The organism is Paraplanobispora takensis, from assembly GCF_016863195.1.
GTDB classification, from domain to species: domain Bacteria; phylum Actinomycetota; class Actinomycetes; order Streptosporangiales; family Streptosporangiaceae; genus Planobispora; species Planobispora takensis.
Genome location: NZ_BOOK01000004.1, coordinates 285,082 through 378,116 on the forward strand (window position 1 = coordinate 285,082; position 93,035 = coordinate 378,116).

The 93,035-nt window shown below is 72.3% G+C and carries 77 protein-coding genes (1 of these 77 running past the window's edge); 42 read left to right on the plus strand and 35 right to left on the minus strand.

Annotated elements, in window-relative coordinates:
* Positions 1–491, minus strand: partial view of a thiolase C-terminal domain-containing protein gene (locus Pta02_RS03910; RefSeq protein WP_203873246.1) — the beginning only. 592 nt of this gene lie to the left of the window's left edge; only the first 491 of its 1,083 coding nucleotides appear in the window; it begins with the start codon at positions 489–491; its stop codon lies beyond the left edge, outside the window.
* 211 nt (positions 492–702) lie between these two features.
* On the opposite strand from Pta02_RS03910, the gene Pta02_RS03915 reads away from it, so the two are divergent.
* Both Pta02_RS03915 and Pta02_RS03920 read left to right on the plus strand, forming a co-directional pair.
* Positions 703–1,512: an SAM-dependent methyltransferase gene (locus tag Pta02_RS03915; protein WP_203873247.1), complete on the plus strand. Its 810-nt coding sequence runs from the start codon at positions 703–705 to the stop codon at positions 1,510–1,512.
* A gap of 50 nt (positions 1,513–1,562) precedes the next feature.
* Positions 1,563–2,219, plus strand: coding sequence for a MerR family transcriptional regulator (locus Pta02_RS03920; protein WP_203873248.1), 657 nt, complete (start codon positions 1,563–1,565; stop codon positions 2,217–2,219).
* An 11-nt stretch (positions 2,220–2,230) separates the two neighbouring features.
* On the opposite strand, the gene Pta02_RS03925 is transcribed toward Pta02_RS03920, so the two are convergent.
* Entirely contained in the window at positions 2,231–2,905 is a 675-nt protein-coding gene (locus Pta02_RS03925) for a ThuA domain-containing protein (RefSeq protein ID WP_203873249.1), read from the minus strand.
* Between the two features lie 222 nt (positions 2,906–3,127).
* Between Pta02_RS03925 and glnII the strand changes: the two genes are divergently transcribed.
* The 3 genes from glnII (at position 3,128) to Pta02_RS03940 (ending at position 7,475) form a co-directional block, all read left to right on the plus strand.
* A complete protein-coding gene (gene glnII / locus Pta02_RS03930; protein WP_203873250.1) occupies positions 3,128–4,147 on the plus strand; it encodes a glutamine synthetase in 1,020 nt (339 codons plus the stop codon).
* Between the two features lie 160 nt (positions 4,148–4,307).
* The gene (locus tag Pta02_RS03935; RefSeq protein WP_203873251.1) at positions 4,308–5,972 is read left to right on the plus strand and encodes an NAD(P)/FAD-dependent oxidoreductase; all 1,665 of its coding nucleotides are present in this window, start codon (positions 4,308–4,310) and stop codon (positions 5,970–5,972) included.
* Between the two features lie 60 nt (positions 5,973–6,032).
* Positions 6,033–7,475: an ATP-binding protein gene (locus tag Pta02_RS03940; protein WP_203873252.1), complete on the plus strand. Its 1,443-nt coding sequence runs from the start codon at positions 6,033–6,035 to the stop codon at positions 7,473–7,475.
* A gap of 24 nt (positions 7,476–7,499) precedes the next feature.
* On the opposite strand, the gene Pta02_RS03945 is transcribed toward Pta02_RS03940, so the two are convergent.
* Positions 7,500–8,780: an alpha/beta fold hydrolase gene (locus Pta02_RS03945; RefSeq protein WP_203873253.1), complete on the minus strand. Its 1,281-nt coding sequence runs from the start codon at positions 8,778–8,780 to the stop codon at positions 7,500–7,502.
* Positions 8,781–8,948: 168 nt separating this feature from the next.
* On the opposite strand from Pta02_RS03945, the gene Pta02_RS03950 reads away from it, so the two are divergent.
* The gene (locus Pta02_RS03950; protein WP_203873254.1) at positions 8,949–10,007 is read left to right on the plus strand and encodes an LLM class flavin-dependent oxidoreductase; all 1,059 of its coding nucleotides are present in this window, start codon (positions 8,949–8,951) and stop codon (positions 10,005–10,007) included.
* A 21-nt stretch (positions 10,008–10,028) separates the two neighbouring features.
* Positions 10,029–11,534, plus strand: coding sequence for an AMP-binding protein (locus Pta02_RS03955; RefSeq protein WP_203873255.1), 1,506 nt, complete (start codon positions 10,029–10,031; stop codon positions 11,532–11,534).
* 51 nt (positions 11,535–11,585) lie between these two features.
* On the opposite strand, the gene Pta02_RS03960 is transcribed toward Pta02_RS03955, so the two are convergent.
* Both Pta02_RS03960 and Pta02_RS03965 read right to left on the minus strand, forming a co-directional pair.
* Positions 11,586–11,807, minus strand: a complete 222-nt coding sequence (locus Pta02_RS03960; protein ID WP_203873256.1) for a hypothetical protein — start codon at positions 11,805–11,807, stop codon at positions 11,586–11,588.
* A gap of 232 nt (positions 11,808–12,039) precedes the next feature.
* A complete protein-coding gene (locus Pta02_RS03965) occupies positions 12,040–12,963 on the minus strand; it encodes a cyclase family protein (protein WP_203873257.1) in 924 nt (307 codons plus the stop codon).
* Positions 12,964–12,992: 29 nt separating this feature from the next.
* Between Pta02_RS03965 and Pta02_RS03970 the strand changes: the two genes are divergently transcribed.
* Complete coding sequence (locus Pta02_RS03970) at positions 12,993–14,345, plus strand: serine hydrolase domain-containing protein (RefSeq protein ID WP_203873258.1); 1,353 nt, start codon at positions 12,993–12,995, stop codon at positions 14,343–14,345.
* 17 nt (positions 14,346–14,362) lie between these two features.
* Here Pta02_RS03970 and Pta02_RS03975 read toward each other — a convergent pair whose 3' ends face one another.
* Both Pta02_RS03975 and Pta02_RS03980 read right to left on the minus strand, forming a co-directional pair.
* Positions 14,363–15,250, minus strand: coding sequence for an SDR family NAD(P)-dependent oxidoreductase (locus Pta02_RS03975; protein ID WP_203873343.1), 888 nt, complete (start codon positions 15,248–15,250; stop codon positions 14,363–14,365).
* Positions 15,251–15,305: 55 nt separating this feature from the next.
* Complete coding sequence (locus Pta02_RS03980; RefSeq protein WP_203873259.1) at positions 15,306–15,926, minus strand: cysteine hydrolase family protein; 621 nt, start codon at positions 15,924–15,926, stop codon at positions 15,306–15,308.
* Between the two features lie 183 nt (positions 15,927–16,109).
* On the opposite strand from Pta02_RS03980, the gene Pta02_RS03985 reads away from it, so the two are divergent.
* The 7 genes from Pta02_RS03985 to Pta02_RS04015 all read left to right on the plus strand — a co-directional run bounded on the left by Pta02_RS03985 (position 16,110) and on the right by Pta02_RS04015 (position 25,395).
* Positions 16,110–17,933 (plus strand): serine/threonine-protein kinase, encoded by a 1,824-nt coding sequence (locus tag Pta02_RS03985; RefSeq protein WP_203873260.1) that lies wholly within the window; start codon positions 16,110–16,112, stop codon positions 17,931–17,933.
* A gap of 31 nt (positions 17,934–17,964) precedes the next feature.
* Positions 17,965–18,327 carry a Zn-ribbon domain-containing OB-fold protein gene (locus Pta02_RS03990; RefSeq protein ID WP_203873261.1) on the plus strand — a complete coding sequence of 121 codons (363 nt, stop codon included), beginning with the start codon at positions 17,965–17,967 and terminating at the stop codon, positions 18,325–18,327.
* The gene (locus tag Pta02_RS03995; RefSeq protein ID WP_203873262.1) at positions 18,324–18,665 is read left to right on the plus strand and encodes a VOC family protein; all 342 of its coding nucleotides are present in this window, start codon (positions 18,324–18,326) and stop codon (positions 18,663–18,665) included. Before Pta02_RS03990 ends, Pta02_RS03995 begins: the two co-directional genes overlap by 4 nt.
* Positions 18,666–18,747: 82 nt before the next feature.
* Positions 18,748–20,352, plus strand: coding sequence for a class I adenylate-forming enzyme family protein (locus Pta02_RS04000; protein ID WP_203873263.1), 1,605 nt, complete (start codon positions 18,748–18,750; stop codon positions 20,350–20,352).
* A gap of 60 nt (positions 20,353–20,412) precedes the next feature.
* Entirely contained in the window at positions 20,413–22,818 is a 2,406-nt protein-coding gene (locus Pta02_RS04005) for an acetate--CoA ligase family protein (protein ID WP_203873264.1), read from the plus strand.
* 20 nt (positions 22,819–22,838) lie between these two features.
* Positions 22,839–23,588, plus strand: coding sequence for a glucose 1-dehydrogenase (locus Pta02_RS04010; RefSeq protein WP_203873265.1), 750 nt, complete (start codon positions 22,839–22,841; stop codon positions 23,586–23,588).
* 58 nt (positions 23,589–23,646) lie between these two features.
* The gene (locus tag Pta02_RS04015; protein ID WP_203873266.1) at positions 23,647–25,395 is read left to right on the plus strand and encodes an alpha/beta fold hydrolase; all 1,749 of its coding nucleotides are present in this window, start codon (positions 23,647–23,649) and stop codon (positions 25,393–25,395) included.
* A 147-nt stretch (positions 25,396–25,542) separates the two neighbouring features.
* Here Pta02_RS04015 and Pta02_RS04020 read toward each other — a convergent pair whose 3' ends face one another.
* Positions 25,543–26,175, minus strand: coding sequence for a PaaI family thioesterase (locus tag Pta02_RS04020; RefSeq protein ID WP_203873267.1), 633 nt, complete (start codon positions 26,173–26,175; stop codon positions 25,543–25,545).
* 369 nt (positions 26,176–26,544) lie between these two features.
* Between Pta02_RS04020 and Pta02_RS41815 the strand changes: the two genes are divergently transcribed.
* Entirely contained in the window at positions 26,545–28,386 is a 1,842-nt protein-coding gene (locus tag Pta02_RS41815) for a CHAP domain-containing protein (RefSeq protein WP_275423554.1), read from the plus strand.
* Positions 28,387–28,584: 198 nt separating this feature from the next.
* Here Pta02_RS41815 and Pta02_RS04030 read toward each other — a convergent pair whose 3' ends face one another.
* Positions 28,585–29,430 carry a TIGR03619 family F420-dependent LLM class oxidoreductase gene (locus Pta02_RS04030; RefSeq protein WP_203873268.1) on the minus strand — a complete coding sequence of 282 codons (846 nt, stop codon included), beginning with the start codon at positions 29,428–29,430 and terminating at the stop codon, positions 28,585–28,587.
* Between the two features lie 147 nt (positions 29,431–29,577).
* Here Pta02_RS04030 and Pta02_RS04035 point away from each other — a divergent pair, with 147 nt between their 5' ends.
* Positions 29,578–30,462 (plus strand): SDR family NAD(P)-dependent oxidoreductase, encoded by an 885-nt coding sequence (locus tag Pta02_RS04035; protein ID WP_203873269.1) that lies wholly within the window; start codon positions 29,578–29,580, stop codon positions 30,460–30,462.
* A gap of 23 nt (positions 30,463–30,485) precedes the next feature.
* Here the strand turns inward: Pta02_RS04035 and Pta02_RS04040 are convergent, their stop codons facing one another.
* From Pta02_RS04040 to Pta02_RS04050, 3 genes are all read right to left on the minus strand, one after another.
* Entirely contained in the window at positions 30,486–31,373 is an 888-nt protein-coding gene (locus tag Pta02_RS04040; protein ID WP_239129494.1) for an ABC transporter ATP-binding protein, read from the minus strand.
* On the minus strand, positions 31,370–34,141 hold the full coding sequence (locus Pta02_RS04045) for an ABC transporter permease subunit (RefSeq protein ID WP_203873270.1): 2,772 nt from the start codon (positions 34,139–34,141) through the stop codon (positions 31,370–31,372). The genes Pta02_RS04040 and Pta02_RS04045 overlap by 4 nt, the downstream gene beginning before the upstream one ends.
* Positions 34,142–34,375: 234 nt before the next feature.
* Entirely contained in the window at positions 34,376–35,632 is a 1,257-nt protein-coding gene (locus Pta02_RS04050) for an ABC transporter substrate-binding protein (protein WP_203873271.1), read from the minus strand.
* A gap of 235 nt (positions 35,633–35,867) precedes the next feature.
* Here Pta02_RS04050 and Pta02_RS04055 point away from each other — a divergent pair, with 235 nt between their 5' ends.
* From Pta02_RS04055 to Pta02_RS04075, 5 genes are all read left to right on the plus strand, one after another.
* Positions 35,868–36,971, plus strand: coding sequence for an alcohol dehydrogenase catalytic domain-containing protein (locus Pta02_RS04055; RefSeq protein ID WP_203873272.1), 1,104 nt, complete (start codon positions 35,868–35,870; stop codon positions 36,969–36,971).
* Positions 36,972–37,071: 100 nt separating this feature from the next.
* Positions 37,072–37,653, plus strand: a complete 582-nt coding sequence (locus Pta02_RS04060; protein ID WP_203873273.1) for a PadR family transcriptional regulator — start codon at positions 37,072–37,074, stop codon at positions 37,651–37,653.
* Positions 37,650–38,387, plus strand: coding sequence for an ABC transporter ATP-binding protein (locus Pta02_RS04065; protein WP_203873274.1), 738 nt, complete (start codon positions 37,650–37,652; stop codon positions 38,385–38,387). The genes Pta02_RS04060 and Pta02_RS04065 overlap by 4 nt, the downstream gene beginning before the upstream one ends.
* Positions 38,384–40,795: an FtsX-like permease family protein gene (locus Pta02_RS04070; RefSeq protein ID WP_203873275.1), complete on the plus strand. Its 2,412-nt coding sequence runs from the start codon at positions 38,384–38,386 to the stop codon at positions 40,793–40,795. Before Pta02_RS04065 ends, Pta02_RS04070 begins: the two co-directional genes overlap by 4 nt.
* A gap of 15 nt (positions 40,796–40,810) precedes the next feature.
* The gene (locus Pta02_RS04075) at positions 40,811–41,959 is read left to right on the plus strand and encodes a serine hydrolase domain-containing protein (protein ID WP_203873276.1); all 1,149 of its coding nucleotides are present in this window, start codon (positions 40,811–40,813) and stop codon (positions 41,957–41,959) included.
* A 39-nt stretch (positions 41,960–41,998) separates the two neighbouring features.
* Here the strand turns inward: Pta02_RS04075 and Pta02_RS04080 are convergent, their stop codons facing one another.
* The gene (locus Pta02_RS04080) at positions 41,999–44,182 is read right to left on the minus strand and encodes an MMPL family transporter (RefSeq protein ID WP_239129497.1); all 2,184 of its coding nucleotides are present in this window, start codon (positions 44,180–44,182) and stop codon (positions 41,999–42,001) included.
* A gap of 181 nt (positions 44,183–44,363) precedes the next feature.
* On the opposite strand from Pta02_RS04080, the gene Pta02_RS04085 reads away from it, so the two are divergent.
* On the plus strand, positions 44,364–44,909 hold the full coding sequence (locus Pta02_RS04085; protein WP_203873278.1) for a TetR/AcrR family transcriptional regulator: 546 nt from the start codon (positions 44,364–44,366) through the stop codon (positions 44,907–44,909).
* Between the two features lie 91 nt (positions 44,910–45,000).
* On the opposite strand, the gene Pta02_RS04090 is transcribed toward Pta02_RS04085, so the two are convergent.
* From Pta02_RS04090 to Pta02_RS04100, 3 genes are all read right to left on the minus strand, one after another.
* Positions 45,001–46,950 (minus strand): protein kinase domain-containing protein, encoded by a 1,950-nt coding sequence (locus tag Pta02_RS04090; protein ID WP_203873279.1) that lies wholly within the window; start codon positions 46,948–46,950, stop codon positions 45,001–45,003.
* A 108-nt stretch (positions 46,951–47,058) separates the two neighbouring features.
* Positions 47,059–48,645 carry a serine/threonine-protein kinase gene (locus tag Pta02_RS04095; RefSeq protein WP_203873280.1) on the minus strand — a complete coding sequence of 529 codons (1,587 nt, stop codon included), beginning with the start codon at positions 48,643–48,645 and terminating at the stop codon, positions 47,059–47,061.
* Positions 48,646–48,654: 9 nt separating this feature from the next.
* The gene (locus Pta02_RS04100; RefSeq protein ID WP_203873281.1) at positions 48,655–49,482 is read right to left on the minus strand and encodes a TIGR03619 family F420-dependent LLM class oxidoreductase; all 828 of its coding nucleotides are present in this window, start codon (positions 49,480–49,482) and stop codon (positions 48,655–48,657) included.
* Between the two features lie 176 nt (positions 49,483–49,658).
* Between Pta02_RS04100 and Pta02_RS04105 the strand changes: the two genes are divergently transcribed.
* The 3 genes from Pta02_RS04105 to Pta02_RS04115 are packed head-to-tail and all read left to right on the plus strand — an operon-like array spanning position 49,659 to position 52,604.
* Positions 49,659–50,453 carry an alpha/beta fold hydrolase gene (locus Pta02_RS04105; RefSeq protein WP_203873282.1) on the plus strand — a complete coding sequence of 265 codons (795 nt, stop codon included), beginning with the start codon at positions 49,659–49,661 and terminating at the stop codon, positions 50,451–50,453.
* On the plus strand, positions 50,450–51,700 hold the full coding sequence (locus tag Pta02_RS04110) for an LLM class flavin-dependent oxidoreductase (RefSeq protein ID WP_203873283.1): 1,251 nt from the start codon (positions 50,450–50,452) through the stop codon (positions 51,698–51,700). The genes Pta02_RS04105 and Pta02_RS04110 overlap by 4 nt, the downstream gene beginning before the upstream one ends.
* A 13-nt stretch (positions 51,701–51,713) precedes the next feature.
* Positions 51,714–52,604: a TIGR03619 family F420-dependent LLM class oxidoreductase gene (locus Pta02_RS04115; RefSeq protein ID WP_203873284.1), complete on the plus strand. Its 891-nt coding sequence runs from the start codon at positions 51,714–51,716 to the stop codon at positions 52,602–52,604.
* A 28-nt stretch (positions 52,605–52,632) separates the two neighbouring features.
* On the opposite strand, the gene Pta02_RS04120 is transcribed toward Pta02_RS04115, so the two are convergent.
* Positions 52,633–53,178 (minus strand): TetR/AcrR family transcriptional regulator, encoded by a 546-nt coding sequence (locus Pta02_RS04120; RefSeq protein WP_203873285.1) that lies wholly within the window; start codon positions 53,176–53,178, stop codon positions 52,633–52,635.
* Positions 53,179–53,279: 101 nt separating this feature from the next.
* Here Pta02_RS04120 and Pta02_RS04125 point away from each other — a divergent pair, with 101 nt between their 5' ends.
* Genes Pta02_RS04125 through Pta02_RS04135 form a run of 3 tightly spaced genes read left to right on the plus strand, consistent with a single transcriptional unit; the run spans position 53,280 to position 54,927 of the window.
* Positions 53,280–53,696: an SRPBCC family protein gene (locus Pta02_RS04125; RefSeq protein WP_203873286.1), complete on the plus strand. Its 417-nt coding sequence runs from the start codon at positions 53,280–53,282 to the stop codon at positions 53,694–53,696.
* Between the two features lie 35 nt (positions 53,697–53,731).
* Positions 53,732–54,550, plus strand: coding sequence for a HipA family kinase (locus Pta02_RS04130; RefSeq protein WP_203873287.1), 819 nt, complete (start codon positions 53,732–53,734; stop codon positions 54,548–54,550).
* A complete protein-coding gene (locus Pta02_RS04135) occupies positions 54,547–54,927 on the plus strand; it encodes a DUF3037 domain-containing protein (RefSeq protein ID WP_203873288.1) in 381 nt (126 codons plus the stop codon). The genes Pta02_RS04130 and Pta02_RS04135 overlap by 4 nt, the downstream gene beginning before the upstream one ends.
* 24 nt (positions 54,928–54,951) lie before the next feature.
* Here Pta02_RS04135 and Pta02_RS04140 read toward each other — a convergent pair whose 3' ends face one another.
* The 4 genes from Pta02_RS04140 to dxr all read right to left on the minus strand — a co-directional run bounded on the left by Pta02_RS04140 (position 54,952) and on the right by dxr (position 59,994).
* The gene (locus Pta02_RS04140; RefSeq protein WP_203873345.1) at positions 54,952–55,794 is read right to left on the minus strand and encodes a GNAT family N-acetyltransferase; all 843 of its coding nucleotides are present in this window, start codon (positions 55,792–55,794) and stop codon (positions 54,952–54,954) included.
* A gap of 84 nt (positions 55,795–55,878) precedes the next feature.
* Positions 55,879–57,453, minus strand: a complete 1,575-nt coding sequence (locus Pta02_RS04145; RefSeq protein WP_203873289.1) for an alpha/beta hydrolase — start codon at positions 57,451–57,453, stop codon at positions 55,879–55,881.
* Between the two features lie 156 nt (positions 57,454–57,609).
* On the minus strand, positions 57,610–58,773 hold the full coding sequence (gene ispG / locus Pta02_RS04150; protein WP_203873290.1) for a flavodoxin-dependent (E)-4-hydroxy-3-methylbut-2-enyl-diphosphate synthase: 1,164 nt from the start codon (positions 58,771–58,773) through the stop codon (positions 57,610–57,612).
* 36 nt (positions 58,774–58,809) lie between these two features.
* Positions 58,810–59,994: a 1-deoxy-D-xylulose-5-phosphate reductoisomerase gene (gene dxr / locus Pta02_RS04155; RefSeq protein WP_373872337.1), complete on the minus strand. Its 1,185-nt coding sequence runs from the start codon at positions 59,992–59,994 to the stop codon at positions 58,810–58,812.
* Positions 59,995–60,178: 184 nt separating this feature from the next.
* Here dxr and Pta02_RS04160 point away from each other — a divergent pair, with 184 nt between their 5' ends.
* Together Pta02_RS04160 and Pta02_RS04165 are read left to right on the plus strand one after the other, a co-directional pair.
* Positions 60,179–61,192: a trypsin-like serine peptidase gene (locus Pta02_RS04160; RefSeq protein WP_203873292.1), complete on the plus strand. Its 1,014-nt coding sequence runs from the start codon at positions 60,179–60,181 to the stop codon at positions 61,190–61,192.
* Positions 61,193–61,243: 51 nt separating this feature from the next.
* Positions 61,244–62,293, plus strand: a complete 1,050-nt coding sequence (locus Pta02_RS04165; protein ID WP_203873293.1) for a trypsin-like serine peptidase — start codon at positions 61,244–61,246, stop codon at positions 62,291–62,293.
* 571 nt (positions 62,294–62,864) lie between these two features.
* On the opposite strand, the gene Pta02_RS04170 is transcribed toward Pta02_RS04165, so the two are convergent.
* Positions 62,865–63,194: a putative quinol monooxygenase gene (locus Pta02_RS04170; RefSeq protein ID WP_203873294.1), complete on the minus strand. Its 330-nt coding sequence runs from the start codon at positions 63,192–63,194 to the stop codon at positions 62,865–62,867.
* A gap of 64 nt (positions 63,195–63,258) precedes the next feature.
* On the opposite strand from Pta02_RS04170, the gene Pta02_RS04175 reads away from it, so the two are divergent.
* Positions 63,259–63,618, plus strand: coding sequence for a MerR family transcriptional regulator (locus Pta02_RS04175; RefSeq protein ID WP_203873295.1), 360 nt, complete (start codon positions 63,259–63,261; stop codon positions 63,616–63,618).
* A gap of 258 nt (positions 63,619–63,876) precedes the next feature.
* Here Pta02_RS04175 and Pta02_RS04180 read toward each other — a convergent pair whose 3' ends face one another.
* Positions 63,877–65,304, minus strand: a complete 1,428-nt coding sequence (locus Pta02_RS04180) for an aldehyde dehydrogenase family protein (protein ID WP_203873296.1) — start codon at positions 65,302–65,304, stop codon at positions 63,877–63,879.
* A gap of 213 nt (positions 65,305–65,517) precedes the next feature.
* Here Pta02_RS04180 and Pta02_RS04185 point away from each other — a divergent pair, with 213 nt between their 5' ends.
* Together Pta02_RS04185 and Pta02_RS04190 are read left to right on the plus strand one after the other, a co-directional pair.
* Entirely contained in the window at positions 65,518–66,177 is a 660-nt protein-coding gene (locus Pta02_RS04185; protein ID WP_203873297.1) for a TetR/AcrR family transcriptional regulator, read from the plus strand.
* 65 nt (positions 66,178–66,242) lie between these two features.
* The gene (locus Pta02_RS04190; protein WP_203873298.1) at positions 66,243–67,085 is read left to right on the plus strand and encodes an SMI1/KNR4 family protein; all 843 of its coding nucleotides are present in this window, start codon (positions 66,243–66,245) and stop codon (positions 67,083–67,085) included.
* On the opposite strand, the gene Pta02_RS04195 is transcribed toward Pta02_RS04190, so the two are convergent.
* Positions 67,082–67,976, minus strand: a protein-coding gene (locus Pta02_RS04195; RefSeq protein ID WP_373872338.1) for an IS5 family transposase whose coding sequence is annotated in 2 segments (ribosomal slippage) — positions 67,082–67,573 and positions 67,575–67,976 — 894 coding nt in all. Because the reading frame shifts where the segments join, the coding sequence is not laid out codon by codon here. The genes Pta02_RS04190 and Pta02_RS04195 overlap by 4 nt on opposite strands.
* A gap of 78 nt (positions 67,977–68,054) precedes the next feature.
* A complete protein-coding gene (locus Pta02_RS04200) occupies positions 68,055–69,524 on the minus strand; it encodes a PucR family transcriptional regulator (RefSeq protein WP_307837445.1) in 1,470 nt (489 codons plus the stop codon).
* Between the two features lie 94 nt (positions 69,525–69,618).
* Between Pta02_RS04200 and gabT the strand changes: the two genes are divergently transcribed.
* Both gabT and Pta02_RS04210 read left to right on the plus strand, forming a co-directional pair.
* Complete coding sequence (gene gabT, locus Pta02_RS04205) at positions 69,619–70,971, plus strand: 4-aminobutyrate--2-oxoglutarate transaminase (RefSeq protein WP_203873299.1); 1,353 nt, start codon at positions 69,619–69,621, stop codon at positions 70,969–70,971.
* A gap of 158 nt (positions 70,972–71,129) precedes the next feature.
* Positions 71,130–71,396, plus strand: a complete 267-nt coding sequence (locus Pta02_RS04210; protein WP_307837444.1) for a hypothetical protein — start codon at positions 71,130–71,132, stop codon at positions 71,394–71,396.
* Positions 71,397–71,621: 225 nt separating this feature from the next.
* Here Pta02_RS04210 and Pta02_RS04215 read toward each other — a convergent pair whose 3' ends face one another.
* From Pta02_RS04215 to Pta02_RS04235, 5 genes are all read right to left on the minus strand, one after another.
* Entirely contained in the window at positions 71,622–73,328 is a 1,707-nt protein-coding gene (locus tag Pta02_RS04215) for an ABC transporter family substrate-binding protein (RefSeq protein WP_203873300.1), read from the minus strand.
* A gap of 22 nt (positions 73,329–73,350) precedes the next feature.
* The gene (locus tag Pta02_RS04220) at positions 73,351–75,426 is read right to left on the minus strand and encodes an ABC transporter ATP-binding protein (RefSeq protein ID WP_203873301.1); all 2,076 of its coding nucleotides are present in this window, start codon (positions 75,424–75,426) and stop codon (positions 73,351–73,353) included.
* Positions 75,423–76,262 (minus strand): ABC transporter permease, encoded by an 840-nt coding sequence (locus Pta02_RS04225; RefSeq protein ID WP_203873302.1) that lies wholly within the window; start codon positions 76,260–76,262, stop codon positions 75,423–75,425. The genes Pta02_RS04220 and Pta02_RS04225 overlap by 4 nt, the downstream gene beginning before the upstream one ends.
* A complete protein-coding gene (locus Pta02_RS04230) occupies positions 76,263–77,240 on the minus strand; it encodes an ABC transporter permease (RefSeq protein ID WP_203873303.1) in 978 nt (325 codons plus the stop codon).
* Between the two features lie 369 nt (positions 77,241–77,609).
* Positions 77,610–78,857 carry a saccharopine dehydrogenase family protein gene (locus tag Pta02_RS04235; RefSeq protein ID WP_203873304.1) on the minus strand — a complete coding sequence of 416 codons (1,248 nt, stop codon included), beginning with the start codon at positions 78,855–78,857 and terminating at the stop codon, positions 77,610–77,612.
* A 195-nt stretch (positions 78,858–79,052) separates the two neighbouring features.
* Here Pta02_RS04235 and Pta02_RS04240 point away from each other — a divergent pair, with 195 nt between their 5' ends.
* Both Pta02_RS04240 and Pta02_RS04245 read left to right on the plus strand, forming a co-directional pair.
* Complete coding sequence (locus tag Pta02_RS04240) at positions 79,053–79,742, plus strand: chemotaxis protein CheB (RefSeq protein ID WP_203873305.1); 690 nt, start codon at positions 79,053–79,055, stop codon at positions 79,740–79,742.
* A gap of 37 nt (positions 79,743–79,779) precedes the next feature.
* Positions 79,780–80,502, plus strand: a complete 723-nt coding sequence (locus tag Pta02_RS04245; protein ID WP_203873306.1) for a Crp/Fnr family transcriptional regulator — start codon at positions 79,780–79,782, stop codon at positions 80,500–80,502.
* Positions 80,503–80,638: 136 nt separating this feature from the next.
* On the opposite strand, the gene Pta02_RS04250 is transcribed toward Pta02_RS04245, so the two are convergent.
* From Pta02_RS04250 to Pta02_RS04265, 4 genes are all read right to left on the minus strand, one after another.
* Complete coding sequence (locus tag Pta02_RS04250) at positions 80,639–81,688, minus strand: type 2 periplasmic-binding domain-containing protein (protein WP_203873307.1); 1,050 nt, start codon at positions 81,686–81,688, stop codon at positions 80,639–80,641.
* Between the two features lie 517 nt (positions 81,689–82,205).
* Positions 82,206–83,708 (minus strand): CoA-acylating methylmalonate-semialdehyde dehydrogenase, encoded by a 1,503-nt coding sequence (locus Pta02_RS04255; protein WP_275423555.1) that lies wholly within the window; start codon positions 83,706–83,708, stop codon positions 82,206–82,208.
* 19 nt (positions 83,709–83,727) lie between these two features.
* Positions 83,728–85,026 (minus strand): aspartate aminotransferase family protein, encoded by a 1,299-nt coding sequence (locus Pta02_RS04260; protein ID WP_203873309.1) that lies wholly within the window; start codon positions 85,024–85,026, stop codon positions 83,728–83,730.
* Positions 85,027–85,235: 209 nt separating this feature from the next.
* Positions 85,236–86,744 carry an MFS transporter gene (locus Pta02_RS04265; RefSeq protein ID WP_239129500.1) on the minus strand — a complete coding sequence of 503 codons (1,509 nt, stop codon included), beginning with the start codon at positions 86,742–86,744 and terminating at the stop codon, positions 85,236–85,238.
* 91 nt (positions 86,745–86,835) lie between these two features.
* On the opposite strand from Pta02_RS04265, the gene Pta02_RS04270 reads away from it, so the two are divergent.
* Both Pta02_RS04270 and Pta02_RS04275 read left to right on the plus strand, forming a co-directional pair.
* Positions 86,836–87,636 (plus strand): TetR/AcrR family transcriptional regulator C-terminal domain-containing protein, encoded by an 801-nt coding sequence (locus Pta02_RS04270; protein WP_239129502.1) that lies wholly within the window; start codon positions 86,836–86,838, stop codon positions 87,634–87,636.
* Positions 87,637–87,687: 51 nt separating this feature from the next.
* The gene (locus Pta02_RS04275; protein WP_203873312.1) at positions 87,688–89,316 is read left to right on the plus strand and encodes a PucR family transcriptional regulator; all 1,629 of its coding nucleotides are present in this window, start codon (positions 87,688–87,690) and stop codon (positions 89,314–89,316) included.
* Between the two features lie 50 nt (positions 89,317–89,366).
* Here Pta02_RS04275 and Pta02_RS04280 read toward each other — a convergent pair whose 3' ends face one another.
* Positions 89,367–90,404, minus strand: a complete 1,038-nt coding sequence (locus tag Pta02_RS04280) for an aldo/keto reductase (protein ID WP_203873313.1) — start codon at positions 90,402–90,404, stop codon at positions 89,367–89,369.
* 162 nt (positions 90,405–90,566) lie between these two features.
* On the opposite strand from Pta02_RS04280, the gene Pta02_RS04285 reads away from it, so the two are divergent.
* A complete protein-coding gene (locus Pta02_RS04285; RefSeq protein ID WP_203873314.1) occupies positions 90,567–91,172 on the plus strand; it encodes a TetR/AcrR family transcriptional regulator in 606 nt (201 codons plus the stop codon).
* Between the two features lie 142 nt (positions 91,173–91,314).
* Positions 91,315–92,778 (plus strand): phosphodiester glycosidase family protein, encoded by a 1,464-nt coding sequence (locus tag Pta02_RS04290; RefSeq protein ID WP_203873315.1) that lies wholly within the window; start codon positions 91,315–91,317, stop codon positions 92,776–92,778.
* The last annotated feature ends 257 nt before the right edge of the window (positions 92,779–93,035 follow it).

Sequence of the window (93,035 nt, forward strand, 5' to 3'; positions counted from 1 at the left end):
GCCACGACCGCGTGCAGGTGCTCCTCGGTGAGCCCGGTCTCGTACAGGTAGCGCTGGGCGGCCAGGGCGAACATGGGGATCGGGCCGGCCATGCCGTACGGGACGGTGAAGCGCTCCTGCGGGCCGGTGGAGGCGGTGTTCATGCGCGTGCCGGAGCGGCCGTTCAGCGCCCGGTAGACCAGGACCGTGCGGGCCAGGCCCGAGGCGATCAGCATGGCCGCGTCGCCCAGGATCGAGGCCGCCTGGGTGCCGCCGCCGGTGATGTCGTTGTGCCAGCCCAGCCGCTCGATCCGCAGGGCTGCGGCGACCCGGACCACCGGGGCCGAGTCGTTCATGTGGTAGCTGAGGACCGCGTCCACCTCGCCGGGCTCGACGCCCGCGTCGGCGCACGCGGCGCGGGCGGCCTCGACCGCCAGCTCCAGCTCGGTCCTGCCGGACCTCCTCGTCAGGGCCGTCATCCCGATCCCGGCCACGGCCGCCCTGCCCCGCATGGAACTCCCGGAGAGGTCGTGTCGCCCGCCGGGACGGGGCGCGATCCACCCCGGCGGGCGACGTCTGCGGGCGGCCGGTACGGGCCGCCGACGTCACGCTAACGCGGCGCGATTACTTAGGCAAGCGCTTGCTCGGTTAACAAAGCTGCCCAATTTGGTGATCTTTCCTCTAGCATCGTCGGAAGCGACAGAAAGGGCCGAGGAGCGCTTCATGGACGATCAGCAGGCGCCGGCGGGGATCGACCCTACGACTCCCAGCGTGGCGCGGATGTACGACTACTACCTCGGCGGCAAGGACAACTTCGCCTCCGACCGCGAGGCCGCGGAGCAGATCATCAAGATGATCCCGGAGGCCCGCGCCAACGCCCGCGCTAACCGCGCCTTCCTGGCCCGGACGGTGACCGAGATCGCCCGGCAGGGCGTGCGCCAGTTCCTGGACATCGGCTCCGGCCTGCCCACCCAGGAGAACGTCCACCAGGTGGCGCACCGGATCGACCCCGAGGCAAGGATCGTCTACGTCGACAACGACCCCATCGTCATGGCGCACGGCCGGGCGCTGCTGGAGGACAATCCCCACACCACCGTCGTCCAGGCCGACATGCGTGAGCCCGAGACCCTGCTCGACCACCCCGAGATCCGCGCGAACATCGACTTCGACCGGCCGGTGGCCGTCATCCTGGCCGCCATGCTGCACTTCGTCCCCGACGACGATGCCGCCGCGGCCATCGTCGCGGCGGTCCGCAAGAAGCTGGTCCCGGGCAGCCATCTGGTGATCTCCCACATCTACGCCGGGGACATGCCGGCCGACGTCCAGGCCGGGGCGACCGGCGTCTACCGCTCCACCAGCGCCGGCGGCATCGCCACCCGGACCCCCGCCCACCTGGCCGCCTACACCGAGGGCATGGAGCAGCTCCGCCCCGGGATCGTCCCGATCCAGGCCTGGCGGCCGGAGTACGAGGAGGACGCCGTGGTCGACTTCACCCCGCCCGGCCTGATCGGTGTGGTGGCCAGGGTGCCGTGACATCCCGCCCGGGGATTTCCGCATCCATTGGCTAGCTGTACTATCCAACAGTGCGGATATCCCAGCTCAGCGCCGCCTCGGGCGTGCCCATCCCGACGATCAAGTACTACCTCCGCGAAGGTCTGCTCCCCGCCGGGGAGCAGACCGCCGCCACCCGGGCGGAGTACGGCGAGCGGCACCTACGGCGGCTCCGCCTGATCCGGGCGCTGCTGGAGGTCGGGCGGCTGCCCATCGCGGCGATCCGCAAGGTGCTGTCCGCCGTGGACGACCCGGAGCTGAGCATGCACCAGGTGCTCGGCACCGCCCACTACGCCATCGCCCCGACGGCCGAGCCGCACCCCGGCGACGACCGGTGGAGTGAGGCCCGCGACCGGGCCGACCGCATGATCGCCGGCCTCGGCTGGCGGGTCGACCCCGACGCCCCCACCCGCGACGAGCTCGCCCAGGCCATGCTCACCCTCGGCGAGCTCGGCATGCCCGCCACCGGCGAGGCTCTGCTCCCCTACGCCGAGGCGGCCATGCGCCTGGTGAGCGAGCACGAGATCGGCACGATCCGCGCCTCCGGCACCCGCGAGGAGGCGGTGCAGGCCCTGGTCGTCGGCACCGTCGTGCACGGCCGCGTCCTGGACGTCATGCGACGCCTGGCCCAGGAGTCGGCCTCCGCCGGGATCTTCGGCGACGGGACCGGGAAGGCGCCCGCCCCCTGACGGCGGCCGGCCTAGTCTCCGACGTCGACCGGGCGCTTGAGCAGCCACAGGGCCGCGCGCTGCAGGAGCGTGCGGTGGATCGGGCTGTCGTAGGAGCGGGTGTCGTGGCCCAGCGCGTCGTAGACGACCCGGCCGCGCCGCACCGGGCGGGCCCAGACCAGGGGCTGGCCCATCGCGGAGGCCAGGGGGTGCACGTCGGACAGGACGGTCAGGTCGCTGTAGACCTCGTCCACCAGGTCGAAGTCCCGCAGGCCGTCGACCACCGGGTGCCCGCCGTGGACCCGCACGCTCGCCCAGCCCAGCGGCGGATGGTGGGACTTGCTCCAGTCCCAGCAGGCGCCCAGCACGCGGGGCCAGCCCTGCCAGTCGTCGAAGCAGATGGCGGCGCTGTGCATGCACAGCAGGCCGCCGCCCCGCTCCAGGTGGTCCAGCAGCGCCGTACGGGCCTGGGCGGGCAGCTCGAAACGCCACCGGGCCCGGTGGTCGGCGAAGCGCTCCTGGCGCATCCGCCAGCGCAGCGCGTTGATCGTGATCAGCTGGTACTCGGGGGCGTCGGCCAGGCCTCCGACGATGTCCTCGGTGACATCGGACTCCACCCCGACCTCGGCGAGGGTCTGCGCCAGTGCCGCCGAGGTCGCGGGGAAGTCGTGGTACATGCCTCCGGAGAGGATCAGGTTTCGGGCCACGGCTCCACTTCAACACGGAAGCGCACCGGTCGCCACCCTGTGCCCGGAGCCGCACCCGCAGCTCACAACGGTCCGGAGGAGGCTGTGAAACCTTTTCGTAACGGTCCTGCCTGGCAAAACGGGCCTAAGTAACATCCCGTTCACATACGGGCAACAGATGTGAAATTGCCACTTGCGACTCTTTGAGGGCAGCAGACCACTTCCTCCCCAAGGACTCCGGCGATGACCTTCAAGGCTGAATACATCTGGATCGACGGCACCGAGCCGACGGCCAAGCTCCGTTCGAAGACCAGGGTCCTGGCGGACGGCGCCGAGCTCCCGATCTGGGGCTTCGACGGATCCAGCACCAACCAGGCCGACGGCCACTCCTCCGACCTCGTGCTCAAGCCGGTGTTCACCTGCCCGGACCCGATCCGCGGCGGCGACAACGTGCTGGTCATGTGTGAGGTCCTGAACATCGACATGACCCCGCACCGCACCAACACCCGTGCGCTGCTGACCGAGGTGGCCGAGAAGTACGCCGACCAGGACCCCTGGTTCGGCATCGAGCAGGAGTACACCTTCTTCAAGGAGGGCCGCCCGCTCGGCTTCCCGACCGGCGGCTTCCCGGCCCCGCAGGGCGGCTACTACTGCGGCGTCGGCGCCGACGAGGTCTTCGGCCGCGACATCGTCGAGAAGCACCTCGACCTGTGCCTGGAGGCCGGTCTGAAGGTCTCCGGCATCAACGCCGAGGTCATGCCCGGCCAGTGGGAGTTCCAGGTCGGCGCGGCCGGCCCGGTCGAGGTCGCCGACCACCTGTGGGTCGCGCGCTGGCTGCTCTACCGCGTGGCCGAGGACTTCGGCGTGGCCGCCACCCTGGACCCCAAGCCGGCCAAGGGCGACTGGAACGGCGCCGGCGCGCACACCAACTTCTCCACCAAGGCGATGCGCGAGGGCTACGACGCCATCATCGCCGCCTGCGAGGCGCTGGGCGAGGGCGACAAGCCCCTGGAGCACGTCAAGCAGTACGGCCACGGCATCGAGGACCGCCTCACCGGCCACCACGAGACCGCCCCGTGGAACAAGTACAGCTACGGCGTCTCCGACCGCGGCGCCTCGGTCCGCATCCCGTGGCAGGTCGAGGTCGACAAGAAGGGCTACATCGAGGACCGCCGCCCGAACGCCAACGTCGACCCCTACGTGGTGACCCGCCTGCTGGTCGACACCTGCTGCGCCGCCCTGGAGAAGGCCGGCCTGGTCTGATCCGCCGAGTTCGATCCACCGCGTCCGATCCATCGGGACGCGCGGAGGCCGTGGACACCCTGCCGGGGGCGTCCACGGCCTCCGTGTTTCCGAGGACGTTCAGGTAGTACCGGTATGACATCCTTCGAAGGGATTCGCATTGGTTCGGGGGAAGGCGCGCATGGACAAGCCAGTCATCGTGACGGTCGACGACGATCCGGGCGTCTCGCGCTCGGTGGCTCGCGACCTGCGGCGCCGGTACGGGCACTCCTACCGGATCGTCCGGGCCGACACGGCCGCCGAGGGCATGGAGAGCGTTCGGGAGATGCGCCTGCGCGGCGACGACGTCGCGGCCATCCTGGCCGACTACCGGATGCCGCAGATGAACGGCGTGGAGTTCCTGGAACAGGCCATGGACCTGTACCCGCACGCCCGCCGCGTGCTGCTGACCGCCTACGCCGACACCGACGCGGCCATCCAGGCGATCAACGTCGTGGACCTCGACCACTACATGCTCAAGCCGTGGGACCCGCCGGAGGAGAAGTTCTACCCGGTGCTGGACGCCCAGCTCGACGCCTGGCAGCGGACCGACCGCCGGCCGGTGGACGAGCTGCGGGTGGTCGGGGCCCGCTGGTCGGCCCGCTCCTACGAGATCCGTGACTTCCTGGCCCGCAACCAGGTCCCCTACCGCTGGCTGCTGGCCGAGGACCCGCAGGGCGCGCAGCTGGTCGCCGCCGCGGGCGTGGACGGCGACGCCGGCCCGGCCGCGCTCCCGCTCGTCGTCACCGCGGAGGGCGCCGTCCTGGCGGCGCCGACCACCGCCGAGCTGGCCGGGGCGGTGGGGCTGTCCACCTCCCCCGCCACCGGCTTCTACGACCTGATCGTCGTCGGCGGCGGCCCCGGCGGGCTGGGCGCGGCCGTCTACGGCGCCTCCGAGGGGCTGCGCACCGTGCTGGTGGAGAAGCACGCCTCCGGCGGGCAGGCCGGCCAGAGCTCCCGCATCGAGAACTACCTGGGCTTCCCCGACGGCGTCTCCGGCGCCCAGCTCGCCGACCGGGCCCGCCGCCAGGCCCTGAAGTTCGGGGCCGAGCTGCTCACCGCCCGCACGGTCACCAGCCTGGAGGTCAAGGGCCAGGCCCGGGTGGTCGGCTTCGCCGACGGCAGCAGCATCGCCGCGCACACGGTGATCCTGGCCACCGGCGTCTCCTACCGGCGCCTGAGCACCCCCGGCCTGGACGACTTCATCGGCAGGGGCGTCTACTACGGCGCGGCCGTGACGGAGGCGCCCAACTGCCGCGACAGCGAGGTCTACATCGTGGGCGCGGCCAACTCCGCCGGGCAGGGCGCGGTCCACCTGTCGGGGTACGCCAGCAGGGTCCACCTGATCGTCAGAAGCGACGGGCTGGAGAGGTCCATGTCGCACTACCTGATCGAGCAGATCGCACGGATCCCGAACATCGAGGTGCACACCGGGACCGAGGTCGTGGGCGCCGGGGGCGTCGACCACCTGGAGACGCTCACCCTGAAGGGCCCCGAGGGCGAGCGGACGGCCGAGGCCGAGTGGCTGTTCGTCTTCATCGGCGCCGAACCGATGACCGACTGGCTCGGCGACGCGATCGAGCGGGACGAGCGGGGCTTCGTCCTGACCGGGCCCGATCTGACCGCCGCGGAGAGCCGTCCCAGGAACTGGCCGCTGCGGCGCGAGCCGTACCACCTGGAGACCAACGTGCCGGGCGTGTTCGCCGCCGGGGACGTCCGCGCCGACTCGATCAAGCGGGTCGCCTCCGCGGTCGGCGAGGGGGCGATGGCCGTGGCCCTCGTCCACCGCTACCTGGAGAAGACCTGAGGCGTCGCGGGGCGGGGACGGACCGGTGAGCGACACAGGCGCAGAGAGGGCGGATGACCGATGATCGCCGACAAGGACGTGCTCCGCGGGCTGTTCCTGTTCGAGGCACTGGAGGACGACAAGCTCGATCACCTGGCCGCCCTCGGCGAGATCCGCGAGGCGGAGGCGGGTGAGCTGGTCGTACGGCAGGGCGACCCGGCGGACTGCTTCATGGTGCTGGTCGAGGGCGAGGTGGTGATGTCCACCCTGACCCCCGCGGGCGCCGTCTCCATGACGCCCACCTCCCAGCCCGGGGTCTACGCCGGGGCCGTGGCCGCCTATCTCGGCGACCGCGCGCCCGAGACCTACCTCCACTCGCTCCACGCGACCAAGCCCTCACGGTTGTTCGCGCTGCCCGCGGCGGAGTTCGGCCGGATCATGAACGAGTGGTTCCCGATGGCGGTGCACCTGCTGGACGGGGTGCGCCTGGGCGGCCTGGCCCAGCGGGACCTCATCGACCGCAGGCAGCGGCTGACCGCCCTCGGCACGATCACCGCCGGGCTCACCCACGAGCTCAACAACCCCGCCGCGGCGGCCGCGCGGGCCGTGGGCGAGCTGCGGGAGAAGGTCCGCTCCTCCCGCCGGCGCCTGGCCGAGCTGGCGGAGGCGGGCATCTCCCCCGAGCGGCTGCGGGCGCTGGTGGACCTGGAGGAGAAGTGCGCGAGCGGCATGGCGAACGTTCCCGCCCGGTCGCCGCTGGAGATCTCCGACGCCGAGGACGCGCTGGGCGACGCGCTGGAGGAGGCCGGGGTCGCCGACGGCTGGGAGGTCGCCGCCCCCCTGGTCGCGGCCGGGTTCGGCGCGGAGAAGCTGGAGAAGGTCCGCGGCGAGGTCGGCGACGGCCACCTGCCGGGGGCGATGCACTGGCTGGCCGAGGCGATCGAGATCTCCCAGATGCTGGACGAGGTGGTCGACGCGACCGAGCGCATCTCCTCGCTGCTCGCCTCCGCCAAGCAGTACTCCCAGATGGACCGCGCGCCGTACCGGACGGTGGACGTACGCGAGCTGCTGGACAGCACGCTGACGATGTTCCGCGGCAAGATCCCGCCGGGCGTCACCCTGGCCACCGACTACGATCCCGCCCTGCCGCCGCTGCCCGGCTACGCCGGCGAGCTCAACCAGGTGTGGACCAACCTGATCCACAACGCCCTGGACGCGATGGACGGCACGGGCACGCTGACCGTGCGGACCCGCCTGGAGCACGACACCACCGCGCTGATCGAGGTCTGCGACACCGGTCCCGGCGTCCCCGATCACCTGCGCGAGCGGATCTTCGAGCCGTTCTTCACGACCAAGGCCGTCGGCGAGGGCACCGGCCTCGGCCTGGACATCTCCTTCCGCATCGTCGCCGGCCGCCACGGCGGCGACCTGCGGGTGGAGTCCGTCCCCGGCGACACCCGCTTCCAGGTCCGCCTCCCGCTGACCGAACCGCCCGGCGCGCAGCACGCCGGTCACGCGGGCTGACCCCGGCGGGCCGCTCCCGCGGCGTCAGGCGCGGCCGGCCGCCATGTCCATCAGGCGGGCCAGGATCCGGTCGCCGTACACGCGGACGCCGTCGTGCTCCCACTCGCTGGTCACCCAGGTCCGCACGTTGCCGACGGCGCGGGCGGTCTCCATGGACAGGCGCTCGTCGACGTACATGTCGTCGTAGTAGACGGCGGCGGCCACCGGGACCTCGTTGGCCGCCAGCCGCACCGGGTCGTAGAGGGCGGGCCAGTCACCGGTCTCGGCGAGCACCTCGGCCACGGCCTTGAAGGGGCGCAGGCAGGCGATCTCGTCGAACATCCACGGGTAGATCATCTCTCCGGTGGGCAGCAGCGGGCGGGCGTCCTCGGCGAACTCCTCCGGCAGCAGCCGGTGCGCCGACCAGGCGGTGGGGGCGCCCTGGGCGTAGATCGACTCGTGCAGGACCGCGTAGAGGGGGTTGCCGACGAAGCCGGTGGCCGTCATGACCTCGTAGCGGAACGCGTCGGACAGCTCGCCGCCGCTCCAGGCCCCCTCCAGGAGCCAGTGCAGGTGCTCGGCCCCGTCGCCGGTCCCCAGGCGCATGCCGAGGGTCTGCAGGCGGCGCACGGTCAGCACGTCCCCGTCGGGCAACCGCGTCCCGTGGTGGCGCACGTGGTCGGCGATCGCCTCCAGGCGGGCGGCGTCGCCGGGGTGGCGGGCGAAGAAGCGCTCGGCCTTCTCGCGGACCCGGGGATAGGTGCGGGCGTAGACCTCCTCGGCGGTGGCCGTCAGGCCGGGCAGGCCGCCGGTGACGTAGCAGGCCCGAAGCCCCTCGGGCGCCCGTGACAGGTAGGTCATCGTGATGAACCCGCCGTAGCTCTGGCCGAGGGTCTCCCACGGCCGGTCGCCGCACAGCTCGCGCCGGATCAGCTCGGCGTCGGCCACGATCGCGTCGGCGCGGAAATGCCTCAGATACCCGGCGGCCTCCGCGGCGGACCCGGCCGCGGAGGGACCTGCGGCGGACCCGGGCAGGGTCGCGGCCGTGACGGGGGTGCTGCGGCCGGTCCCCCGCTGGTCGAGCAGGAGCACCCGGTGGGTCTTGAGCGCGTGTCCCAGCCATCCCCCGGCCGACACCGGCCGGGGCGAGCTGCCGCCGGGACCGCCCTGCAGGTACAGCAGCCAGGGCAGGTCCTCATCCCGCCTGGCCGGGTCGACCGCCTCGCGGGCGAAGACCTCGATCAGCGCCCCGCCCGGGTCGGCGTGGTCGAGGGGGACGGTGAAGACGTGGTCGGTGAGGGCGGCACCGGGCAGCAGGACGGTCACCCGCGAAACGGTACACGTTCCCCCCGGACGAGAGTCCCAGCTCAACCGGTCACCTGGACCGTCCGGGGCGAGCACTGATACGCTCCCAAGCGAGCGCTTGGTTTCGTACGGCCCGCCGTACCCGGAGCTCGGAACGGGACACACGGAGACGACCGCCAGGGGACGCCGATGAAGTTCTCGACCTTCCACCTCTTCCACCGGTTCGACGGCCAGAGCTTCAAGGAGGTCTACGACTATCACCTGGAGCTGGCGGAACTCGCCGAGGAGCTGGGATTCACCGGGGTACGGCTGGCCGAGCACCACTTCCGCGACTACGGGGTGGTGCCGAACCTGTTCACCATGCTGTCCCACCTGGCCGCGCGCACCGAACGGCTGCGCCTGGGCACCGGCATCGTGGTGCTGCCGCTGCACAACCCGGTCCACGTCGCCGAGGAGGCGGCCATGGTGGACCTGCTGTCCGGCGGGCGGCTGGAGCTGGGCATCGGGCGCGGCTACCAGAGCTTCGAGTTCGAGGGCTTCGGCATCGACCTGGCCGAGGCCCGCGACCGCTTCAACGAGGCGCTGGAGATGATCCTCGGCCTGTGGACCAGCCCCGTCTTCCGGCACGAGGGCAAGTTCTACCGGACCGGCGCCGAGGTCGAACTGGTCCCCCGGCCCGTGCAGGCCCCGCACCCGCCGGTCCACGTGGCCGCGGTCTCCCCGGAGACGGTGACCATGTACGCCGAGCGCGGCCTGCCCGTGCTGGCCGACCCCGCCGCGCCGTTCCGCAAGGTGGTCAGGGCGGCCGAGACCTGGCGGGAGACCGCCGAGCGGGCCGGGCACGACGTGGCCGCGGCGGAGCTGGTCGTGGCCCGCAGCGTCTACGTCGCGCCGACCGCCGAGCAGGCCCGCGAGGACCAGGCCCGCTTCGAGGCGATGTTCGACCGGGCCCGGATCTTCAACGAGAAGAGCGCGCCGATCGACCCGAAGACCGGCAGGGCCGCCCAGGGCTTCGAGTACTACCAGGACCGCTATCTCAAGGGCGGCGCGGTCTCCAACGACTTCCGCTGGGAGCAGCTGGAGGTGATCGGCGACCCGGAGCGGGTGATCGGGCAGATCAAGCTCCTGGAGGAGGCCGGGTTCGCCAACCTGCTGTGCGACTTCGGCAGCACCCGGCCGATGCCGCTGGACGACATGAAGAAGGTCATGCGGTTCTTCGCCGCAGAGGTCATGCCCGCGTTCCAGTAACCCCCCGTCTCAGGAGGCGCGATGATCCACCAGCTGACCCTGTCCGACGTCCTCGCCGAGCACGCCCGCAGCCGCCCGCAGGTGACGGCGGTGGTGGACGGCGAGCTGCGGCTCACCTATCCCGAACTCGACCGGCGGGTCACCCGCCTGGCGGACGCGCTGGCCGCGCGGGGGGTCGCGGCCGGGGAGCGGGTGCTGTGGCTCGGCCAGAACTCCCACGCCGTGCTGGAGCTGCTGCTGGCCTCCTCCCGGCTCGGCGCGATCTTCTGCCCGGCCAACTGGCGGCAGTCCGCCGACGAGCTGGCGTTCGTGCTGGAGGACCTGGCGCCGAAGGCCGTGGTCTGGGAGCGCTCCGAGACCGCCGCCCCGCTCCGCGGCGAGGACTGGATCACGGCCGGTGAGGACTACGAGGCGTTCCTGGCCGGCGGGTCCGACGAGCCGCGCGATCCCGGCGACGTGGCGGACGAGGCGGCCGACGACACGGCCCCGGTGCTCGCGCTCTACACCGCCGCCTTCGACGGCCGCCCGAACGCGGCCCTGCTCAGCAGCGCCGCACTGGTCGCGCACAGCACCTCGCTGCTGGTCGTCCGGCAGATGGAGCCGGGGTTCACCTTCCTGAACAACGGCCCGCTGTTCCACGTCGGCACGATGATGTTCTGCCTGGCCACCTTCCAGATCGGCGGGACCAACGTGTTCACCCCGGCCTTCGACGCCGAGGAGGTCTGCCGCCTCATCGACGCGGAGAAGGTCACCCAGGCGTTCCTGTTCGGGCAGATGATCGACGCCGTGGTGGCCGCCAACGCGGGCGGCAAGTACGACCTGTCCTCACTGCGCTTCATCTCCCACTCCGAGGAGTGGGACGCGATGACGACCGTGGACGACTCCCCCTGGTGCCGCTCCAAGATGGGCGGGTACGGCCAGACCGAGGTGGGCGGCATGCTGACCTTCCTCGGCCTCGCCCCGGGCGCCGCCGGGTTCGCCGGGCGGCCCTCGCCGCTGGTCCGGGTCCGCATCCTGGCCGCCGACGGGACCGAGGTCCCGCCGGGCGAGGTCGGCGAGATCTGCGCCCGCGGCAAGTCGCTCTTCTCCGGATACCTCAACAGGCCCGAGCTGAACGAGGCCAAGACCCGCGGCGGCTGGCACCACACCGGCGACCTCGGGCGCCGCGAGCCCGACGGCACGATCACCTTCATCGGCCCCCGGCTGCGCATGATCAAGTCCGGGAACGAGAACGTCTACCCGGCCGAGGTCGAGCGGGCGCTGAAGACCCACCCGGCCGTCGCCGACGCCGCCGTCATCGGCGTGCCCGACGAGAAGTGGCACCAGGCCGTCAAGGCCGTCGTGGTGCTCAGGGAGGGGCTGACCGCCTCTGCCGAGGAGATCGTCGAGCACGTCAGGGGGTCGCTCGCCTCCTACAAGAAGCCCCGCCACGTCGACTTCGCGGAGTCCATCCCGAAGAAGGGCTTCACCCCCGACTACGACGCCCTCGACGCCGCCCACGGAGGCGGCAGCTATCCCGGCTCCTGACCTCGCGCCGGCCGCACGCGGACGCCCGCGTGCGGCCGGCCGGGTGAGGGCTCACCCGGTCGTCTCCTCCGGCCCCGCGATCACGGGTATGGGCGTCGTGACGGCCTCCGCGGCCTCTTCGACCCCTTCGGCCGGCGGCTCGGCGGTGGCGTCGATCCCGTCCGGGGGACGGTGCGCGGATTTCGCGTCGCGCGTTTCCGGAAATTCCCGGCCGCCGTTCGCGGAGGCCCTTGCGGGATTCACGGAATTCCTTCCGGAAAGGAGCTTCTCCATTCTTTCGAGGCGCCGCTCGACGTCTCCCCTGGCCATTGGCTGTCAGCCCCTCTCCCGACCGGCACGGCCGCACGGTTGCGCCCTGGTCCAGGGGCTAATCTGCCGCACGGCGGACATGCATAATCCAATGACCGTTCAAAGTGTCGTACCGGCGGTGCGGCCAGTAATGAAATACTTCAGTCTGCGGCACCGGGGAACGGCCTTTCTGAGGAAATGCGGTTCCCGGCGCCGGTCACAGGATCGCCAGCGGGTTGACGGGGCTGCCGGTGCCTCCCTCGATCTTGAGGGGGGCCGCGACGAAGACGAAGTCCCGGCCCGTACGGCCCGCGCACGCCGTACCCAGCTCCTCCAGCCAGAGCATCTCGGCCAGGTGGACGCCGTGCCGCCACAGCAGGATCAGGTGCAGGTCGTCCTCCAGCCCCTCGTCGGCGAGCTGACGGGCGTTGAGGCCGCCGATGGCGGCGTTGTCGGAGGCGACCACGGCCACGTCCCTGGCCGCGAGCCAGCGTCCCCCGTCCGCGGACAGGCCCGGCTGGCCGGACCAGTACTCCTGCGGGGAGCTCTCCCAGGCCAGCGGCCAGCCGGTGCGGATCACGGCCACGTCGCCGGGCCGCACGTCGTCCTCGATCTCCGCCAGCAGGTCCCCGGAGATCCGGAAATCGGCGGGCAGGCGGTCCAGGCCCAGGTGCCGGGGGACGTCGAACAGGACCCCGCGGGCCACGACGCCGCCGGCGTGCTCGATGCCGCAGCGGGTCGCGCCGTACGACCTGACGCGGGCGGCGGGGTGGCCGTTGTAGAGCTCCTCGCCCGCCCACATGTGGCACAGCGCGTCCATGTGGGTGGTCGTGCCGTGCGGGGTGACGACGACGGCGTCGTCGGCCATGCGGAGCCCGGCGCCCACCGGCCTGGTGCCGGCCGCGTAGTCGGCGCCGTCGACCGACATGAAGTGCTGCGGGAGCGGGCGGCCCCGCAGGTGCGGGACCGTCGTGGGGGCGGGCGAGGAGGTGGCGCCCCTGATCGGCATGGCCAGGCTGATCACCTGACCGGTGACCGCCGAGGCCAGCGCGGCCAGGACGGTGGCGGGGGTCAGGAGGTTCAGCGTGCCGCGTTGATCGTCTGGGCCGAAGCGGCCCCAGTTGTTAGGCTCGGTAACCAAGCGATTGCTCACATTCTTGAGGACGGGTCATGACGGCGGACGGCCAGATCGGGGAAGAGGCGGGGACCACGACGAGCGGGTGGTGCGACCCCCGCTTCTCCCGGGTCCGCGAGGTGTTCGACGGGCACTTCGCCGGCGGCGAGGAACTGGGCGCGGCGTTCGCGGTCTATCTGGACGGCGAGCCGGTGGTGGACCTGTGGGGCGGCGTCGCCGACCGGCACACCGGGCGTGCGTGGCAGGAGCACACCCCCGCGCTGGCCTACTCCTGCACCAAGGCGGTGACCGCGACGGCCGGGCTGCTGCTGGCCGAGCGCGGGCTGCTCGACGTGGCCGCGCCGGTATCCGACCTCTGGCCGGAGTTCGGGCGGCGGGGCAAGGAACGGATCACCGTCGAGCACCTGTTCACCCATCAGGCGGGGCTGCCGGTGATCGAGGAGCCGGTCCCGGTGGAGGAGTTCGAGGACCATCCGGCCATCGCCGCCCGGCTGGCCGCCCAGGAGCCGATCTGGGAGCCGGGCACCGCGCACGGCTATCACGCGCTGACCTACGGGTTCCTGCTCGGCGAGGTGATCCGCCGGGTGTCGGGCAAGAGCGTGGGCGAGATCGTGGCCGCCGAGATCGCCGGGCCGCTCGGCCTGGAGCTGTGGCTCGGGGCCCCGGACGAGGTGGCGGCGCGGGCGGCCCGCCTGTCCGCCGGCAAGCGCGCGAAGCCGAAGGACGCCGGAGGGGGCGGCGGCGCCGGAGCATCCGGCGCGGCAGGGCTCTCCGGGGCGTTCGAAGCCTCGGGCGGGTCCGGAGCCGGAGAGCTGCCCGCTCCCGCGGAGACCGACGCCGGGGCGGGCGCGCCGTCCACCGCGGCCCGCCTCCCCGGGCAGGGGCCGGGCGACCCGATCTACGAGATGGCCAAGGCCTCCCTGGACAAGGACAGCCTGATGAACAGGGCCCTGGGCAACCCGCCGGTCCACAAGCTGCCCGGGGGCGGCAACCACCCGGTCATCCTGCGGGCGGGCTGGCCGGCGATGGGCGTGGTCACCACGGCCCGGGGCCTGGCCGGTTTCTACCGGGAGCTGACCGCCGGGCGGATCCTGCGTCCCGAGACGCTGCGCGACGCCATGCGGCGCCGCGTCCACGGCCCGGACCGGGTGCTGTTCATCGACAGCTCCTTCGGGCTGGGCTACATGCGCCCGGCCCTGACCTTCCTCACCCCCGCCCGGGGCGCCGAGACCGCCTTCGGCCACACCGGCATGGGCGGCTTCCTCGGCCTGGGCGACGTGGAGCACGGGCTGGCCATGGGTTACACGATGAACAAGATGGCCGACGCCGTCTCCGGCAGCATGCGCGCCCACCGCCTGGCCGAGGCCGTCTACGACGCGCTCACCTGACATGCCCCGCGGCCCGTTCACTGCATCGTGACGCCGCCGCTGACCGACAGGGTCTGGCCCGTGACGTAGGCCGCCCTGTCGGTGCACAGGTACGCGACGAGCCCGGCGACGTCCTGCGGCGTGCCGAGGCGGCGCAGCGGGATGCCCCTGGCGATCTTGTCGACCAGCCCCGGCTTCTCGGCGTCGATCCTGCGCAGCATCGGGGTGTCCGTCGGCCCCGGGCAGACCACGTTCGAGGTCACGTTCGCCCTGGCCGCCTCGCGGGCCAGGGTCTTGGCCAGGCCGAACAGGCCCGCCTTGGTCGCCGCGTAGGCGCCCTCGCCCCCGGAGCCGGCCCGCGCGCCGTCCGAGGAGACGAAGACCAGGCGCCCCCATCCGCGCTCGGTCATGCCGGGCAGCAGGAGCTTGGTGAGCAGCATCGGGGCCCGCAGGTTGACCCGCCACATCAGGTCCCAGCCCGCCGGGTCGCTGGTGACGAACGGCTCCACGATCGAGATCCCGGCGTTGTGCACCAGGATGTCCACCGGCCCCACCCGGCCGCAGAACTCCTCGATGGAGGCCGGGTCGGCCAGGTCCACCGCCAGATGCGTGACACGCGCCCCGTCCCCGGGCCGCGTCCCCGCTCCGTCCCCTGGCCCGTCCCCCGGTCCGGCCCCGTCCGCCGGTCCGCCCTTGGGCCGTGTCCCCGGCCTGTCTCCTCCCCCCACTGCGGCCCCTGCCCCCGCCTCCGGTGCGGGACGGGCCGCGTTCAGCGCGGCGGCGGTCGCCGCGGCGGCGGGCTCGTCGACGTCGGCGACCACGACGCGGGCGCCCAGCGAGGCCAGGTCGCGGCAGACGGCGGTGCCGATGGCCCCGGCCCCGCCGGTGACGACGGCGGTCCGGCCGTCCAGGCGCAGGCCGTCCATCATGGCCGGCCCTCCCCGGCCCCGGCCCCGAACCCGGTCGCGGGCGTGCCGTCCGTCACTTCCACACCTCCACCAGATCGGCGGCGCCCACCCGCGTGGCCAGCAGGCTCACGGTGTGTTTCAGTACGGCCTGCGCGTAGTCGTCCGGGACCCCGGCCACCGCGTCGGTCACCACCGCCACCCGGTATCCCAGGTTGACCGCCTCCAGGGCGAGGCCGGGGATGCCGAGATTGAGCGACAGGCCGACGGCGACGACGGTGGAGACGCCCAGCGAGCGCAGGGTCGTGTCGAGCGAGGTGCCGGTGAAGGGTGAGAACCCGTGATAGCGGCGCGACTCCAGGTCGCCGGGCCCGAGCAGCGCGGGCAGGACCTCGACGGCGCCGGTGCCCTCCAGCATGTGCGAGGGGTCCTTCAGGAGCGCGGCGACGAAGGGGCAGTTGTCGGTGTGCGACCCGGCCCGGTCGGCCCGGAAGGCGGCGGTGCAGTGGATCACCGGCACCCCCGCGGCGCGCGCGGCGTCCAGCACCGCGGCCGCGCCCGCCACCACACCGCGGCGCTCGCAGACCTCCACCAGCTCGGGGAATCCGCTCAGGTCGCCGGCGACTCCGCGTTGCATCTCCATGACCAGCACCGCGCTGCGTCCGGGCGCGACCATGGACCCCAGATCGACCGGCATCCGACCTCCACAGCCGAGATCTACACGAGCGCTTGCTTGGTACGGCGAGCGTAACACGGCCCCCGCCGTACGGTCCCCACCCGATGTGACATCCGGGTCGCACTCCGCCAAAGTTCATGAATCATGACAACCGGCACCCCGGGTGAGACCGTCGAACAAGGACGGCACTCGGAAGGGGACTGCATGGTTCCGGGATACCGCGAGGTTCGGGAACTCGGCACGGGGGTCGGCGGCCGCGTCGTACTGGCGACCTACACCGAGACCGGCGCCTACGTGGCCATCAAATACCTGACCGCCGCCCTGAAGGACGACCCGCGCTTCGTGACGCGCCTGCGCCGGGAGGCGCGCTCCCTGGTCGAGCTCGACCATCCCAACGTGGTCAGGCTGCACGAGTACTACGAGGACGTGCTCGAGGCCGCGGTCGTGATGGAGCTGGTCGACGGCGTCGCGCTGCGCGCGATCCTGCGCGACCACGGCGCGACGAGCCCCGAGACGGCGCTGACCGTGTTCAAGGACGTGCTCACGGGCCTGGCCGCGGGGCACGCGCTGGGCATCGTGCACCGCGACTGCCGGCCGGAGAACGTGCTGGTCCGGGCGGACGGGACCGGCAAGCTCTCCGACTTCGGCATCGTCGCCCCCGAGGGGGACGGCCCGGCCGGGGACCCGCGCCACCTGGCCCCCGAGCGCCGCTCCGGGCAGCCGGCGAGCGCCGAGGCCGACCTCTACGCGGCCACCTGCGTGTTCCTCGAATGCCTCACCGGGCGCGCACCGGACCGCCACGCCGTACCGGCCCGGCACCGCGCGGAGCCGGTCCCCATGGACGAGGTCCCGGAGCCGCTGCGCCACCTGGTCGCGCACGGGATGGCCGCGAACCCGGCCGACCGGCCGCCGACGGCCCGCACGTTCGCCGCGGAGCTGGAGGTGGCCGCGCCGGCCGCCTACGGGCCGGACTGGGAGCAGCGCGGCCGCCGCCGGCTGGCCGAGACCGCCACCCTGTTCGCGCTGAGCTTCCCGCTGGCCAGGACCGCCACCGGGACGGACCGCCCGGCCGCCGGGACCGCGCGCGGCCGGGCGCGGATCTTCCAGCGTCCGCGACGGCGGACGGTCGCCGTCGCGGGGCTGGTGGCCGTCGCGGCCGCCGTCGCGCTGATCGCCGCCGACCGGCCGTCCGGCCCCCTCGCCTCGGACGACGTCTTCACGCCGCCGCGGTATCCCGCGGGCGGGGCGCCGGGCGGCACCGGGCGCGCGACCGCCGCCCCCTCCCGGTCCGCGGGCGTCTCCGGGCCCTCGCGGCGGCCCGCGGAGACCACCGCCGAGGCCCCCCTGCCGTCCGGTACGGCCGCCGCCCCGGACCCGCCCGCCCTCCCCCGCCCGGGAGCCTCGTCCGCGGCGCCGGTGAGGCCGTCCGGCTCCGTTCCGGCCGTCCCCGTCCCCGTCCCGACCACCGCCTCCCCCGGGACCTCGCGCACCGCGACCGCCCCGAAACCCTCCGCTACGGCCTCCTCGACGCCTTCCCCCGCCTCCCCCACCACGCCCACCCTCCGCCACGAGGTCGTCGGCCTGGCCGTCGCCGGGATCGACGCCGACGGGGCCACGGTCGCGCTGCGCGCCTCGACCACGGCGGACGTCGTCCTGACCGTCAGGTTCGCCGAAGGGCCCGACGAGGAGGAGCTGCGGGACACCGCCGAGCAGACCCTCACGCTCTCGGGCCGGGAGGTCTACATCGAGACGGTCCCGCACGCCTTCACCGTCCCCCCGTGCGGGCAGACCCTTCTGCGCCGCGCCACCGTCACCACCTACCCGCGGGCCTCCGACGGCGCGCATTCGCTCGTCGTGGAGGCCCGGGGCGAGCCCTGCCCGGAGCCGAGCGCCTCGGATCGGGACGGGCTCACCGGCGGTTCGACGGACGAGCCCGAGACCGGGCCGCCCGAGGCCGACGGCACCGGCGGGAGTCCTCCGGACGAGCCGGTGGAGGGGGAGGAATCCACCCGGTACGACACCTTGTGAGCAAACCAAGCGTGCGCTAGCTTGGCGATCGATGGCCAGTGACACGCTCCCCTACTGGGAGGCCTGCCGCCGCGGCGAGTTGCTCGTCCAGCGCTGCGCGGCCTGCGCGCGGTGGGTGCACCTGCCCGCCGCCGAGTGCCCCCACTGCGGCGGCACCGACCTTCCCTATGCGCCCGTGTCGGGCGAGGGCCGCGTGCACACGTTCACCGTGGTGCACCGCTCGTTCGTGCCGGAGTTCCGCGGGCGGGAGCCGTACGTGCTGGCCTGGATCGACCTGCCGGAAGGGGTCAGGGCGTTCGGCGGGGTCGTCGGCTGCCCGCCCGGGCAGGTGCGGATCGGCATGCCCGTGCGCGTGACCTTCGTCGACGACCTACCCCAGTGGAGACCCGCGTGAGCAAGCTCGGCAACGTCCTCATCCCCGTCGACGACCTGGACAAGGCCATCGCGTTCTACTGCGACGCGCTCGGGCTGACGGTCAAGTTCCGCGACGGCGACCGGTTCGCGGCCCTGGACGGCGGGGGTGTCACGGTGGCGCTCGCCACCGCGGGAGAGCAGGTGGCCGGGGCGGTCACCGCGCCCTCCTACAAGGTCGGCGACACCGCGCGGGCCGTACGGGAACTGTCCGAGGCCGGCGCCGAGGTCGTGCTCGGGCCCGAGACCGGCCCCCACGAGACCCGGGCCGTGCTGCGCGACCCGTCAGGAAACGTCTTCGTCCTCTACTCGCCCCTGTGAGACCCCGTCTCGCCCTGTGACCCCGTCCACGCGGGGCGCGGCCGAGGACACCGCGCAAGGACATCACCGACCGGAGGCCCCCATGGCGCGATCCCCCCACGGCAACCCGCACGGCAACCCGCACGGCAACCCCTACGGCAACTACGCCTACGCCGTCCTGTCCGCCAACGCCCTGCGCACCCCGGACCGGGTCGCGCTGACCTACTGCGGCACGCAGAGCTTCACCTACGCGGAGCTCGACCGGGTCGTCAACCGGCGCGTCCACGCGCTGGCCGAGGCCGGGGTCGAGCCGGGGCGGCGGGTGGCCGCGCTGCTCAACGAGACGCTGCACGTGGCCGAGGTCTATCTCGCCACGGCCAAGCTCGGCGCGGTCACCGCGGCGCTCAACCCCTACTGGCCGGTGGAGACGCTCCAGGCGGTCGTGGCCGCCTCCGGCGCCACCGCGTTCGTCTACGACTCGACGGTCGAGCAGACCGTGGCGCGGATCAGGCCCGAACTGCCCGGGATCACCACCTGGATCAAGGTCGGCGGCCCGGGTGAGGACGCCGTGGACCTGGACGCGCTGAGCGCCGCGGCCTCCGAGGAGGAGCCGGAGCCGGGCGCGGCCTGGGACGACCCGCTGGCGCTGTACTACACCTCCGGGACCACAGGCCTGCCCAAGGCCGTGATCCACACCCACGCCTCGGCCCTGGCCACCGCGCAGATCTGGCTGGACGTGCCGCGCGCGGAGGACTCGGTGCTCGGCACCGGCGCGATCATCTGGGGCATCGGCTTCCCCGCCCTGGTCGGGCCCGCCCTCTACGCCGGGATGCGGCTGGTGCTGGAGCAGGACTGGGGCCCGGGGAACTTCCTGAAGGTCGTCCCCCGCGAGAAGGTCACGCACGTCTCGCAGATCCCGTCGTTCTACGCGGCGCTGCTCGGCTCCGACGACCACGCCTCCGCCGACCTGTCCTCCCTGCGGGTCATCATGCTCGGCGGCGAACCGCTCCCGGCGGCGTTGCTGGCCCGGATGAAGGAGCGGCTGCCGGAGGCGGGCGTCTACTGCTACTACGGCCAGACCGAGGCCCCCTACACCTGCTTCGGCCGGGTGGACGACGGCAGCACCCCGCTCGGCTCCTCCGGCCGGGCCAGGATCGGCAACGCCGTACGGATCACCGGGCCGGACGGCTCCCGGGTGCTGGGCGAGACCGGCGAGATCAACCTGTCCGGACCGCACCGGATGGCCGGCTACGACGGGCTCCCCGACAAGACCGCCGAGGTGCTGCGTGACGGCTGGTACGTCGGCGGCGACCTGGGCGTGCTGTCGGAGGACGGCAACCTGACCGTGCTCGGCCGCCGCGAGGACGCCATCCTCAAGGGCGGCACGTGGTCGCAGCCCTCGGCGATCGAGGAGGCGGCGGTGGCCCTGGACGGCGTGGCCGAGGCCGGGGTCGTGGGCGTGCCCGCCCACGTCGAGGGCGCCGGTGCCGTCGAGCAGAAGATCCTGCTGGCGGTGGTCCCCAGGTCCGGGCACTCGCTCGACGCCTCCAAGATCGAGCTGGCGCTGGGTGAGACGCTTCCCGGGCACCAGCGGCCGGACCGCGTCGTGGTCGCCGAGGAGCTGCCCCACTTCCAGGACGCCTCCGGCGGACCGGGCAAGCTGCTCCGCCGCGAGATCCGCGAGAGGTACCGGCACCTGTTCGACTGACCCCTCCGGCTCCCGTCCCGGCGCGCAGCCACCCCGACCCCCCGCGGGAGGAAGAACCGCATGATCCCCGAGCACGAGGTCAAGGCGCTGCTGCGCGCGGCCGGAGTGACCGTGCCGCGCGGCGCCGCGGTGGCCCTGCCCGCCGGGGCCACCGCAGCCGCCGGGACGCCCGGAGCGCCCGGAACGCCTGGAGCGGCCGAGGTCGCCGCCGGGGTGGCCGCCCAGGTCGTCGCCGATGTGGCCGCCGCGGCCCGGGACCTGGCCCCGCCGCTGGTCCTGAAGGCCTACGGGCCCGGCCTCGTGCACAAGTCGGAGGCGGGCGCGGTACGGCTGGCGCTCGGCGGCGCGGCCGAGGCCGGGGAGGCGGCGGCCGGGATGCTGCGGGCGCTCCTCGCCCGGGGCGTCACGCCCGCCGGGTTCCTGGTCGAGGAGCAGGCCGCGCCCGGGGTCGAGCTGATCGTGGGCGTCGTGGACGACCCGGGGTTCGGGCCGGTCCTGCTGACCGGGCTCGGCGGCGTCTGGACCGAGGCGATGCGCGACACCGCCCTGCGGCTGTGCCCGATCACCGAGGCCGACGCCCGGGAGATGCTCGCCTCCCTGCGGGGCGCCCCCCTGCTGCACGGCTACCGTGGCCGTCCCGCCGTGGACGTGCGGGCCCTGGTCGAGCTGCTCGTCACGGTCGGCGGGGCCGGCGGGCTCTGGGAACGGCTGGACCTGGGCGAGTTCGAGCTGAACCCGGTGATCGCCGCGGAGAAGGGCGTCATCGCGGTCGACGCCCGCTACCTCCCGGCCGACTCGCCGCCCACGGTCCCCACCCTCGGCTCCGCCTCGGACACCCCGGACAGCCGGCCGGTCCCCGGCAGAGCGAGCGGCGCTTCGCAGACACACGGGGCCACCGGACCGGAAACGAACCCCACCACACCACTCGAACCGGCCGCTCCCGGCAGCACGGACGGCGCCACGCGGGCACACGGGGCCGTCGGGCGGCGGGGGACGGACTTCACGGCGTTGTTCGAGCCGCGGCGGGTGGCCGTGGTGGGGGCGTCGGCGAACCGGCCGAACTTCGGGAACATGTTCCTGGAGTTCTACAAGGCGACCGGGGTGCCGCTGGTGGCGGTGCATCCGGAGGCGGACGAGGTCGACGGGGTGCCGGCGGTGCGCGGGCTGGACGCGGCGCAGGCCGACTACGCGCTGGTGGCCGTGCCCGCCGGGCGGTGCGCCGAGGTCGTACGGCAGGCCCGCGGCATCCCGTTCGTCCAGGTGATGAGCGGCGGGTTCGGCGAGGCCGGGCGGCCGGAGCTGGAGGCCGGGCTGGTCCGGGCGGCGGCCGAGGCCGGGACCCGGCTGCTGGGCCCGAACTGCATGGGCGTCTACAGCCCCCGCGGCGGTCAGACGTTCGTCGGCGGGCAGCAGGGCCCGCCCGGGCACGTGGCGCTGATCTCGCAGAGCGGCGGCCTGGCCGGGGAGGTCATCAAGGTCGGCGAGCGGCGCGGGCTGGCCTTCAGCCGGGTGGCGACGGTGGGGAACTCCGCCGACGTGACCCCCGCCGAGCTGCTGCGCTGGCTGGCCGTCGACGAGCACACCTCGGCCGTCGGCATGTACCTGGAGGACCCGCGCGGCGGGCGTGCCCTGTTCGAGGCGCTGATGTCGGTGCGCGGGCGCCTGCCCGTGGTCCTGCTGGTCGGCGGCCGCAGCGCCCAGGGACGCCGCGCCGCCGCCTCCCACACCGGGGGAATGGTCGGCGACGCCCGTCTGTGGCGCTCCCTGGCCGAACAGACCGGGGCCGCTCTCGTCACCGGCCAGGACGATCTGATCGGCGTCCTGTCCTTCTTCCAGTCCCACGCCGCCCGCCTGCCCGGCCCCGGCCCCGTCGCCCCCGGTCCCGGTCCCGGTCTGGAGATCCCCGTTCCCCGGCGCCCGCCGGACGAGGACGACGGCGGGGTGCTGGTGGTGGGCCCGAGCGGCGGGGCCAGCGTGCTGGCCGCGGACGTGTTCGACGGGGCCGGGCTGTCGCTGAGGGCGTTGCCGCAGGAGGCCCTGGACGGGCTGCGGGCCCTGGGGGTCGGGGTGGGCAGCTCGCTCGCCAACCCCCTGGAGATCCCCGTGGGCCCCCGCGGACGGCCGGACCTCGTACGGGAGGCCGTCGGGGCGATCGTGGCGCGGCGGCCGTACCCGGACGTCGTGGCGCACGTCAACGTGCAGAGCTTCTTCACCTACGGGACCTCCGCCGAGCCCTTGCACGCCTACACGCGCGCCCTGGCGCGGGCCCAGCGGGAGCTGCCCGGCCTCCGGATCACCCTGGTGACCAGGAACGGCGAGTGCGCGCCGTACGGGGTCGAGGACGAGCTCCGCGAGATCGCGGCGGAGGCCGGGATCCCCGTCTACCGCTCGATGGAGGCGGCGGCGACGGCCATCGCCGCCGCCGGGCGCTTCATCCGGGCCGTGCGTGTCGATCGAGTCGCTTGAATCATCCGAGGAGCTGGAAGATGGGTCTGCTGGAGGGCAAGGTCGCGCTGATCACGGGGGGCGCGCGGGGAATGGGCGCGGCCCACGTGCGGCTGTTCGTCGAGGAGGGCGCACAGGTCGCCTTCGGGGACGTCCTGGACGAGGAGGGCAAGGCACTCGCCGAGGAGACCGGGGCGCTGTTCGTCCACCAGGACGTGACCGTCCCCGGCGACTGGGAACGGGCGGTGAACGCCACGGTCGAGACGTACGGCAAGCTCGACATCCTGGTCAACAACGCCGGGATCCTTAAATTTCGCCGGATCGCGGACATGACGATCGAGGAGTACGACCGGATCCTCGACGTGAACCTCAAGGGCACCTGGCTCGGGATCAAGTCGGTGATCGAGCCGATGAAGGCGGCGGGCCGGGGCTCGATCGTGAACATCTCCTCCGTCGAGGGCTTCATCGGCGCCGAGGGCATGTCCGCCTACGCCGCCTCCAAGTTCGGCGTGCGCGGCGTCACCAAGGCCGCGGCCCGCGAGCTCGCCCGTTTCAAGATCCGGGTGAACTCCGTGCACCCCGGGGCCATCGACACCGCCATGGTCGCCGACCCGGAGATCGCATCCGAGGTGGACGCCGAGGCGTTCTTCAAGTCCATGGTCATCAAGCGCTTCGCCAAGCCGGTCGAGGTCTCGCACGTGGTGGCGTTCCTGGCCTCGGAGCGGTCGAGCTACTGCACCGGCAGCGAGTTCACGGTGGACGGGGGCATGCTCACCGGCGCCGGATACTGAGCCCGTACGGGGGCATATAGAGGGGTTTGCCGCCAAGATCCCGGGGAAGCCGTTCCGGATGCTACGGACGATCGCAACGGCCGCAGCTCTTCTCCCCGGGCTGCTCGCCGTCCCCTCCGCATCATCCCCGTCCTCATCGGCCCCCGCCTCCTCCGGCATCCCCCCGTCCACCCACGCCTGCGCCGCGGCCGCACAGCGGTGCGAGGGCCGGATCACGGTGCCGCTCGACTGGAACGACCCCTCCTCGGAGCGGATCACCGTCGCGTTCGCCTGGGTCCCCCGGGCCGGTGCCACCTCCACGGTCCTGGCCAACCCCGGCGGACCGCTGCCCGCGCTGCCGCTGCTGCCCGTGCTGGAGCAGACGGTCGACCGGCAGAACCTGCTGGTGGTCGAGCCCCGCGGACTGGGCGAGTCCAGCCCGCTGCGCTGCCCGGACCTGGATCTGAACCGCCCGGAGACCATCGCCTCCTGCGCCGGGCAGGTGGGCGCCCGCGGCCGGTTCTTCACCGCGGACCAGGCCGTCGCCGACATGGACGCCGTGCGCGAGGCGCTGGGCGTGCCGAAGGTGACGTTCTACGGCGTCTCCTACGGCACCCTGTTCGCCCAGGCCTACGCCGCCCGCCATCCGGACAGCACCGCCGGGGTGTTCCTGGACAGCCTCGTCCCGGTGGGCGGGGACGGCTACGCCGTCGAGCCGATCCGGGCCCGCACCGATCTGCTGGAACCGACCTGCCGGTCCTCCCGCGACTGCGAGAAGGCCTGGTCGGCCCTCGTACGGCGGCTGCGCGCCCGGCCCGATCCCGCGATCCCGATGACGACCCTGCTGGGCCTGCTGCCCCGCCTCAACGAGCCGGTGTTCGGACGCGAGCTGAACGCCGCCGCCTCCGCCTACCTGCGCGGCGACCCGCTGCCGCTGCGCCGTCTGGCCGAGGCCGCCGGCGCGGCACCGGTCCCGCCGCTGCGCGGGCCCGACTTCGCCGGCCTGCTCGCCTACAAGTGCGGTGACGCGCGCTTCCCCTTCGACCGGGACGCCACGGCCGCCGGACGCAGGCGGCAGCTCGACCGCTTCTACGCCCGCCAGCGGCCCCTGCGGCCGTTCACCGTGGCCGAGGTGGGCGGCATGACCGGATGGGCCGACTGGTGCGTCCACTGGCCGACCCCGCGCGACAACCCCCCGGTCCCGCCGCGGGCGGACCGTCCCGGTGTGCCGGCCGCGGCGGTGGCCGGGGACTACGACACCCACAGCCCGGCCGAGGTCGCCCGGTACCTCCCGGAGGCCTCCGTGCTGCGAGTCGTCGGCGGCGGGCACGGCACGACGCTCGGCGTGCCCTGCTCCCGCGAGGCGCTGCGGTCCTTCCTGGCCCGGCCCGGTGAGCCGCCCCGCTCCTGCGACGTGTCGAGCCACCGCCCGATCGCGTCCTTCCCTCAGGCGGTGAAGGACCTGCCGGAGACCGAGGGTGTCGACCCGCGCCTCGCCGCCGCGTTCGCCACGGCGGCCGACGCCGCGGTCCGGCGCGACCCGGGTTCGGCGTCCTACCGGGCGCTGAAGGAGGAGCCGGGCCTGCGCGGCGGGAAGCTGGTCTTCGACGACGAGGCCTCGGCCATCCGCTTGGAGGAGGCGCGCTTCGTGCGCGACCTGGCGGTGAGCGGTCAGGTCGTCCTGGGGCCGGACGGCACCGCCACCGCCCGGCTGACGGTCGGCGGCACCGAGGCGACCTTCTCCTGGCCCGCCCTGCGCGCCCTGGACCCGGTCCCCGTCTCCGGAAGCTTCGGCGGGCGGCCGTTCAGCGCCGAGATCCCCGTATGAGGCCCGCGGGTCCCGCCCGGCAGCCGGCAGGCTGAACGCCGGGCGGGACCCGCGTGGTGCCGGGGAGGACGAGAGTCCACCGGTCCCGCGCGAGGCCGGGGAGGTCGAAGGCCGGCGCCGGCCCCGTCGCGGGCTCCTCGGAGGCTCTCAGGCGGGGCCGCCCTGCGTGACCCAGCCGGACGGGGTGATGAACAATCCGGTCGCCTCCACCAGCGGGGTCCCGTCCGGCAGGGCGATGCGGCCGTCGGCCCAGTTCTTGCGCCCCTCCGACCGCGTGTATTCGGCGGTGGCCACCAGCGGCTCGCCGTACGGCACGGGCCGCCGGTAGTGCACGGTGAGGGAGGCCGTCATGCCGGGGAAGCCCGCCACCGCGGCGGCGTGACCCAGGAGGTGGTCGAGGACCATCGCGCTCACGCCGCCGTGGACCGAGTCCGGCGGGCCCTCGTGGGCCGGGCGGAAGCTGAGCTCCGCACGGGCCGTCCGCTCCGGGGTCGTCTCGACGGCCAGGGGGAGCGCGAGCGGGTTGGCCGAGCCGATCACGGCGTTGCCCGGGTGGCGGGGCACGCCGTCGGAGCCGAGGTCGAAGCCCCGCGTGGAGTCGCGCCGCACCGCGTTGAGCCGCTCGGTCAGGGCGGCCAGCTCGGCGGCGACCGCGAGGAGCTCGTCCTGGGGGACGTCCGTCATCACCACCGCGTCGATGAGGTCGCGGGTCTGCTGGCTGAGCAGGGACAGCGCGGTGTGGCGGGCCCCGGCGTCCTCGGCGGTGACATCGATCGTCATGGCCTCATATTAGAACACGTTCTATAGAACATCATTCGGACCGTACGCCGGGGACGGAGGTTTTCGTAGATCTTTTTGCCCTCACGGCTTTCTGTGCAAAAATCCTCTAAAGGCCGCTGACATGGGGTTTTACCCGTCAGCTTCGTCCCCCGGCCGCCTTGGCAGTCGCTTTGGCCTGTCTTGACCTCCTCTTTTGCCCGGGTAACCTCCCTGCCCACGGAAGACCCTGACCTGTGGCGCCGCCACACGCGTCCCACCCGTATCCGGCGGGCCGCGTGAACGCGCCATCGTTCGACCCGATCTCCCGAAGCCCGGTCGCGAGGGCGGCGCGACCATGCCTGCACGGCTCCGGAAGGTGCACCACTTCCTATGACCCCAGAGATGAAGAAGTTCATCGAGCTGCTGGAAAGCCAGCTCGGGTACGCCGAGAAGAGCAACGGTTACACCAAGTTCGGCGACTGGTACGGCAGCAGCGTCGAGTTCGACGCGGACTACACGAACGCCCCGTGGTGCGACATGTACCTGTCCTGGGCCGCCAAGAAGCTCGGCTACGAGGACTGGATCGGCCAGTTCGCCTACACCGTGTACCACGCCGAGTGGTTCCGCGAGCAGGACGCCTGGGGCACCGTCCCCAAGCCCGGCGCCATCGTGTTCTTCGACTGGGGCGGCTCCAAGAAGATCGACAACATCGACCACGTGGGGATCGTGACCCGCGTGGAGGGCAAGGTCGTCCACACGATCGAGGGCAACATCGACGGCGGCGTCGCCAAGCGCAAGGAGCGCGACGCGAGCAAGATCGTCGGGTACGGCTACCCGGAGAAGATCAAGGCCCGGCTGGACCGCGAGGCGTCCGAGAAGAAGACGATCATCACCTCGGCCACCGCCACGCCCGACAACTTCGTGGCCCTGAAGCCGCAGCCCGACCTGCTGTCCTCCCTCCTCCCCTCCATCGTCCCACTGGAGCGTGAGCCCGAGACGGCCCGCAAGCCCGAGTCCGCCGAGAAGACGTCCGCCCCCACCGGCGAGACCGTCGCCAAGGCCGCCTCAAAGAGCGCGCCCAAGAGCACCGCCTCCGAGAAGACCTCCTCCGGCACCTCCGGCACCTCGGGCGAGACCGCCGAGACGCCGCCGGCCGCGGCCTCCGCCCCGCCCCAGACCGCCGCCGGGCGCACGACCACGACGGGCAAGCACGCCAAGCCCAGCACGGCCGACACCAACTCCTTCGCCGCGGTCCCCGCCCCGGTCGTCGCCGAACCGGCCACGAGCCTCCCCGAGCTGGGCACCCCCGCGGTGCTCGCCCCGGTCCTGCTCGCCGCCCTCGCGATCATCGCCCACGCCAAGGCCAAGCAGGCCGGGATACGGCTCGCACCGGCCGGCGGGGGCTCCGCGCGCCCGTCCCGCCGCGCCGGCTCGCACCGCTCCGGCGGCCGCCGCGCACCCGGCCGCCGGCGGATCACCCGGAACGCCCCTCTCGCCGCGACCGCTCTCACCGCGCAGGACACCTCCCTCACCACGGCGGCCCTCACCGCGACCGCTCTCACCACGCAGGACTCCGCCGCTCCGGTGACCGCCTCCGCCGAGGCCACCCTCCTCGCACTGGAGACCGCCTCCACCTGGAACGCCTTCTCGGTCCCGGACACCCGCCGGGGAACCGCCGCAGGCCGGGCAACCGGCGCCGGGCGGGAGAGCGTCCCGAGCCGGGGAACCGCCGCCGCCGGGCGGGAGGCCGCCCACGGGCCCGCCTCCGACGTCACGACGGCCCGCCCCACGGCGTTCCCCGTCGAGTTCCCCACCACCACCGTCCCGGTGGCCCGGGTCGAGGAGATCGCCTCCACCGAGCGCACCCGCCTCCCGTACCAGGGCCGGCGCCGCTTCGCGGAACGCCCGGTCGCCGAGTCGTCCACCTTCTCCCAGGACGCCCCGCTGCGCGGCCGTCGTCACCGCAGGGCCGAAACCTCGACGTTCGTCCAGGACGCCGCCCCTCGCGGCCGGCGCCACCGCAGGGCCGAGTCCTCCACCTTCCTTCAGGAGCCCGCGGCCTTCCACCAGGACGCCCCGACGCGGGGCCGCCGCCACCGCCGCCCCGAACCCTCCGTCAACGCGACCGTCCCGTCCGTCCCGCGCCCCACCGCCCCCGCGGACGGCGACATCCTCGCCCCCGTCGCCCACCGCCGGGCCGCCCACCGCACGCAGGCGCCGACAACCGTCTGACCCCCTCCCACCGCCCCGGCGCCACAGCGAAAAAGCATCCACGCAGCGGAGCGAGGTCTTGCCCACCGGCCGGGGTCACGGCCACCGGCACAGACGAGAAGCGCCTCCCGCCGGACCCCGCCGACCGGGATCCCCGCCGCCGTGGATGAGAAAGGCCTCCGTGCCGGGGCCGGATCTTCCCCACCCGCTGGGCGGCGGTCAGGGGCGGAGGCCGTACTCGGCGGCGAAGGCGGTCAGGGCTGTGACCGCCTCGCGGCTTCGGCGCCAGGGGCGCACGATCATCCGGTCGACGCCGAGGCGTTCCCAGTGCGGGACCTCGGCGGGGCCGGTGAGTTCGTAGGCGTGGGCGGTGACCGAGAACGGACGGCCGTCCGAGGCGGTTCCGTCGCGCAGGGCCGCGAGTCTGTCGAGGGGGCCGCGGATCGAGGCCAGGGAGTGGGGCATGCTGATCCAGCCGTCGCACAGCCGCGCCGCGCGGCGCAGGGCGGCCCCGGACTCGCCTCCGGCGAGGATGGGCAGCCGTGCCTGGACCGGCTTGGGTTCGAAGGCCACCTCGGGGAAGTCGTAGAAGCGTCCCGCGTGCGCGACGGCGGGCTCCGACCACAGTCTCCGGGTCACCTCGATCGCCTCGTCCAGCCGCGCCCCGCGGGTGGCGAAGTCCACCCCGGCCGCCAGCCACTCCCCCTCGTACCACCCGGCCCCGACCCCGCAGATCGCCCTCCCGCCGGAGACCCGGTCGAGTGTGGCGAAGGCCCGGGCCGAGACGAACGGGTGCCGCAGGGCGTAGAGATGGACGGCGGTGCCGAGCATGACGCGCGAGGTCAGCCCGGCCAGCCAGCACAGGTAGGCGGGCGCGTCGAACAGCGGGGTGGCCGGTGAGATGCCGGGCTTGTCGGTCCCGGGGTAGACCGCGAGCGACAGATCCGTGGTGAAGACCAGGTGCTCGGGGAGCCACACCGACTCGAAGCCGAGTTCGTCCGCGGCGATCGCGACGTCCTTCCACGCGTCCGGGTGCAGGAGCCCGAGCGGCACTCCGAACCTCACGGCCACCTCCGAACCGCCGACCCGGAGACCGCTTCCCGGACGCGGTCTCCCCATCGGCTACCAACCTAGCGCACGCTTGGTAAGCCGTACAGGAGGAAGATCGGGTACGGATACGCCAACCTAACGACCGCTTGGTATCTTACTCCCATGCCGGATGGGACAGACCACACGCCGGAACCGGGCCGGGCGCCGTACGGCACGCACCCCGGCCTCCGCGAACCGGGCCGGGCGCCGTACGGCTCCCCCGAACCGGGCGGCGCGCTCCGGGGGAAGGTCGCGGTCGTCACCGGGGCCGGGCCCGGCCTGGGACGGACGCTGGCCCGCCTGATGGCCGCCGAGGGGGCCCGCGTCGTCGTCGCCGCCCGGACGGCCGCCACGGTCGAGAAGATCGCCGCGGAGATCCCCGGCACGCTGGCCGTCCCCGCCGACGTGACCAGCGCCCGGGACATGGAGGCCCTCGCCGCCACGGTCACCGACCGGCTCGGCGGTCCGGACATCCTGGTCAACGCGGCCTTTCCGGGCACTCACCGCAAGAACGTGCTGGAGATGACCCCGGACGACCTGGCCTCCTGGCGCACGGCGGTCGACATCGGCGGGTACGGCACGCTGCTGGCCTGCCGCTTCCTCGCCCCCCCGATGGTCGAGCGGGGCGAGGGCGCGATCGTGAACGTGACGTCCATGTCGTCCAGGAAGGGATACGCCGGCCGCAGCGACTTCGCGGCGGGCAAGGCCGCCGCGCACCTGCTCTCCCACTGCCTGGCCGACGAGCTGGGACCGTACGGCGTGCGGGTCAACTGCGTGGCGCCGGGCTGGATCGCCAGCGAGGTCCTGGACGACTGGATGCGCACCCGGGCCGCCGCCGAGGGCGTCGCCTACGAGGACATCCTGGCCCGCGACCTGAGCGCGATGGCCCTGCGCCGGATCGCCACCGAGGAGGACGTGGCCCGCGCGATCGTCTTCCTCGCCTCCGACCGGGCCCGCTCCATCACCGGCGCCACCCTCGACGTCAACGCCGGCCAGCTGTTCACCTGATCCCGTGCGGGTCTCCGTCGCCCTCAGCCGAGGTAGGCGGCGCGGACGGCGGGGTCGTCGCGGACCTCGGCGGGGGTGCCGGTGGCGATGACCTTGCCCAGGTCGAGGACCACGAGACGGTCGCAGACCCCCATGACGAAGCTCATGTCGTGTTCGACCAGCAGCGTCGTGGTGTTCAGGGAGCGGACGACCTCGCCGAGGCGGGCGGTCTGCTCGGCGTCGAGTCCGGAGGTCGGCTCGTCGAGCAGGAGCAGCGAGGGGCCGTCGGCCACGGCCCGGGCGAGCTCGACCAGACGGCGCCGGCCCACGGGCAGGGCGGCCGCGTAGGCGTCGCGCAGCTCGGTCAGCCCGCACAGGCCGAGCACCTCCTCCACCCGCCGCCGGCGTTCCCGTTCCCGGGCCCGCCGGGAGGGCAGGCCCGTCAGGTCGGCCAGGAGACCACCGCCGCCCCCGCGCCACTCCATCGCGGTCAGCACGTTGTCGGCCACGGTCAGGCGGCCGAACACCTGGGTTCGCTGGAAGGTACGGCGCAGCCCGGCGCGTGCCCGCCGTACCGCCGGTACGGCCGTGACGTCGCGGCCCGCCATCGTGACCGAGCCGGAGGTCGGCCGGCGCAGCCCGGAGATGACGTCGAACAGCGTGGTCTTGCCCGCGCCGTTGGGACCGATCACCCCGCAGACCTGCCCCGCGGGCACCTCGAACGAGACGCCCGACAGGGCGTGCACACCGCCGAAGGACACCGAGACCGCCTCGACCGCCAGCGCCGCGCCCACCCCCTCACGCGCCTCCGCGCCGGCCTCACCGTTCACGCCCGTCCCGCCGCCCGCGCCCGCCCGCCCGTCCATCCCCATCTCGCCGCCCGCGCCCGCTCGCCCGTTCACGCCCGTCCCGCCGTCCGTCGCGCCGTTCACCTCGACACCCCCAGGTACGCGGCGGTGAGCCGGGTCTCGTCCACCTCGGTGCGCGGGCCGGTCCAGATGACACGGCCCAGGCTCATGAAGGCCACCCGGTCGGCCAGCTCCAGCGCGGAGGTGGCCTTCTCCTCCACCAGCAGGAGTGCGACGCCGCGCTCTCTCAGCTCGGCGAAGACCTCGAAGACCCGCTCCGCGACGAGGGGGGCCAGGCCCAGGGACGGCTCGTCGGCGATCAGCACCCGGGGCGGCCTGATCAGCGCCGGGGCCAGGGTGAGCAGCTGTTGCTCCCCGCCGGACAGGGCTCCCGCCGCGATCCTGCGGCGCTCGGCCAGCTGCGGCATGCGCTCGTAGACGGGATCGGGGTCCGGCAGCCAGGTCCGCAGGTTCTCCTCCACGGTCAGGCCGGGGAAGACCCCGCGCCCCTCCGGGGCCAGCAGCACGCCCTCCCGGGCGCGGCGGTGCGCGGGCCAGGAGGTGACGTCCACCCCGTCCAGCAGCACCCGCCCGGCCGTCACCGGAAGATCCCCGGCCGCCACCGCGCAGGTCGTGGACTTGCCCGCGCCGTTGGCCCCGAGCAGCGCCACCACCTCGCCGGGCCGTACCGACAGGTCCACCCCGCGCAGCACCGTCACGTCGCCGTATCCCGCGACCACGTTCTCCAGCCGGAACAGCGCGCCCCGGCCGGCGGAATCCTCACCCGCCTCCACCGCGGCCCCCACCGGGGACGCCGCATCCGCCGCGGCCGTCCCCCGGGCGCCGGCGGGCACCCCGGCCGCCGTGTCCCGGCCCCCCGGAGGCGGCCCGGCCCCGTTCGACGCGGCCTCCGCCTGGATCTCGGCGGCCCTGGCCCGTTCGAGCCTGCGCCGCCGGCGGCGGTAGCGGGCCTCGGCCATCTGGGCGAGCACCCCGTCGGGGTGCTTGGCCAGGATCATCCCGCCGGTTCCGAACAGGATCGCGCCGACGTGCGCGGAGACGTGCCAGGTGGCCAGCAGCTCGGGGAAGATCGCGGCGATCAGGCCGCCGAGCACCGCCCCGCCGATCCGGCGCACGCCCTGCAGGACCACCACCGCCAGCCAGACGAACCCCGCCAGGGCGGGCAGGTCCGTGGCCGTCACCGACCCCTTGAAGCTCGCGAACAGCACGCCCCCGAGCCCGGCGATGCCCGAGGCGAGGGCGAAGAGCATGATCTTGGTACGGGGCGCGGAGACGCCCGAGGTCGTCGCGGCGGCCGGGGCCGAGCGCACGGCCAGGATGGCCCGGCCCGAGGCCGAGCGTTCCAGGTTCCGCACCAGCAGGCCGACGAGGCCGATCAGGGCGAGCAGCAGCACGACCCGCACGCGCGGGTCGGTGGTGTCGGCGAACCCGAGACCGATCGCGGGCAGCTGCCAGCCGATCGTGCCGTTGCTGAACGCGTCGACCTGGAAGAGCACCTGGTCGGCGAGGAGGGCCAGGGCGAGCGTGGCGAGCGTGAGGATCCGCCCGCCCAGCCGCAGGGCGGGCAGCGCGACGAGCACGCCCACCGCCGTGGCGCCCAGCACGCCGAGCACGATCGCCACCGGGAAGGGCAGCCCGGCCGAGAACGCCCAGCCGCAGGTCAGCGCGGCCATCGAGGCGAAGGAGGCCTGGGCCAGGTTCACCATGCCGCCGATGCCGGTGACGACCACGAACGAGCAGAAGATCAGCGCGAGGACCAGTCCCTGCGCCACCACGCTCACGTAGAAGTCGTCCGCGGGACGGGTGAGCGTCCAGCCGAGCAGCAGGGTCAGGCCCACGACCCAGGGCAGGCGCCGCCGCCACATCGGCAGGTCGGCCAGATAGTCGGGCGGGGGCGCGTCCTCGGCGGCGGAGCCCGCGACCCGCTCCCCCGACCGGTTGAGCAGGATCAGCCCGGCGAACAGCAGGATCACCGGGACCGCCGTGCGCAGGCCCGTGACGTCCTCGGCGAAGTCGGCGTATCCGGCCACGAGGTTCTGCACCACGCCGAGCCCGAGCCCGGCGGCGAACGTCACCGGGATCGAGCGCAGCCGCCCGAAGACCGCGGCGGTCGCCGAGACGAACAGCATCACGGTGAACGCGGTGGAGTCCAGCCCCAGGGTCGGCACGGCCAGGACCCCGGCGAGCCCGGCGAGGGTGGAGCCGAGTATCCAGGCCATCGCCGAGGAGGCGTCGGCGTCGATCCCGCGCAGGGTGGCCAGCCTGCGGCGGTCGACCGAGGCGCGCATCCGCAGGCCGTACGGCGTGTGCCGCATGAAGGCCCAGAGTCCGGCGGCGGCCAGCACCGCGAAGACGAAGGTGAGGAGCTGGTCGGAGTCGAGGGTGACGCCGGCGACCGTGACGTTGACCGGCGGGTACGGCCCCAGGCCGCGTGGCAGCGAGGTCGCGTCGGCGCGCGGCAGGCCGAGCGGCTCCGCGACCAGGTCGACGATCCAGAGCCCGAGCGCGGGAAGCGCGATCGTCAGGCCGATGGTCCCGACGATCTGCGCGGTCTCCCCCGCCTGGGCCAGCCCCCGGAACATCGCCCGGTGCAGCACGTATCCGAGCAGGGGCGAGAACACCGTCACCGCGATGAGCCCGGCCAGCCAGGCCGGCAGCCCGAACCCGACGTTGAGCTCGAAGAACAGCAGCGCGGCCAGGAAACCGACGGCGCCGTGGGCGAAGTTGAACACGCCCGTCGCCGCGTAGGACAGGGTCAGGCCCGAGGCCATGACGGCGAAGACGGCCCCGGTGACGAGACCGCTGACGATGTAGCCGACAAGCTCCGACAAGGGTCTTCACTCCGAAAGTTCGCGCCTGCTCCACCGGCCGGATCCCCCGACTCCCGGCCACTCCCACCGGCCGCCTTGCCGCCGGTACGGCGGGCGGCGTCGCGGCGACGGGCGGCGCCCGCCGTACGGCGAGGGCCGGGGCGTGGGGGGTCGCCCCGGCCGCTCGCGTCATGCCGCCCACGTGGCCCGCCAGCTCGTGGGCGGCACGCCGGGGCCGCCGGTCCCGCACGGGACCTACTTCAGCGGCACGTTGTCGAAGCACTTCATGTTCTTGGCGACCTTGAAGGTGCCGCCCTCCAGCTTGACCAGGGCGCCGCAGCCGTTGGGCTCGTTGTGGTCCCTGGGGTACTGGATCCTGCCGAATCCGGCGTTCTCGTAGGCGAACGAGCCGTTGGCGGTGGCCAGGAACCTCTCCCGGGTCAGGTCCTTGCCGGTCTGCTCCAGGACCTTCAGGAAGATGTCCGCCGACCAGTAGCCGATGGCCAGGTGCTGGGTGAGCACGGTGCCCGGGGCGACCTTCTCCACGTCCGCCTTGAGCTGGGCGATCTCCGGCGCGTCGGACTCGAAGGGCTCGAACATCGGGGCCGCGATCACGCCCTCCAGCGCCTGGGCGGTGGCCTGGTCCTTCAGGATGGCCGCGTCGTAGCTGGTGGCGTCGGACAGCAGGCCCTCGTACCCGGCCTTCTTCAGCGCCGAGTAGAGGCCGACGTTGAACTTGGTCCCGGCGATGATCGAGACCACCAGGTCCGGCGCCTTCCCGCCGTCCGAAGTCATGATCTTGTTGACGTAGGGCAGCCAGTCGGGCGGCGGGGCCGCGGCGGGCAGTCCGGAGTTGATTCCGACGACCTTGAAGCCGGCGGCCTCGAAGGACTGCGAGATGGTCTTGCCGCCGTACTTGCTGCCGCTGGAGTCGGTGGTCTGGACGTAGACCGTCCTGCCCTCGGAGCCGCCGAGCAGCTCGGCCATCTGGTTGCCCCACCAGGTCTGCGAACCGGCGCCCGGTTTGGGGGCCAGGCAGCCGTTGTAGCCGAAGCCCGTCCGGGTCCCGCACCACTGCGGGCCGGTCGCCCAGCCGAACCACGGCACGCCCTGCTGCTCCAGGAAGGCGGCCCCGCCGAAGTTGGGCCCGTGCACCGGGACCAGCGCGAAGACCTTGTCCTTTTGGACCAGCTTCTTGGCCGCCGCGTCACCCTTGGCCGCGTCCTGGTTGTCGTCCTCGGCCCCGACGAACTCGATCTTCCGCCCGTGCACGCCGCCGGCGCCGTTGGCCCGCTCGAAGCGGGCCCTGGCGCCGATCTCGGCGTCCTTGGTGGAGTAGCCGCTCGCGCTGGTCTTGGTGAGCACCCCGCCGACCCTGATCGCGGTGGCGGTCACCCCGGGTGTCCCGCCGGAGCCGCCCCCGCCCGCGGCCTTCTGCTCGGCCGCGCAGCCCGCCGCGGCCAGCGCCGCCGCGGCCACCAGGCCGACGAGTCGCACTGCCTGCCGTCCCATAGGTCACTCCCTGCCGTGCCGTACAGCCATGCCCTGTTGCGGTTGTCTGGCCTAGGGTTATTTGGCCTAGCGCTCGCTTGGTTTCGGTCAGCGTAGGTTTGCCCGATCAGAGGTGTCAATGGACCGTTACGGGAGCGTTGTACCTACGTGCTTACCAAGCAACTGCTTGCTTTAAATGACCTCCCGGGCTAGCGTGCGGAGCGGACCGGGCCTCCGGCGCGACGGGAGCGGACTGATGTTGATGCGTGCGGCCGTACTGACCGGGTTCGACAGGCCCATGGAGGTCCGGGAGGTCGAGATCGACGACCCCGGCCCCGGTGAGGTACGGGTCCGCATCAAGGCCTCCGGCGTGTGCGGCTCCGATATCAAGGCCATGGACGGCAAGAGCCCCGTGGTGCGCCGGCTCCCCTTCGTCCTGGGCCACGAGAGCGCCGGGATCGTGGAGAGCGTCGGCGAGGGGGTGACGGGCGTCCGGCCGGGCGACCATGTGATCATCGCGATGAACGGCGCCTGCGGCCGGTGCCGCAACTGCGGGGCCGGGCGCTTCCACCTGTGCTCGGGCCCGGCCAGGATGGCCGCCATCATGGGCACCATGCGCGACGGCACCACCCGGATAAAGGTGGACGGCGCCGGGGCGCGGACGATGATCGGCATCGGGTCCTTCGCCGAGTACGCCGTGGTCAACGAGCCCATGTGCGTGAAGATCGCCAAGGACGCGCCGTTCGACACCATGTGCCTGCTCGCCTGCGGCGTGATCACCGGGGTGGGCGCGGTGCTGAACGTGGCCGGGGTGACGCCGGGCTCCAGCGTCCTGGTGGCCGGCTGCGGCGGCGTCGGGCTGAACGTCGTGCAGGGCGCGGTGCTGGCCGGGGCGACGACCGTCATCGCCGCCGACGTCGCCGAGCCCAAGCTGAAAATGGCCCGCGAGTTCGGCGCCACCCACGCGATCCTCTCCGCCGACCTGCCCCGGCAGGTCGGCGAGATCGTCCGGGGCGGGGTGGACTACGCCTTCGACGTCACCGGCGTGCCGGGCGTGCTGGCCGACGCCTTCGCCTCGACCCAGCCCGGCGGCACGACCGTGATGGTGGGCAGCCCGCCGCAGGGCCGCCCGATCACCCTCGAACCCGGCCTGCTGTTCGCCTCCCGCCGCCTCATGGGCACCCAGGGCGGGGACGCCGCCCCGATCAGGGACCTGCCGATGCTCGCCGAGCAGTATCTGCGGGGCCGCCTCGACCTCGACCGCCTGGTCAGCGAGCGCGTGCCGCTGGAGGAGATCAACGAGGCCGTCCGCCACGTCCGCGAGGGCGCGGTGGCCCGCAGCGTCGTCGTCTTCGACTGAACCGCCTCGATCGGCGCTCTCCCGGGTCCCTTTACGAGCCGTCTATACTCAGTATAATACTCGGTATGACAGCTCTCGCGCTTTACCGTCAGGACGCGCCATGAGCGTCCGCCACGCCCTTCTGGCCCTGCTGAGCGAGGGCCCACGGTACGGCCTGCAGCTGCAGCAGGAGTTCACGGCCAGGACCGGAGAGGTCTGGCCGCTCAACGTCGGGCAGGTCTACACGACCCTCCAGCGCCTCGAACGCGACGGGCTGATCGAGTCCGACGACGCGGGGGGCGAGGGCCAGCAGAAGACCTTCAGGATCACCCCGGCCGGCGGCCGCGAGTTCGCCCAGTGGCTCCGGACCCCTCCCGGCACCATGCCCCCGCCCCGCGACGAGCTCGTCATGAAGGTCCTGGTGGCCCGGCGGGTCCCCGGCGTCGACGTGCACGAGCTCATCCAGGCCCACCGCCGGCACCTGGTGGAGACGATGCAGCGTTACACGCGTCTCAAGGAGGACACGCCCGAGGACGACGTGGCCCTGGGCCTGGTCGTCGACGCCGAGCTGTTCCGGTTCGAGGCGACCACGCGGTGGCTCGACGCCGCCGAGGCCCGGCTGGCGCGCTTCCCCGCCCCCCATCCCAACGGGGCGTCCGAAGCGTCCGTCCCGCCCGTTCTCACCCCGGAGGTGCGGCCATGACCACGGCGTCCGGACCGGCGCTCGAACTGCGCCGGGTCTCGAAGGTGTACGGCTCGGGCCCCGCCGAGGTGCGCGCCCTGCGGGAGGTGGACCTGGCGGTCCGGCACGGCGAGCTGGTGGCGATCATGGGGCCGAGCGGCTCCGGCAAGTCCACGCTGCTGATGATCGCGGGCAGCCTGGAGGAGGCCACGGAGGGCGAGGTGCTCGTCGAGGGGGTCCCGCTGTCGGGCATGTCCTCCGACGACAGGGCCCGGATGCGCCGCCGCTCGGTCGGCTACGTCTTCCAGGACTTCAACCTCCTGCCCGGACTCACCGCCGCCGAGAACGTCACGCTGCCGCTCGAACTCGACGGCGTCGGCGTGCGGACCGCCGCCGCGGCGGGAGTGGCGACGCTGGAGAAGCTGGGCCTGGCCGACCGGGCCGCCCGCTATCCCGACGAGCTGTCGGGCGGTGAGCGCCAGCGGCTGGCGATCGCCCGCGCCATCGTGGGTGACCGCCGCCTGCTGCTCGCCGACGAGCCGACCGGCGCCCTGGACTCGGTCAACGGCGAGACGGTGATGCGGCTGATCCGCGCCGCCTGCCGGGAGGGGACGGCCGGCGTGGTCGTCACCCACAACGCCCGGCTGGCCTCGTGGGCCGACCGGGTGGTGTTCCTGCGCGACGGCCGGGTGATCGACCGGACGGCGGCGCCCGCGGGTCCCGAATCCCTGCTCACACCGGGACCGATGACATGAGCGGCCTCGCCGCCCGCCGCGCGCTCGTCCGCTGGTCCTGGCGGATGCTGCGCCGAGAGTGGCGGCAGCAGACCCTGGTGCTGGCCCTGCTCACCCTCGCGGTCGCCGCCACCGTCGGCGGCGTGTCCGCGGTCCACAGCATGGTCCCGCTCGGTGACGCCGCCCGATGGGGCACCGCCAACCAGGCGTTCACCTTCGAAGGGCTCGACGCGCGGGCGCTGGAGGCCAACACCGCGGCGCTGCGCCGGCAGTTCGGCACCGTCGACGTGATCGGGCGCCGGTACGCGCCGGTCCCCGGTTCCTCCGACGTGGTCGAGTTCCGGGCGCAGGATCCCCGGGGGGCCTACGGCGCCTCGATGCTGGCCCTGCGGCAGGGCCGCTACCCGGCGGGACCCGGCGAGGTCGCGGTGACCGCCTCCGTGGCCAGGACCTTCGGCCTGCGCCTCGGCTCCCGGCTCACCCTGGCCGATGACGATCGCGAGGTCGTCGGCATGGTGGAGAATCCCAACGACCTGCATGACGGCTTCGCCCTGGTCCACCCCGCGCACGCGGGCCCGCTCTCCACCGTGACGGCTCTGGTCCGCAGCGCCGAGCAGAACCATTCGATTCCGGCGGCCCGCGAGGACGGGTACGACTGGTCGATGGCGGATCAGTTCGCGGACGAACAGCAGGTGTTCGCGGCCGTGGCGGCGCTCGGCGCCGCGGCGGTGGCCATGGTCCTGGTCGCGCTCGTCGCCGCGGCCGGTTTCGCCGTCGTCGCCCGGCGCCGCCGGCGCCGGCTCGGCGTGCTCGCCGCGATCGGGGCCTCCCGGCGGCAGCTCGGCCTGGTGATGCTGGCCGACGGCGCGATGGTCGGCGCGGTGGCCGCCGTGGCCGGGGCCGCGCTCGGTCTGCTGGGCTGGGCCGCGGCCGTGCCGTACCTGGAGACCGCCGTGGGGGCGCGGCTCGACCGGTCGGACGTGCTGCCGTGGTGGCTGATCGTCACCGCCATGCTGCTCGCCCTGGGGACGGCGACCGCCGCCGCCTGGTGGCCCGCCCGGACGGCGGCGCGCATCCCGGTGGCCCTCGCACTGTCGGGACGCCCGTCTCCGCCCGGGCCGGTGCGCCGCTCGGCGGTGCTGGCGAGCGTCCTCATCGTGTCCGGCGTGGCCTGCCTGGCCGCAGCCGACCGGGAGAACGGACCACTCGTCGCCGCGGGCACCGTGGCCACCGTCTTGGGCGTGCTGGCCACCGGTCCGGCGGTGATCCGGGCGCTGGCCGCGGCCGCCGGGCACGCGCCCGTCACGGTCCGGCTGGCCCTGCGCGACCTGGCCCGCCACCAGGCCCGCTCCGGCGCCGCCCTGGCCGCGATCAGCCTCGCGTCCGGGATCGCCGTGACGGTCATCGTCGTCGTGACGTCGGCCGAACGCACCGCCGACGCCGGCAACCTGTCCGAACACCAGCTCCTGATCACCGAGAGGGGCAAGCGGATCAGGGAACTGGTGACGGTACGGTCCCCCGGACAGCTCCGGGCCCTGGACACCCAGGTCCGCCGGATCACCGCCGCCCTCGACGATCCGGCGGTCACCGCCCTGGAGATGGCGGTGGACCCCTCCGAAGCCCCCCACCCCGGCCGCGGCGGCATGGAGAACGCGTGGCGACATGCGGTGCAGGTGGGTGACGGCGCGCGGACCGCCCGTCCCGGGCCCCTCTTCGTGGCCACCCCGGAGATCCTCGCGCTCTACCGGCTCGCTCCCGCTCCCGGCACCGACGTCCTCACCGTACGGCGGGGCGAGATCGGCCTGCGGCTCGGCATCGAGGAGGAACCGGTCGCGAACGTCCAGCGGATCGACGTCCCGGCCCACTCCTCGGCCCCGACCTCGCTGATCACCTCCGAGGGTCTCCGCCGGCGGGGCTGGGAGACGATGCGGGCCGGGTGGCTCGTCACGACCGGCGCCCCCCTGACCAGCGGGCAGATCGCAGACGTCCACAGCGCGGCCGACACCGCCGGCCTGCAGGTGGAGTACAGGGACGGGGTGAACCTGCAGGAGCTGCGCTCACTGCGCACGGGCGCGACGGCGGCGGGGGCGGTGATGACACTCGGCGTCCTGGCCATGACCGTGGGGCTGATCCGCGCCGAGGCCGCGGGAGACCTGCGCATCCTGACCGCGGCCGGGGCCACCGCCACGATCCGCCGGGTGCTCACCGCCTCCACCGCCTGCGCGCTGGCCACCGGCGGCGTCGCCCTCGGTGTCTGCGGCGCCTACCTGGGACTGGCCGCGGGCTTCAGCACGGAGCTCGATGCGCTGCTCCCCCCGCCGGTCCCCCATCTGCTCGCCGTCGGTATCGGCGTCCCCCTGGCCGCCGCCCTCGCGGGCTGGCTCCTGGGCGGACGGCAGCCGTCCGCGCCGGTCCACCGGTCACCCTGAGGGAGGCGGGCATCCATGGGGAACAGGTTCACCGCCCGGATCCCCGCGGCGGCGCCGGCGGTCGTCGCGGCGGCGGTGGCCCTCGCCGCCTGCTCGCCCGGCGGCGGGTACGGCCGGGACGAGCTGCAGCGGGATCTGAACGGCGTCCGCAACGCGGGCGCGATCGGCGTCCAGGCCCTGGTGACCGCGGAGGACGGCGAGCCGATCCACGCCGTCAGCGGCGTCGCCGACCTGGAGACCCGCGAGACCGTACCCCTGGACGGCCGCTTCCGCATCGCCAGCGACACCAAGCCGTTCGTCGCAGCGGTGGTCCTCCAGCTCGCCGGGGAGGGCAGGCTCTCCCTCGACGACGCCGTGGAACGGCACCTGCCCGGCGTGGTGCGCGGCCACGGCCACGACGGCCGCGCGATCACGATCCGCCACCTGCTCGGGCACACCAGCGGGATCTACGACCACTCCGTCGATCCGGAGTGGAACCCCTTCGCCACGCGGAAGACCTTCGACGAGCGCCGCTTCGACCACTACGAGCCCGAAGAGCTGGTGGCGGTGGCCATGCGCCACCCCCCGGCCTTCGCGCCGGGGACGGCCTACGCCTACTCCAACACCAACTACGTGCTCGCCGGGATGATCATCAGGAAGGTGACCGGGAACCCCTGGCGGGCCGAGGTCCGCGACCGCGTCATCGAGCCGCTCGGGCTGACGCGCACCACGCTGGGCGAGGACTGGCGGATGCCCAGCCCGCACGCCAGGGGCTACCACCAGTTCGAGCCGGGCGGCCCGCTCGTCGACGCCACCCTGCTCGACCCCAGCGCGGGCGACGCCGGCGGCGCCCTCATCAGCACGCCCCGGGACCTGACCCGCTTCTTCCGCGCCCTGCTCGGCGGCGGGCTGCTCGCGCCGGAGCTCCTGGTGCAGATGAAGGACACCGTCCCCGAGGGGGACGGCCGCTACGGCCTGGGGCTGGGCTGGAGCCCGCTGTCGTGCGGCGGCGGATACTGGCGGCACGGCGGCGCCGTCCCCGGGTACCTCAGCGCGGAGGGCTTCACCGAGGACGGCTCGCGCGGCGTGGTGGTCTCGGTTTCCACCTTCCGGGCCGACGGGCCGAGGGCCTTCGCCCAGGAGGCGGCCGTCACCGAGTTGATCGACAACGCGCTCTGCGCGTGACGGCCGCGACCCGGCGCCGGGGCCGGGTCGCGGACACCGCTAAGGACGACCTGCGCCGACGAGCTCCTTGCGGGGCTCCTCCTCGGTCATGGACTCCTCGTCGTGCCCCTCGACGGAGAGGTTGGGCAGGATCCGGTCCAGCCAGCGGGGGCACCACCAGTTGTAGCGGCCGAGCAGGACCATGGTGGCCGGGACCAGGAAGCCCCGGATGATCGTGGCGTCCACCGCGATGGCCACCGCCAGGCCGACACCGAAGATCTTGACCATCGGGTCCGGGTAGGCGATGAAGGCGACGAACACGGACACCATGATCAGTGCGGCGGAGGTGATGACCCGGCCGGTCGTGCCCAGGCCCTCGGCCACCGCCCGGGTGTTGTCACCGTGCTTGAGGTAGGACTGCCGCACGGCGGTCAGCAGGAACACCTCGTAGTCCATCGACAGGCCGAACAGCACCGCGAACAGCATCAGCGGGATGTAGCTGTCGATCGGCACCGAGAAGAAGAGCGTGGCCAGGTAGGAGTCGTCCACGCCGACCGGCGGGTCCATGCCGACCAGGCCGCTGCCCAGGCCCAGGGAGAAGACCAGCGAGAGCGCACCGAAGGCGGCGCCGAGCGAGATCAGGTTCATCAGCGCGGCCTTGATCGCCACGATCGGCGAGCGGAACGCCAGGAGCAGCAGCAGCGCGCTGAGCAGCACCACGACGCCGACGACCAGGGGGGTGCGCTCGGCGATCGTGTTGCCCGCGTCGGCCATGCCGGCCACCTTGCCGCCCACGTGGACGCTCGCCCCCTCGATCCGGAGCGCGCGCACGTCCTCGACCACGTCCAGGGCCCGGGGGTCGCTGGGCGCGTACTCGGGGACGGCCTGCAGCAGCACCGCGGTGCCCGCGGAGTTGAGCACCGGATCGCCGGCGAAGCGCACGCCGTCGACGTCCTCGACCCCGTCCTTCAGCGCCTGGAGTACGGCCGGCTCGGGCTCGCGGTCGGTGACCTTCTCCTCCAGCTCGGCGACGATCACCAGCGGGCCGTTCATGCCCGGCCCGAACCCGGCCTCGATGAGCTCGTAGGAGCGGCGCGAGTCGGTGCCCCGGTCGCCGAAGCCGTCGTCGAGCGGGCCGAGCTTGAGCGCGAGGGCGGGGGCGGCCAGCGCGGCCAGGACCGCGACGCTCAGGGCGAGCACGCCCCAGGGACGCCGGGCGACCCAGTTGCCCAGCCCGGCCCAGCCCGAGGAGCCGTCGCTCCGGCGCCTGCCCACGAACGGCAGGCGCAGCGCGTTCACCCGGTGCCCGAGCAGGCCGAGCAGCGCGGGCACGAGGGTGACCGAGGTGAGCACCGCGCAGATGACCGAGATGCCGGTGATCCAGCCGAGGGTGCGCAGCATCGGGAACCCGGCGAGCATCAGCGCGCTGAGCGCGATGACCACCGTGCCGCCGGCGAACACCACGGCCCCGCCCGAGCTCGCGGCCACCCGGCGGACCGCCTCGCGCACGGGCACGCCGTCGCCGAGCAGCTTGCGGTGCCTGCTGAGCAGGAAGAGCGCGTAGTCGATGCCGACGCCCAGGCCGATCATCGTCGCCATGATGGAGGCCTGCTTGGGCACGTCCACGAGGTGGCCGAGCAGGCCGATCACACCCAGGCCGGTCGCGATGCTGACCAGCGCCACGAAGATCGGGATCATCGCGGCCACCAGCGTGCCGAAGGCGAACAGCAGCACCAGCATCGCGCAGACGACGCCGATGATCTCACTGGTGCCCGTCTTGATCTCCTTGTCGGCCGGGGTCCCGGCGTTGGCGGGCACCGCTTCGACGCCCGCCGCGCGGACCGGCCCGGCGGCCGCGGAGATCGTCTTGGTCGTCTCGGCCAGCTTGGTGTTGTCGTGGCCCTCGAGCTTGACCGTGATGAGGCCGATCTGCCGGTTGGCGGCCATGCCGCCGACCCGGTAGGGGCTCAGCACCTCGGCCACGTGCGGCAGCCGGCGGATGTCGTCCATCGCCTGCTCCACGGCCTCTTCGCGGGCCTCGGTGGTGAGGAGGCCGTCACCGGAGTACAGGACGAGCTGGATCGTTCCGCCGGCGTCGTAACCCGGGCCGAATCCCTCGCTCATCAGGTCGTGGGCGCGCTGCGCGTCGGTCCCCGGAATGGAGACGTTGTTGCTCACCGGTCCGGGGAAGAGCAGCGACCCCGCGGTGAGCCCCGCCGCCAGGAGGATCCAAATCGACAACACGATCACGCCGTGCCTCGCGCACCAACCGCCTATTCGCCCCAACAGGCCAGACATGGTGACCGCCCCTATTAAACTCGGTGACATACGCCTGTAACACCGTTCTGTACGGTCGTACAGAACGACGATGAAAGCCTAGTACCCGTCATTCCGGGTCGATCGCGCTCCCCGTGGAAATGAGACGATGACCACACTTGAGCCCGGCTACGACACCAGGAGCCGGATCCTCGACGCCGCCCGTCAACTGTTCGCCGAACGCGGTTACGCCGCCACGTCGCTGGCCGACATCGCCTCGGCGGTGGGCCTGACCAAGACGGCGGTCGCCTACCACTTCCATCCCAAGGACCGGCTGGCCGCCGAGCTGATCGCCCCCGCGGCCCAGGACATCATCGCTCTGATCGAGTCCGAGTTCGACGACGAGCACGCGTTCCTGGAGGCGCTGGTCACCTTCGTCGTCCGCCACCGGACGATCATCCGCCTGATCATGGAGGACATCGGCGGCGCCGACAGCGCCCCGCCCGGCTCCCCCGGCGAGGCCATCCGCGCCTTCCGCGACTGCATCCACGCCCGGCTCGCCGGCCCGGACCCCGACCCGGCCGGCCGGGTGCGCGCCTGGGCGGTGGTGGGCTCGCTGCAGTACGCCGTGGTCAAGACGGGCGACCTGCCCGAGGAGGTCGTCCGGGAGGCCCTGCTGGCCGCCGCCTCGGCCGCCTACGGCTCCTCGGCCTGACCACCCGCCCGGCCGCGGGGCCGGCGCCCGGCCTCCGGATCCGCACCGACGCGGGACCGGCGCCCGTCCGGCCGCTCCGCCGCGGGACCGGTCACGGGTAGGCGCCGCCGTACCCCTGCTCGGCGGAGTCCGTCGGGTCGGGCGAGGGGGTGGGATCGCCCCCCGGCCCGGTCTGCGCCTTGACGCCGACCGTTATGGCGATCGCGACCCCCTGGCGGGCGCACGAGCCGGCCGCCGCGTTCTGCTGCAGCACGACCCCGTCCTTCGAGGCGTCGGTGACCAGGCGCGCCCGCACCCGCACCGCGAAGCCCGCCGCGGCCAGCACGTTGCGCGCCTTCGCCTGGCTCAGGCCGACCACCGCGGGCACCTTCCCGCCCTTGCGGGACACGACCAGCGCGACCGCGGTCCCGGCGGAGACGTGCTTCCCACCCGCCGGAGTGCTGGAGAGCACCTGCCCCTGGGGCTGGTCCGAGCAGCGGGCGGTCACCGTGCCCGGGGCCAGTCCCGCCTGCGTGAGCGCCGCCCCGGCCGCCTTCCTGCGCAGCCCGACCACCTGGGGCACCCGTACCCCCGCCGAGACCTCCAGGCGGACCGTGCTCCCCTTGGCCGCCGTGCTCCCCGCCGCCGGCCAGGATCGGAGCACCCGCCCGACGGGCTCGCGGGAGTCGGCCTGGGTGACGGCGCCGGGGACCAGCCCGGCGCGCCTGATCGCGCGCGTCGCCGCGGAACGATCCAGCCCCACCAGCGCGGGCACCGCGATCCCGGCGGGAGGCGGGGCCGTGGTCTGCTCCCCGCGGGTGGGCCCGGCCGTGCGGGACGGCGCCTGCCCGCGGGTCGGCTCCGAGGTGTGGGACCGGTCGTCGGCCACCGCGTCGTCGCTCGGCTGCTCGCTGGGAGCGGTCTGCCCGGCGGTCGCCACCGGCGGCCTGAACTGCTGCCCGTCGGTCTGCGACCCGCGGCCCGCGCTCAGCGCCGGGATCAGCACCGCCACCAGGACGGCCGCGCTGACCAGCAGCGACCCCGACATCGCGACCGACGCCCTGGTGGCCGCCCGGCCGGGATGCGTCCTGACCACGGCGTGCTCGCCGGAGACGCCCCCCGGGGGGTCGTCGTATCCGCCGGCGCCCCCGGACGCACCCGCGGAGCCCGCGCGGCCGGGCGCGGACGATCCGGAGACGAGCGGGGAGACCGACGAGCGGATGGAGACGAGCGACGACCTGAGCATGGTCGATCTCGCGTCGTCGTCGAGCAGCGCCAGCAGCAGTTCCTGCCCGGTGGGCCGGTCGCCGGGATCCTTGTTCAGGCAGGCGGCGACCAGCGCGCCGAGCCAGCCGTCGAGGTGGCCCAGCTCGGGCGGGGCGGTGAGGATGCGGTGCAGGACGGCCGCGATCGAGTCCTGCCCGAAGGGGGCGTGACCGTTGGCCGCGAAGCACATGGTCGCGCCCCAGGAGAAGACGTCGGCGGCCGGGCTGACCGCCGCACCCTCCACCTGCTCGGGCGCCATGTAGGCCGGGGTGCCCACGCCGCGGCCGCTCTGGGTGGCCGCGGCGTCCAGCGCCCTGGCCAGCCCGAAGTCGATGACCCTGGGCCCGTCGGGGCCCAGCAGGACGTTCTGCGGCTTGAAGTCGCGGTGGACGATCCCGGCGCGGTGGATGGCGGCCAGCGCCGTCGCCGTGCCGATGGCCAGCCGCTCCAGCCCGCCCCCGCTCCTGGGGCCGCTGACGGCGACCTCCCGGTGCAGCGACGGGCCGTCGACGTACTCGCTGACGATGTAGGGGCGGTCGCCGTCCAGGCCCGCCTCGATCACCTGGGCGGTGCAGAACCGCGCCACCTGCTTGGCCAGCTCCACCTCGCGCAGGAACGTCTCCCGTTCCTCCAGCACCGGGTCGTGCAGCAGTTTGACCGCGTACGACTCCGGTCCGGCGACCGGGCGCACGCCGAGGTACACCACCCCCTGACCGCCCTGACCCAGGCGGCCGACGATCTCGTACTCACCGAGCCTTTCGGGATCCCCCGGTTTGAGCGGTTGCGCATAGGACAACGCGGGCCTCCCCTCGCCCTACCCCTCCACTCAAGAAGAGGTCTCGCGGCGCGTCAACGGGAACCACTTGCTTATATCCCAGACTGTGATATTCGCGTTATGTCCGAATCAACGCGACCGGAGGGCCCGGCCGCTGTAGCGCGCCTCCTTCTCACCGCTCCTGATCACCTCGAACGTCACCTGATCCTCCCCCCGGGGGAACAGCACCAGGGTCCCCGGATAGCACTCTTCTCCCGTCACCCGATCGAGACGGTAGGTGGTCGCGAGGGGCAGGGCCTCCTCCTTGACCGTGAGCCGTCCCGCGCAGTGCAGGTCGGCGCCCCAGCGCAGGACCGGGTCTCCGTCCGACAGGCGGATCTCCACGGGGAAGACGCGTCCGGCGCTCGCGTGGTCGGCGACGCCCTTCCAGGTCCCCGTCAGCGGGGAACCGCCGGAGGCGGACAGCAGGAACGCCACCACCGCGATCACGACCGCGGCGGCGGCCGTCGCCGCCAGCACCCACCGCCACCGCCGCAGCGTCCGCGGCACGGAGGCGAGCGTCGGGAGCTCCGAAACGAGGAGCCTCAACGCGGGCATCTCCGCCGTGGAACCGCGCTCCGCCCTCGCCCCGGTCACGGGCTCCCGGATCGCGGGCATCTCGGCGGTGGAATCCCGCACCGCGGGCATCTCCGCCGTGGAGGCCACGAGCACGGGGATCTCCGCGGCGGGAGCGCGCGCCGCCGTCCCGGCCGCGGGCTCCCGTACGGCGGGCATCTCCGCCGTGGAGGCGCCCACCGGCGGCATCTCCGCCGTCGCGACCCTCTTGTCGGCCTCGTCCGCCCACGCGGGAGCCGGCCGGGAGACGACCCGGCCGCCGTGGCCGTACAGCCGGCCCAGCACCTCCTCGGCCCCCGGGCGGTCCTGCGGCTCCGCGGCCAGGCAGTCGATCACGATCTCCCGCAGCGGGCCGGCGAGCGGTCCCAGCTCGGGCGTGCCGTACAGGATCCTGGCGAGCACGGCGTGGTAGGAGTCGGCGGAGAAGGCGTGGCGGCCGGTGGCGGCGAAGGCGACCGTCAGCGCCCAGCTGAACATGTCGGCCGGGGGCCCGGCGGGCTCGCCCTTGATCTGCTCGGGCGACATGTAGGCCGGGGTGCCGAAGGGGATCTTCCCGGTGGTGACGGCGGCGTCCATCATCCGGGAGATGCCGAAGTCGATCACTCTCGGGCCGTCCATGCCGAGCAGCACGTTGCCCGGCTTGAAGTCGCGGTGGACCACCCCGGCCCGGTGGATGGCCGCCAGCGCGGTGGCGGTGCCGACCGCGATCCGGTCCAGCGAGCCGTCCGCCCGCGGCCCCTCGGCGGCGATGTGCTCCTGCAGCGAGACCCCGTCGACGTATTCGCTGACGATGTAGGGGCGGTCGCCGTCCAGGTCCGCGTCGAGCACCTGGGCGGTGCAGAAGGGCGCCACCCGCCGCACGGCCTCGATCTCGCCGAGGAACCTGCGCCGGACCTTCTCGTCGTCCAGCAGCCGGGCGTGCAGCAGCTTGATGGCGACGGGCGGACCCCCGCCGGACCCGGTGGGATCGTCAGACTCCGCAGGCTCCGCCGGCTCGGCGAGGAAGACGACTCCCTGACCGCCGGCTCCGAGCCGTCCGACCAGCCGGTATGCACCGATCCTGTGGGGGTCTTCCGGCTGGAGGGGAGCCGCTCGCGACATGAGACCCGACTATAACGTGATGAACCCGGCGTAGTCGTCGAGCACGCGCAGCACGCGGTCCGCCGGAGCGCTGGGCAGGCTCAGCACGACCTCCTCGATGCCGTTCTCCGCGTAGTAGGCGAGCTTCTCCTCACTCGGCAGCGTGCCGAACGGGATCACCTTCGCCATCGGGCGCTCCGCCTTCTCGCAGGCCTCGCGCAGGGCCGGGAGCGCGGCCCGCACCCCCCTGCCGCCGATCGGCATCCAGCCCTCGGCGTACTCGGCGACGTGGGCGAAGAGCTTGGGCCCCGCCGCGCCGCCGAGGTAGACGGGCGGCCCGGAGACCGGCTTGGGCCATGACCAGGAGGGCTCGAAGCGCACGTGGCGCCCCTCGAAGCCCGCCTCCTCCCGGCTCCACAGCTCCCTCATCGCCAGCATGTGCTCGCGCGCGACGTCCCTGCGGGAGCCGTACGGCACGCCGTGGTCCTCGATCTCCTCCACGTTCCAGCCGAACCCGATGCCGAGCACCACCCGGCCGCCGGAGACGTGGTCGAGGGTGGCCACGGCCTTGGCGGTCACGAGGGGCTCGCGCTGGGCGACGAGCATGATGCCGGTGCCCAGGGAGATCCGCTCGGTCACGGCGGCGGCGGTGGCCAGGGCCACCAGCGGGTCGAGCGTGCGCCGGTACTCCTCGGGGAGCGTGTCCTGGCCGCCGGCGGGGGGCGTGCGGCGCGAGAGGGGGATGTGGGTGTGCTCGGGCAGGTAGAGGGAGGCGAACCCGCGCTCCTCGGCGGCCACGGCCAGATCGGCGACCGGCATCGCCGTGTCGGTGGCGAACATCGTGACACCCAGGCGCATGGCTGCCTCCGGCTCTCGTTGCGTTCCGCCCCGCCGGGCGGATCCTTGGTAAACCAAGCGATTGCTCGGTTATCATTCCTAGGGTAGCTTGCTGACGTCGCGGGAGACGAGGACGAGACGACCGCGACGCACGGCCCGGGCTGCCAGGGACACGGCGACCCTCACGGAAGGCGCTCATGGCGTTCACGGACTTAGGCGACGTACGGCTGTTCCACACCGACGACGGTGCGGGGGACACGACGCTGCTGCTCGTCCACGGCCTGGGGTCGGACTCCCACGAGTGGGTCCACCACATCCCGGCCCTGGCGGAGCACCACCGCGTGATCGCCGCCGACATGCGCGGGCACGGCCACTCCTCCGCCCCGGAGACCGGCAACACCCCCCGCGCGATGGCCGACGACCTCGCCCGCCTGTGCGCCCGCCTGGGGGTCGGCTCGTGCGTCGCCGTCGGCCACTCGATGGGCGGCCAGATCGTCTCCCACCTGGCGGTGGAGCATCCCTCGCTGGTGGAGGCGGTGGTCGCGGTCGACCCCGGGTACGGCTTCGCGGGCCCGGTGGCCGACGCCTTCCCCTCGATGATCGAGCGGATGCGCGAGGACACGCTGGCGGTGTCCCTGGCCAACGACCGGTGGACCTCGAACCCGGCCACCCCGCCGTGGCTGCGCGAGTGGCACCGGCGGCGGATCCTCGCCACTGCCCCGCACGTGCTGCTGCAGGCGTTCGAGGCGATGTTCGGCGGGCAGGACGCGCTCGGCGTCCGCCACAACTCCGACGCCTACCTGTCCCGCCGCACCTGCCCGGTGCTGGCCTTCTGGTTCGATCCGGCCCAGGCCGCGTGGGAGGCGGGTCTGCTCAAGGACCCCCGGTCCAAGGTCGTCGCCTGGGAGGGCAGCAGCCACCGGCTGCACGAGGAACGTCCCGGGGAGTTTCTCCTCGTCGTCACCAACTGGCTAAGGAGTCTGTCGTCGTGAAGTTCTCGATATTCCTCAATCCGCAGATTCCCGGCTCCGGATACTCCCAGGAGGACAACGCCGTCGCCAAGCGGCCGATCGGGCGCGACGTCGAGTCCTACCAGGCGCTGCTGCACGAGGTGCGTGAGATCGCGGTGCACGCCGACCAGATCGGCTTCGACGCGCTCATGATGACCGAGCACCACTTCCACTCCGAGGGCTTCGAGTTCTCGGTCAACCCGCTGATGTTCCTGACCGACCTGGCCGCCAGGACCGAGCGCATCCTGCTGGCGCCGCTGGGCATCGTGCTGCCGGCCTGGGACCCGATCCGCGCCGCCGAGGACGTGGCGCTGCTGGACCACTTCAGCAAGGGACGGCTCCGCCTGGGCGTGGCCCGCGGCTACCAGAACCGGTGGATGAACGTGCTGGGCCAGCGCTGGCACGCCGCCGCCGCCCGCTCCGACGGCTCGGCCTCCGACACCCGCAACTTCGACGTCTTCGGCGAGGTACTGAAGATCATGAAGATGGCGTGGACCCAGGACAGCCTGCGCTACAAGTCGGACGTGCTGGACTACGAGGTGCCCTCGCCGTACGAGGGGATCGAGGGCTGGCCGGCGCTGGAGTGGACGAAGAAGTTCGGCGCCCCCGGCGAGGTGGACGAGCAGGGCCGCATCCACGCCGTCTCCGTCGGGCCCAAGCCGTACCAGAACCCCTACCCGGAGCTGTGGCAGCCGTTCACCATCTCCGACCGCTCGGTGATCCGCGCCGCCCAGGAGGACATCCTGCCCTGGATGTTCACCCCGAACCCGGACGAGCACGCCGCCAAGGCCAGGCTCTACCAGGAGGAGTCGGCCAAGTGCGGCCGGGACTACAAGCTGGGCGAGCACACCGGCATCCTCAAGATCGTCGGCATGGCCGACACCCGCGAGGAGGCCATCGCCACCTACGGCAAGGGCATGCAGAAGGACTTCGCCGCCTTCTTCGGCCCGTTCGGCTATCTGGAGGTCCTGCGCAAGCAGGAGGACGACAAGCACAAGCCGATCAGCCCGGAGAAGGGCGACTACAAGCGCATGAACGAGGTCGAGATGGCCCTGCTGGGCGGTCCCGACGACGTCAAGCGCGGCATCCAGCGCATGCTCGACCGCATGCCCGACCTGGAGTGGTTCGGCCTGTTCATGCAGGGCCAGCAGGGCGTGCTCCCGCTCGACACCGTCAAGCGCAACCTGGAGCTGTTCGCCACCAAGGTCATCCCCGAGTTCGCCGACTGACCCCGGAGGATCTGTGCAGTTCTGGCTAGGGGCGTCCTTCGTTCCGACCGACCAGTTCACGGAGCTGGCCAGGGTGGCGGAGCGGTGCGGCATCCACACGCTCACGTTGTCGGACCACATCTTCTACGCCGACTTCGACTCCCCCTATCCCTACTCCGACACCGGCGCCCCCCGCTGGGACGCCGACACGCACTGGCCGGACGTGTGGGTGACGATCGGCGCGATGGCGGCGGTCACCTCGACCCTGCGCTTCTCCCCCAACGTCTACATCGCCCCGGCCCGCGACCTGTTCACCGTCGCCAAGCAGGTCTCGACGGCCGCGGTCCTGTCCGGGGACCGGGTGAGCTTCGGGGTCGGGGTCGGCTGGTGCAAGGAGGAGTTCCTCCAGACCGGCCAGGACTTCCACACCCGCGGCCGGAGGCTGGACGAGATGATCCCGGCGCTGCGGCGGCTGTGGGCCGGGGGCACGGTCGAGCACCACGGCACGCACTTCGACTTCGGCCCGCTGTCGATCTGCCCCGTGCCCGCCGCGCCCGTGCCGTTCTTCGTCGGCGGCGACAGCGAGGCGGCGCTGCGCCGCGCGGCCCGGCTGGGCGACGGCTGGATCGGCAACCGCATCTACACCGAGGAGCGGCTCGACGCGGTCCTCGCCGACCTGCGGCGCTATCTGCAGGAGTACGGCAGGCCGCAGGACGCCCTGGAGATCATCGCCCCGCTCGCCGTCATGCCCGACGCGGACACCTACCGCCGCTTCGCCGACAAGGGCGTCACCGGGACGATGGCCGCCCCCTGGTGGCTGGCCACCCCGCAGGAGAAGGAGCGGTACGGCAGGGGCACCCTGGCGCTCAAGACCGCCACCCTCGAACGCTTCGCCGAGGAGGTCATCGCGAAACTCGACCGTTGAGCGCCGGACGCGCCACGGGCCGGATCCCCTAACGGCCGGCGAGCCCCATCTCGGCCAGGGCCAGGTCCATGAAGGCGCCGATGGGCTCGGTGACGGCGCCGACCCTGTGCAGGGCGGCCATCCCCAGATAGACGCTGTAGCCCGCGACGGCGCGTCCCCGGGCGAGGCCGGGCGGCTGCCCGGCCTCCTCCAGGGAGGCCGCCATGAACTCCAGCCGCCGCGCGCTCACCCGGCGGGCCGTCTCGGCGGCGAGCGGGTCGTCGGCCGCGCTGATCAGCTGAAAGGCGATCTTGGCGTCCACCGGGTCGCCGAAGGCGTGCTCCAGCAGCGTGCGCATGCGCAGGGCCGGATCGGGGATCTCCAGCAGCTCGGCGATGATCTCCTCGCTGGAGGCCTCCCAGCGGCCGAGGGCGGCCTCGACCAGCGCCCGGCGGTTGGCGAAGTGCCAGTAGAAGCTCCCCTTGGTGGCGCCGAGCCGTACCGCCACCGGCTCCACCGCGACGGCCGCCAGGCCGCCCTCGGCCAGCGCCTCCAGCGCCGCTCCCGCCCAGTCCTGCGCGCTCAACCGTCCCACCTGGCCAGTCTTCCATGCGCGGGCGTATGGCGGGGGCGGCCGGCCACCCTTCCATACGCAGGCGTATAGTCAAACCATACGCAACCGTATGGAGGTGGACCGTGGTCTACAACATGCACGAACGCGTCGTCCCGGCATCCCCCGAGCGCGTCTGGGACCTGCTCATGGGACTGGGCGGCGAAGGGGACCGGCTCTGGCCGCAGGAGAAGGGCCGGTTCCACCTCCCCGAGGGCGTCAGGCCCGGCGCCCCCGTCGAGCACGACCCGATGCGCTACACGGTCGGCGCCGTCGAGCCCCATCGCCGGATCTGGTTCGACACCGAGGAGATGACCGGCGGGCACGGCTTCACGCTCCGCCCGGTCGAGGGCGGCACCCTCGTCCGGCACGAGATCAAGGGCCGCACCACGGGATTGTTCCGGCTGCTGTGGCCGGTGCTGATCCGCTGGCAGCACGACGCCGTCCTGGAGCGGCTCCTGGACAACCTGGAACGGGAGGCCCGCCGCGTCGGCGCCGGCTGACGGGCCACGCCCGGGTGAGCCGATAGCCTGGCCCGGTGCTGGAAGAGATCACGGCGACCCGTTACGTCACGCCGCTGCGTGAGGGCGGGTCGCTGCCCGGGGTGATGGAGGCCGACGACCTCGGCACCTACGCCGTGAAGTTCCGGGGGGCCGGGCAGGGCCCCCGGGTGCTGGTCGCCGAGGTCGTCTGCGCCGAGCTGGCCAGGCGGCTCGGCCTGCGCACCCCCGAGCTGAAGGTGATCGGGGTCGATCCGCAGCTGGGCGCCCGCGAGCCCGACGAGGAGATCCAGGACCTGCTCAAGGCCAGCGCCGGGCGCAACCTCGCCGTCGACTTCCTGCCCGGCGCCCTGGGGTTCGAGCCGCTGGCCTGGCCGCCGGACCCGGTCTTCGCCTCCCGGCTGCTGTGGTTCGACGCGCTGATCCACAACGTCGACCGCAGCTGGCGCAACCCCAACCTGCTGCTCTGGCACGGCGACGTCTGGCTGATCGACCACGGCGCCGCGCTGTGGTTCCACCACAACTGGCGCACCGCCGACCCGCAGCGCGGCTTCGACGCGGGCGACCACGTCCTGGCCCCCTTCGCCACCGCGATGGACGAGGCCGACGCCGAGCTGAGCGAGCGGATCACCCCCGAGCTCCTCGACGCGGTGGTGGCCGAGGTGCCGGACGAGTGGCTGGCCGGCGAGCCGGGGTTCGACGACGCGCAGGCCGTACGGCATGCCTACACCGAGCACCTGCTCGCCCGCGCGCACGGGCCGCGGCAGTGGCGGCCGGAGCCGGGAACGGGGACCCCCGCCCCGCGCGAGAACAAGAGGTCCGGCTCGGTCGGCGCGTTCTGGAAGGGCATCCGATGAGAGACGTCTACGAGTACGCCGTCATCCGGGTCATCCCCCGCGTCGAGCGGGGCGAGCTGATCAACGCGGGCATCCTGCTCTACTGCCAGCCCCGCGACTACCTGTGCGCCAGGGTGGAGCTGGACGAGGCGCGGCTGCGCGCGCTGGACGCCCACGTGGACCTCGACGGGGTACGGCACGCGCTCGGCGCCTATCCCATCTCCTGCGCCGGCGAGACCGGCCCGCTGTCCGCGGAGCCGCTCGGCAGCCGGTTCCGCTGGCTGACCGCGCCGCGTAGCACGATCGTGCAGGCCGGCCCGGTCCACGCGGGTCTCACCGAATCCCCCGAGGCCGAGCTGGAGCACCTGATGACCCGCCTGGTCAGGACGGCCGTCTGACCCGGCCGTCCGGCGGAAAGCGGGTCAGAAGAGCACCGACATGAAGGTGTCGACCTCTTTGAAGCCCGCCCTGCGGTAGGCGGCCCTGGCCGGGGCGTTGTAGTCGTTGACGTACAGCGAGACCACCGGCGCGAAGCAGTCGAGGGCGTACTTGACCACCGCGGCCATCCCGGCCACCGCGTGACCCTTCCCACGGTGGTCGGGATGCACCCAGACCCCCTGGATCTGGCAGGCCAGCGGGGTGACGGCGCCGATCTCCGCCTTGAAGACGACCGTGCCGTCCTCGATCCGGGCGTAGGAACGGCCGATGCGGATCAGCTCGGCGACCCGTGAGCGGTACAGCGCGCCGCCGTCGCCCGCCTCCGGGGAGACGCCCACCTCCTCGGTGAACATCGCCACGCAGGCCGGCAGCAGGATCTCGAACTCCTCCGGCCGCACCCGCCGTACCAGCGGGTCGGCCGGCACCGGCGAGGGCGCCGAGATGGCCATCAGCGGCTGCGCCCAGCGGATCGCCCGGGCGGGTCCCCAGGAGGGCTCCAGCCGCTCCCACAGCAGCTCGACCGGGCCCGCGGGCCCGACGATCGACGAGCAGCGGCGCCCCTGCCTGCGCGCCCGGTCGGCGAAGGCGTGCACGGCCTCGGGACCGGCGTTCACCGGGACCAGGTTGGCTCCCGCGTAACACAGAGAGGTCAGACCGCCGCGCGGGCCGAACCCCCACATCTGACCACCGAGCCGGGCCGGATTGAGCCCGACCGAACGGACCCTGGAGGCGACGAAGACGTTGACGACGGGGTCGGCGTCCAGAAGCGCCAGGACCTCGTCACGATCGTTGTCGTCGAGCACGCGCGACGCCGTTGTACGCAGCATCACCCGCCCAGCCTACGCGACCCCCTCGATTTTGGCAGGAACCCACGCATGACCGGCGTGAAGTGCCATCTCGGGCGGCGGCCGTCACCGGCCCTGCCCGGCCTTGCGCTGCGCCAGGGGGATGGCCCGCTGCTCCGGCTGCGGTTCCGGGGTCGCCGCGCAGCGCGCGTCGGCGCCGGAGTCGCCCGCGGGGCGGGGCAGCGTGCCGTCCCTGAGGTAGGCGGCCAGGATCCGGTCGGCGCACTGGTTGCCGGCGAAGGAGACGCCGTGGTTGCCGCCGGGCTCGACCACCAGCCGGGAGCGCGAGAAGATCCTGCGCAGCTCCAGCGCCCCGGAGTAGGGGGTGGCCGCGTCGCGCCGGGACTGCAGGAGCAGGATGGGCGGGAGCTTCCTGTCGTCCTGGATCCGCACCGGGGAGCCGGCCGGGCCGGGCCAGAACACGCACGGCGCGTTGTACCAGGCGTTCGACCAGGCGAGGAAGGGCCGGTCGGCGTGGATCGCCGCCGTGTCGGCCCGCCACCGGGTCCACTGACGCGGCCAGGCCGCGTCGCTGCACTGCACCGCCAGATAGACGGCGTAGCCGTTCTCGCTCTCGGCGTCGCCGGCGGCGTACCGGCGGTGGGCGGCCAGCAGGGGCGCGGTGTCGCCACGCCGGACGTAGGCGGACAGCGCCTTGGCCAGCTCCGGCCAGACCATGTCGGAGTAGCCGCCGACGGTGTAGATGTCGTCGAACTCGCTCGGGCCGATCACGCCGCCCGCCGGGCGGGTGCGCAGCCGCTCGCGCGTGGAGTACCAGGCGAAGGAGACCGCCTTGCGGGTCCCGCCCAGCCGGTAGGCGTCGTTGTGGCGGGCCGTCCACCGCAGGAAGTCCTGGTGCCGCCGGTCGAAGGCGACGTTCTGGCTGAGGTTGGCGGTGTACCAGACGCGCCGGGGGTCGACCACGCTGTCCAGTACCAGCCGCTTGACCCGGCCGGGGAAGAGCGTCGCGTAGACCGCGCCGAGGTAGGTCCCGTAGGAGTAGCCCAGGTAGCTGATCTTGGGCTCGCCCAGCGCCCTCCGGATCGCGTCCATGTCCCGGGCGGAGTTCTCGGTGGTCATGTGGGGCAGCACCCAGCTCCACCGCATCTCGCACGCCTCGGCGTACTGGCGGGCCCGGCCCAGGAGCAGCGACTCCTCCCGGGTGCTCCCGGGCACGTTGTCCGGCCGCGGGGCCGCGTAGTGCTTGCGCGGGTCCATGCACCGCAGCGCGGGCTCGCTGCGGCCCACCCCGCGCGGGTCGAAGCCGATCACGTCGTAGCGGTCGGCCAGCCCCGGGGGCAGCGCCGCCGCGACCCGCCTGGCCAGGCTGCGCCCGGAGGCCCCCGGCCCGCCGGGGTTGACCAGCAGGACGCCCAGGTGGTCGCGGTCCCGGGAGGCCCGGCCCTTGATGCGGTTCAGGGCGATGGAGATCGTCTGGTACGGCTCGCGGTAGTCGAGCGGCACCCGGAGCGTCGCGCACTCCACCCCCGGGTCCGCGGGCTCCCGGCCACCCGCCCCGTCACACGGCCCCCAGATCAGCCTCCCGATCCCCGGGTGAACCTGCGCCACCGCCTGCGGCGGCGCTCCGACGGTGACGGCAAGCATCAATGCGACGCCGGTGACCCCCACGACCCTCTTCACTGGGTCTCTCCCCTCGCTGGTGCCAGAGGAGATGGTCCCTCGGAAGGCGTCGCGGGGAGGGGTCATCCGGGCAGACGATTACCAATATGTAGTCAATCGATTGCCAGGTGTAATCATCCCGGGCCCGGCGCAGACCGCCGCAGGAACGCGGGCAGGTCAGCGCACGACGACCTCGGGGCCGGAGGCGTCGTCGAGGTCGACCTCGACGCCCATCTCCTCGGCCAGCCGCAGGGCCTCCTCGATCAGGGTCTCGACGATCTGCGACTCGGGCACGGTCTTGATGACCTCGCCCTTGACGAAGATCTGGCCCTTGCCGTTACCCGAGGCGACGCCCAGGTCGGCCTCGCGGGCCTCGCCCGGGCCGTTGACGACGCAGCCCATGACCGCCACCCGCAGCGGGACCTTCAGGCCCTCCAGCCCGGCCTGGACCTGCTCGGCCAGGGTGTAGACGTCGACCTGGGCCCGGCCGCACGACGGGCAGGAGACGATCTCCAGGCCGCGCTCGCGCAGGCCCAGCGACTCCAGGATGCCGATGCCGACCTTGATCTCCTCCACCGGCGGGGCCGACAGCGAGACGCGGATGGTGTCGCCGATGCCCTCGGCCAGCAGCGCGCCGAAGGCCACCGCCGACTTGATGGTGCCCTGGAAGGCCGGGCCGGCCTCGGTGACGCCCAGGTGCAGCGGGTAGTCGCACTGCTGCGCGAGCAGCCGGTAGGCCTGGATCATCACGACCGGGTCGTTGTGCTTGACCGAGATCTTGATGTCCCGGAAACCGTGCTCCTCGAACAGCGAGCACTCCCACAGCGCGGACTCCACCAGCGCCTCGGGGGTCGCCTTGCCGTACTTCTGCAGCAGGCGCGGGTCGAGTGAACCGGCGTTGACGCCGATGCGGATCGGCACCCCGTGGTCGGCCGCGGCCTTGGCGATCTCGCCGACCTTGTCGTCGAACTTCTTGATGTTGCCCGGGTTGACCCGGACCGCCGCGCAGCCCGCCTCGATCGCGGCGAAGACGTACTTCGGCTGGAAGTGGATGTCGGCGATCACCGGGATCTGCGACTTCTTCGCGATGATCGGCAACGCCTCGGCGTCGTCCTGGGAGGGCACCGCCACCCGGACGATCTGGCAGCCCGACGCGGTGAGCGCGGCGATCTGCTGGAGGGTGGCGTTGATGTCGGCGGTGACCGTGGTGGTCATGGACTGCACCGAGACCGGCGCGTCACCGCCCACCGGGACGGAGCCGACCATGATCTGGCGGGAACGGCGTCGCTCGGCGATCGGCTTGATCCTGACCGAGGGGATACCGAGAGCAACAGAAGTCATTTTCAGCCCTTTGAAGAGTCGACGACGCGTTCCAGTCTAGGTAGTGGCGGTGAGCTCACGCGCCCGCGCCCGGGCCCAGGCGTCGGCCGCCAGGACCTCCTCGACCGAGCCCGCCCCGGTGACGTCGTGCTCGGCGACGACCGCGGCCACGGTGTCCACGATGCCCAGGAACGGCAGGCGTCCGGCCATGAACGCCTCCACGCAGACCTCGTTGGCGGCGTTGTAGACGGCCGGGGCCGTACCGCCCGCGGAACCGACGTGGCGGGCGAGCGCGACGGAGGGGAAGGCCTCCTCGTCGAGCGGCTCGAAGGTCCAGGTGTGGGCCGCGGTCCAGTCGACGGGGACGGCGGCGCCGGGGACCCGCTCGGGCCAGCCGAGGGCGAGCGCGATCGGCAGCCGCATGTCGGGCGGGCTGGCCTGGGCGATGGTCGAGCCGTCGACGAACTCCACCATCGAGTGGATGACCGACTGCGGGTGGACCACGACCTCGATCCGGTCGAAGCCGATGTCGAAGAGCAGGTGGGCCTCGATGACCTCCAGGCCCTTGTTGACGAGTGTGGCGGAATTCACGGTGATGACCGGGCCCATCGACCACGTCGGGTGGGCCAGGGCCTGCTCCGGCGTGACGTCCCCGAGCTCCTCGCGGGTCCGGCCGCGGAAGGGCCCGCCGCTCGCCGTGACGATCAGCTTCCGTACGGCCGCGGCGTCCTGGCCGGCCGGCCCGGCGGCCCACAGGCACTGGGCCAGCGCGGAGTGCTCGGAGTCCACCGGGATCAGCTGACCGGGCTTGGCCAGGCGCTTGACCAGCGGACCGCCGACGATGAGCGACTCCTTGTTGGCCAGCGCGAGCGTCCGGCCCGCCTCCAGGGCGGCCAGCGTCGAGGTCAGCCCGAGCGCGCCGGTGACGCCGTTGAGCACGATGTCGCACGGCCAGGTCGCCGCCTCGGCGACGCCCTCGGGGCCCGCCAGGACCTTCGCGCTCACGCCGCGGGCCGCCAGGGCCTCCTTCAGCGCGGGGACGGCCGACGGGTCGGCCACGGCCACGACCTCGGGCCGGAACTCGGCGGCCTGGCGGGCGAGCAGGTCGATCCGGCCGCCTCCTGCGGCCAGCGCCACCACCCGGAGGCTCTGCGGGTTGCGGGCGATGACGTCGAGGGACTGGGTCCCGATGGAGCCGGTCGAGCCGAGCAGGACGACGGAACGCGTGATGTCTGGCTGCACGGCCCCATTCTCGCGGGTGCCGTACACATGTCGAACCGGCATGGAGATCTGTGATGCCAGAAACGCACGGTGAATAGTGCTATTTACGCCCGAATCCTGCTATATCAATAGTCGCGAATTTTGAGAAATGCGGATATGCGGCGCACTAGCTTCCCGAACCAGCATCAGGTCTCGGGAGGTACAAATGCGCCGCACGGCACGCCTGGTTCCGATCCTCGCCCTCGCCGCGGGGAGCACCCTGCTCTCCGCGGCGGTCGCGCAGAGCGCCACCGCAGCATCCGCCGCCCCGCCCGCCGAGGAGGAGGCCGCCGACACCAAGAGCGAGCAGCGCGTCGTCCAGCGCTACTGGACCGAGGCGAAGATGGAGGCGGCGCTGCCGCTGGACGCCCTGGCCCCCAAAAAGGGCGGCGTGCGCCTCACCGCGGAGACGAACACCGCACAGGCTCAACCCTTCTCGGTCCCCGCCGACCCCGCAGACGACGTCGCGGACTCCCGCGCCGTCGCCGCCCGCGCCTCCGGCGGCTCGCCCTGGACGCGGGGCGGAGAGATAACCAAGACCGCCGGGCGGGTGTTCTTCACCTACCAGGGACGCAACGCCTCGTGTTCGGGCAACGCCGTCACCAGCGAGAACGAGAGCACCGTGATCACCGCCGGGCACTGCGTGAAGATGGGCGGGGCCTTCCACACCAACTGGGTCTTCGTGCCGGGTTACAACAACGGCGAGCGGCCGCACGGCACATGGGTGGCGACCACGCTCTACACGACCCCCCAGTGGAACAACAACGAGGACATCAACTACGACATGGCCGCCGCCGTGGTGGCCCCGCTGAACGGCAGGCGGCTGACCGACGTGGTCGGCGGCCAGGGCGTCGCCTTCAACCAGGCCAGGCGCCAGCAGATGCACGCCTTCGGCTATCCGGCCGCCAGCCCCTACGACGGCTCCAAGCTGATCTACTGCAGCGGCCGGGCCTTCGACGACTTCCTCGCCAGCCGCGACCTCGGCCTGAACTGCAACATGACCGGAGGATCCAGCGGCGGGCCGTGGTTCCTCAACTTCAACGAGAGCACCGGGCTGGGCACGCAGAACTCGGTGAACAGCTTCAAGTACAACTTCGCCAGCGGCTGGATGTTCGGTCCCTACTTCGGCGCGGAGGCCAAGGCCGTCTACGACGCCGCGCAGAGCACCGGCACGCCGTAGATTGCCGAAAGTAGCCACAACAACACATCGGGTAGTGCAAACTCGGCTCCTATGACCTCGAGCCTCGCCCTGCTTGTGGCCGCTTCCGTCGTCGCCGGACTGATGGGCGCCCCTTCCGCCGATGTGACGATCACAGAGAACCGCTCCTGGGTCGCGAGCGCCGCCCAGGCACTCCGGCCGCTCGGGACCGCCGTCCGCACCACCGCGACGATCCCGGGCGGGACCGACGTCGTCGAGCACGTGGCCGCCGGCAACGAGGCGGAGCGGCGCCGCGTGCTCGACTACTGGACCCCACGCCGGATGGCGGCCGCCCTGCCGATCGGCCTGCTCGGAACGCTGAAGGGAGCGCTCGTCGGTTCGAGCGCCCCGGCCCGCCACCAGGCCGCCCGGCCCGGCACCGGCGCCGGCGCCTCCACCGCCACCGGCGGGTCCCGCTGGACCACCGGCGGGCTGGTGGGCCGGACCACCGGGCGCGTGTTCCTCACCCTGGGCGGGGTCGACTTCGTGTGCTCGGCCAGTTCGGTGAAGGGCGCCAACAAGGACCTGGTCGTCACCGCCGGGCACTGCGTCAAGGACGGCACCGGCGCGTGGGCGGACAACTGGACCTTCGTCCCCGGCTACGACCGGGGCCGCCAGCCGTACGGGCAGTTCACCGCCCGCCGCATGTTCGTGGCCGGCCCGTGGTCCCGCAGCGCGGACGACAACCACGACGTCGGCATGGTCGCCCTCAACAAGAACGGCACCAAGCACCTCGCCGAGGTCGTCGGCGCCCAGGACATCTCCTTCGGCACCCCTCGCGGCCGCCAGACCTACGGCTTCGGCTTCCCCGTCGATCCCCCCTACAACGGCGAGCACCTGATCTACTGCGCCGGCCCCGTCCGCGCCGATCCCCACGACCAGACCGGGGACCAGGGCCTCGGCTGCACCATGACCGCCGGCTCCAGCGGCGGCCCCTGGTTCAGCGACTTCAACCCCGCCACCGGCCGCGGCGTCATCACCTCGGTGAGCAGCTTCAAGTACAGCGACGACCAGGGCACGATGTACGGCCCCTACTTCGGCGAGATCGCCAAGAACCTGTACACCATCGCCCAGAGCGCCTGAATCCGGCGCGTGGCGCCGGGTACGGCGTGTAGTCGGCGCCGGGTACGGCGCGGGTTCGAGCCGGGGCACCGGCGCCGGTACGGCGAGACGGTGGGCGGTGGAGGTCGGCGCCGTTCGTACGGCGGGCGGCCGGGGTGGCGGGGACGGGTGTTGCACCATCGGGGCGGGGGTGGGTGGGGCGCTGTGCGGGCGGGTGTTCCGGCCGGCCGTCTCAGCGGGCTTCTGGTGCATTCAGGCCTTCGGCCTGCCCGGGCGCGCGGGGTGCGGTCCTTTCATACGCCGGCCTGCACACCCGCCCGCTCCGCGCCCGTCTCTGCTCCGCCGTACCCCTGACCCGCCGTAGTGGCGGAACCTTCCCGGACGCCCAGGGTGCGCCGGGTGGCTGAAGCAATCGGTGGCGGGGCCGTTCGGGGCGGGCCGCCGTAGCTGAAGCCCACGGTGCGGGAAGGAGCGCAGGGCAGAAGCGTGGGGCAGGAGCGCAGGGCAGAAGCGTGGGGCAGGAGCGCGGGGCAGGAGCGTGGGGCAGGAGCGCGGGGCAAGTTACCGTGGCTGCGCCCCACCCGGAGGCGGCTTACACCGCGGCGGCCGGATGGGGGCTCCTCATCTCGCCGAAGTAGACCTCGGGTGCTCCTTCGATGTGGTTGGGCAGTTCGGCCATGCAGGCGCGCAGCAGCGGGGTCGCGTTGTGCCGGTCGAGGTCCTCTTGCGAGCGCCAGACCTCGTAGAGGAAGAACCGGCCGTCCTCCTGCTCGTGAAGGTGGTACTGAAGGCTGCCCTCATGCCCCCGGGACGGCTCGACGAGGTCCAGCAGGAGCCTTCTGAGCTCGTCGGCGTGGCCGGGCTTGGGGGTCAGGAATCCATACAGCGAAACGGGCGTCCGCGGCCTCAAGGTCGTCGTCATGTGATCGACGTTAGGATGTGACACCGGTGTCAGATTCAAGCCGCTTCTCTGTGAGGTGGGTCACATGAAGATCGGAGAGCTGTCCCGCGAAACGGGTGTGGCCGTCCGGCTCCTCCGTTACTACGAGGCCCAGGGGTTGCTCACCTCCCAGCGCAGCGAGGGCGGCCACCGCCATTACGGCCCGGAGGCCCCCGCCGCCGTCGCCCGCATCCGCGCCCTGCTCGCCGCCGGGCTGCCCACCAAGGTCATCCGCGAGCTCATGCCCTGCTTCGTCGGCGACGGCACCGAACTTCAGGCCTGCGTCCTCGACCACCTCAAGACCCAGCTGGCCGAGCTGGACTCCCACATAGCCGACCTCACCCGGGCCCGCACGGCTCTGGACGACATCCTCCGATCCTCCACCCGAGCCCTCGCCCACACCTGACCCGCAGACATCAGGTGCCCCCGTCGGGCACAGCTACGGCGGCCCGCCCTGAGGTCCTTCCCGTCGGCGAAGCCGCAAGGCGACGGCGGCCGACCATGAGCGGCCCCGCGCCCGCACAGCACGACCATGTCTCCCACCCCGGCAGGCCGGCCCCGCCCACCGAAGCCGCCCGCCGTACGAAAGGCGCCGAGCACCGCCGTCCGACGCCCCGCCGTACCGGCGCCGGGCCCTGCTTTGAATCCGCGCCGTATCCGGCGCCTACAGGGACAGGCCGGTGAGGACCATGACCTTCTCGTAGGTGTAGTCGGCGATGGCGGAGCGGATGCCCTCGCGGCCGACGCCGGAGTCCTTGACGCCGCCGTAGGGCATCTGGTCGGCGCGGTAGGACGGGACGTCGCCGATGATGACGCCGCCGACCTCGAGTTCGCGGTTGGCGCGGAAGGCCAGGTCGAGGTTGCGGGTGAACACCCCGGCCTGCAGGCCGTACTTGGAGTCGTTGACCGCCGCGAAGGCCTCGTCCGGGCCGGAGACGGTCTGGACGATCATCACGGGGCCGAAGACCTCCTCGCAGGAGACCTTGGCCCCGGTGGGGACGTCGGCCAGGACGGTCGGGGTGACGGTGGCGCCGTCGCGGGTGCCGCCGGTCAGGACGCGGGCGCCGGACGCGACGGCCTCGTTGACCCACTGCTCGACACGCTCGGCGGCCTCGACCGAGACCAGCGGGCCGACCTGGGTCTTCTCGTCGGCCGGGTCGCCGGTCACCAGGGCCTCGACGGCCGGGACCAGCCTGCCCAGGAACTCCTCGCGCACGGACTCCTCGACGATCACCCGCTGGACCGCGATGCAGCTCTGGCCCGCCTGGTAGTTGGAGAACAGCGCCACCCGGGAGGCGGCCCAGTCGAGGTCGGCGTCGGCCAGCACGACCGCGGCGGCGTTGCCGCCGAGCTCCAGGGTGACGTGCTTGCGCGGCACCTGGTCCATGATCGCGTATCCGACCGGGCCCGAGCCGGTGAAGGAGACCACCGGCAGGCGGGGGTCGGTGACCAGCGTGGAGGCGCGGTCGTTGGGCACCGGCAGCACGGAGAACATCCCGGCCGGCAGGTCCGTCTCGGCGAGGATCTCGCCGAGCACCAGCGCCGACAGCGGGGTGGCCGGGGCGGGCTTGACGATGACCGGCGCGCCGGCGGCGATGGCCGGGGCGACCTTGTGGGCGACGAGGTTGAGCGGGAAGTTGAACGGCGTGATCGCCAGGATCGGCCCGTACGGCACACGCGAGACATACGCCAGGCGGCCGGTCGCGGCGGGCTCGGTGTCCAGGCGCATCGCCTCGCCGCTCAGGCGGCGGGTCTCCTCGGCGGCGAAGCGGAAGGTGGAGACAGCACGGCCGACCTCGCCGCGGGCCCAGAAGAGGGGCTTGCCGTTCTCCTCCATGATGAGGCGGGCGATCTCGTCGGCGCGCTCGGCCAGGCGGCGCGAGACGTGGGCGAGGGCCTCGGCCCGCACGTGGATGGGGAGCGCGGCGGCCTCCTTGCGTACGGCGTCCGCCGCGGCGACGGCCTCCTCGACCTGGCCGGGGGTCGGTACGGAGCAGACGCCGACGGTGCGGCCGTCATGGGAGTTGGTCACGGTGAGCTCGCCGTCCCCGGTCGCGGGGCGGCCGGCGAGCCAGAAGGGGCGCACGTCCATGCTTCCGACCGTATGTCACCCGCGGGTACCGGGCCCTACTCCACTCCGCACAAGACCCGTGACATCGCTCGCCGTTCCGCATAAACATCACCCTCGATCTCCTGTAACGAAATAGGGATTATTAAGGGATATTTCTTATGGACGACGGTTTGAACGATCTTCACCCTGGCTAAGTCTCGTGTGCCACCCCCCAGATCGGAAAGGCGTGCCCCCATGACCTCCTCGGCGCCGCTCGGGTTGCAGGGCGCCTACATGCTCGGCGAGCGGGCCGGTCAGGACGAGTTGCGCGGCCGGCTCCTCGACGTGGCCAGCCGTCTTCTGGTCACCGTCGGGCCGGAGAGCCTGTCGATGCGGCGTATCGCCGGCGAGGCCGGATGTTCCACCACCGTCATCTACACCATGTTCGGCAGCAAGGAGGGCCTGGCCGAGGCCCTCTACCTGGAGGGCTTCGAGCGGTTCCGGCGGCGCCTGAACGAGGTGCCCGCCCGCAAGAACTCCCTTGAGCACCTCAACGCCCTCGGCCCGGCCTACCGGGAGGCCGCGCTGGCCGAGCCCGGCTACTACGGCCTGATGTTCGAGAAGGCGATCCCCGGCTTCACCCCCAGCGAGCGGGCCAGGACCCTGGCCAGGGCGGCGCTCAACGTCTTCGACCGGGTGATCGCCGACTGCATCTCGGCGGGCTATCTCGTCCCCACCCAGCCCAGGAAGATCGCCGACGCGCTGTGGGCGGCGGCGCAGGGGGCGATCAGCCTGGAACGTGCCGGTCACCTGCGCGACGGGCACGTCTACGAGACCGTCACCCGCGCCATCGTCTTCCGCTACATGGTCAAGCCCGCCCCGGAGCTGAGCGACTCCGGAGCCGCCCTGCTCTAAGGCCTGTCCTGTGAATCTTCTGACGCTGATTCAGCCAGCTCGTCGCTCGAAAATATGCTGAGAACGTGATCGATATCATCGGCCGGTGGCGGGCCTTCGAAAAGACGCTCCGCGACCGCGAGCTCGCCTGGGGATTGCACTTCGCCCCGGAACAACTCCGCTACGCCCGCTCCGCCGAGCATCCGCGCGGAGCTGGCGTGGATCACCTCCTCCCCGCCGACTACCGGGCGTTCGTTTCCGAGGTGGGATATCCGGTCATCGGGTTCGGCTACTACGACAGGGACGGGATCTCCTTCCTCCCGCCGGAGGCGATGGCGCGCCTCTCGGTCGACCTGCCCGACCCCGAGGATGCGTGGCCCGAGCCCGCCGACGATCGGCCGACCCTCTGCCGGCACGCCTTCTTCGCCGGATACGACCTGTCCGGGATCGAGGGCTACTCGTTCGGACCGGCGGCCGGCGGCGGCGAGCCGGTCGTCTGGCTGGTCGAGCGCGGCATGCCGCAGGAGGAGATCGGCACCTTCACCGAGTGGCTGGACAGGGAGATCTCCCGGCTGCACGCCTACGTCACCGCATTCGAGACCGATGAGATCGCCGCACTGCGTGAGAAGAACGGCGGCGAGGGCGACCCGCACCGGCTCCTCGACTACTCGCTGGGCGGCTCCTACGACCAGGCACCGTACACCGCCCAGGATCTGGACTTGGCTTGGGTGGAGTCGCAGGAGGGCTCCCCGTACTCCTACGGGCTGATCGACGGTACCGGTGCCTGGCGGATCCCGCTCGGGAAAAGGTTCCGCAGCGTCCTGCCGTTTCGCGACGGCGCCGCCGAGGTCATCCTCAACGCGCAAACCACCAGCTACGCAGGCCCATGGATCACGATCCGGCCGGACGGTTCACCTACCGGCCATTAGGGGCATGAAAGCCAGTCCAAAGCAGCGACCAGCAGGATCTGGCAGCGGTAGATGACCGCGCGCTTGGCATACCGACAGGCCAGCGCGCGGTACCGCTTGAGCCGCGCGATCGCGCGTTCCACCACGTTGCGTCGCTTGTAGATCTCCAGATCGAAGGCGTACGGCCGACCGCCCCGCGAGCCCCGGCTCCGGCGATGGGCCAGCTGGTCCTGCTTCTCCGGAATCGTGGCGGCGATCCGCCGACGGCGCAGATACCGGCGCGTGCCACGGGCGCTGTAGGCCTTGTCAGCGATCACTCGAAACCACCAGCCCTCCGGCCGCGGGTAGCCGACGGGCGGGCGCACCTGATCGATCAAGGGGATCAACCGCGGGTTGTCCCCGGCCTGGCCAGAAGACAAGATCACCGCCAGTACCCGGCACCAGGCGTCCACGGCCAGATGCAGTTTGCTGCTCAGGCCGCCCCGGGAGCGGCCCAGCGCTTCGCCGTCGACGGCGTCCACCGTCGCACCCGAGGCCCCGATGGGAGCGGTGCCCCCTAATCCGGGCACCGGCGGCATGCTGGTGCGCCCGGGTGACGGTGGAGTCGACCGCCACCTCATAGACGGCTCCGTCCAGGCCGCCTTCATCGGCCTGGACATTCGCTTTGACGTGCTCGAAGATCCGCTCCCAGGTGCCGTCGGCGCTCCATCGGCGCAGCCGCTCGTGCAGCGTCTTCCAGGGTCCGTAGCGGTCGGGGACGTCCCGCCAGGGCGCTCCGGTGCGGGCCTGCCACAGAATCCCGTTGATCACCTGCCGGTGGTCGCGCCACTGGCCGCCCTGGCCGCCGCCTTGCGGCAGCAGCGGTTCGATCTGCTCCCACTGCTGATCGGTGAGTTCTCCCCGGTGCACCATGCCTGCCACATCGGTGACCAGGCCGAACTCCTGAAGAGAAGATTCACAGGACAGGCCTTAGACCTCGGACGTCGGAGGTCAGAGGTTCAGCGCGACCCAGAGCTCGGCCCGGGCCGCGGGGTCGTCCAGGTCGCGGCCGAGGATCTCGGCGACGCGGCGCATGCGATAGCGCAGGGTGTGCCGGTGCACGCCGAGCCGCTGCGCCGCCGCGTCCCAGTGTCCGTTGCACGCCAGATAGGCGCGCAGCGACTCCAGCAGGTCGGCGCGGGAGCCGTACTCCCTCAAGGGTGCGAGCAGCGCCGCGGAGAATGCCGCGGCCGCTCCGGCGTCCAGCAGGGAGAGCAGTCCCTGCCCCGCCAGATCGGCGAAGCGCATGACCGGCTCACCGCCGCGGCGGGCCGCGGCGAGCGCCCGGTCGGCCTGGTCCAGGCCCGGGCCCAGCCGCTGATCGTCCACCGGGGTGCCGACGCCGACCGGTCCGTGACCGCACAGCGCCGCCGCCGCGGTCTCGGCGCGCTCGGCCGGCACGACGACGACCACCCGGCCGCCGGTGTCCGCCGCGAACGCCTCCCCCGCCGACTCCCTCGCCGCCTCCAGCACCGCCTCGGGATCGCCGCCGCAGGCCAGCACGGTCAGCGGCCCGTCCGCGAGAGCGCCGCCCAGCAGCTCCAGCGTCTCCCGCCCGGCCCGCGTCTCCCCGGCCAGCAGCAGCCGCAGTACGGCGGAGCGGACGCCGCGCTCGGCCTCCTGGTGCTCCCTGCCGTGTTCGAGCAGGAGGGTGAGCAGCGATCCGGCGGCGTTGACCACGGTGTGCTCGACCGGCGAGAAGGGCTTGCCGAGCCCGACCGCGAAGAACCCCCTGATCCGGCGGGCGCCGAGCGGCTGGACGACGACGTGCGCCCCGGGGGTGGAGAACGCGAGGCTGGAGGGGGTCCCGCCCTCGCGCGGCCGGCCGCGCAGGCGACCGAGCTCGGGGACGACGGCGGCCACGCCCGCGGCGCCCCTGCCCGCCGCGTGCCGTTCGGCTCCCGCCTCGTCGAGAAGGACGGCCCAGCCGCCGAGCTCCCGCGCCAGGCGCTCGATCACGGCCCGTGGCCCCTCGGGACGCAGAGCCGCGCGGGTGAGGCGGTTCTGGGCCGCGAAGGCCCGGGTGATCTCCTCGTACTGCTCGGCGGCGAGCAGGTCGCTGACCGCCTTGCCGATCGCGACGAACGGGGTCTGGCGCGGCACCTCGACCAGCGGCAGCCCCGCCCGGGAGGCGGCCGTCACCAGCTCGGCGGGGATCTCCTCGTGCCCCAGGCCGACGCCGAACCCCAGGCCGGTGACGCCCCGGGCGACCAGGCGCTCGACGTACGGCGCGGCGCCGGCGGCGTCCAGGCGCATGCCCGTGGTCAGGACGAGCTCGCCGCCCTCCAGGAACGGCGTGGGATCCTCCAGCTCGCTCACGGCCACCCAGCGCACCGGCCGGTCGAGCGCCTCGTGCCCGGCGAGCACGGCGAGCCCGAGCGGCAGGCGCCGCACGACGGTGCGCAGCGTCGGCGCCACCATCACCCCCGGTTTGTACGTTACGGCCAGAGCGATCCTCGCAATTTTGCCATAGTGCATCATCGGCATCCCGGCACACCCGGCATACCGTCGCAGCATGAGCACCGTCACCCAGGGCGGCCCGTCGCTTCCGCAGGAGCGCCGCGTCGTCACCGAGATCCCCGGCCCGAAGTCCCGCGAGATGTTCGCCCGCAAGCAGGCAGCCGTCCCGCCGGGCATCGGCACCACCCTGCCGGTCTTCGTGACGCACGCCGGTGGCGGTGTCGTCGTCGACGCCGACGGCAACTCCCTGATCGACTTCGGCTCGGGCATCGCGGTGACCAACGTGGGCAACGCCGCCCCGCGCGTGGTCGAGCGGGTCCGGCGCCAGGTGGCGGACTTCACGCACACCTGCTTCATGATCACGCCGTACGAGTCGTACGTGCAGGTCGCCGAGAAGCTCAACGAGATCACCCCCGGCGACCACGAGAAGCGCACCTTCCTGCTCAACAGCGGCGCCGAGGCCGTGGAGAACGCGGTCAAGGTGGCCCGGCACGCCACCGGCCGCCAGGCGGTCGTCGTCTTCGACCACGGCTACCACGGCCGGACCCTGCTGACGATGTCGCTGACGGCCAAGAACATGCCGTACAAGCAGGGCTTCGGCCCGTTCGCGCCCGAGGTCTACCGGGTGCCGTTGGCCTACCCGTTCCGCTGGCCGTCGGGCCCGGAGAACTGCGCCGAGGAGGCCGCGGCCCAGGCGATCGACCAGATCAACAAGCAGGTCGGCGCCGAGAACGTGGCGGCGGTGCTGATCGAGCCGATCGCGGGCGAGGGCGGCTTCATCGAGCCGGCCAAGGGCTTCCTGCCGAGGATCGCCGAGTTCTGCAGGGCCAACGGGATCGTCTTCATCGCCGACGAGGTGCAGACCGGCTTCGCCCGCACCGGCGACCTGTTCGCGTGCGAGGACGAGGGCGTCGTCCCCGACATCATCGTCACCGCCAAGGGCATCGCGGGCGGCCTGCCGCTGGCGGCCGTCACCGGCCGCGCCGAGATCCTCGACAAGGTCCACGTCGGCGGCCTGGGCGGCACCTACGGCGGCAACCCGCTGGCCTGCGAGGCGGCGCTCGGCGTGCTGGAGACCATCGAGGCCGACGACCTGGTGGGCAGGGCCCGGCGCATCGGCGAGGTCATGCTCCCGCGCCTGCGCGCCATCGCGGACAAGAGCCCGATCGTGGGCGACGTGCGCGGCCGCGGCGCCATGATCGCCATCGAGCTGGTGGTCCCCGGCACCCGGGAGCCGCACCCCACGGCCGCGGGCGAGATCGCCAGGAGGTGCCACGCCGAGGGTCTGCTCGTGCTGACGGCCGGCACCTACGGCAACGTCCTGCGGTTCCTGCCGCCGCTGGTCATGCCCGACCACCTGCTGGAAGAGGGCCTGGCCATCCTGGAGAAGGTCGTCTCCGAGATCTGACGGTTTGAAGCCCGCTGGAAGGGGCACCCGGCTTGATGCCTGGTGCCCCTTTTGTCGTTCGACGAATCACACCCTGGCGGCGATTTAACCCTCGCTTGGGCTCCAGCAAATCGATCACCGGGGGTAGGAACGTTATAACGGTTGCGACAGGTGACAGAGTGAGCAGGAGGGGAGGCGTGGTGGACTGGAGGCCGACCAGAACGGTACGGACCATGATGATGTTCGACCCAGAAGGCCTGACCCGCGCCCAATGCGACGGTGACGCCTGCGTGGCCTGCCACAAGAGGTGGCCACGGCCCAGGATCAGGATCGGCCGCCTGCCCAACGAGGCGATCCTGTTCGCCTGCCCGGAGTGCGCGGACGCGCTGGTCCCCGAGCCCGTGGAGAACGTCCGCCCGTTCTCCCGCCGGGTCGCCTTCTCCTGAGGATTCTCCCGGGACGGACTTCCCGTCCGCTCCCGGAGCGCGCGGCCTTCCCGGCCTCCGAGGGCGTACGGCCCCGCTGAGGAAGGGACCGGGCGGGGCCGGGAAAAGGGCCGTGCCCTCCCCCGCCGGAACGGGGAAGGGCACGGAACCTCCGGGCTCACCGGACGGAGCCGGCCGCCCCGCGCAGGGTCCCCGCGCGGGGCTCACACCGGGGGCCGCCCGGGATTACTTGGTGAAACCGACGGCGGTCCAGTCCTTCGGGTCGGCGTAGCCGAAGGCGCCGTAGTTGGCCAGGTTCTTCTTGGCCGCGTAGATGCTCGGACGCTGGTACATCGGGATGGTGTGGACCAGGTCCCAGATCAGCTTGTCGGCCTGGTTGCCCAGGTCGATGGCCTTCTGCGGGTCCATCTCACCGGCCGCCTGCTCGATCAGGGTGTCCAGCTCGGGGGTGCCGACGCGCGGGAAGTTGCTGCCGTAGTTCTCGGCGCTCTCCGGCGTCTTGTAGATCTGCGGCAGGGCGCCGTTCGGGAACGGCGTGCCCAGCCAGGAGAACGGAACGATGTCGAAGTTGCCGGGGATGACGTAGTCGTCGAAGAACTTGTCGTCCGGGACCGGCTCGACGTTGACCTTGACGCCGATCTCCTTCAGCATCGCCTGGGTGAGCTCACCCTCCTGCTTGGAGACCGCCAGCGAGGCCGGGTAGGTGAAGCGGATGGCGAACTCCTTGCCGTCCTTCTTGCGGTACTCGCCCTCCTGCTTCCAGCCCGCGGCCTCCAGCAGCTGCTTGGCCTTCTCCGGGTTGTACTTGCCGACCTCGCCGGAGTTGTCCACGTAACCCTTGTGGGTGTTCATGTACAGGTGGTTGCCGAGCGTCTGGATCGGCCAGTCCATGTCCTTGAGGTCGGACGCGGCGATCGTCTCGCGGTTGATGCCCATGGCGACGGCCTGGCGGACCGACTTGTCCTTCAGCAGCTCGGCCGAGCCGTTGACGGTGAAGTGGCGCCAGTTCGGGGCCGCCGCCTTGCGGATGTCGACGTTCGGCACCTCCTTGGCCCGCTTGAGGTCGGAGGCGTTGGCCGGGATCTCGAAGGCGTCGATCTCGCCGTTGGCGAAGGCGTTCATCGTCGCGCCGTCCTCGATGGCGCGGAAGAGCACCTTGTCGAGCTTGGCCTTGCGGCCCCACCAGTTGTCGTCACGCACGAGGGTGACGGTCTTGGTGGTCTCGTCGAGCTTCTCGACCTTGAACGGGCCCGCGGTGACCGGGATCTTGCCGACCCAGCCCTTGTTGAAGGCCTCGGGGTCGGAGTTGGTGGAGGCCGGGTAGAGGGGCGAGAACATGCCCTTCCAGTCCGGGTAGTTCTTCTCGAAGGTCACCACGACGTCCTTGTCGGTGGCGCCCTTCTCCACCGACTTGACCCGGTCGTAACCGTCGGTCGAGGTGACCTGGTACTTCTTGTTGGAGCCGTTCAGGGCCTTCCACTGCGCCTGGAGGTCCTTGTAGGTGATCGGCGTCCCGTCCGACCAGGTGGCCTTCTCGTGGAGCTTGTAGGTGACGACCTGGACGCCGTCCTTGAGCTCCATGTTCCACTCGGTGACGTAGTCCGGGTGGTTGTTGACGTCGGCCTTGTCGTCGGCGATGCCCATGCTCGGCATGAGCGGCTCGATCACCTGGTCGGTGTTGTCGTGGGTGCCGTTGACCTGGTTGTAGTTCCAGTTGGCCTGCCATGAGCTGGTGGCCAGGGTCACGGTGCCGCCGTCGGCGACCTGCTCGTAGGCGACGGGGTTGATGGTGCTGCTGGGAAGCTGCGCCGCGGCCTCCTTGGCGGCCTCGGACGAGGCGGCCTTGGGCTTGTCGGCGGCGCCGCCGCCACAGGCGGTGAGGGCCATGGCCAGGAGCGCGGCTCCGGCGGTGGCCTTGTAGCCAACCTTCACGTGTTCCTCCAACACAGGGATTTCACACACCCGGGGCCGCGACGGCCTCGGTGTTCTCGGGGTAGTGGCAGGCGGCGCCGTGGTCTCCGGCGGGCGCGAGCCGTATCACGGCGGGTTCCGCCTCGTCGCACTTGCGCGCCTCGGCCTCGCCCAGCAGGGCGCGCTTGGGGCAGCGGGTGCGGAAGCGACAGCCCGACGGGGGGTCTGCGGGGCTGGGCAGGTCGCCCTTGAGCAGGATGCGCGTCCGGGAGCGCTCCAGCTCGGGGTCCGGCAGCGGGATCGCCGACAGCAGCGCCCGGGTGTAGGGGTGCGCGGGCGCGCCGTACACCTCGTCCACCGCGCCGATCTCGGCGATCTTGCCGAGATACATGACGGCGACCCGGTCGGCGATGTGCCGCACCACCGACAGGTCGTGCGCGACGAACAGATAGGACAGCCCCAGCCTGACCTTCAGGTCCTCCAGCAGGTTGATCACACCCGCCTGGATGGAGACGTCCAGCGCCGAGACCGGCTCGTCCAGCACGATCAGCTTCGGCTCCAGCGCCAGGGCGCGGGCGATGCCGATGCGCTGGCGCTGGCCGCCGGAGAAGTGCTGGGGATAGCGCTCGGCGTGCTCGGGCGCCAGGCCGACCAGGGTGAGCAGTTCGGCGATCCTGGCCTGGATGGCCTTGGCGTCCTTGTAGCCGTGCGCGCGCAGCGGCTCGGCGAGGATGTCGCCGACCGGCATGCGCGGGTCGAGTGCGGCCATCGGGTCCTGGAAGACGATCTGCAGGTCCCTGCGGAGCCCCTTGCGCTCGGCCTTGGCGAGCTTGGCGCTGTCCTTGCCGAGCACCACGACCGTGCCGCCCTCCGGCGCCTGCAGCTGCATGATCTGCTGGAGCGTGGTGGTCTTGCCGCAGCCCGACTCGCCGACCAGGGCCAGCGTCTCGCCCTGGGCGATGTCGAAGCTGATGCCGTCCACCGCGTACACGGTGCCGACCCGGCGCTTGAAGACCGCGCCCTTCATGAGCGGGTAGTGCCGGACCAGGTCCTCCACCTTCAGCACGGTCTCCCGCTCGGCGCGCGGCCTGCGCTCCTCCTTCTGCGCGGGGGCCTCCGGGACCGGGTAGACGGTCGCGCCGTCCAGGCCCTTGAGGTCGATCTCGTGCGAGCGGATGCAGGCCGACATGCGCCCGCCGGTGCCGATCCGCTCCAGCTCGGGCTCGGCGTCGTCGCACGCGTCGACCTTGAGCGGGCAGCGCGGCGCGAACGGGCAGCCCGGCGGGAGCGCCGCGGGCGAGGGCGGGTTGCCCTCGATCGGGATCAGCCGCTCGGTCGGGCGGTCCATGCGCGGGATCGAGGCGAGCAGGCCCATGGTGTACGGCTGCCGCGGGCGGTAGTAGATCTCGTCCACGGTGCCCGTCTCGACGGGCTTGCCGGCGTACATCACCAGCACCCGGTCGGCCAGGCCCGCCACGACGCCCAGGTCGTGGGTGATCATCACGATCCCGGCGCCGGTCTCCCGCTGGGCGGTCTTGAGCACCTCCAGGACCTGGGCCTGGATGGTGACGTCGAGCGCGGTGGTCGGCTCGTCGCAGATCAGCACGTCGGGATCGTTGGCGATGGCCATGGCGATCATCGCGCGCTGGCGCATGCCGCCGGAGAACTCGTGCGGGAACGCCTTGGCCCGCACGTCCGGGCGCGGGATGCCGACCAGGTCCAGCAGCTCGACCGCCCGCTCGGCCGCCTTGTCCCTGCCGACCTTCTGGTGGATCCGCACCGCCTCGGCGATCTGGTCGCCGATGGTGTAGACGGGGGTGAAGGCCGACAGCGGATCCTGGAAGATCATGCTGACGCTCTTGCCGCGCAGCCGCGTGAGGTCCTCCTCCCGCGCGCCGATCAGCTCCTTGCCGTGCAGCCGGACCGAACCGGTGACCTCGGCCCCCTCGGGGAGCAGGCCCATCACCGCCAGCGAGGTCACGGACTTGCCGGAGCCGGACTCGCCGACGATGCCGAGGACCTCGCCCCGGCCGAGCCGGTAGCTGACCCCCCGCACGGCCTTGATGCCGCCGCGGAAGGTGACGTTGAGGTCGTCGACCTCGAGGATGGGCTCGTTCACTTGTTGCTCCCCGGGTCGAGCGCGTCGCGCAGGCCGTCGCCGATGAGGTTGATGCTGAGCACCAGGAGCACCAGGAGACCGGCCGGGAAGAGGAACAGCCACGGGTAACCGGTGACCTTGCCGCTTCCCGCGGCGATCAGCGTGCCCAGCGAGACGTCGGGCGGCTGGATGCCGAACCCGAAGAACGAGAGCGCGGCCTCGCCGATGATCGCCCCGCTGACGTTGATGGTCGCGTCGATGATCAGCAGCGAGGAGAGGTTCGGCACGATGTGCCGGAGGATGATCTTCCAGCCGGGGATGCCCATGTACCGGGCGGCCAGCACGAATTCACGTTCCCGCAGCGAGAGCGTCATGCTCCGGACCACCCGGGAGGTGATCATCCAGGAGAAGACCGCGAGCAGGACGACGAACCAGAGCCAGGAGGCGCCCTTGAGCCTCGGCGAGACGATCGCGATGATCAGGAAGCTGGGCAGCACGAGCAGCAGGTCCGCGCCCCACATCAGGACCCGGTCCACCCAGCCGCCGAAGTAGCCGGCGGCGGCGCCGACCAGGGCGGCCAGGCCGGTGGAGAACAGGGCGACGAGGAAGCCGATGATGATCGACTTCTGCATCCCGCGCAGCGTGACCGCGTAGACGTCCTGGCCGATCTGGGTGGTGCCCCACCAGTGGTCGGCGGAGGGCGGGGACAGGAAGGACATGAAGTCCTTGTCGGTCCAGTCGTAGGGACCGAAGAACGGGCCGACGTAGGCCAGCGCCAGCAGCAGGACCAGCGCGATCAGGCCGTAACGGGCCTGGGGGTTCCGCACCAGGCGGGCGAGGGTCACCTTGGAACGCATCTAGCTCACCCGCACCCGGGGGTCGAGGGCCGCCACGATCAGGTCCGAGAGGAAACCGGCCACCAGGACGCAGGCGGCGGTGAAGAGGCTCACCGCGGCGACCGCGTTGACGTCGTTGCTCTGGATCGAGTCGACCAGCCAGGCGCCCATGCCGTGCCAGCCGAAGATCTTCTCGGTGAAGGTCGCGCCGGTCAGCAGCGTGCCGAACGCGAAGGCGAAGTAGGTCGCCGCGGGGATCAGCGAGGTCCGCAACGCGTGCTTGAACAGCGCGCTCCGGCGGCTGAGTCCCTTGGCCCGGGCGGTGCGGACGAAGTCCTGGCCCAGCACGTCGAGCATCATGTTCCGCTGGATGCGGCTGTAGAAGGCGATCTGCCCGAGAGCGAGGGAGATCGTCGGCAGGATCAGGTGGTTGAGCCGGTTGGTGAACTGGTCCCAGCCGCTCAGCGCCGGGTTGTACTCACCGGTGTACTCCAGGAGCGTGAACCCGAGTGTGTCGTTGATCCCGACCGCCACCAGGGTGAGCATCGTCGCGAGGACGAAGACGGGGATCGCCATGATGACGAAGGCGCTCACCCCGATCACCCGGTCGCTGAGCCGGTACTGCTTGACCGCGGCGTAGCCGCCGACGGTGACGCCGACGGCGGAGCCGACGAGCGTGCCGATGAGCAGCAGCCGCAGGCTGACGCCGACCCGGCGGCCCATCTCCTCGTTGATGGACTTGCCGTCCCAGGTCTCGCCCAGGTCGCCGGTGACGACCCCGGAGACCCAGGTGACGTACCGCTCGAAGACCGGCGTCTTGTCGTTGAGGTTGTAGTCGTCCAGCGTCGCGTCGACGACGGCCTCCGCCACCGGCGGCTGCTTGCCCTCATACTTGGCGCGCGGGTTGAGGCTGGTCGCGGCGAGGAAGTAGGCCATGCTCGCGGCGATCGCCACCAGCAGGACATTGCTGACCAGCCGCTTCAGCAGGTAGGCGCCCATCGTCCTCCCCTCGTTTATCACCGAGAGCTCGAGGGGCAACGTGGCTCACCCATATCCGAGCACGCCAAAACCCCAATAAACGCATGATTGATCCCGTTTATTACGGTTTAATCCGGGATGCTCGAAACGATACCTGTGAGCAAGGTAAAGATAGGACGTCTCGTGTAACGATCAGGCGTAACAGTGTCCGGATTCTGTAACACAAGGGGTTTCCCGGACGATGTGACGTTCGACACCTGATCGACAGCAGCGTAGACATCGGTTGTCCCTGTACACCGAAGGGCGGTGACCAGGAACCCCTGGTCACCGCCCTTCGGCGTCGGTCCGCGGGGCCGGTTCCGCCGGCCGGCCGCGCTCAGATGTCAGGTGTCAGGCGGACAGCAGCACCTCGCCCGGCTCCTCGTGCGCCGCGGGCGTCTGGTCGCGCATGCCCCACGGCGAGCCGTACTCGTTCAGCAGGTTCAGGAACGGCACCGAGTCGAAGGCCTCCGGTCCCAGCACGCCCGTGCCCGACCAGACGCCGGAGGCCAGCAGCTCCAGCGCGACCACCGGGTGCACCGCCGTCTGCCAGACCACCGCCTGGGAGCCGTACTCGCGCATGGACCACTCGTTGTCGACCACGTGGTACAGGTAGACCTCGCGCGGCGACCCGTCCTTGCCGACGCCCTTCACCCAGGTCCCGGCGCAGGTCTTGCCGCGCATCCGGTCGCCGAGCGTGGCCGGGTCGGGCAGCCTGGCGGCGACCACGTCACGCGGGGAGGTCTCGACGCCGCCCACCCGGACCTTCTCCGCGCTGTCCAGGCCGAGTTTGCGCAGCGTCTTCAGGACGCCGATGAACTCCTCGCCGAGGCCGTACTTGAACGTCACCCGCTTGGCGTCGATCCAGCGCGGGACCAGCAGGACCTCCTCGTGCTCGACGTTCACGCACTCGACCGGGCCGATCCCCTCGGGGAAGTCGAACACCTCCGGTTCGCTGAACGGCTCGGTGGTGTACCACCGGCCGTCCTCCCAGACCACCGGCGGGTTCAGGCACTCCTCGATGGTCGTCCAGATGGAGAAGGTCGGGGCGAAGTCGTATCCCTCCACCACCAGGTTCGACCCGTCGCGGATGCCGATCTCCTCGATGCTCTCGAAGAGGTGGTCGGCGGCGTAACGCGCGAACACGTCGGCCAGACCCGGCTCCACACCCATGCCGACCAGCGCCAGCTTCCCGGATTCGCGCCACGCGCCGTCGAGCGCGAACTGCTCGTCGCCCAGCTTGACCCCGGGCAGTTCGTACGGCCGGCCGGGGTGGGGGCGCGACAGGGACATCGCCATGTCCAGGTAGTGGGCGCCGCGGTTCAGGGCGGCGCGGAACAGCGGCATGGTGAAGCGCGGATCGACGGCGTTGAAGAGCACGTCGCAACGGTGCTCGGCGAGGGCGGCCTCGACCGCCCCCTGGTCGGAGGCGTCCAGTGCGACGGCGCTGAAGCGCGGGTCTCCGATCTTGGCCACCACCTCGGCGGCGCGGCTCTGTTTATAGTCCGCCACCACGATGTGTTCGAAGAAATCTCGGCGGGCGGCGATGGGAACGACGGCGGAGCCGACGCCGCCGGCTCCCACAAGAAGGATTCTCATGGCGGGACTCTATCCACTGACTGACTGACCAGCCAATAGCGGAGTGAGGATTTTCTGCACCGAGTTCGGATCGGGTTCGGACCGTGACCTCGCAGGTGGGGGATCACGGCCGGGGAGAGAGCCGGAGCCGCCGCGTCTCCGGAAGATCAGCCGAGTCTCCCGCCTTTGTACGGTGGCGTACTCTAAAGTGTGAGTGTGTCCGCTACCGTACAGAGCACGGCGGCCGAACGCGCCTTCGACATGGTCTGCCTCACCGCGTCGCTGGGCGGGGTGTTCGCCTACGGCCGGCTGCTGTCGGCGCTGCCTCCCTCCTTCCCGGCCGCGATCGTGCTGGTCCAGCACCGTTCGGCCGAACTGCCCGACAACTTCCCCACCGTGCTGAACCGGCACTCGGCGTTGCCGGTGGTGGCGCTGGCCGACGGGCACGTCCCGGCGGCGGGCACGGTGCACGTGGTCCCGGCCGGGCAGGAGACGGTCTTCGGTCCCGACGGGGCGGTCACTCTGCGGCCCAAGAAGGGACACCGGCTGGCCGATGCGATGTTCACCTCGGCGGCGGCGCTGCACGGCCCCCGGCTGATCGCCGGGGTGCTGTCCGGGCGCCTGGACGACGGCACCGCCGGGGTGCGCCACGTCAAAGGCGCAGGCGGCAGGGTGCTGGCCCAGGACGAGTCGACGTGCCAAGCTCATGCCTACCAGATGCCCGCCTCGGCGATAGCCACGGGCTGCGTCGACTTCGTCCTGCCCCTGCCCGTGCTGGCCGACGCGATCACCGCACTGGTCATGGCTCCCGGGGCGGCGTCGATGATGCGCACGGCGCTGCCGCCCTGGGCGCAGGCCGTCCCCCCTCGGACCGGCACGCCGATGGTGTCCGCCGAGACCGGTTGAGGCTATCCGTGGCACAGGGCACGAGGTGGAGGCAGCGGTGACAACCGAGGCGGACATGCGCGGCAACCGGGTCCTGGCGGCCGTGCCCCGGCCCGAACTGGACCGCCTGGCCGAGCATCTGGAGCCTGTGACGCTGAAAGTCGGCGACATGCTCTACGAGATCGGCGGAAGCGTGCCCCATGTGTACTTCCCGCTGACCGCGGTACTGTCCCTGATCACCGACGTCGGCAACGGGCACGGGCACTTCGTGGAGGTGGCCACCGTCGGGGACGAGGGCCTGGCCGGACTCCCGGTCTTCCTCGGCGCCGGGCCGCCCAGCGAGCGCGCCACCGTGCAGATCGCCGGCTCGGCCCTGCGGATCGGCGCCGAGCAGTTCCGCCACGACGTCGTCGTCCTGGACGGCGGGTTGCAGACCGCCATCCAGCGCTACGTCCAGGCCATGTTCACCATGATGGCCCGCAACGCCGCCTGCAACCGCGCCCACAACATCCGCCAGCGCTGCGCCCGCTGGCTGCTGATGACCGCCGACCGGGTGCACAGCGACTCCTTCAGCCTCACCCAGGAGTTCCTGGCCCAGATGCTGGGAGTGCGCCGCGCCTCGGTCAGCGAGGTCGCCACCGCCCTGGCCGCCGACGGATGCATCCGCTACAGCCGCGGCACCATCGACGTCACCGACCACGAACGGCTGCAGGAGCACGCCTGCTCCTGCTATGCGGTGATCCGTGACGCCTTCGCCGTCGCCTACGAGGGACTGGGCTGAGGGGAGATCGCAAGCCGGGGCGATCGCGAGTGGGGCGCCCCGGGGTCGGGGGAGCGCCCGAAGCGCCCCGGCAGGCGACGTCCAGCGGGGGGACGGACGCGCCCGCAGCTCTCACGTCCGGACCGGGGGTCGCCGGCTAGCTCACCAGCTTCTTCCAGCGGTTCACCCAGTCGTCGTAATCAGTGCATTCCCCATCTTGTCCCCCGCAATCCCGTGACGGGCGAACGGCGAAGAAGACGCGGTCGAGCCACTTGTCGTCCCCCAGGTGGTGGCGGTCGCAGATGGGACGGGCATGGCCGGTGCAGCCCTCCGGATTCGCCGGAGCCAGCCCCGTCCAGGCCGAGGCCCGCTGCTGCGTCCGCTCCGAGACGACCCAGTTGAGCCACTTGTAGGCGCAGTTCGGGCTGGCGGGCTCGGCGGCGAGCATCCAGGAGTCGGCCCAGCCGGTCGTCTCCGCCGCCTCGACCGCGCGCACCGGCCGGCCCGCGCGCTCAAAGAGGTCCTCGTGGTACGGCCACGCCTGGGCCAGGCGCACCGAGCCGCCGGCCACGGCCCTGATCACCTCGACGGGGTCGCTCCAGTAGATCCGGCCGGGCCCGTCCTGGGCGGCCAGCAGTTTCTCCGCGGCGTCGAGCTGGGCCGGGGTGAGCCGGAACGGGTCGCCGATCCCCAGGGCCGGCTGGGTCCTCTTGAGCACCAGCGCGGCGTCGGCGATGCTCAGCGGGCTGTTCCTGATCGCCGCCGGGCCCGTCGCGTAGAGGCCCGCGGGGCCGTCGTCGCCGTCTCGCGGGCCGATGATCCGGTTGATCCCCCACAGGTACGGGATGCCGTAGACCCGATCGCCCCGCCGCAGGGCGGGAAGCTCGCGCAGCCTCTCCGGGATGTCCCCGTAGCCCTCGATGAGGGAGGTGTCGACCGGCGCCACGCTCCCCCGGGCCGTCAGCAGCCCGGCCAGCTCCGGGGAGGGCGAGACGACGTCGTAGGCGTTCGCGGCGAACTTGGCCGCCATCTCCTCGCTCGTGGTGACCCGGTCGAGCGTCGCGACCCGGCATCCGGTCTCGCTCTCGAAGGGCGCCACCCAGTTGGCCCTGGAGCTCATCCCGCCGTACTCGACGTGACCGACGAAGGTGAGCACCCGCAACGTGCCCTCGGAGGCGCCGATGGACGCCGAGGGGGTGGGACTCACGGCCGGGCTCGCGGTCGGGCTCGCCGTCGAGTTCGCAGTCGAGTTCGCAGTCGAGTTCGCAGTCGCGGTCAGGCCCGGGCTCGCGCTGGAGGACGGGCTCGCCGCGGGACCCGGGCTCGTCCCGGCGTTCGCGCCCGCGCTCAGGACCGGGCTCGCGCTCGTCCCCGCGCCCGGGGTCGCACTCGCGCCGGGTACGGGCCCGGCGCTATCGGCCCCCGCAGCGGTGCAGGCCGCGAGGGCGAGGACGCCCGCTCCCGCAACCGCCGCCAGCCGCGCACGACCGAGCCTGTTCCTGCGCACGCAAACCCCCTCGGAACACCTCCGCCGACATCCGCCTCCCGGAGCCTACCGGCCTTTCGGCGGCCCGGCGGGCGGAGCGGGCCGGCCCCGCGGCACCGGAGGCGGCCCGCGGTGCGGGGAACCGCGGGCCGCCTCCCCGCACCGCGGGGCCGGCCCGCTCCCGGGCCTACTTGTTGGTGGGGCCTACTTGTTCGTGGGGCCTACTTGTTCGTGGGGCCTACTTGTTCGTGGGGAACCCGAGGTTGACCCCGCCGTGGCTCGGGTCGAGCCAGCGCGAGGTGACGACCTTGCCCCGGGTGTAGAAGTGCACCCCCTCGGTCCCGTGCACGTGGGTGTCCCCGAACAGGGAGGCCTTCCAGCCGCCGAAGCTGTAGAAGGCCATCGGCACCGGGATCGGCACGTTGATGCCGACCATGCCGACCTCCACCTCGTTCTGGAAGCGCCGGGCGGCGCCGCCGTCGTTGGTGAAGATCGCGGTGCCGTTGCCGTACTCGCCGCCGTTGATCAGCGCCAGGCCCTCCTCGTAGGAGGAGACCCGCACGACCGACAGCACCGGGCCGAAGATCTCCTCGGTGTGCACCTGCGAGCCGGGGCGGACGTGGTCGAGCACGGTGGGCCCGAGCCAGAAGCCGGGGGTCTCGGCCGCCGTGGTGCCGCCCAGGACCGGGGTGGCACGCCCGTCTACGACGATCTTGAAACCCTCGTCGAGGTCGAGGTAGGAGGCGACCTTGTCGCGGTGGGCGCCGGTGACCAGCGGGCCCATCTCGGACTTCGGATCGTCGCCGGGGCCGACGACGAGCTTCTCCACCCGCTCGACGATCTTGCTGACGAGCTCGTCGCCGACCGGGTCCACCGCCAGCACGACGGAGATCGCCATGCAGCGCTCCCCCGCCGAGCCGAAGCCCGCCGAGACGGCCGAGTCCGCGACCAGGTCGAGATCGGCGTCGGGCAGCACCAGCATGTGGTTCTTGGCCCCGCCCAGCGCCTGGACCCGCTTGCCGTGCGAGGTGCCGGTCTCGTACACGTACTTGGCGATGGGGGTCGAGCCGACGAACGAGACCGCCCTGACGTCCGGGTGCTCCAGCAGCCGGTCCACGGCCTCCTTGTCGCCCTGGACGACGTTGAAGATCCCGTCGGGCAGCCCCGCCTCCTTCCAGAGCCGGGCCATCAGCAGCGAGGCCGAGGGGTCCCGCTCGGACGGCTTGAGGATGAAGGCGTTGCCGCAGGCGATCGCGACGGGGAACATCCACATCGGGACCATGGCGGGGAAGTTGAACGGGGTGATCCCGGCCACCACGCCCAGCGGCTGGCGGATCGAGTAGGAGTCCACCCGGGTGGAGACGCCCTCGGAGAAACCGCCCTTGAGCAGGTGCGGGATGCCGCAGGCGAACTCCACGACCTCCAGGCCGCGGGCGACCTCGCCCAGCGCGTCGGAGTGGACCTTGCCGTGCTCGGAGCTGATCAGCGCGGCGAGCTCGTCGCGGTGGGCGACCAGCAGCTCGCGGAAGCGGAACAGCACCTGCGCCCGCTTGACCAGCGAGGCGTCCCGCCAAGCGGGCCAGGCGGCCACGGCGGCGGCCACGGCTGCGTCCACCTCTGCGGCCGAGGCCAGGTGGACCCTCCCGCCGACCTCCCCCGTCGCCGGGTTGAAGATCTCAGCGGTGCGGTCCTGCCCCGCGACGGGGGTTCCGTTGATCCAGTGGGTGACGTTCTTCACGATGTGTACTCCTCGGCGCCTGTCAGGCGGCGACTTCGGCGTTGAGGACTTCGAGCGCGTTGACGATGATGCCCAGGCCCTCGGCGGCCTCCTCGGTCGTCAGCGTGAGCGGCGGCGCCATGCGCAGCACGTTGCCGTGCAGGCCGCCCTTGCCGGCGAGCAGGCCGGCCTTCTTCGTCTCCTCCATGAACCGGGCCGCCAGCGCCGGCGAGGGCGCGCCGGTGGCGGGGTCGACCAGCTCGACGGCGAACATCAGGCCCTTGCCGCGCACGTCGCCGACGACCGGCAGGCGGGTCGCGGCCTCGCGGAGCCCGTCGATGATCAGCGTGCCGGTGCGGGCCGCGTTGGCCTGCAGGTCGTGGCTGAGCACGTAGTCCAGGGTGGCGTTGGCGGCGGCCATGGAGATCGGGTTGCCGCCGAAGGTGGCCAGGCCGGTGGCGTGCAGGCCGTCCATCAGGTCGCCCCGCGCCACGACGCCGCCGACCGCGAAGCCGTTGCCCAGGCCCTTGGCGAAGGTCATCATGTCCGGCGTGACGCCGTGGTTGCCGATGCCGAAGAAGGCCGAGCCGGTACGGCCCCAGCCGGTCTGCACCTCGTCGGAGATGAACAGGATGCCCTGCTCGTCCAGGACCTCCTTGTAGGCGGCGAACAGGCCGTCGGGCGCCATGGTGAACCCGCCCACGCCCTGGATCGGCTCGGCGATCAGTGCGGCGACGTCGCCGCCGACCGCGGTGGACAGCACGTGGCGCAGGTCCTCGACGCAGACCTTGATGTAGTCGGCGTCCGACATCCCGCGGAACTGCGACAGGTGCCGGTCGGCACCGTGCAGGAAGTGCACGTTCAGCGGCGAGAGCGAGTTGTTCTTCCAGGAGCGGTTGCTGGTCACGCCGAGCGCGCCGAAGCTGCGGCCGTGGTAGCTCTGCCGCATGGCCAGCACCTGGTCGGTCTTGCGCGCGTAGGTGGTCAGCAGCAGGGCCGTCTCGTTGGCCTCGGTCCCGGAGTTGGTGAAGAACACCTTCGCGTTCTCGATCCCGGAGAGCTCGGCGATCTTCTCGGCCAGCTCGATCTGGCCGCGCAGGAGATAGACGGTGGAGGTGTGCACGACACCGGTGGCGATCTGCCGCTCGACGGCCTCGCGCACCTCGGGCACGTCGTACCCGATCATGTTGGTCAGGATGCCCGCGAAGAAGTCCAGGTAGCTCTTGCCCGAGGCGTCGACGACCCGGTTGCCCTTGCCGCCGACGATCTCGATGGGCTCGTTGTAGTAGAGGGCCACCCAGTTGGGCATGACCGCCCGGTGGCGCGCAAGAAGGTCCGACATGCATTGAGTATCCCGGTTCGACACCTCCGGTCCTACCGCCAGAGTGTCGGGGAAAAGACCCCGAACCCGTCATGATGTCAACCCTGTGACGTGCCGTTCCCTTACGGTCCACACCCTGTTCCCGTACGGCCCGCGTCCCGCTCCGGTACGGCCCGCGTCCCCGTGGAGGCGGCGCGGGCCGTACCCGATCTCCGGGAATCCGGCGCCCTTCAGGAACCGGCCGGGCGCCCCGCCTCGGCGAGGCCGGGCTCCGCGGCCGCGGGGGGCTTCGGCAGGGGACGGATCACCGCCAGCGCCAGGGCCACGGCGGCCAGGCAGAAGGCGACGCCGACCCAGGAGCCGAACGACATGGCCGAGACGAACGCCCGGTCGGCGGTCTCCATCACGGCCGGGTCGCCCAGTTGCGCCGCCCCGGCGATCGAGTCGCGGGCGGCTGCGGGCGCGTCCGCGGGCATCGAGGAGGTGTAGACCCCGGCGAGCACGCTGCCGAGCACCGCGACGCTCAGCGCCATGCCGACCTGCTGGACGGTGTCGTTGAGCGCCGAGCCGACGCCCGCGTGCGCCGGCGGGACCGCACCCATCAGCGTCGTGTAGGCCGCAGGTCCCGCGAGACCGCCGCCGATCCCCATGACCATGAGGCCGGTGATCAGCATGCCGTACCCGCTCTCGGCCGTCATGAGGGCGAGCACCCCGAAACCGATCGCCATGACGCCCAGACCCGCGGCCATGAGCGTGCGGTTGCTCACCTTCTGCCCCAGGCCCGCGCCGACCGCGTTGAACAGCGCGGCCGCCACCGCGTACGGCAGCAGCGCGAGCCCGGCCTTCATCGGGTCGTAGCCCAGCACGAACTGCAGGTACTGGGTGAGCATCAGCAGCAGCGCGCCGGTGCCGAACGACAGCAGCACGATGGAGAACGAGGCGCCGCTGAAGTTGCGGTCGCGGAAGAGCTCCAGCGGCAGCATCGGGTGTTCGGCGCGGCGCTCCCAGAGCACGAAGGCGCCCAGCGCCAGCACGGCCAGGGCCGCGGCGGCCAGCACGGAGGGAGCGGTCCAGCCCTCGGCGGGGACGGAGATGACCACGAAGACCAGCGCGCTCATGCCCGCCACGGACAGCAGGACGCCGATCGGGTCGAGCCGCCGGCCCGGGCCGCGCGACTCGGGCATCAGCAGGATCGCCGCCGCGATGGCCACGAGCGCGACGGGCACGTTGATCAGGAAGACGGAGGACCACCCGTAGTGGTCCAGCAGGAAGCCGCCCAGGGTGGGCCCGGCGATCACGCCGACCATCGCCACCGCGCTCCACGCCGCGATGGCCTTGCGGCGCTCGCCGTCGTCGAAGACGGTGACCAGGATCGACAGGGTGCTCGGCATGAGGACGGAACCGCCCACGCCCATCAGCGCCCGCACCGCGATCAGGTGCCACGGCTCGGTGACCAGCGGGGCCAGCGCCGAGGCCCCGCCGAACAGCACCAGGCCGATGACCAGGAAGCGGCGGCGGCCGTACCGGTCGGAGAGGCTGCCCGCGGTGAGCAGGAGTCCCGCGAAGACCAGGACGTAGGCGTCGATGATCCACTGGATGTCCGCGGGGCTCGCGCCGAGTTCGGTCATCAGGGACGGGATGGCCAGGTTCAGGACGGTGTTGTCCACGACCAGGACCAGCAGGCTCAGGCACAGGACGCCGAGGATCCACCAGCGCCGCGGATCCCGCTCGTCTCGCACATCGTTCGATTCGACTCGTACAGTGTTCGATGTCACTCGCACAGCGTACGATGGAAATCGAACAGTGTGCGAGTGGATTTATGCTGGAACCGTGAAAGAGCCCTTCAGCTCGGTGTGGACCCGCGAGGGCCGGCCCGCCAAGAGCCCCGGCCTGAGCCGCGACCAGATCGTGCGCGCGGCCATGGAGATCCTGGACGCCGAGGGGGTGGACGCGCTGAGCATGCGCCGCCTGGGCGCCAAGCTCGGCTCCGGCGCCACCAGCCTCTACTGGCACATCGCGCACAAGGACGAGCTGATGGAGCTCGTCATGGACGAGGTCTACGGCAAGGTCGACCTCCCCGACCCGGAGGTGACCAGCTGGGAGGACATGGCCTCGATCCTCGCGTACGGCCTGCGCGCGGCGTTCGTCGGGCACCCGTGGGTGATCCCGCTCGTCGGGACCATGCCGTCCCTCGGCCCCAACGCGATGCGCATGTCCTCCCTGATGCTGAGGGCCTTCGAGCGGGCGGGCTTCACGAGCCCGCCGCTGGACTACGCGGTCTCCACGCTGCTGGCCTTCGTCCTCGGCTGGACCGGGCCCGAGCTCGCCTGGCGGTCCACCCTCGCCAATTCGGGGATGAGCGGTGAGGAACTGGACGCGGCCATGATGAAGACGGTGCGCCAGGCCGCCCGGAACCACCCGGACATACTCGAACGCTTCGACGACTACCGGGTGAAGGACCCCGACGTCGTCCGGGCGATCGCCTTCGACTTCGGCCTGACCTGCCTGCTGGACGGGCTGCGGGTACGGCTGGCCGAGTGCCGGGACAGGGCGGGTGCCGGCATCCCGGATACCGCTTCGGATGCCGCCTCCGGCGTCACCTCGGACACCGACCGGGCGCCGCGAACATAATGTAAGACATCGGGCCATCACACATACACTTTGATCGGCTATTCTCGGTGGGTGCTCCCCACCGTCGCCGACGTCCTCGCCCTGGACACCGTCCGCCGCGGCAACCCCCGCGTCGTGGCGGGAGCCGACCGGCTGGACACCCGGGTGCGCTGGGTCCACGTCGGCGAGGTCACCGACATCGCCCACCTGCTGCGCGGCGGCGAGCTGGTGCTCACCACCGGCATCGCCCTGCCCGACGACCCCGACAAGCTGGCGAGCTATATCGCCGAACTGGCCTCCGTCGGGGCGTCCGGCCTGATCGTGGAGCTGGGCCGCAAGTTCGTCAGGGAGCTGCCCCGCTCGGTGGTCACCGCCGCCGAGGAGCACGGCCTGCCGCTGGTCACGCTGGCCCGCGAGACCCCGTTCGTGCAGATCACCGAGTCGGTGCACGCCCGGATCATCGACCGGCAGCTGGAGGAGCTGCGCGCCTCCGAGCAGCTCCACGAGGTCTTCACCGAGCTGTCGGTCGAGGGCGCCTCCCCGGCCGAGGTCCTCAGCCAGGTCGCGCGCCTGTCCGGCCGCCCCGTGCTGCTGGAGAACCTCGCCCACCAGGTGCTCGCCTGCGAGACGGTCGGCAGGGACACCGGCACGCTGCTGGCCAGCTGGGAGACCCGATCACGCGCGGTGGCGCCCGGCCAGCGCACCGCCTACGACGCCTCCTCCGGCTGGCTGGTCACCATGGTCGGCGCCCGCGGTCAGGACTGGGGCCGGCTGATCCTGCTGTGCGACACCGATCCCAGCCCCCGGGACATCGTCCTCGCCGAGCGCGCCGCGACCACGCTGGCCCTGGGCCGCCTGCTGGAGCGCCACCAGGAGTCGCTGGAGCGCCAGGCCCACGGCACGATCATCACCGGCATCCTCACCCACGCCTACGCCGATCCCGACGAGGCGGCGGCCCGCGCCCGCGCGGTCGGCGTGCCGCTCACCGGCCGCAAACTGATCAGCGCGGTGCTCCGCCTGGCCGACTCGCCCGACGGTCAGCCCGACAGCCAGGAGCAGCTCGCCAGGCTCGGCGAGCTGGCCGACGCCACCGCCGCCGCCTGCCGCGAGGCGCGGATGGCCGCCCTGGTCGGCGCGCTGGACCAGAACCGCGTCGGCGTCCTGCTCCCCCTGCCTCCCCGGGTCCTCGCCGAGCCTGCCCTGAGCACCCTGTCCGAGCGCCTGCGCGCCGCCTTCACCACCCCGTTCGTGCTCGCCGCCGGCTCGGTGGTCGAGTCCGTCCGCGACGTACGGCGCAGCTTCCTGGAGGCCGAGCAGGTCGCCGACGTCGCCGTCCGGCAGCCCGACGGCCGGGCCTTCTACCGCCTGCCCGACCTGCGCCTGCGCGGCCTGCTCCATCTGCTGCGCGACGACGCCCGGCTGCAGACCTTCGCCGAGCGCGAGCTCAGCCCGCTGCTGGCCCACGACGCCCAGCGCGGCGGCGACCTGACCCGGATCCTGCGCATCTATCTCGACGCCGGCCGCAACAAGGCCGTCGCCGCGCAGAAGGCCCACCTGTCCCGGCCCGCCTTCTACGACCGGCTCCGCCGCCTGGAGCGCATCCTCGACACCGATCTCGACGACGTCGAGTCCTGCCTCTCCCTGCACGTCGCCCTGCTGGCGCTGGAGTCCTTCCGGCGGGACGTCCCCCGCTCCTCCTGACGACCTGTTGGAACGTCCCAGAACACCGCCGGGATCCCGGCGCCGCGCGCTCAGGATCGGACGCGCTCCCGGATGCTCCCCGGCGGCATCCCGTTGACGGGAGTGAGCGCGGCGGACCGGGAGACCTCGTCGAGCCGCTCGGCCGCCTCGGCCGGGAGGTCGAGGGCGAAGCCCGCCAAGGTGCCGTGGAGCTGTTCCACCGTACGGGGCCCGATGACGACGGAGGTGACACCGGGCCGCCGCCGTACCCACGCGATGGCCACGGCCGTGGAGGTGGTGCCGAGCTCCGCCGCCACCCTGCCGACCTCGTCGGCGATGCCGAGGGCCCGCTCGTGCAGCAGGCCGTCGGCCCAGGCCCGGGCCATCGGCGCCGGGGAGGCCATCAGCCGTCCCATCCTGCTGTCGGCTGCGGGGGCGACGCCCCGGGCGTAGCGGCCGGTGAGCACACCGCCGGCCAGCGGCGACCAGACCATGGCGCCCAGACCGTGACGCTCGCAGGCCGGCAGGATCTCGGCCTCGACGTCGCGGACCACCAGCGAGTACTGCGGCTGGAGACTGGTGAACGCGGTGACGCCGAGGCGCTCGGCGGCCCAGGCGGACTCCACGATCTGGCTCGCGGTGAAGTTCGAGCAGCCGATGTAGCGGACCTTCCCGGCCCGGACGAAACCATCCAGAGTGGCCAGGGTCTCCTCGATCGGGGTGCCGTGGTCCCACTGGTGGCACTGGTAGAGGTCGATGTAGTCGGTGCCGAGCCGGCGCAGGCTCGCCTCCAGCGCCCTGGTCAGGTGCGCCCGTGACAGCCCGCGGTCGTTGGGTCCCGGCCCCTGCGGCAGGAACGCCTTGGTGGCGAGGACGACGGAATCCCGCCTGCGGCCGATGGCCCGGCCGAGGATCTCCTCGGACCGGCCGCCGGTGTAGGCGTCGGCGGTGTCGAAGAAAGTGTGCCCCGCCTCCAGGAAGGCGTCCACGATGCGCCCGGCCTCGGACTCGTCACAGCTCGCCACCCCTCCGGAGGTGCCGAAGTTCATCGCTCCCAGGCAGGCGCGGGAGACCTTGAGACCCGAGCGGCCCAGGGTCGGATAGTCCATCGGTGATGCCTCCCGGTCGGATTTTCAGCGGAACACTTGTTCCGCTTGGAACATACGGAACACTTGTTCCGCTTGTCAACGCCCCCGGGGGTCGCCGCCGGCGAACACTCGTTACCCTCAGACCTGCCGCCCGCGAGCTCGTCATCCGAAGGAAGGCCCGTCATGACAGGCGATGCCAAGCCACTGCGCGCCGACGCCCTGCGCAACCGGGCCCGCGTACTGGAGGCGGCGGAGCTGATCCTGGCCCGTGACGGGCTGTCGGCCTCGATGCGGGCGATCGCCCAGGAGGCCGGGGTCGGGCTCGGCACGATCTACCGGCACTTCCCCACCCGGGAGGCCCTCCACCAGGCCATCATCGCCGACCGCATGCGACGGCTCATCGACGAGGGCGAGGAGCTTCGCACCGCGGCCGATCCCGGCGCGGCCTTCCTGCGGTTCTTCACCCTCGTCGTCGACAGCGCCAAGCGGAAGAAGATCCTGGCCGACGCGCTCGCCCAGGCCGGAGTCGATCCGAAGGACGGCCTGTCGGACGTCCGGCGCGACATGCGGCACGCCATCGAGAGCCTGCTCACCCGCGCCCAGCGGTCCGGCGCGATCCGCGAGGACCTCCGGATGCCGGAACTCCTGGCACTGCTCAGCGCGACCTGCGTCGCCGCCGAACGCAGTGACTGGTCACCCGACCTGCAGGATCGCACTCTCCGCCTGCTTTTCGACGCCTTCCTCCCTGGTCCTCGCCGTCATTTGCCGCCATGTACCGATACGCCGTAATGGACAACCGATAAGATGATTCGTTTTTGGGCGATGTGTTAGGCCGTTTCTTGCATTTCGCCCCCATTCATCGGTGGATCCCGGCAGCATGGTTCACCGACGTTCGGCCACCGGATTTGACCACTGACGGGGAGAGATACATATGTCACGACGCCTTGCCGCCGGGCTTTCGGTCACGGCGCTCATGCTCACGGCGATTCCGGCCGAGGCGGAGCAGGCGAGTGTCGGATTTCCGGGATCGGCGTTCCCGCTCGGTGAGCGCGGCATGCCGACCAAGAACCAGCGCACGGTGGCTCCCGGTGTCGAGCTTTTCAACGTGATGCACGGCAAGTCCACGCAGGGGTGGACGGTGTCGGTACTGATGCCCAACGGGCACGACAACGGCCCGTTGCCCACCGCCCAGGCCAGGGCCGAGGCCGTGGAGGCCGCCGGGTTCACCCCCAGCGTGCTGAAGATCGTGCAGCCCGCCGCGGCGGACGCCCCCGCCGTCGAGCGCTACATGGTCCGGGTGGGACTGTGGACGTTCAAGCAGCGCGCCAAGGCCGACAAGGTGGTCAAGGAGCTCAAGGAGTTCGACATCCGGGCCAAGACCGACTATCTCGGTGACGACGGCGACATGACCACCGGCCCCTGGGACATGCGCGTGGTCATGGTGGACCCCAAGGCCTTCCGGGGTTCCTACCGGACCAGCGTCGGCACCAGCGTCGCCGAGCGCGAGACCACCAGCTCCATGTCCAAGCAGGTCAAGGCCCTCGCCGGGGTCAACGGGGGATTCTTCAACATCCACACCCCCAAGGCGCTCCAGGGCGACCCCGTGGGCGTGTCGGTGGTGGGCGGCAAGCTCCTCAGTGAGGCCGTCCCCGGTCGCAGCGGTCTGGTCATCACCGGCCGCAAGGCCCGCATCACCGAGTTGCAGACCACGGTCATCGCGGTCTCCTCCACCGGTGCGAAGGTGGAGGTCAAGGGCATCAACCGGGCCGCCGCCGCCGAGGAGCTCGTGCTCTACACCGAGGAGTTCGGCGCCAAGACCGCCGCGGACGGCGGCGCCGAGGTCGTGGTCGACGCCCGGGGCCGGATCGTCAACGCCCGCGCCGCCGGCGGCACCGTGCCCAAGGGCCACTACGTGCTCCACGGCACCGGCGTCTTCGCCGACTGGCTGTACGAGCACGCCGCCGAGGGCGGGCTGATGAAGGTCAGCAACAAGGTCGTCGACCTCCGCACCCGCCGGGCCATCCCCCTGACCCCGCAGACCTACGTGATGGGCGGCGGTGTCGGGCTGGTCAGGAACGGCCGCGTCCGGATCACGGCGGCGGCCGACGGGCACGCCTCGGTCAACATGATGCTCCGCCGCCACCCGCGCACGATGGTCGGCGTCACCAAGTCGGGCGGGCTGATCCTGGTCACGGTCGACGGCCGCAACCCGGGCGTCTCCGTCGGCGCCTCCATGGTGGAGGCCGCCCAGGTCATGCGCTGGCTGGGCGCCAAGCAGGCCATCAACTTCGACGGCGGCGGCTCGACCGCGATGGTGATCCGCCACAAGGTCATCAACCGCCCCTCCGACGGCCGCGAGCGCACCGTGGGCGACGGCCTGTTCATCGTCCCCTGACCCTGTCTTCTGGGCTCTCCGGGTTCCGGGTTCTCTGGATTCCGGGATTCTCTGGCCCGTTCGCCGTCCCCTCACCTCTCGTGAGGGGACGGCTCATGACAGGCCCTCACGTGGAAGAGGCGCTATCCGGGTGCTGGAACCCGGCGGTGCCGGAACCCGGCCCGATGAGAAAGGGGCCGTCCCGCCCGGGACGACCCCTCGAACCTTCCCCCTGGAAATGCACGTCCCCCTGGAAACGCACGAACCCCCCGGAAACG

Bases quoted from the DNA above. Each gene is read 5' to 3' on its own strand.
- Pta02_RS03915 (WP_203873247.1), top strand. From the start codon at position 703: ATGGACGATCAGCAGGCGCCGGCGGGGATCGACCCTACGACTCCCAGC.
- glnII (WP_203873250.1), top strand. From the start codon at position 3,128: ATGACCTTCAAGGCTGAATACATCTGGATCGACGGCACCGAGCCGACG.
- Pta02_RS03935 (WP_203873251.1), top strand. From the start codon at position 4,308: ATGGACAAGCCAGTCATCGTGACGGTCGACGACGATCCGGGCGTCTCG.
- Pta02_RS03940 (WP_203873252.1), top strand. From the start codon at position 6,033: ATGATCGCCGACAAGGACGTGCTCCGCGGGCTGTTCCTGTTCGAGGCA.
- Pta02_RS03950 (WP_203873254.1), top strand. From the start codon at position 8,949: ATGAAGTTCTCGACCTTCCACCTCTTCCACCGGTTCGACGGCCAGAGC.
- Pta02_RS03955 (WP_203873255.1), top strand. From the start codon at position 10,029: ATGATCCACCAGCTGACCCTGTCCGACGTCCTCGCCGAGCACGCCCGC.
- Pta02_RS03960 (WP_203873256.1), bottom strand. From the start codon at position 11,807: ATGGAGAAGCTCCTTTCCGGAAGGAATTCCGTGAATCCCGCAAGGGCC.
- Pta02_RS03970 (WP_203873258.1), top strand. From the start codon at position 12,993: ATGACGGCGGACGGCCAGATCGGGGAAGAGGCGGGGACCACGACGAGC.
- Pta02_RS03975 (WP_203873343.1), bottom strand. From the start codon at position 15,250: ATGGACGGCCTGCGCCTGGACGGCCGGACCGCCGTCGTCACCGGCGGG.
- Pta02_RS03980 (WP_203873259.1), bottom strand. From the start codon at position 15,926: ATGCCGGTCGATCTGGGGTCCATGGTCGCGCCCGGACGCAGCGCGGTG.
- Pta02_RS03985 (WP_203873260.1), top strand. From the start codon at position 16,110: ATGGTTCCGGGATACCGCGAGGTTCGGGAACTCGGCACGGGGGTCGGC.
- Pta02_RS03990 (WP_203873261.1), top strand. From the start codon at position 17,965: ATGGCCAGTGACACGCTCCCCTACTGGGAGGCCTGCCGCCGCGGCGAG.
- Pta02_RS04000 (WP_203873263.1), top strand. From the start codon at position 18,748: ATGGCGCGATCCCCCCACGGCAACCCGCACGGCAACCCGCACGGCAAC.
- Pta02_RS04005 (WP_203873264.1), top strand. From the start codon at position 20,413: ATGATCCCCGAGCACGAGGTCAAGGCGCTGCTGCGCGCGGCCGGAGTG.
- Pta02_RS04010 (WP_203873265.1), top strand. From the start codon at position 22,839: ATGGGTCTGCTGGAGGGCAAGGTCGCGCTGATCACGGGGGGCGCGCGG.
- Pta02_RS04015 (WP_203873266.1), top strand. From the start codon at position 23,647: ATGCTACGGACGATCGCAACGGCCGCAGCTCTTCTCCCCGGGCTGCTC.
- Pta02_RS04020 (WP_203873267.1), bottom strand. From the start codon at position 26,175: ATGACGATCGATGTCACCGCCGAGGACGCCGGGGCCCGCCACACCGCG.
- Pta02_RS41815 (WP_275423554.1), top strand. From the start codon at position 26,545: ATGACCCCAGAGATGAAGAAGTTCATCGAGCTGCTGGAAAGCCAGCTC.
- Pta02_RS04035 (WP_203873269.1), top strand. From the start codon at position 29,578: ATGCCGGATGGGACAGACCACACGCCGGAACCGGGCCGGGCGCCGTAC.
- Pta02_RS04050 (WP_203873271.1), bottom strand. From the start codon at position 35,632: ATGGGACGGCAGGCAGTGCGACTCGTCGGCCTGGTGGCCGCGGCGGCG.
- Pta02_RS04055 (WP_203873272.1), top strand. From the start codon at position 35,868: ATGTTGATGCGTGCGGCCGTACTGACCGGGTTCGACAGGCCCATGGAG.
- Pta02_RS04060 (WP_203873273.1), top strand. From the start codon at position 37,072: ATGAGCGTCCGCCACGCCCTTCTGGCCCTGCTGAGCGAGGGCCCACGG.
- Pta02_RS04065 (WP_203873274.1), top strand. From the start codon at position 37,650: ATGACCACGGCGTCCGGACCGGCGCTCGAACTGCGCCGGGTCTCGAAG.
- Pta02_RS04070 (WP_203873275.1), top strand. From the start codon at position 38,384: ATGAGCGGCCTCGCCGCCCGCCGCGCGCTCGTCCGCTGGTCCTGGCGG.
- Pta02_RS04075 (WP_203873276.1), top strand. From the start codon at position 40,811: ATGGGGAACAGGTTCACCGCCCGGATCCCCGCGGCGGCGCCGGCGGTC.
- Pta02_RS04085 (WP_203873278.1), top strand. From the start codon at position 44,364: ATGACCACACTTGAGCCCGGCTACGACACCAGGAGCCGGATCCTCGAC.
- Pta02_RS04095 (WP_203873280.1), bottom strand. From the start codon at position 48,645: ATGTCGCGAGCGGCTCCCCTCCAGCCGGAAGACCCCCACAGGATCGGT.
- Pta02_RS04100 (WP_203873281.1), bottom strand. From the start codon at position 49,482: ATGCGCCTGGGTGTCACGATGTTCGCCACCGACACGGCGATGCCGGTC.
- Pta02_RS04105 (WP_203873282.1), top strand. From the start codon at position 49,659: ATGGCGTTCACGGACTTAGGCGACGTACGGCTGTTCCACACCGACGAC.
- Pta02_RS04135 (WP_203873288.1), top strand. From the start codon at position 54,547: ATGAGAGACGTCTACGAGTACGCCGTCATCCGGGTCATCCCCCGCGTC.
- Pta02_RS04140 (WP_203873345.1), bottom strand. From the start codon at position 55,794: ATGCTGCGTACAACGGCGTCGCGCGTGCTCGACGACAACGATCGTGAC.
- ispG (WP_203873290.1), bottom strand. From the start codon at position 58,773: ATGACTTCTGTTGCTCTCGGTATCCCCTCGGTCAGGATCAAGCCGATC.
- Pta02_RS04160 (WP_203873292.1), top strand. From the start codon at position 60,179: ATGCGCCGCACGGCACGCCTGGTTCCGATCCTCGCCCTCGCCGCGGGG.
- Pta02_RS04165 (WP_203873293.1), top strand. From the start codon at position 61,244: ATGACCTCGAGCCTCGCCCTGCTTGTGGCCGCTTCCGTCGTCGCCGGA.
- Pta02_RS04170 (WP_203873294.1), bottom strand. From the start codon at position 63,194: ATGACGACGACCTTGAGGCCGCGGACGCCCGTTTCGCTGTATGGATTC.
- Pta02_RS04175 (WP_203873295.1), top strand. From the start codon at position 63,259: ATGAAGATCGGAGAGCTGTCCCGCGAAACGGGTGTGGCCGTCCGGCTC.
- Pta02_RS04180 (WP_203873296.1), bottom strand. From the start codon at position 65,304: ATGGACGTGCGCCCCTTCTGGCTCGCCGGCCGCCCCGCGACCGGGGAC.
- Pta02_RS04185 (WP_203873297.1), top strand. From the start codon at position 65,518: ATGACCTCCTCGGCGCCGCTCGGGTTGCAGGGCGCCTACATGCTCGGC.
- Pta02_RS04200 (WP_307837445.1), bottom strand. From the start codon at position 69,524: ATGGTGGCGCCGACGCTGCGCACCGTCGTGCGGCGCCTGCCGCTCGGG.
- gabT (WP_203873299.1), top strand. From the start codon at position 69,619: ATGAGCACCGTCACCCAGGGCGGCCCGTCGCTTCCGCAGGAGCGCCGC.
- Pta02_RS04225 (WP_203873302.1), bottom strand. From the start codon at position 76,262: ATGCGTTCCAAGGTGACCCTCGCCCGCCTGGTGCGGAACCCCCAGGCC.
- Pta02_RS04230 (WP_203873303.1), bottom strand. From the start codon at position 77,240: ATGGGCGCCTACCTGCTGAAGCGGCTGGTCAGCAATGTCCTGCTGGTG.
- Pta02_RS04235 (WP_203873304.1), bottom strand. From the start codon at position 78,857: ATGAGAATCCTTCTTGTGGGAGCCGGCGGCGTCGGCTCCGCCGTCGTT.
- Pta02_RS04260 (WP_203873309.1), bottom strand. From the start codon at position 85,026: ATGTCGGACCTTCTTGCGCGCCACCGGGCGGTCATGCCCAACTGGGTG.
- Pta02_RS04280 (WP_203873313.1), bottom strand. From the start codon at position 90,404: ATGGACTATCCGACCCTGGGCCGCTCGGGTCTCAAGGTCTCCCGCGCC.
- Pta02_RS04285 (WP_203873314.1), top strand. From the start codon at position 90,567: ATGACAGGCGATGCCAAGCCACTGCGCGCCGACGCCCTGCGCAACCGG.
- Pta02_RS04290 (WP_203873315.1), top strand. From the start codon at position 91,315: ATGTCACGACGCCTTGCCGCCGGGCTTTCGGTCACGGCGCTCATGCTC.